The organism is Dyadobacter beijingensis DSM 21582, from assembly GCF_000382205.1.
GTDB classification, from domain to species: Bacteria; Bacteroidota; Bacteroidia; order Cytophagales; family Spirosomataceae; genus Dyadobacter; species Dyadobacter beijingensis.
The window spans coordinates 692059-807401 of the sequence record NZ_KB907789.1; the positions used below are offsets into that span (position 1 = coordinate 692059).

Consider the following 115343-nt stretch of genomic DNA (forward strand, 5'->3'; position numbering starts at 1 on the left):
TTTCGCCGCCAGCCCGTAAGCAGCCCGATACAGATCCCGGCGAGGTAGTCGAACAAGATAATCACCGCCAGCAGCAGCAGGTATGCCGGAATGAACGACGCATAGAAATACGCACTGGCAACCAGCAGCAGCACCCACCGCGAGCGCCACGGCACGGAGTAATACGCACTCGTGACAAACACGAAAAATACGATAAAGTGGAGGGAATTGAAGAGCATATGAAGGGCACAGTGTGTTGAAACTGTGCTCAATCAATCACCTAAGCTGCTCTTTGGCAAAGTTAGTTTTCGTAAGGGCGGGCAAACTGAGCGAAAGGGGAAATGGGGCCGTATCAGGATGTCAGAAATACCAGGTTGACATTCAACAGATCGTAGGCCGGCGCCAGCTTGATTTCACCATTGTCATGCACGACCGAGAAGTTTTTCAAATACATATCGTTGTTTCCGGTCAAAAACGAAAAAAGCACTAATTCAAAGAATGCCAGCGAATCCAACCCTTTATGCGTGCAATACTGGCGGATCAGCTTACCTACCTTTTCATACGAGCCCTTGTATTTCTGTTCCGTGAGCAATTCCGACCATTGGCAACCTACCCCGGCTTTCAGCGCCATTTGCTCCTGCGTAAGCCCTACCGACTTGCGTTTTTCCTTTACATATCTGGGAAGTTGAGTCATCTTTATACCTTTTAGGGTATAAAAAATCGGACGATCATAGCATTGACCGTCCGATTTGTAGTGATGAATATAGCTCAATACTGCGAATAGTGATCAATCCTGATCTTCTTCACCTTCCCGTTCTCGAAATGCACTTGTATCTGTTCGCTCGTTTCCGGGCCGGTGGCGTAGCCGAAGTACCACTGCGGCGACTGCGTCATGGCTGGGTCGTAGGCGGTGGCGAGGTTTTTCGTCATGAGGAAAATGCGCTCGAATTTGGATGAGTACGTTTTGTTCTTGCGTATGCTGGTGAATTTGCCGAAGAGCGCGTTCACATGTTCGCCGGTTTGTACCGACGCGGATGCTTTCTCCTTTTCAGGCCATTGATTGAGTTTTTTGCCGCTGTTGAGGTAAATGGCACTTACACTGGTGCCTTTGATCGTGATCTGAACGCCCGTGTCGGTGCCGCGGTTCTGGTCGAGCAGGATGTATTCGTAGAGGGGAATGCGGTCGCGGAGCTGGTCGAGGTCGGAGAAAATGTTGCCGACTACATTCATGGCAGTGACGCCCTTGCTGAGTTGAAGCGCCTGAATTTTGGGATAAACGGCTGCGGCTTCATCGCCAATGGCTATGCCGAGAAAGCTGCCGGTTTCGATGCTGTCCTTCTCGATGCGGTAAGGAACGGGTTCCGGGCCGGTCGTAAGCGGATCGGCGGCTTCCTTCTGGCAGGCGGTGAATGTGACGGTTGCTAAAAGCAGGATGGAGATAAGTCTGGCTTGCATAGGTTTAGTGGTTTATAGAAGCTGGACGCACCCGCACCCAATTCGGTTGTAACCGGTGTTAAAAAAGGGGAGGAAAGGGAGGAAGGAGGCTTGCGCCGAAAACAAAAAATTTCCCCCTCTTCCCCTCTTCCCTACTCCCTCTCACCTACCACCCCGGATTCTGGTCGAGATCGGGGTTGAGGGCGATTTCGTTGATCGGCAGCGGCCAGAGGTAATCTTTGGCCGGGTCGAATTTGCGGAAGCTGGCAGCCTGCACGAGGATAATATTATCCGGCGTGAGGTTCACGGTGGCGGCTGCGAATTCGGTTTTGAAATAAAAATTACCCAGTACCGGCTTCACAAGCTCCGTTTCAGCGATTTTCCAGCGGATAATGTCCCAGTAACGGAAACCTTCCTGCGCCAGCTCCACCCGGCGTTCGCGGCGGATTTCCTCCCGCATGTCCAGACCGTTCGTTTTCGCAAATGCATTGGTCAGTTTTGCGATCTGCCCACGTTCGCGGAGCAGGTTAATGGACATATCCAGTTCCGCGTCGGTAATGGCGCCGTTCAGCTCATAGTTGGCTTCCGCGAAAATCAAAAGCACCTCGGCGTAGCGCAGCAGCGGCCGGTCGATCGTCGAGTTTTGCGTGTTCCAGTCGTCCACATTGGCGAATTTGCGGAACATATAGCCTGTTTTGTTGAAAACAAGGTTAGCGATGTCGAAGATCGGCTTGGTGGTCATCATCGCGTCGCCGCGCTTCATGAAAGTCGCGCTCATGCGGGCGTCGCGGTTGCGGAACACCTTCTGCGACGAATCGGGCAGCACCCAAAGCGGCGACTTGCTGATCGGCAAGCCGTCTTTCATCAGGTACGAATCAGCCAGCGACTTCGTGGGGTTCACATTCCCGTTTTCCAGCGAACCGCGGTAGTAGGAATGCGTCGACACCCGCTCGGTGTTCGACACGCCGTATTGCCGTACGATGATATTCTCCTTGTTCTGGCGCCCCTCGCCCGCGAGCTGGAAGAGGTCAAAATAGTTGCCGAACAATGCATGTTCCTTGCTATCGATCACCGCTTTGCTGGCCGCCAATGCAATGGTCAAATGCTTCGCGGCGTCGCCTTTGGCGTGGTATTTCGCGAAAGTGCCTTCAAACAATGCCGCGCGCGCCTTGAATGCCTGCGCGGCCGTTTTTGAAATGCGTCCGAAATCGGCCGTACCCAATGCGGTAATGGTGGGTAAGTTGGCAATCGCGAAATCGAGGTCGGTGTAAATCTGCTCCACGATCGTTTCGCGCGGCGCACCGGGTTGGCGCAGTTCCGGGCTGTTTTCATCGAGCGTTTTCAGGATCAGCGGCACGCTGCCATATTTCTGCACTAAGCCGAAATATGCCCAGGCACGGAAAAAACGCGCCTCCGCCAGGTAGCGGTTCAGCACAGCAGGCGTCACCGCCGCGCGCGGCGCCTTTTCGATCACATTGTTCGCGGCCCGGATCAGCGAATAAGGGGTGTTGTAATCCCCGGAAGCAGTCGCCGGTGCTAGCCGCGATCCGTCACTGATCGTGTTCGCAGCAAGCCCGAATGCATCGTCCGACCAAACGTCGTCATTGTTGAAGCCCGGGAGAAACGTATACAGATAGTTGTTAGCAGTTTTAATGTCCGACTCGGACGTCCAGAAGCTGTCGTCGCTGATATTCGTTTCGGGCAGCCGGTTCACATCGCACGCACCGAGCCCGGCCAGTAACGAAAGGCCCAATACAGCTTTTTTAAGCGTTATTTTCATTGATATTTGTTGAAAAGCCATGATCTGTCAAAATTAGAACGACACATTGATACCCAGCGAAGCCGTTGCGAAGAACGGATAGTCGTTTTCTACGCCGTCGCGTGTTTCCGGGTCGAAATAGCCCTGGAATTTCCCCAACCCGGAGAACGTCAGGATATCCTGGCCGGAGAAAAACAGCCGCGCGCGCGACACCTTGATACGCTCCGTAATGCGCTCGGGAATGGTGTAACCCAGCTGGATGTTTTTCAGGCGCACATAGCTCGCGTCCAGCGTCCATTTGTCGGATGCGAGGTAGTTGTGCGTGCCGCCTGTGTAAGGTCTCGGGAAAAGCGCGTCGGTGTGCTCGGGCGTCCAGTAGTCGCTATGAATGCCCATTGCCTGTTTCCAGGTCACGAGCAGCGGGGCCACCGACTCGGCCGTCGAGCGGTAAGCGCGTTTGCCCACACCCTGGAAGAATGCCGAAAAGTCGAAACCCTTCCAGCTGGCACCGAGGTTCACACCAAACAGGTAACGCGGCGCGGTGGTGCCTAGCAGCACGAGGTCGCCGTGATCGGCCACGGTCCCTTTACCCACCGAAAGGCGCTTGTCGCCATTCAGATCCACATATTTCACATCGCCCGGACCGGTACGGTTATCCTGGAATGCCGCCGCTTTCACCTCGTCGGCATTGCTGAAATAGCCCGCCGTCTGGTAACCCCAAACCGTATTCAATGCGTATCCTTCGATCAGGCCATTGGTACCGGCGCCGACGACCGTCCTGCCCGAAAAGTTGATCAGCTTGTTGTTGTTATCCGAGAAATTGATAGCCACCGAATAGTTGAAATCCTTGCCGATCTTGTCGCGGAAGCGAAGCTCCGTTTCCCAGCCCCACGATTTCAGCTCGCCATTGTTCTTACGCGGCGTTCCCACCCCGATCACACCCGGCAGCTGCTGCGGCGTGAGCATGTTGCGGTTGAATTTCACATAATAATCCCCGCTGATTTGCAGGCGGTTTTGCAGCAACCCTATGTCGACACCCCCATTCGTCGTCTCGATCGTCTCCCACGACAATGCGGCCGATGGGATCGAGCCCTGGTAAATGTAGGAAGTCCGCGAGTCGCCGAGCACGAGGTTGTTGCCGCGGCTCAGCTGGCTGAGGTAGTCGTAATAACCGATATTCGTGCCCAATGCGCCCCCAAGTCGCCCCCAAGAACCGCGCAGCTTGAATTCCGAGAAGAACGGCAGCGGAGTCGCGAACCAGTTTTCCTGGTGCAGGTTCCAGCCGACGGATGCCGCCGGAAAAACTTTCTTTCTCAACCCCGGCGCCAGTTTCGAGCTTTCGTCGAGACGGATCGTCGCTTCGAGCAGGTAGCGGTTTTTATAATTGTAATTAAATCTTCCGAAAACCGACTGGAATGCATACGTCGCGATCACCTGGCGGTTGCTCTTGGTTTTGTCGTCACCGAGGTTCAGCGTCGGCAAGTCGTTGCTCACGAGGTTGGTAGCGCCCGTAAAGAGCGTATCGGTGCGGAAGTTCTCCCATTGATACCCTGCAAAAAGGCCGAAATTATGGTCCTTCCCCAATGTAAAATCATAGTTGACCAACGCCTGCAGGTTGGTGTTCTTGGTCACGTCGTCGGTAATGTTGAAGGAGTTGATCTGGTTGACATAACCCGCCACTTTCGATTTGCTCCAAAGCGGCACGGTGCGGTTGAATGCCTCGCGATCACCGCGGCGGTATTGGGTACCGGCAATGGCGCGGATCTGCAAGCCTTTGATAAAATTCGCGGCCGTCAATGTGAATACCCCATCGAAATAATTCCGGCGGTTCTCGTTATACCCGCCCGATTCGAGGATCGCGTACGTGTTGTTGGCCGAGTTGTAGCGGCCTTCTGGCGTGAAAAACGGGTTCCGCGTGCGGAAACGATATACCTGGTAAATCAAGCCGCTTCCGTTCACGTCCGTTGAAGCCGTCCGGGCCTTGTCGTTCGTGTAAGCAAGTCGGCTGTCGAGCGACAGGTGTTTGGTCAATTGCGAACCGAGGTTCATCCGGACATTATAGCGGGTGTAGCTGTCAGGCCCCACTTTGAAAACGCCCTGTTTGTTATAATAACCGCCCGAAATGAGGAAATTGAGCTTTTCGGTTCCCCCGCGCGCTGTAATGTTGTGCGTGCTCATGGACGTGTATTTGCGCAGGATCTGGTTCGCGATCGGGTCCTGGTTGTAGAACAGATAGGACGAAGTATCCGCCGGGTTGATCACGTACGGAACGCGGTCGCGGATGCGCTGGATTTCCTCGTCGGTGTATTCCGGCGAGCTGCCGGAGTTGGCGCGGGCAAGATTGGAAAACAATGCCTCATCGAGCAGCGACATGCGCTCCGGCACGTTCAGCGACCAGTCCACGCCCTGCTGCCCGAGGTAATCGAACGTAACCTTACCCGATTTACCTTTTTTGGTAGTAATCAAAATCACCCCTCCCGCAGCCTGTGCACCGTAAATGGCCGCTGCTGCCGCGTCTTTGAGCACGCTGATGCTCTCCACGTCGTTGGGGTTCATGGTTTGCATGGTACTGATGGGCACACTTACGCCGTCGAGCAGCACGAGCGGGTTCACGTTACCATTTGCCGAAGTGGCGCCGCGGATCTGGATATTAATGTTTTCCCGGCCCGGCTGTCCCGTCTGGCGCGTTACCACGAGGCCCGGCGTCACGCCTTGCATACCCGTCGCGAGGTTGCTGGACGGGCGGTTTTCAATGGCTTTCGAATCGATGGTCGATACGGCACCGGTGAGATTGGCCTTTTTTTGCGTACCGTAACCTACGACTACGATCTCTTCCAATGCGCGGTCGTCTGTGAGTAGCTGCACATCGATCGCCGTTTTGCTGCCTACCGCAATTTCCTGCGAAATGTAGCCTACGAAGCTGAATATCAATACCGAACTATTGCCGGCCACCGAAAGCTTGTATTTTCCGTCGGCATCCGTAGTGGTACCGCTTTGGGTGCCTTTCACGAGAATGCTCACGCCAGGCAGGCCCACGCCCGCATTGTCCGTTACCGTCCCCGACACATTGATGTCCGAATCCGCTTGTGCGACGGCGGGCGTTACGACCTCATTAACAGTTGCTTCGGACGTATTTTGCTGACGTTTGAGAATAATCTTGTCACCGGACACTTCATATTTCAAACCGAGCGGCTGGAGAATGCCTTCCAGAACGGCGGAAAGCGGTTTGTTTTCTGCTTCAAAACTGATCTTGCGGCGTGATTGGATTATTTCCCGGCTATACAGAAAACTCACATTAGCCGATTTTTCGAGTCGCGAGATCACCGATTCGATCCGTTCGTTTTCTACGGAGATCGAAATGCGCTGGTTGAGCATTTCCTGTGCGGAGCCGCTCCGGGCCCAGCTGAATTGCATGAACAGCAGCATGAGCATCGTTTGGATGCCCAGCAAACCGCGCAGGGATTGTTTGGAACCTGTCGAGTTCAATTTCATTGATGTAAAAATTTCATGATTGGTTAAAGTTTAGAAAGAGCATTTGCCGCCCGGCCGCATTGTGCCCGGCAGGCACCTCGAAAATCAGGGCATAAGTAATCTGGTGCAGTTGTGTTTTCGCATAAGTTGATAGTTAAGTGAGCATTTTGAGGGGCTAGGGGCGCCCGGCTAGGGGCGCCCGGCTAGGGGTGCCCGGCTAGGGGCGCCCGGCTAGGGGCAGCCGGCGCCTGAGATCGTGACCTCGTCGCCGTTCAGGACGAATGAGGTTTCGGTGGCGAGGCATATCAATCGTATTTTTTCGAGAAACGGTTCATCTTTCAATGCAGCGGTCACCGTGCAATGGCTCATTTTCTCCTCATCGAAACGGATTTTCACCGCATAATTCGTTTCGAGTATCTTAAATGCTTCGGAAACCGGGGTAAACTGAAAATCAAATGGTTCCGCATCGATTGCGGCCACTATGTCGGTGTTTGAAATATCTTTCACCGCGCGCAGGAGGCGGTCGTTCTTGCGGACGAGGCTCATCCGCTGATTGGGGTAAAGCATGAGGGGTTTGGCGGCCTCCCTATCGATTGTCGTAACGGCCACCCTGCCGGTTTTGACGGCCACTTCGGCCTCGTCGTGCCCGGGGAAGGATTTCACGCGAAAACTGGTGCCCAAAACACGGGTAGTAAGCTTATCGGTATGCACGAGAAAAGGCTTTGCAGGATTTTTAACTACTTCAAAAAAGCCCTCACCGTCCAGGTATACGTCCCGTTCGGCACCATTCATTTCCCTGCCGAACCGGATGCGGCTGCCGTTACTGAGCAACACAGAGGAACCGTCGGGCAGATTCACGAGCAGTACCGCCTGGGCGTCATTTTGACGGACTACCCATTCCGATTGCGTGGCAGCGGCCATTTGTGCAACTCCCCTGCCGACATCGCCGGCCTCCCGCCCTGCCCTGCTCCACCAGAAACCGAGCCCGATCGCAAGCATCGCCGCCGCCGACCATCGAAGCCACCGCCAGAGCGGTGTTGATTCCCGCGGTCGCGTTTCGGCATTCAGCAGGTCGCGCAGCCTCCCGGCGCCGTCGTCGGAGTCTGGCACATCATGTCCGTAGATCACGAGCAGCGTCGCAACGGCATTCTCGTAAGCGGGGCGCTTTTCGGGGTAACGGCTGAGAAAATCCTCCCAGTAAATGCGGTCGTCGTCGCGCCGGTACCTGACCCAGCGGCGGAAGTGTTCATTGTCCAGGAAGTCTTCCGGGGTATTCAAATCGTAGTCTGGCCTGTCCATTCTTCATTTTTCAAATGATTTCTATGATATTATGAATGACAGAAACCGATATACCCTCGGATGGAGAAAAAATTTAAAAAAAGAATAGGTTTAATACCATAGTCACAAACCACCTCGCGCGGATGCGGGTAAGGCCTTTTTGCAAAAAATTGGAAACCGACTGCCGGTTGACGCCCATCAGACCGGAAATATCCGCCACGCTCATATTCTCGTAGTAGCGCAGGTATAGCGCCTCGCGCTCACGCTTGGGCAACGCCTCCATGTGCGCGTGCATCTGCGCCACGAGGCCGTTCAGCGTCTCCTGCTCGATCAGCAGCGATTCCGCATTGAAATTTTCAGGTAAAGATGTGTCCCAATCCAGCGACTCCTCGTTCGCGAACCGCTGCTGGTAACGCATATGCCCGAGAATGCTGTGCCGGATGGCTTTGAAAAGGTAAAATTTGACCGAGGGTGTCTGACTGATCCGCTCACGGTTCTGCCAGAGGTCGAGAAACAGGTCCTGAATGCAGTCCTCGACAATACTTTCATCGACAAGGAACTTCATCCCGTACCGCCGCAAAGCGCCATAATACCGCTCGACGATCACGCCCAGCGCCTCGTTATCGCCATTTCGGTAAGCGAGCCAAAGCGCGCCGTCGTCGGTGGTCCAGTCCAAATCCCCAAAAGTTTAAATACGCAGTGTTTTATTAACTGGCATAGACGAGGAATCCTGTGGTTCACCTGACAACGTTCCCGGGAATTTGTCAAAATTTAGTCAGGAATGGTCAGAAGATGATCAGTTTGAAATAATCGAATGCTGATTATTAACCAGGTACAAGACATTATCGGTGCCGGGATGGTAAAATACAGGGACCTGACTTCCGGTATTGAGTGTGTTATACCAACCTTCGTGAATTTCCACCGGCACTATTTTCCCGCTTACCGGATGGCTTACATACACATAAAATGTTTTCGGGGTTTTAGTGGCGCCCCGGCTTCGCGGCAGCTTTATCTCCTTTTTGGATTGAACGGTGGCATACCCGCGCAAATTCATGGATGCCTTCGGAAAAATCCAGTTCTTCCGCACGAAAAACACGAGTACCGGAGCCACATTCGTCAGGAATACCAACCCGAAAATACCGATCATACGCTGCTGGGAATAGGGTTCTTCGAATATCCATTGGGTAAACAATCCGCCATATTGGTCCATCAATGCACCGGTTTGCTCTTTTCTGAAAAACAACCCGACCCAGGCGGCTATAAACACGGCGGCAAATGCGAAAAAGAGTATCCTGTCCCACCATTTTTTCGCCAGGGCAAGGCGGTGTGACAGGCGATCGGCGTAGAATTCGTTGAGGGTGTAGTGTTGGAGCATATGGATTTACACATTTAACCTTACGTATATCATGTACGGAATTACCCACTTGCCGATTGATCAATCTGACCGAATAGGTTACAATTAAGGAAATAAGCTAATCTGACCACCCGACGCATTCGGTCCCAGCAAAGGAATCGTGTCGATCACCTCATACTGCCGACGCTTCTCATTATACTTCCGGATCGCGAACGACTCGCACAGAAAACCAGCCTCATATTCCGTAAAAATAGAGTACGCCAATGCAATCCACTCGCGCGTGAGCCTGCGCCCGATGGACATGTGCGGGTTCTTCGACTCGTCGGCCCATTTCTGCATGTATTGCTTCTTGAACTTCTTGTCGAAACCCTTCATGATCGCCTGCGTGCGCTCCCGAATAGCGTCGCATGATGCTTCTGTGGGTTTAATGTAGAATGCGGAGAAATTGGCCCGGTCGAAATCGGCGAAGCCGGAGAAGTTTAGTTCAAACGGTGTTAATGGGGACACAAGGCGCGTGTATTCGGCGAGGATCAGTGGGTAATCCGCCTCTGCCGCATCGAAGCCGTCCAGCGAGATGTGGCCGTCGGCATTAGCGCTGCCGTAGGATTTGCTGATGGCGTTGCGGTAGTCTAGCTTGAAGCCGCGGACGTCTTCGGCGATGGATGGCGGGGGCATGATCGCCAGGGAGTATGAGCAAATGCCAGACATGACTTATTCTTTTAATTTTCTACGAATAAACACAGTTTTGTCCATTCGTTCGCCAGGTTTTAGCATTTGATTGACCAGAAAGGTAACTGCTGCCAATCTTTCCTGTGGCGTTTTACTAAGCCAATATTCCAGGTCGTCGCTTGGCTGGCAATGCGTTTTCATGTCAACGACGCGTTTAACCATGGCAATTCTTCTTGTCATAAGCTTATGTATCAAGATTGATCTACAAAATCAGATGATCAAACTTCTTAAACTTCTTCCATTTACCGTTCGGTTGCTTTGCGTATACGATCGTGACCGAGCCAAAGTCCCCGTACCACGCGCCGTCGATTTGGTAATGGCCACCAAAATAGATTGCGACATCAATAAACGCATAGCGTCCATCAGAAGTGAAAATAGGTTCGGTGGTGGACACACAAAAGCCCTCTACATGTTTGATTGAGGCTATCGTGCGGTAATTGGTCCCTTTTAAGGCTATTTTCTTGGCTGTCGTAGGCTTCAAAGTTCGTTTTCGAAGCGATTTGCGCTCGGTAGTACTAATGGCTTTCAACATTTGCGGATCACGAAAAAGGTATTCCGGATCATAGGATTCATGGCGACTTGTCTTCGTTTCTGTGTCGATCTGGTCCTGCGTTTCGCCACCTACAAACCCATTCCAGAAAACAGTGTAATCCCAGCTGTTCGTCGTGTTCGAAATGAGGATGGTCTTCGGCTGTTTGTGCGACAGACTATTCATAATGTCAAAGTTAGTGGGATCGCTGAATGTAAGCCGGTAAATTTCACCGCTCTGCGCTGGCGCAACTGTCACGGTCGCAAAGATAAACAGCCATGTCAATTTGAAGATTTTCATGCATGATGAAGTGTTTTCGAAAACCCTAATATAGCCAATGGGCCTGAAACTATTTTCAAAAACACGCCCAAAACAGAGTATCGCAAGCGCCAAATCCAGTCTTTCCAAAAAGACCTTTTCAAACAATGCGCACCAGACTCTTATCACTCCTACTACTCCTCGGTCTCGCCACCGCCACCCACGCCCAGCAAACCGCCAACAAACCCGAACGCGTCAAATGGTTCCAGGACCTGGGTTTCGGGATGTTCATTCACTGGAATGTGGATGTGTCGCTCGGGACCGTGATCAGCCATTCGCTGGCCGGTGCTTCGGACGATTATGTGAACCGGTATATGAAGGAGCTGCCGACGTTCTTCAACCCCAAAAAGTTCGATCCCGACGAATGGGCCACGATGGCGCGGCTTGCCGGGATGAAATATGTCGTTTTCACAACCAAGCACCACGCCGGTTTCTGCATGTTCGATACCAAAACGACGACTTTCAATGTGATGAATACACCTTTCAAACGGGACGTGACGAAGGAGATCATCGACGCATTCCGAAAGCAGGGCATTGCCATCGGGCTGTATTTTTCGCCGGAAGATTTCCTGTTTTTCCACCAGAACAACATCCCGCTCGGCCGGTTGCAGGATAAGCGCCAGTTCCCGGTGAACAACCCCAAACTGATGGAATACGACAAGGCGCAGATCAAGGAATTGCTCACCAATTACGGAAAGATCGACATTATGTTCTTCGATGGTCCCGGCGATGGCCTGCGCGAGTACGCGTGGAGCCTGCAACCCGAGCTCGTGATCACGCGCGACGCCATGAACACGCCCGAGCAAAACATCCCCGACAAAGCCTCGCCGCGCCCGTGGGAAGCCTGCTACACGATGGGCACCGACTGGCAATACAAACCGACCAACGACCCCCACAAATCGGGCACCGAGATCATCAACATGCTCATCGAGATCCGCGCCAAGGGAGGCAACTTCCTGCTGAACGTCGGCCCGAAACCGAACGGCGAAATCCAGATCGAACAGGAAGCGCTCCTCCGCGAAATCGCCCTCTGGAACTTCGCGAACGGAGAATCCATATACGCCGTCAAACCACTACCCATCATCCGCGACAAAGACATCTGGTTCACACAATCCAACGACGAAAAAGCCATTTACGCCTTTATCACCAAAAAGCGCGACGACGAATGGAAATACGGCCAACGCCGCGAATTCCTCTTCCCGATGATCGAAGGAACTGCTGCTACGAAGGTGGAAGTGCTGGGTTATGGGAGCGAGCTGGTGGAATATGTGAACAATTTTGATGCTTCGATCCGCTCTGCTCCCACCCCTTTGGGGCTCGCTGTGAGCGCGGTGAATGGGCAGCGGTTCTATACAAACCGGACGTGGCCTAATGCGGTGGTTTTGAAGATTTCGAATGCGAAGTTTAAAGCTGCCGAGGAGAAAAAGACTTCGAAATCGGGGATTGACGGGGCGCAATAGGGCTTTGCGCTGCTAATGCTTTGGAATGGGGACTGCTTAGGCGGTCTCCATTTTTTTGTTTGGACAAAAAGGAAAATAAAGGAACGTGAGTGAGTACAAATGTGCCGGGAGGCATTACTAGTTATTCGTTGGTTCTACGCCGCCTTCCGCTCTTCGAGCTTTTGGAAGAAAAAGACAAGCTCGCGGAAGGTACAGAAGAGGTCGCTGGCCCTTGGGTTATGGCCGAGTTCGCCTTGGGCGACCATAAAGCCGGTGTATATCGTCCAGAGGTCTTCGACCCATTCTGTTGGGGCGTTCATGGTTAGGAGGTCCTTCACGTGCTCTCCATAGGCGAGCGTGGTCGAATCCGGGGATTCGAGATGTGTTTGTTTGTTCATGAAACTTACGATTTAAGGGATTTAAAAAAGCCCTGTCTAAGGTGTCCTAACGCTCGTAAGGGCGTCCGGGGGACTTTCGCCACACCCACACCATAACAGGGCAACTCTTCTAAGATTTTTCATATGCTTACGATTTATAGGGAATGCGAATATTCGGAGTTTTATTGAAGAAAGCAAATTTGGGGTAAAACCTAAGATTCTTGTGGTTTTAGTTGTTAAGTTACATAAACTACTTCGTAATTTGCGACGTTGGTTGGTTAAGTCCGCAGTACAGTGTTTGAGTTACTTCACCTTAGGTTGAAGATACCCTATCTAATGTGATAGGTGGTACTTATATCATTCGGGTTCCACGTTGGAGCGCCCGTTAAGAAATAAAGTGAAACGGTTATCATGGTACTCAGGCTGATCTGGGTGTTCATATGTGTAACGAAGTTCATGTTCCAAAAGACGTGCCCGCAAGGGCGTTACGACACGAACTGGCTGCATTCAGATAATGAATAAAGGATAGCGTCGCTTTTAACCAACCAACACTTTTATTCTAGCAAATGAATTATGAAAGATTGGCTACGCTTAAGACCCTATATTCATATTTCACCAAGACTTGGTTGCAAATCAAAAAATAGGACCAAACACTATGTTACAACCTATGTCAATGACAGTAAAAATGTTGCAACTCATCGCTTTTCACCATTACTTCATTATAAAATAGTTAATCATCGTTACAAGCGTGATGGCTCTAAAAGACTAGAAAGTGGTAAAATTGGAAGGGCTTACAAAGTAAAAATTAGGCCGATTTACTACGCAAACCATTTGGATGCACAGATTTTCGCCTTTTACGCGGACAAAATAAATAAACAATTACAAGAAATTTATGAATCGGACATAAATCTCAGCAACTCAGTAATTGGCTATCGTGCAATTCAGTCCAACGCTCGTCGTAATAAATGCACAATCGACTTTGCAAGAGAGGTTTTTGAGTTTATTTCGAATCACAAGAAGCATAACGTTTCTGTGGTGTGTCTTGATATCGCGAGTTTCTTTGATAACCTTGATCACTCTGTCCTAAAATCAGCTTGGAGCCGGTTACTTAACCAGATTCTGCTTCCGAAAGAAGATTATCAGGTTTTTAAAGCGATTACTAGGCCATATTACATTGATTTAGAAGAGCTCATCCCGTTACTACCTAATTTTGATAAGCGAAGTTTAAATTTAGTCAGTAAATCAAAAAGGGCATCTCTATTTGACTCTTTTCAACAATTTAGGTCAATAGTATACTCGAACAAATTACTACGAAAATATGGATCAAAAGATAACAAGAAAGGAATTCCTCAGGGAACTCCAATAAGTGCAGTCCTATCCAATTTATATTTTCTACAATCGGATATCGAAATCCTTAAAATCCTCTCACCCTTTGAAGGCCTATATCGTCGCTATTCTGACGACATTTTACTTATTTGTCCAACAGATCAAGTTGAGAATGTCATAAAAACAGTTAAAGACATTATTGAAAGGCAGTTAAACTTAAAAATACAGGATAACAAGACTATCATAGCTAATCTTACCCGTAGCTCATCGACAGACAGTTGGACTATAAACGCTACCAATTCGCAAGGGCAAACTGTAAGCAAATCCATTGGCTATCTTGGTTTTGAGTTTGATAGAAATCGCATTAGAATTAGAAATAGCAGTATCTCGAAATATTACCGCGGTCTCAAACGAGCGATTCGTCGCAGAGCATTCTATGCAAAAGTGCAGCTAGAAAAAAATAAGCTTGCAAACATCAAAGAGGATGACTGGATATTTAGAGCAGGGATATTTAGAAGAAAGACTCATTTAGGTGCTAAAAGAAAGAAAATAGATGGAAGGGTATTTTGGGGAAATTATATATCATACGTAAAAAATGCTGGTCACATGATGGGAGATGCCCATACAAAATCCATTAATAGACAGGTACGAAATCACTGGAAAATAGTGGCAAATGAAATTGAAAGGCATGAAAAACGATACGGATTACCAAAAGCTCCGAAGTCAAAAGGCAACTAACAGGTTCGTGGAGTATCGTACTTCTAAGTTAGTGCATGACCAGAACAGATGACTATTTTTTACGTATGTGTTTGCAACCATTAGACTACCTTACTTGTATAAATTGAGTATATTTGACCTATGAAACTATTCGAAAAATACGCCAAACTACGCCATAAATCCTACGTCACGTCAATGGTCACGAATGCCGTAAGCGGGAGCATGGCATTGGAAAACCAGCACGTGCCCGAGCCTCAGGTACAAGCTATCGTTATCGCGCTGTTGCGAGAGGCCGAGTTAAAAGGGCGTGAGTTCGTGAAGAATTAGGGCAGTCAATGCGCTTGTATCGCCTTCATCGCCCTTGCGCAACGCTTCAATATATTTCGCTCGCGCCTCTCCTTCTCTGTGATATAATTGTATCGGCTCGAAGCCTTTGAGCATGGCAGCTGCGTTCAAAAGCAATCGCGCCGTACGACCATTGCCGTTGTTAAATGGATGAATCCAGACAAACCGGTGATGCAAAAAGGCCAATAGTTCAGCTACTTCGTCTTTCTTTTCTACCCTCTTTAACTTATAATTGACATCGTCGGCATACTGATACATCAGCGCCGGAACCTGTGAAGGATGAGGTGGAGAGAGCTTTCCAACCTGAACGTCAATAGTAGGCCATTTACCCGCCCAACTATACAACTCCCCAAAAGCCGTTCGATGGATTTCCAGGATGAGGCTGATATCAAGGTCCGCATTTTCATCCAATTCCTGAATCGTGATCTCACATTTGGCAACACCGCTTGCTTCGTATAGATTCAAAAGGTCCTTGTCTGTTAAATTCAGCAGGTTTTCGTCAATGGAGGGAGTATAGTCGGTTCCGTCACTCATTTATTAGCCGTTAAAATCATCCTCAATTTACCTAACAAAAGGATTTTTCAAACGTTTGTAAATTTGTTTCGCTTGTTGCTCGCCCTTGCGATGAAATACCTTCCCATTCGAACGCCCCTCGGGCTACTGGATAGATCAATACGGAAATGACAAAAGAAGCTATATTGCCAGTCCAAATACTCCTTTTTGAATCATGACCACCGAAATCCAGCAAGAACTCTCCCGACTCGAAACCCAGCACAACATCCAAATCCTCTACGCCGTCGAGAGCGGGAGCCGGGCTTGGGGGTTTGCTTCAGTGAATAGCGATTGGGATGTGCGGTATATTTACGTGCACCGGCCCGAGTGGTATTTGCAGATCGACGACAAGAAAGATAACCATGAAGAGATACTGCCCAACGACATCGACCTCGCTGGCTGGGAGCTGCGGAAAGCTTTGCGACTTTTCAGGAAGTCGAACCCATCCATGCTAGAATGGCTTGATAGCCCGATCGTTTACCAGGAAAATTTTACAGCTACGGAGAAGCTTCGGGAGCTAAAAAAACAATATTTTAGTCCGCGCTCCTGCTTACACCACTACCTCAGCATGGCTGTGCAGAACTACGAGAATTACCTCCTGAAGGATATGGTGCCGATGAAAAAGTATTTCTATGCGCTACGGCCGGTTCTGGCATGCGACTGGATACGCGTGACGGACACGATGGCGCCGACGGAATTTGTCAAGTTGCTCGACAGCCAGGTAACCGACGCCAGCCTGCGCAGCGAGATCGACAGTTTGCTCATCCGCAAATCTGCCGGCGAGGAATTGAGCGAAGAACCTCGCATTCCCCTCCTGCATGATTTCCTAACGGAAAGAATCGCCTTTTTAAAGGAGTATGCAAAAGGACTTCCGCCATTAGTGGCAGCGGATACCGCTCCATTGAACGCACTTTTCCGTGAAACACTGACGGAGGTGTGGGGCGTAAAAATCTGAACTACCCCAACCATTTCTTCCGTTTGATAATTCCCTAACCGTTTATTCATCCGGTTACAATTTTCTTGCTTTTAAAAATCAAATGCGCTTCTATTGCATCACGCTTGACGGTCATTAATTCTACCCGTCATAACTCAACTACTTCTTCCAGGACTTTTACCATTCAACTCTGGCTCGCTGGCCTTTGTCAGCAGCAGCCTGGCGTTGCTGTGCACTCTTCCGGGACCCTCGTTCAGTTTCATTTATAATGTTTTACCTAAAACAAACGAGCTATGAAAAAGATGTTGTTGCTTTTCGTTCTAACCGCATGCGATCAGCCAGGAAACAGTTGGCCTGATCCCGTTCCCGGCGGACCTTTTGTGGTCGCGACGGCCGAAGACTCCGCACGGACGAACGGCCCATTTATGTGCATCCACCCCATGGGGCAACACCCGGAAATGATCCATGACAATATTGACCGGCAGCCGACACTCAAAATAGAAGAATGGCTATCGGCACCGACTACACTGGCCGATTTCGGGCGCATCCTCAAACCTGGCCAAACGATGGAGATGGTTGCATTCGGAGGCGGCATGACCGCCGGCGTGATGAATGGCGGCATTACCCGGGAAAGTCAGCAAACGAACTATACCAATTTGCTGGCGCATCAAATGGGTATCAAAAATTTTGAAATGCCGCTTTTTGATAAGGAGCATTATAATGGCACCGGCTATTACGTATATCGTAATACGGAAACCGGGCACCCGCAGTGGGACCGGGTGGTGAATAATACGATTTCTGCCGTGCCGGGCGATCCGCCGACGATGCCGGAGTATATGGGGAAGATTTCTAATTATGCATTTCCAGGCGGCGCAGCGGACTGGCTCGATCGCGGTTATGCATGCGAAAATTGCGAATTAATTAAGCTCGGCCTCTCGCGTTTCAAACGGTACGTACCTCCTTACCCATCCGAGGCATTTATTAAAATCAAAGCAGACGTACCCTATAATTTCGCAATTATTGATGAATTTTTTGATCGGTGGATGAGTGGAATTCGCATGACGCCACAAATCGGGATTTTCAACCAGGCGTTCAACGGCTCAATTTTACTTACCGGCAGAATAACTGATCACGCGATAAATAAGGTTTTAAAAGAGGGCCAAAAGGGCATCATCTTCACAATTCCACATTATCAGGATCTGCCCTACATGAACTGGTACTCCCGCCACGAACTGGTCCAAAGGGGATGGGGACTTTACATCAGTTTCGATCGCAATGGAAAGGCTGATCAAATCGTCGATGCTTCACGTCCATTTTTCATGATCCCCTCAGCCAAAGTGCATCACCTTTTCGAGAATTTTAGCCGAGGCGGGGAATTTCGGGTCAACTTCCAGGATTTCGAGGTAATAGATGAAGACGAAGAGTTTATGTCTGACCCACAGAAGCATTACAATGGCAAAATAAGAGAATATGCCGCAGAAAAAGACCTTGCCGTCGTTGACCTCTTTGACCTCTATCAGCGCATTCACCAGGGAAGTTATAGGACAGACGACGGTATTTTGGTGGACGGCTCGGCCTATGGCAACTTCTTTTCGTCCGATGGGATCTACCCTACTCCGTTCGGACAGGCTATTATCGCCAACGAGGTAATCAAGGCTATTAATAAGCATTACGGTGCAAAGATTCCGTTAATCAACCTTGCCGAGTTCGTCAGGACCACAGGATTCGAAAAATAGCATTATCATCCAATATTAACTTCTCGCAAATGAAAGTATACATTGTGTGGGTACTCTTTTCCGCCTTCATTTCCTATGCCTGTAATGCACAGACAGTAATATTATCTTACCCTGTTAACAATAGCGTAATCCAACGCAACACGCTCAACACTGCTACTGTCACGGTCGCTGGACAACTGAATTACAGCAACCTTAATGGCGTCCTCAGCTACCGGTTTCGGCCGGTGGGCCCAACGGGCATTCCCGGAGCGCCTGGCCCGGCCACGAATCTGAGTCTGGCGCCTAACGGCATGTTTTATGTGCTGCCTGTGATAAACAAAGGCTGGTACTTATGTGAAATCCTTTTGAATGACGTTGTGTACACTTCCAATAAGTTTGGGGTTGGCGACGTGTTTATCATCGCAGGCCAGTCTAATGCCCAAGGAGTTGACAACCTATCTTATAAATTACCTCCCAGCACGGGTATACCAGAATGGGTTGTGGGAACCTCCGAAGACAAAACTTGCACTAAAAAACTACCTGAGTCATTCACCCATATGTTTCCGTTGAATACCTCGGATGATTTCAAACGGCACAGCAGGTTAGGGCCTACTGGAAATACAATATGGGCTTACGCTGTTCTCGGCAAGCTCATTTCCGACGCCAATGGAGGCATGCCGGTGGCATTCTTCAACGCGGCAACGGGTGGATCAACCATAACTGAATGGAAACAGGGTAGCGATGGTGTCGAAGCAAAGCATCCATCCACAGGCGCTCAAGTTTGCCTGGGCTATCAGGGAGGTTCTGTCGTTCCGAAGGACTACTACGGCCAGCCCTACACGGCACTAAAAACTGCATTGAATTACTATGGGGCGCTATATGGTGTACGGGCTGTGCTCTGGCATCAGGGGGAAACCGATGCAGATCTTAATGTTGATGCGATTTATAAAGCAAGTAGTGCAGCTGATTATCAGGCAAAATTGCAAGCGGTCATCGCCAAGTCCCGGTCCGATTTCGCGGCACCCAACCTAACCTGGTACATTTGTAAAGCGAGTATCAGCAAGTTCGGTCCAATCAATTCAACAATCAGGACGGGGCAGGGAAACACGCCTGCCGGTTCAACGATTCTTAGCGGCGCTGATACCGACTATGTAGTTGGAAGTGCGGGAACTACCACTGCCAACGACGGAGGCGACGACGACAGAACAAATGACGATACCCATTTCTTCGAAGGCCTTGGCGCGATAAAAGGTTTGACCTGGCTCGCTAACAAATGGGCCGCGACGATCGGCCCGCTTACCAATCCCGTCGCAGCCAGCTACGTTCCGCTCCTCACCTATTCGAAGAACAACGACTGGCGAACGCTCACCGCTCCTTCCGGTGGCGTTCAGTACCACTGGAATTCAACCCACATCAACAACCAGGGCGTCGCAGGCGGCACGTCGAGCGTGTACACCACCGATCAAAGTTGGTTCGGCATGAGATGCTACATGAAAGATGCGATCGGCAACTGGCATGTGTCGCCGTCGATCAGTATCGGCCAATTCAGTAGCCAACGGGAAGGTGCTCCTATCGAAGAAAGTCAAACCGAACTACCCGGCTTTGAGCTCAATGCCTACCCTAACCCCTACGCGACAAGTTTTACGATCGCATTTGATGTTCCCGAGGAAAACAGCCACGTACGATTGGATATTGTTAACAGCCAAGGCACCGTACTGAAAACAGTTGTCGAAAACCCTCATGCAAAAGGAAAATGGCGATACGAAGTCAAAGAGCTGCCCGACAATGTAACCGAGGTTTTGTATTGCAGATTGAAGGTCAACGAGAGCTACACGATCAGGAAATTGGTGCATATCAGCAAGTAACATCCCCAATCAGCGCGCCGGCTGCGCCTCCGGCGCATTTCGAAACCGCTTTCCTTTTCCCTGTATTTTTCCCAAAAGCAAAATCACCGGAAAAATCACCTTCTTCACAAAAGCCGGAATACCCAGCATATCGAACTCGGTACGGTATTTGCGCAACAGGTACGCGGCGTCGAATGTGCCCGGGCGCCCGTCCCCGTGCTCTCGCGAGGAGCGGTAAATTTCCTCGAGGAAGTATTCGATGTTATGCGGCGGCCAGATTTCGCCTTTGCAATGCAGCGTCGAGTCGCCCGCGTTCCAGAAACGGTGCGCAATGCCCGGCTCGAAGGTAGCAGATTCGCCTTTGTGGACGAAGTAAGGCTGCTCGCCATGGACTTCGATGCCCATTTTGCCTTCAAGGATATGCAGGCTTTCGTACTGCTGGTGATGCACGTGCATGGGCGGGCCTGCGCCCGGGCTCACCTCGTTTTCAACTTGAATGTACTCGATACCATCGCGCAGCTCGCGACCGAGGAACGTCAGGCGCTCGCCGTGGCCATTGTCGATCGTGACGGGATATACGTTTTTGTTGGTTGTCGTTTCCATTATTTCTGTTCCGTTTTTACGCTCAAACCATATAAAAGTACAATTGCCAGTATCAACAAGCTGCCTAGACGTACAAGGCTTAGCGTTTCCCAGGTTTTGGCACGGCTCGTCAGGTCGTCGCTCACGGCAGGCGAATACGCCGAGGTCGTGATCGCGATGAGCTCGGGCACGAAATAGGCGGCGGTGATGACCAGTATCAGCACATATCCGCCAGAAGCGATCAGGAGCTGCTTGCGACCCGGCTGCCGCCAGTTGGCGATCAATGCGGCTGCGAGCAGCAGAACGGCCACGGGATGTACCGGTTTCCAAAAGTTGGCGGCTTGGAGACCATACTCGCCCTGAAACATGGAAAGCGAACGAGGGGGCGCAGCGCTCCACGCGGGTACCACGGCAGCATGTTCGTAAAATGCGGCACCGATGATCGTAATGAACGCGATCGACGCGAGAATGTGCAAGATGTTTGGAATTGATTTCGTCATAAGATCATAATGTTATATTTTTGGACAACGACCTAAAATTACAACCGTTTAGGACATTGACCAAATTATCGTGAACGCAACACAAGAGAAAATTAGTAAACGGGCGTTGGAGCTCTTCAACCTCAAAGGTATCGAGTACGTAGGCATGCGCGAACTCGCCGCCGACCTCGGCATGCGCATCGGTAACCTTACCTATTATTTCCCCACGAAAGACGACCTCGTTTTCAGCATCAGTCAAGCCTACACGGAGTCGAATTCCAAGATCCACAACGACTTACCGGTAAAAAGTCTCTACGATTTTCTTCACAAAAACAAACTACTCTTTGAAAACGGTCTGAAATACCAGTGCCTGTTGCTGAGCATGGTACACTTAATGGAGCAGAACACCCGCATCGCCGCGAACTACCAGGGCAATGTGATGCAGAACCGCATGTCCGGACTGACACACGACATAGCGCTTTTGGAAGAGAACAAATACCTGAAATTCAACTGTGAAGATGATAAGCTTCTGATCATTTCCAGCAACAGCCTGCAAAGCCGCTTCTGGCTTTCCGAGGCCGTTCTCACCGAGTCAAGGCAAAATCTAGCGCGACAGTTGACGCATTATCTGCGGATGAAGGCGCATTTGTTCAGGCCTTATGCTACGAAGAAGGGAGTGGAGGATATTGATCGGTTTGTCGGGGAGTTGAATCAATGATTATTACCTCCGGGATCATCTGATTCGAGCATTTTGATGGGCCTATCATCCAGCATTGCTTTGGCATTTCGAGCAGTAACTACCTTTTTACCGGTTTGTGCCTCTAATTCATCCAGCGCGACCTTCGCCACATTGCCGCCTTGCCGGGCAACTTTCTTGCTTTGTTCAAAACCTTCGGGATTTACAGCTTGTGAAATGTCTTTGGTAGATGCCTCTGCGAGCATATTTAGAATAAGCTCCGTGTTAGACATGTTATCGCGCAGATTTTCCTTTCTGAGACCTTTGAATGTTTTATACTCTTTGGTTGTCTTACCCGCCCAGGTTTTTGTGACAATATCGGTAAGGACGGCAAACTGCATTCCTTCCTGGACGATGCATTTTCAACTGTCCGATAAAATCGGACAGTTGACTGCCTTCTTTTTTTAGCTTAGCTTTTAGATCATTCCAATACTTTCTGGGCCTATCCGTATTGGTCAGTACTTCAATAACGTCAATGACAGAGAAAAACCATTTTTCCTGTTCATTATCCCAAACCGTTCTCACTTTCCTGTCTTCGAAAATCTGAATTGCGTCCTGCTTTGTCATAGTATGTGTTGATTAAAAGTTGAATTTCAATATGGGTAAAATATTTGTTTTTAAGAAGCCTAAAAACCTGTAAACAAACAAAAAGCCCGTCATGATTACCATCGCGACGGGCCCAATTATCAGAAGGCACATCCTCCATCCTCCCCTTCTTCCCTTTCCTCCCTAAATATTACTTATTCCGCTCCTCAATCCATTTTCGCGCATTCACAAACGCTTCCATCCACGGCGAAACTTCATCCTTGCGGCCCTCAGGGTAATTAGCCCAATGCCATTGGAAAAGTGATCGCTCGATGTGCGGCATGGTTACCAAATGGCGGCCGGTGTTGTCGCAGAGAATGGCGGTGTTGTAATCCGAACCGTTAGGGTTGGCAGGATATGTTTCGTAGCCATATTTGGAAACGATATTATACTTGTTCTCAGCCAACGGCAATTGAAAACGGCCTTCCCCGTGCGATACCCATACGCCCAGCGTGCTACCCGCGAGCGAGGACAGCATTACTGAATTGTTAGACTGAACAGTCATCGAAGTAAAAATGCTTTCATGCTTATGGCTAGCATTGTGCAGCATTTTCGGTTTCTCTTCGTGATCCGGGTTGATAAGGCCTAGCTCGACGAAAAGCTGGCAACCGTTACAGATCCCGACGGAAAGCGTATCCTCGCGTTTGAAGAAATTTTCGAGCGCGATTTTGGCCTTTTCGTTGTACAGGAATGCACCTGCCCAGCCTTTGGCGGAGCCCAAAACGTCGGAGTTAGAGAAACCACCTACGGCTCCTATGAACTGGATATCTTCCAGCGTTTCGCGACCTGAAATGAGATCGGTCATGTGAACGTCCTTCACGTCGAAACCTGCGAGGTACATGGCATTGGCAAGCTCGCGTTCGGAGTTACTGCCTTTTTCACGAAGTACTGCCGCTTTCGGACGTGGTTTCGAGGCGTCGATGACCGGCTTTTTGCCGTCGAACTGCGCCGGGAATTTGTAGCGCAGCACGTGGTGTTTATAGTTATCGAAACGCTCTTTCGCGAGGCCGTTGCCGGTTTGTTTTTGGTCTAACAAATAAGAAGTCTTGAACCAAACATCGCGCAAGTGATCGATATCGAAGTCCCACTTGCCTGTTGCGTCTTTCACGGTCAGTGTAGAAGCCAGGTTTACAGTCCCGATTTTATGGAATGCGACACCATTTTCGGCCAATACCGCTTCGGCCGATTCGTCTGCCTGGAATACCAAACCAATGTTTTCAGCAAAAAGCTTCTCGATAATATCCTGATCGCCCAGTACTGAAAGGTCGATAGAAGCACCGAGATCGCGATCTGCGAAACACATTTCGAGCAATGTCGTGATCAAACCGCCGCTGCCAATGTCATGGCCTGCCTGTATTTTACCCGCTTTGATCAGTTGCTGAATTGCATTGAACGTCGCTTTGAACTGCGACGCATCCTGAATATCGGGCGTTGCATCGCCGATTTTGTTCAGAATTTGGGCAAATGACGAGCCTCCCAGCTTGAAACGGTCGCCCGAGAGATTGATATAATAAATAGAACCGCCCGATTTACGCAGCACAGGCTCTACCACGGCTGTAATATCGTCGCAATGCGCACCGGCTGAAATGATAACGGTGCCAGGCGCGATCACGTCGCCGTCCTTATATTTCTGCTTCATCGACAGGGAGTCTTTTCCTGTCGGGATGTTAATGCCAAGACTGATCGCGAAATCGGAGCAGGCTTGTACTGCTTTGTACAAACGCGCGTCCTCGCCTTCGTTTTTACAAGCCCACATCCAGTTGGCCGAAAGCGAAACGGTTGCAAGACCGTCTTTCAACGGCGCCCAAACAATGTTGGAAAGTGCTTCTGCAACTGCATTACGGCTACCTGCCGCAGGATCGATCAATGCCGAAAGCGGTGCGTGACCGATGGAAGTCGCGATACCGTCCTTGCCCTGGAAATCGAGGGCCATGACGCCGACATTGTTCAATGGTAATTGCAACGGACCGGCGGTTTGCTGCTTCGCCACGTGGCCACCTACGCAACGGTCGACTTTATTGGTTAACCAGTCTTTGGAAGCAACGGCTTCGAGTTGCAGCATTTGTTCCAAATACTCGTGCAGTTTCTCCATATCATATTGGACCGGCTCGTAGGTGCGCTCCACGGTTTTATCGCGCATGTAAGTTTTAGGCGAGCTGCCGAACATTTCGTCCATCGCGAGATCCATCGGCCTTGCACCGGTGGTCGATGATTCGAACGTAAACCGGTGGTCGCCGGTGACCTCTCCTACCGTGTACATCGGCGCGCGTTCGCGGTCGGCGATGCGTTGGAGGAAGTCGATATCGTTCTGGCTGATTACGAGGCCCATTCTTTCCTGAGACTCATTGCCGATGATTTCCTTCGCAGACAGGGTCGGGTCGCCTACGGGCAACTTGTCGAGGTCGATCTTACCCCCTGTTTCTTCTACCAGTTCGGAAAGGCAGTTCAAATGCCCGCCTGCGCCGTGGTCGTGGATGGAAACGATCGTATTGTTGCCGCTTTCTACCATCCCGCGCACCGCGTTGGCTACGCGTTTCTGCATTTCGGGGTTCGAGCGCTGGATCGCATTCAATTCAATACCTGAACCAAATGCACCCGTATCGGCAGAAGAAACGGCCGCGCCGCCCATGCCGATCCGGTAGTTTTCTCCACCCATCACCACCACTTTGTCGCCGGTAGCTGGTGTATGCTTTTTGGCTTGCTCGGCTTTACCATAACCGATACCGCCGGCCTGCATGATCACTTTGTCGTAACCCAGCTTGCGACCCTCTTCCTCATGCTCGAACGTCAGCACGGAACCGACGATCAGCGGCTGGCCGAATTTGTTACCAAAATCGGTAGCGCCATTGGAAGCCTTGATGAGAATGTCCATTGGCGTCTGGTACAGCCATTGACGCTCTTCAACACCTTTTTCCCACGGGCGATTGTCTTCGAGCCGTGAGAGCGCGGTCATATAAACGGCCGTACCCGCGAGCGGGATCGCGCCTTGTCCGCCTGCGAGACGGTCGCGGATTTCCCCGCCCGAGCCCGTAGCGGCACCATTGAATGGTTCTACGGTAGTCGGGAAGTTATGCGTTTCCGCTTTTAATGAAAGTACGGATTCAAAATCCTTGATTTCGTAATACTCCGGCACATCCGGGCGCTTCGGTGCAAATTGCTGTACGACAGGCCCTTTCAGAAATGCAACGTTGTCTTTATATGCCGAAACAATCGAGTTCGGATTTGCTTCGGAAGTTTTACGGATCAGTTTGAATAGGGAAACAGGTTGCTCCTGCCCGTCGATCACGAACACGCCATTGAAAATTTTGTGGCGGCAATGCTCGGAGTTGACCTGTGAGAAACCGAATACTTCGGAGTCGGTCAGCTTGCGACCGAGCGTCTCGGCGAGGCCGTTGAGGTAGTCCACCTCTTCGTCGCTCAATGCAAGTCCTTCCTGTTTGTTATAAGCGGCAATATCGGCAATTTCCTGAATGGGTTCAGGTTTGATATTGATGGTGTAAATGTCCTGGTTGAGCTCGCCGTATTTCTGCGAAAGCATCGGATCGAAATCCGTAAAATCGGCACCTACCTTCTTGAATTCCTCAATGCGTACAATACCTTCGAGCCCCATATTCTGGGTAATTTCGACGGCATTGGTGCTCCACGGCGTGATCATCGCTGCACGTGGCCCTACGAAATAATCTGTGAGAACGGTCTCCGTCCGGAGTTCTGCGCCGCCGAAAAGCCAGCTTAATTTAGAGGAATCGGAGGCAGTGAGCGTTCGCTCGGTTTGTAGTGCAAAGACGGTTTCGTCTCCGCCTGTGAAGAAGTAAATCATGATATCCAATTAAGGCGCAAAGGTACGCTTTTTTTAGTTTTTACACCAGGCAATGAATTGCCTGGGTAAAAAATCGTTCGTGCCTCCGGCACTTGTGCGCAGCAAGTGCCGGAGGCACGAACGATACTCCAGCCAGGGATTTCAATCCCTGAAAAAGGAATCAGACGGGCGCATGGAAAAGATATTGTTCTTGAAATTCAACGCCGTTTTTAACAAGCATATCCAGGTATTCTTTCGGAAACGAGATTCCGTAATGATGTTCCTCCTGATTTTCAATGTATCTGTAAACCCGTTTGATTTCAGATTTATTATAGGAGAAGGCACCATAGCCTACCTGCCATTCAAACCTGTTTCTTAGAAACCCGGATTCATTAATCCATTTCGAAGACTTCGCCTTTGCTACCTTCATAATTTCGGAGACAGGAAGCGATGGCTTCAATCTAAACAAGCAATGCACATGGTCTTCAACACCATTCACGATGAGCGTCTGCGCGCCCGTTTCATTAATAAGGTTGCCAATTACCCCAAACAGCTCGTACCGCCACGGCTTGTGCAGCAATGCTGCCCGATACTTTACCGCGAAAACACATTGAATGAAAATTTGAGAATAGCTATTGCCCATCGGTGTCGATTTACGTTCAGCAAAAAGCTAATACCGTAAATCATAACATTAAAATACAATGAACAAACGGCCTCCGATCAATAAGCCAGCAACCGCCCGCAAGCCACCACCGCCACCCAAACCACAATCGAAATACCTGCGCAGAGCCGTGCCATCCCCGGCATGTCACCCGAAGCGCCGCGGAATTTGAACGGCTCGTAAACGAACCGGTGAAATACGAATACATTCAACCCGGCAAACAATATCAGTCCCACCTTCGTCCAGAAAACAGGATCTGTACCGAGGGCACGGGCGTTGGTAATGAAAAGCAGCAGGCCCGAAGGAATAATAAGGATCAGCCCGCGCTGCGACCACGGCAGCAGGTAGCGTGAGAGCGCAGTCACGGGCAAATGTCCCGCGGAGCCCAGCAGGCGCAGGTCGAACAATAACGCCGCGCCTACCAGGACCACAATACCTATTATATGTACAATCTCCAAAGTGGGGTACAGCCACAGCGATTGCCTGATACCGACCGCCCAGGACGATTTTTCCAGCGCTTCAAGCCATTGGTGATAATTTTGCACGCCTAACGCAGTTCATATTTCTCACTACCCACAAAAATGCGCTCGGCACGCATTTCATTTTTCTCGGTTTTGTGCGGGTAGGCCACCAAACGGACCATAGTCCCTTTCTTGATCATGTCGGCATTCAGCCCGCGCGATTCCATGCGGGTAACGGGCGCGAGGTACACGGTGGTGAGCTCCTTATTGTACTTCACTTTGGCCAGTACATGCGGGTTTTCATAGGTAAGGTCCTCGATTTTGGCTTTAAAATCGGTCGGCTTGGTCTGGTCGTAATCGGCCCAACCGTGGTGCAGGATCGTGAACGAGGCGCAGGCGAGCAGCGCCAATGCAAGCGAGATGTTTTTGAGCTTAGCCATAACCTATTGATTTTAGTGTAGTTAAATGTAACCAATTCATTCCTCTTAAAAAACCAAACCATTTACAAAGAGCATGCCCGCCCATCCCAAATGTTTTCCGCTATATTTGTCCGCTCACCATTTTCATCTACGTTTTGAAAAAATTCCTCCTTTTCGCGCTGCTTACCGCCGCGACCCATAGCTTCGCCCAGGACGGCAAATTGCCGCTGGACAACAAAAACAATATCAGCTATACGGATTCAGGCCAGCCGCAACTAAGCAAAACCGACCTGCACAAAAAGATCCGGGCATGGGTGGAAAAGAAATTCGGAAATGCAGAGAATGCGATCACCAGCGACGATACACAGGCCGGAATTATGCTCATTACCAGCTACATACCAGTTATTCACTCGAATTACCAATACATTCGCTTCGACCTCGGCGTGCAGTACAAGGACAACCGGTACGACGCCCGCATCACTACCCTCGACGGTGTTTCGGCCGAGCACAGCCCCATTCGCCTGAATTCGAAGGAGAATGACAACATTACCGCCAAAGAGCAGGTCATCAAAACCGAAAGCAACCGCAAAAAGCGCAAGGACGCCGAACTGGAATTGCAGGTCGCGAAGGCCGATAACGACGGGATCAACACATCGCTGTATAACCTGCTGGGCGACCTCAAAAACTACATGACCAAACCTTCGGCGGAATAAGTCCGGGGCAGATCATTTCAGCCCTTTCCACTTTTTCAGGATCATTTCGGCAATCACCTCGTAGCCTTTGTCCGAAGGGTGCAGGCCGTCGTAGGTCATGGCAATGGACGCTTCCGGGTAGGGATATTCGTCTGCTTCGGGATTGAACGGCACATCGATATAGTCGGGATATTTGTACTCGCGATAGTTGCCGGTCTGCGGGTCTTTTAGCCGCTTGAAAACCACCATATTATCCAGGTTAATGCCACTGTCGTGGTACAGGTCCACCACGGGGAGTTTTTCTTTCCTGCCAATCTCGACCACTGCATTCGCAAATTGCTCCAAGGTTTGGTCCTTTTTAGGCTTGTACGAGCCAAATGCGTTGTTTTTGTGGCTATTGATATATACGAAATCACCCCGCTGCATGGGCGTAATGAGGATAATCTTTGCCTTTTTATTGAGCTGCTTCAACTTATCGGTAATGACGCGAAATGCGCCGTAAACCGTCCCGGTACCCTTCGATTGCTCATAATCCTGCATATTGCCCAGCGTTTTCCCCTGCCACCAGTCATTTGTACCTAGAAAAACAGTGTACACATCCGCTTCCACGAGTCCCAGCGACTCGATTTTGTTGGCGATATTGACCGCCGTCCAGCCATTATGCCCCTGATTGATATAGTTAACCTGCGGAAATTTCTCGGAGATCAACGTCAGATAGCCCTTGGTGACGCGATGGCCGGTTTCGTTTTGGTGATCGTTGAGGTAGGTAATGGAGTCGCCGATGGCTACCCAGGTGATTTTCCTCGGGCCCGAGGCATTGATAAACAGGAATAATGCGCAAAAAAAGAGCAGTTTTTTCATCGGGATCAGGAATTTGAAATTTCCTGAAAGTTAGTCCAACATCGCTGACACTGCAAATCCGGAGAAATTCCCGCAAACTAACGTCCGGCATTCGGCGTCAAACCTGTGGCTCCATCCCCAAAGGGCGGTCGAATTGCGTTCAGCAGTACTTAATTTTGTCTACACAAATACTACACTATTTCAATATTATGTAGTACAAATACGCAATTTCAGTTTTGTAGAAGTAAATTTTCAATTAATTGATAATCAATTAATTGAAAATTTATAGCCACGTAGAACTTCATTTACCCTCCTCTTTATCGAATTTAAATGCGCCCATTCGGTCACCAGCCCGACGAGTTCACCTGTGCGATGTATCGAATTTGCTTTTAACTATACGTAGCACTAATATTACATCACCTTGCAAGTGTGGGCATGCCGAAAACCACTTAACCGAGTAGGCAACAAAAACTAACCTCATCAATCTCATGGTAGGAATTGGACTTTCTCTTACTCAGCTTCTTTTGTGGCTCGACTCTATTCTTCCTGATGTATCTGTTATCCTTTCCTGGTAACAGACCCTTGAAGCATTAATAAATGAGGCCGTACTCTCGCGAGACGGCCTCATTGGCATTATCGGCATTTCCTTTCTGCTTATGCGAAGAAGCTCGGGCGCTGGAGATATTCCGGGTGCCAGCTTGCATCGCGGCGGCGCAATGCGCGTGCGATGGTCACAATCGCTTCCTGGCGGTTCCGTTGGTGCTCTTCCTGTCCCCGGGCTGTCAAATACTCGCCTACAATCTCCCATTCGAAAGAATCGGTACGCGAATCGTAGATCCCTACCGGCACGCGGTTCTCATCTGTAAGCATCAATCCCTGAATAAGTTGCGCTTCCTCCTGTGTAGGACAGCCGATGTGCTGATACTGATCGTTCAGCGTGTATAGTACCGAATAGCGGTTTTCTGAATATTCTTCTTTGTGAGTGCGGTCAGTGAAAATCTGATCCAGAAATGCGCGGAATCCCGCAGGCTTGTTTTTACTTTTTTGTACTTGTTTCATGGTAAAGAATTTTTGAGGGATTTGACGGCAAAATACCAAAATGTATTTCTAAGTCACAATACCGTACCGTTTGATATAAACGCTACTAAAAACTAAAACTATTATTGTTTATCAATAGTTTACAAATTTACGATTTCTTTCCACGCCCAGGCTAAAATCTTCCGATCACCCTTTTAACATATTAGAATAATACTATTTAATGCGAGATTTCACCGCTTGCACCGGTTGCTTGTAAGTAAAAAATCGCCACCGGGAGGTGCGTTAATGTCCCCCGGCAGCGATCCGTAACCAATCCGTTGGCGTGATGCCCGCCCAACGGCCTAGGCCGTCTGCATATATGCTTCTTCGATCAGTCTTTTCAGGTCCTCCTCACATTCTTTCACCCGCAGGGAAACGCTTGTGGCAAGCCATATTGTACAACCGTGGCTGTATCCCATATAGTACAGGATTTTCTCCACACTTACGACCAGAGTTTCGTCGAATTCGCCGGTAAGTTTGATAAATGGCATCATGGTAAGAGTATTTTAGTGGTACTGAAAATTTAATGAAAACACTTTAATTATCCATGTTTTTTATCAAATTATTCCAATAACCCGTCTTAATTTGGCCATATTTACTGACTTTCGAGCATCTCTTTCAATACGAGGGCCTGATTGCGGTCTTCCGTTTTGGCCGAAAAAAGCAATGTAACCACTTCATTTTCCAGAGCGAGCCGCTTCAATTCCTGCAATGGGTCCGAACCAGTCAATTCGGCATGGTAGCGTTCCGAGAATTCCTCCCAGGCGTCCATATGCGCGTGGAACCAGGTACGTAGCTCATTCGAGGGTGCTACTTCCTTCATCCAGCGGTCGATCGCCGCCGCTTCTTTCGTAATGCCGCGCGGCCAGAGGCGATCTACCAATATCCGGTAGCCGTCCGTCGCAGCCACGGGCTCGTAAATCCGTTTCGTTTTAATGTTCATAGTGTGAAAATTTGATTGTCAATTAAAGTTAGCGAACCCGCTGACTTTACCGCTCATTGCTTACCGCATTTTTAATTCTGAACTCGCCTGTAATGGACTTGCAAGGTAGCCGGGCATGGCCCTGTGAGTCATGTTGCATTTCACGCCATCCGCGCCGGCTACGAACTCGGCGCGGGTGACATGGAATAGGCATTTCAGTTAAGGTTTCTGAATGCGCTCGGCGATTTGCCGGTTTTAGTCTTGAATATTTTGGTAAAATGCGACGGATGCTCAAAACCCAGCTCGTAAGCGATCTCGCTGATCGAATGCCCGGTTCCCCAGAGCAGCGACTTGGCCTTATCGATCGTCCGCAAATGAATGTGCTCCTGGGTGGTTTTGCCGGTGAAGCGGTTCAGAAGGTCGGACAGGTAGTTGGGCGAGAGGTTCAGTTCCGAGGCGAAGTATCTGACGTTGGGCAAACCCTTGTCAATCAACGTATCTTCTGCGAAATAGTCGTTCAGTAACCGCTCGAAATGCTGCACGAGGTCGTTGCTGACTTTGGCGCGGGTGTAAAACTGCCGGTCGTAAAAGCGGTCGCAGTAATTGAGCAGCAGTTCGATATTACCGGTGATGAGGCGGAGCGTGTGCTTGTCGATGTTTTGGGAATACTCGCGTTCGATTTTCGCGACGCAATCGCGGATCAGCAACTTTTCGTCCTCGGAAATATGCAAGGCTTCATTGACGTCATAGGCGAAAAACGAATATTGGTGCATTTTTTGTCCCAATTCGGTCGCATTCAGCAAATCGGGATGGATGAACAATGCCCAGCCCTCTTCCACGCCGCCTTCGTCGATGCTCCCCGTTATGACCTGCCAGGGTGCGGTGAACATGAGCGACCCTTCGCTGAAATCGTAATGGCCTTTTCCGTATTTCAAAACCCCATGGATGCGCTTGCACGAGATGGTGTAGAAGCCGAAGCGGAACGCGGTGAGCTCGCGCGGGCATTGCGCGTAGAACTGGGTGTTATCGATGAGGCTGATCAGCGGGTGCTTCGGCTTGGAAGCGCCCACGTAGTCGTGCAGGCCGCTGATGGACTCGATGTCGTGATACTGGCTGGTCATAATGAGAAGCAATATAGTGGTAAGCGGCCTGCTACAAGAATCCTGCGATCATATTCCGGATCGCCAGGTCGTCCATTTGCTTTGTCGCTTCCAAAAGCTGGATGGCGTCGGCACCGACCGGGTACCGCAACTGTTCCGAACCGTCGGTAGCGGCCTCGAAAATGGCCTCCGCCACTTCCCACACATTTTCCGACATCGGCCAGTCGTCCACTTTCCCTGCGAATGCATCGTAAGCCGGATGGTAATCCAACAAATCGCCCGCGCCATAAGTTGCCAGCGAACGGCCCGCGAAATCGGTTTTATAACCACCGGGCTCCACCACTTTCACTTGAATGCCCAGTGGCCCGAGCTCGAATTGCAGCGATTCCGAAAGACCTTCCACCGCATATTTGGTAGCATGGTACAGCGTGGAGAACGGAAATGCAACCCGGCCGCCCATGGACGCCACATTGATGATCACCCCGCTTTTCCGGCTACGCATCTGCGGCAGCACGGCCCTGATCGTCTCGATCACCCCGAAAACATTCACATCGAACTGCTGCCGTACCACTTCCGCAGGCGCCGCTTCCAGCACGCCCAGCGAGCCAAAACCGGCATTGTTCACCAGCACGTCGATGCCACCGAATCGCGCAATACCCTGTTCCACCGCAGACGCGATACTCGCGCTATCGGTCACGTCCAAACGGACGAGCAGCACATTATCCAGCCCCCCAAGTTCCGTCTCCTTTTCCGGCGACCGCATAGAAGCAATCACATTCCATCCATTTTTCTGAAACAACCGGGCGGCGTCCTTCCCAAATCCCGAAGAAGCGCCTGTAATCAATACTGTCTTTGTCATCATTTTGTTTGTTTGATTGAATGATGCAAAGTTGGGGTATGGCGAAGCGGCGGGCTTATATGAATCTACTGGTGGCTTATACTTTTCAATGGTAAGCAACGGGTGCAGGGAAGATCAAAAGAACGGTCAAATTTATATCGAAAAGATTTGTCAGGTAATAAATATCGCCATTTAGTTGATTCTGACGCGGACCGGCCCCTTGATATTCTGAACATCTACAGGCGTACCCTTTTGCGTTATTACCACGCTGCCTTTTTTATGCAAATCAATTGCTACCGCAAGTACATCTTTCATATGCCTACGCCAATCGTCAGGAAAGAGCATGCGCGCGATTTCAGACGGGCAAGTACTTTTCTCCGCACCACGATGAATGGCGGTAGACAGAATGGTTGCCGCTATTTTGTCATAATACTGCATGCGTTGGCCGCTTAATTTCCTGGTCAGACATGCGTTTGCCACAAGTGATTGAAACGCAATAACAAAAATAGCGCACAATAGCCAGAGAAAGCTGTCATAGGCAACTTATCCGAAATGACCGTCCGGTCACTTTGCGCCGATTTTGACGATTACTTTCCGATACAAAACTTCGAAAAAATATTATCCAGCAAATCATCCGTAACAATAGTCCCCGTAATCTCCCCCAAATGATGCAGCGCCAACCGGATATCCTGCGCCAGAAAATCTCCCGTAACACCCAGCGATAGCCCGTTCAAAACATCGGTAAGTGAATCCGAAGTCTTAATCAAATGCTCGTAATGCCGCAGATTGGTCACCACAGTATCCCCGGCAGCTTGCCCGTGCACGAGTGAAACGAGTTTCGAAGTCAAAGCAGCCAAATTCTGCTGCGTGTGCGCTGATATAGGGAGAATGTCCGAGGTATTCGAGGACAATTCATCAAAAAGCGAAGGATTAATATCCATTTTATTCAACACAAAAAGCACTTCCTTCCCGGCAGGCAGCAATGCGGCCAACGCACGGTTCTCTGCCAGCGTTTCTACGCTATCAAAAAGGAAAATCACAATATCCGCTTTGTCCATGGCTGCTTTCGAGCGCTCGATTCCGATCGATTCGACGACGTCGGTCGTTTCACGGATACCGGCGGTGTCGATGAAACGGAATTTCAAGCCATCGAGCACGATGGTATCTTCAATCACATCGCGCGTCGTTCCTGCGATGGCGGTGACGATGGCTTTTTCTTCATTTAATAGTGCATTGAGCAATGTCGATTTGCCCACATTCGGCGAGCCGATAATGGCTACCGGAACGCCTTCCTTAATCGCATTACCAAAATCGAACGAGCTGATCAGCGGCTCGATGGTCGCCAGCAGGGCGTCGATGAGCCTGCGGAGGTCGTCTCGCTCGGCGAATTCTACGTCTTCTTCGCCGAAATCCAGTTCCAGCTCGATCATCGAGGCGAAATGGATCAGTTCGGCACGCAGCGAGGCTAGTTTTTTGGAAAATCCACCACGCAATTGGTTCAATGCGGTTTTATGGCTGGCCTGGGAGTCGGCGGCGATCAGGTCGGCGACAGCTTCGGCTTGCACTAGGTCAAACTGGCCGTTCAGGAAGGCGCGCTGGGTGAATTCGCCGGGCTTGGCCATGCGGGCACCTTTGACGATGAGCGCCTTCAATATCTGGCGGATAATGTAGTCGGAACCGTGGCAGGAAATTTCGACGGAATCTTCTTTGGTAAAAGAGCGCGGCGTTTTGAAAACCGAAACGAGCACTTCGTCGATGATCTCGTCGCCGGCATTGATCGTGCCGAAATGCACAGTGTGGGTTTCGACATTTTCGAGGTTTTTGCCTTTAAATATGTTGTTCACCATGGCGATCGAACCCAGGCCCGACACGCGTATAACGCCTATCGCGCCCACGCCTGAGGGCGTCGCGAGCGCGCAAATCACTTCCTGCTGTTGTATTACTGCTAAATTCATAACTGCAAATATGCTATAATTTGAGAGAACCAATATCTCGGGCAGGAAGTTTGAATTTTGTACCTTTACGGGATTTTTCCGGCGCCGAGCCGTGTTACACTTTTTTCAACATTAAGATTTTCAAGACATTGCTTACCGAAACTTTACCCATCGTTACTTCTCAACTTCCGGTGATGGAAGCCTTCTACACTTTGCAGGGTGAGGGCCAGCACAGCGGTCGTGCCGCGTATTTCATCCGCCTCGGCGGCTGCGATGTGGGCTGTCACTGGTGCGACGTGAAGGAGTCGTGGGATGCCAGCATTCATCCTAAATTCGACATCGATGCGATTGTGGATGGCGCATTGCAATATCCCGGTCGATTGGCGGTCATTACCGGTGGGGAGCCATTAATGTACAATCTCGACGAGCTCACGGGCGCATTGCAGGCCGCAGGCTTTAAAACCAATATCGAAACCTCGGGCGTGTACCCGTTCACGGGGCATTGGGACTGGGTGTGTTTCTCTCCCAAAAAATTCAAAACCCCGCACCCCGACATTTATACGAATGCCCACGAGCTGAAAGCAATCATTTATAACAAAAGCGATTTCGAGTTTGCGGAAGAACATGCCGCAAAAGTTTCGCCTGATTGCACGCTGCTTCTCCAACCCGAATGGAGTAAGCAGGACGTCATGCTGCCTTTGATAATTGACTATATCAAAGACAATCCCAAATGGAAAATGTCGTTACAAACTCACAAGTTTATGAACATTCCATAATGCACCGGGTTATTTTTCTCTGCCTTTTCATTGGTTTAATTACCACAAAATCCGTTTCAGCTCAGGAAGTTACATTATCCAGAAAAGCACGGGAAGTATACGATAAGGCACAAAAAGCCTGGCAGGAAAGGAAGCTCCCCGAAGCCACCGAGCTCTTTACCAAAGTCCTCGAAATGGAGCCCAACAGCTACGATACACACCTCCGCCTGGCGCAGGTTTACGAGCTCCAGCGTAACGCCGATCTCACCCGCAAACATTACAAAAAAGCTGTTCAGCTGCGGCCCGATGCACCGCAATCGGCACCGGCGCTGCAATGGATCGGCCGCGACCATTTCAATGCACAACGCTACGACTCGGCGCAATTTTACTTCGAAAAAGCACAAGCACTGTTCCCGCCAAAATCCAGTTTGGGCAGGCTGGCGGAAAAATCCGTAGCATCTTCGAAGTTTGCCCGGCAAGCCGCTAAAAATCCGCTGCCGATCGAGAAAAAATCATTGGGCGACACCGTCAATTTCCTGGAAACGCAGTATTTCCCTGTCCTGACGGCCGACGACGAGACATTGATATTCACCGGATTAACCGCCAACCGCGACGAGAACATCTATTTCACCCGCCGCATCAAAGGCAGCCGGGCTGACCGTTGGGACGTTCCCGAAGAGATCTCGAAAACCATTAATACCGCCAACAACGAAGGCACCTGCACCGTTTCCGCCGACGGCCGTACCCTCGTTTTCACCGCCTGCAACCGCGCCGATGGGTACGGCAGCTGCGATTTGTACATTTCCCACAAGGAAGGCAAGGAATGGAGCCAGCCGGTGAATCTCGGGCAGGAGGTCAATTCGCGGGAATGGGAGTCGCAGCCCTCGCTCTCAGCCGACGGGCATACGCTCTATTTCGCGTCCGACCGGAAAGGAGGCATCGGCAAGCGCGATATCTGGGTCACGCATTTGAACGACAAAAAACAATGGTCTGTCCCCAAAAACCTCGGCCCGACCATTAATACCTCCGACGAAGAGAATGCGCCGTTCATTCACGCCAACGGCCGCACGCTGTTTTACTCGTCCAACGGCCTGCCGGGAATGGGCGGTTTCGACATTTTTATTGCCCAAAAAATAGACACCACCTGGGCCGCGCCGACCAACCTTGGCTACCCTATCAACACCGTTTCGGACCAGGTAGGGCTTTTTATCGCTTCCAACGGCGAAAACGCCTATTATACCGATGACAACACCGACAAAGGCAATGGCCGCTCGCTCATTTATACCTTCCGCGTGCCCGAGTCGCTGCAAAAGATCATCACGCCAACCCGCTATGCGAAGGGTAAAGTTTTTGATAAAAAAACAGGCACCGTACTAGCGTCGGAAATCGATTTATATGACTTGAAAAGCCAGTCGAAAGTAGGTTCGTTTACCTCCGATAGCCAGAACGGCTCGTTCCTGGCAGTCCTGAACAGCGGCGGCGAATATGCATTCTATGTATCAAAACCGGGGTATCTGTTTAAAAGCCTGTCGTTTTCGGTCAATAACGATCAGTCGTTTGTAGACCTTGAAATTCCATTGGAAGCCATTGAAAAAGACCGCGCGGAGGTTTTGAACAACATTTTTTTCAAAACCGGCGAATACATTCTCGACGACAAGTCAAAAGTCGAGCTCGACAAGCTGAGCGACTTTTTGAACAAAAACAAAACCATTAAAATAGAAATCTCCGGCCACACGGACGATGTGGGTTCGGACACCGAAAATATGGCGCTTTCCCAACGCCGGGCGCAGTCGGTGCAATATTACCTGCAACAGTCGGGAATTGCGGCCGATCGGATTCTGGCAAAAGGTTATGGGGAGACAAAGCCGATGGCACCGAACGATTCGGATGAAAACCGTCAGAAAAACCGAAGAATCGAATGGCGCGTCCTTTAAAGGCATTTGCATAACGGGCTGAAATTTTGCACTTTTGTCAGTCCGCCGATGTTGTACTAACAGGTACACAAAGGCAAAATCCCTATCCACACGCGAAGATCTGGCCTTTGAGGCACCGCCGGTTTTTCCGGTAAAACTGAGAACATTCGTCATTAACAGTAGTTTTTATAATAACATGTCATCCGAGAAAGTATCCTGCCTGATTATCGGCTCCGGCCCTGCCGGTTACACTGCCGCCATATATGCATCCCGCGCGGGATTGAATCCTGTACTTTACCAAGGCGCCCAGCCGGGCGGCCAGCTGACCATCACTACCGAGGTCGACAATTATCCTGGCTATCCCGACGGCATTACCGGCCCTGAAATGATGATCAACTTCGAAAAACAGGCCAAACGCTTCGGTACCGATGTCCGGTACGGCCTTGCCACGTCGGTTGATTTTACCGGTTACCCACACAAAGTGATCATCGACAACAAGCACGAGATCACCGCCGATGCAGTCATTATTTCCACAGGTGCTTCCGCCAAATGGTTGGGGCTGGAAGGTGAAGAGCGTTTGAATGGCCGCGGCGTATCTGCCTGCGCGGTTTGCGACGGTTTCTTCTTCCGTAACCAGGACGTGGTTGTCGTAGGTGCGGGCGACACCGCTGCCGAAGAAGCCAGCTACCTGGCGAAATTGTGCCGTAAAGTATACCTGCTCGTTCGCCGCGACGAAATGCGCGCGTCGAAGATCATGCAGAAGCGCTTGGAAACGTTGCCGAACATCGAAATCCTCTGGAACACTGAAACCGTCAAACTGAACGGCGAAGAAGGTTTGGAATCGGTATTGGTGAAAAATAATAAAACCGGCGAGGAGCAACTTTTGGAAGCAACCGGTTTCTTTGTTGCGATTGGCCACAAACCGAATACGGATATTTTCAAAGGTTATCTCAATATGGACGAAACCGGATATATCCAGACCATCAAAGGAAGCTCCTGCACCAACATCAAAGGCGTATTTGCCTGCGGTGATGCCCAGGACAATGTTTACCGCCAGGCGATTACCGCTGCGGGAACAGGTTGTATGGCGGCTTTGGATGCTGAGCGGTTCCTGGTGGAACGGGAAGTGGACGTTATAATCGAAGAAGAAACAGCTTAAAATCAATCGCGCAACCCTAATAAGGATCAGGCTACGCTGAATGATAAGCACCAGCGTAGTCTGATTTGGTATTATACTTATGAAAGTAAAGCTTATTGTTTGTTTGCTAATGGCCGTGTGTTTAATCTCCTGGAACACGCAAGCGCAAGAGCGAGGAAAATTCCGAAAAAATCCGAAGATCAACCAGTCGGGCAACAATGCCAACGAAGGCCCGACCACCAAAGCCACGCCTCAGCCCGAGGACGAATACGAGGTAGAAACCTCTAACCTGAAATTCCAGAGCCAGTTCGAGCCGGTCAAGCCGCTGAACCCCGTCGTGAATGAAGATACCACCACCATTGACGAAGGGGAAACCGAAGTAGTGATCGCCGAAGATTCAGTGCTCGTAGCCGACGAATGGGTGAAGGCTGCCGAATATTATGTGATCTGGGACGCCCGAACAATTAACCCCTACGGCCTCAAAGCAGAGGATTTTGACGAGCCGGTAGACCTCAAACTGTACGATCAGGCCGCCAATCGCATGTGGTCCGCGCCGATGGACAAGACACCGGTAACCTCGCACTTCGCTTACCGCTGGGGCCGCTGGCACAACGGTACCGACCTCGACCTGGAAACGGGCGATTCGGTACGCAGCACTTACGACGGCATGGTCCGCATTGTGGCCTGGGACGGCAGCGGATACGGACGGTTTGTGGTAGTGAGGCATTATAACGGCCTGGAAACACTGTATGGTCACCTTTCCAAACAAATGGTGGAGTCAGGTCAGCTGGTGAAAGCAGGGGAAGTTATCGGTTTGGGAGGAAATACGGGCCGCAGCTCCGGCTCCCATTTGCATTACGAAAACCGCTACGAAGGTAACCCGTTCGATCCCGAGCATATATTCGACTGGCCCGGTACAACCATCAAGTCCGACCATTTCCTGCTGACCAGCGCGGCATGGAGCCACATCCGGGGCAAATCTTCTAAAAGCGAATTCGAGGCCGGCGACGCGCCAAAGGCCTATTCCCGTTCCATTTTGCACAAAGTACGCTCGGGTGACACCCTGGGCTCCATCGCATCGCGCTATGGTGTGAGCATCTCATCCATTGCCCGCAAAAACCGCATGTCCACCCGCACCACGCTGCGGATCGGACAGAAATTGCGCATCAAATAATCCCGAAACAACCATGAAATTAGATATCCTTGCCATCACAGCCCACCCCGACGACGTGGAGCTGTGTTGCGCCGGAACGCTGCTAGCGCAAATGGCGCTGGGCAAAAAAGTAGGTATTGTGGATCTTACCCGCGGCGAGCTGGGTACCCGAGGAACACCCGAAGGCCGCATTCAGGAAGGGCTCGACGCCGCACGCATTTTGGGCGTGGAAGTACGCGAGAATGTAGGCCTGGCCGACGGTTTCTTCAAAAACGACGAGGCGCACCAGAAAGCCATTATCCCTTTTATCCGCAAATACCGTCCCGAAATCGTCATTACCAACGCCATCAACGACCGCCATCCCGACCATGGGCGTGGTGCAGAACTGGTGGCCGAAGCCAGCTTCTATTCCGGCCTGCGTATGGTGAAAACTTTCGACGAGCAAGGCAACGAACAGGAAGCGTGGCGGCCGAAACAGGTATTCCACTCCATTCAGGACCGGTACATCACGCCCGACTTCATCGTCGACATTACCGAGTTCCACGACAAGAAGATCGAGGCCGTCAAAGCATTCAAAAGCCAGTTCCACGTACCCGACTACAAGGGTGAAGGCGAGCCGCAGAGCTACATTTCTTCTCCCGAATTCCTGGAATTCATCATCGCGCGGGCGCAGGAAATGGGCCACGCGATAGGTGTGAAATACGGCGAAGGCTTCACAACCGCGCGTAAGCTGGGCGTACGCGACCTGTCGGTATTCATCTGACCAGCGTTGTGATACTTTTGTTATAAAATTCAGGGAATTTGTTTGACCTGTGCGAGCGTTTTAATCGTATATCCTGATAAACCAGATCATAAACGCATGAAAAACCTCATAATGGCCGCAATGGTCGGAATTTGTGCCCTGACATTGCAAAACTGCTACGGGCAATCCTCCGCCGACCAGGGCAAACCGGCTGCGAAAGCACCCGAATATTCCCATACAGAAACGGCGCCCGTCAAAAAAAGCAACGACGACTGGCGGAAAATCCTTTCACCCGAAGTGTACAACGTAGCGCGCCTCAAAGGCACCGAGCGCCCGTTCACAAGCGAGTACGAGCATTCCAAAGAAATAGGCACGTTCTACTGCGCCGTGTGCGGCAACCCGCTGTTCAAAAGCGACGCCAAGTATGAAAGCGGCTGCGGGTGGCCCAGTTTCTTCGAGCCCATCAACAAAAAATCAATTATCGAAGCGACAGACAACAGCCTGGGCATGCACCGCATCGAGGTCATGTGCGGCCGGTGCAAATCACACTTAGGCCACGTTTTCGACGACGGCCCGCCTCCTACCGGCTTGCGTTACTGCATTAATGGCGTCGTGCTCGATTTCGAAAAAGCGAAAACCGCCGAGAAGAAATTCAATAGCAAAAAGAAACCGGAGTCGGGCAGCTAGTACCATACTTCGAATTTGGTGAGTCAAAAAAGGCATTCCCCCTGCCGCAGGCTAAGCAGCTTGTGTTCAGGGGGAATGCCTTTCTGTTTGTTACTAGATGAAATTTTTTCTCTAACCTCGTTTTAATAATTTGTTCCAATTCTAAATAATACATATGTTTGCCACGATTTATATTTATTCTAAATAAATCGATCAGTTACATCCCTAACAAAACGCTTACTGGATCAAATGCTACACTACAATTTCAAATTGCGGGCGATGCTGTTCGCCTCAATCGTTGCATTCGGACTCGTTTCATGCTCGGACGACGACGAACCTACCCCTCCTGCTCAGCAAGACCTTCGCACGAAGATCGACTACGCGAAAGTAACACCGACAACACCTTACAAAGCCCTCTTCATCGATACGAAAGGTGATACTACCGCCGATACCAAGTCGGGTGTAGACCGTTATAGAATGTTCCAGGCGATCAACTATTATCTCGGAAGCGCAGTAAGGGATTCTGCTACACTGGATGCGGCCGTGTTGAAAAACATGTACGCCAATACCGGTAACCCGTTTAAAGATGTTAAATCGGGTGCCGTTCAGGTGGTTGGTGCCGATCTGAATGCATCCGGCGTTCAGCTTCGCAACGTGACAGCTTCTTCAAAAGCAGCTGCGGAAGCTGAAACCAACCGCGCTGCATTGGAAACCTATTTCGCACAAATCGCGGAGGCCAGCAAATCCGTGAAAGGGAAAGCCGAGAAAGGAAAAGCCGGCAAGCTGGGCAACTACCTCGTGGATGCGAAAGGAATCGAGATCGCGCAGATCATCCAGAAAGGCCTCATCGGTGCATTGCAGCTGGACTACATCGGCAACATCCAGCTCGATAAGGGCCTGGAAGCCGACAACAAGACATTGGTTTCCGGCAAAAAATACACCGCTTTGGAACACAACTGGGACGAAGCATTCGGCTTGCTAACGCCTAACCCGATCTTCCTCGAAGGTGCTACGGACGCCGCCAAAGGTGCCAAGGCAACCGAGTCGTTCCTGGGTTCTTACCTTTGGGAATACAACAAGGCCGCATATGCCAAAATCCACTCCGCATTCCTGAAAGGCCGCGTGGCGATCGTGAACAACGACAAAACCGAGCTGAAAACACAGGCTACCTTCATCCGCACGGAAATGGAGAAAGCCATTGCTTCGGCTGCATTGGGCTACCTCGGCAAATGGAAAAGCGGTACCGACGACGCTACCCGTGCGCACGCCATGGGCGAAGGACTGGGCTTCATTTACTCCCTCCGCTTCGCGACCATCAACGGTGCCGACGCGGGATTCTCCGACGCGATCCTGCTTGGCCTCATCGGCTCGCCAAATGGCTTCTGGGACTTGACCAACGACAAGATCAACGCGGCTTCCGACGCGATTACCAAGAAATTCAAGCTGTAAGGCTTCCCATAACCTGCAATCAGGACGGTGGATCGGCAATTTTGCCGGTCCACCATTTCTCGTTTTAATCTAACCTTTGATACAATGAAAAAGTACTTCGCGCTCCTGCTGACCGTCTTCTTTCTCGGCTGTTCAAGCGGAAGCGAAAAGCCCGGTCCGCAGCCGGTGGATGAAGGCCAGGACCGCTCGGTCATGCTCAAAAGTCTGGCAGAGCGGATCATCGTCCCCTCCTACGATCAGTTTAAAACGAAATTCGACGATATGAATGCCAAATCGAAGGCATTCACGGCCAAACCCGACGCACAAACGCTCGCCGCATTCCGCGCCGCCTGGGCAGATGCCTACATAGCATGGCAGCATGTCGAGCTGTTCGATTTCGGGCCGGGCGAAAAGCACACCATCCGCAATTTCTTCAACATTTACCCCACCAATGTAGCAGGCATTACCGCCAACTACTCCGACCCGGCGTCGAACCTGGAAGTACCGGCCTCCTACGCCACACAAGGTTTTCCCGCATTGGATTACCTCATCAACGGCCTCGGTGCCGACGATACGGCCATTCTCGCCCAATACACCTCCGACCGGGACGCGGCCAGGAGGCTTGCGTACGTGACGCGCATCATCACACGAATGGAGTCGCTGCTCGGCAAGGTCACGGGGGAATGGAAGGGTGACTACATGAATACCTTCACCACGAAAACCGGCCTCGACATCGGCTCGTCCACCTCGCTGATGGTGAACGGCCTCGTACTGCATTACGAACGCTACATCCGTTCCGGCAAATTCGGCATACCGTCCGGCGCAATGGCCAACGGCATTCCGTCACCCGACAAAGTGGAGGCATTCTACGCGAAAAACATTTCGAAAAACCTCGCACAATCCGCGCATAAGGCCTATGTCGATTTTTTCAATGGCAAACACGCGGTCACCGGCGAAGCGGGCACAGGCCTGAAAACCTACCTCGACGCCCTGGGTGCGAAAGATAGCAGCAACGGCAAATTGCTCAGCGAGAGCATCAATGCACAATTCACCGTCGCAACGGGCAAGCTCGACGCATTGAAATCCAACCTGTACGACGAGGTCAAAACCAACAACCAGGCGATGAAAGACACTTACAATGAAATGCAGAAGGCCGTGCGGATGCTGAAAGTGGATATGACCTCCGCCATGAGCATTACCATTACCTACACCGACAACGACGGCGATTAGTACCCAACCATGCGGGCATATTTGCAAAAATACACCTCCGCGGCCCCTCTGGCCGTTTTCAGAGCCCTCTTCGGACTGATGCTGGCGATCAGCACGGTACGTTTTGTGGCTTTGGGGTGGGTGCAGGAGCTGTACATCAGCCCGCGGTTTTTTTTCCCTTTCTATGGTTTCGAATTTGTAAAACCGCTCGGCGAATGGACTTACCTCCTGTTCGCCATTTGCGGCATTTCGGCCCTCCTGGTGGCGATTGGCTGGCATTACCGGGTGGCGGCGGTGGTGCTTTTCATGAGTTTTACCTACATCGAACTCATGGACAAAACCACTTATCTCAACCACTACTATTTCGTAAGCCTGCTCTGCTTCCTGCTTATGTTCCTGCCCGCGCACGCCGCATTTTCCGTGGACGCCCGCCGGAATGCCAGGCTTCGGGCCGGGCAAATCCCCGCCTGGTGCATTGATGCCCTGCGCGTGCTCGTTTGCATGCTGTACGCCTATGCGGGCATCGCGAAGCTTAATAGCGACTGGCTGCTGGAAGCATTACCGCTCCGGATATGGCTGCCCGCCAAAAACGACGTGCCCATTTTGGGACCGCTGTTCAACCACGTCGAAACCGCCTACGCATTCAGCTGGATCGGCTGCATATACGATCTCAGTGTAGGATTTCTGCTCTGGAACCGCCGCACGCGACCATTTGCCTATGCTTCGGTAGTGGTGTTCCACTTGCTCACGTCGCTGCTCTTCCCTATCGGCATGTTTCCGTACGTAATGATCGTCACGGCGCTGATATTCTTTCCCGCTGCATTTCACCAGAAAATCATCGATCGCGTAAGTTCGGCACTGAAACTGCGCCGGGAGCACATTAGTCCGGGTGGCCGGTACTATTTTCCGGGGCTGGCATTACCAATGGTCCAGGGCATTTTTGTCTTGTTTTTTGTATTCCAAATCATCTTTCCGTTCCGGTACCTGCTCTATTCCGACGAGCTTTTCTGGACCGAAGAAGGTTACCGGTTCTCATGGCGGGTGATGCTGATGGAAAAAGCGGGTTACACGCAATTTACCGTTACGGACGCCACCGGAAAGCGACAGGTCGTCAATAACAACGACTTCCTGACGCGCTTGCAGGAGAAAATGATGTCCACCCAGCCCGATATGATCCTGCAATATGCGCACATCCTGCGCGACCATTACGCCGCGCACGGCTTCACGGCCCCGCAAGTTTACGTGGACTCCTATGTGGCCCTCAACGGCCGCACGGGCAAGCCGCTCGTCGCCCCAGACCTGGACCTCGCGAAAGAAAGCGAGTCGTTCCGGCACAAATCCTGGATTACCCCATTTAAAGATGAAATTAAAGGTTTATAAATATTTGCCCCTCCTGCTGCTCGTCAGCACCATTTCACTCGCTCAAACGCGACTGACGGGCCGTATTCTGTCTAAAACGGACAGCACGGCGATCGCGGCCTGCACGATATTCCTGAGCGAAAACCTGACGACCGTCACCGACGAGGAAGGCCGTTTCACATTCGTCTCTATTCCCGATGGCGCTTATACGCTGCAAACGACCGTTTCGGATTACCATATCCAGAAAAAGCATTTCAATGCCAAAGGCAAAGCCCTGCATTTTGAATTCTACCTGTCTTCCTCCGACCAGAACCTGAACGAATTGACAGTCAAGGAGAAAGCGGCCGATTTCGGGTTCTCGCGGCTGCGCGGCGTGGAGAGTATGGGTATTTATGAGGGTAAAAAATCGGAAGTGATCACGCCCGACCAGCTGGTTGCGAACCTCTCGACGAACAATGCGCGGCAGGTGTATTCGCGCGTGGCGGGACTGAATATCTGGGAAAATGAAGGCGGCGGCTTGCAGCTTAACATCGGCGGCCGCGGCCTCGACCCGAACCGGAGCGCCAACTTCAACGTCCGTCAGAACGGCCACGACATCAGCGCCGATGCACTGGGCTACCCCGAAAGCTACTATACCCCTCCAATCGAAGCCGTTGGCAAGATCCAGATTGTGCGTGGTGCAGCTTCGCTGCAATATGGCACGCAGTTTGGCGGATTGATCAATTTTGTCATGAAAAAACCGGTGCAGGACCGCAAAATCGAAGTGGTAGCGCGGCAAAGCGTGGGTTCGTTCGGGTTTTATAATGCGTTCACGAGCGCAAGCGGCACGGTGGGGAAATTGAGCTATTACACTTTTTTCCAATACAAACGGGCTGACGGCTGGCGCGCGAACTCGCTTTTCAACAATTACACCTTCTACACCGACCTCGACTACAAAATATCCGAAAAAACGACGATCGGCCTCGACGTAACGCACATGCATTACCTGGCCAAGCAGCCGGGCGGTCTTTCAGACGCCATGTTCGCCGACAATCCCCGCCAGACCAACCGCGAACGCAACTGGTTCCAGGTCAACTGGAATATGGCAGCATTGCATTTCGACCACCGTTTCAATGCCGGCAACGAGTTTAACCTGCGCATTTTCGGACTGGCGGCGAACCGCTATTCGCTCGGTTTCCGTCCCAACCGCGTGGCGACGATCGACGACAACAGCGAGCGCGACCTCATTAAGGGCGATTTTACGAATTGGGGCGCAGAAGCGCGCTACCTGAAACGGTATAGCGTTGCCAAGAAAATGTCGGTACTGCTCCTGGGCGGCCGGTATTATTATGGGTATAACCACAATCTGCAGGGCCTCGGCTCGAAGGGCAAGGACGCCGATTTCAATTTCGTCGAGCCCGACCGCTTTATTACCTACGATTACCGCTTCCCGAACCGCAACATTTCACTTTTTGCCGAAAACATCTTTTACCTGAACGAGAAACTGTCGGTCACGCCAGGCCTCCGTTTTGAGTACATTAAAACGACTGCCGACGGCTATTACGGCAACATCGCGCGCGACCTGGCCGGCAATGTGATCAACATTTCGCGAACGGACGAGTACCGCACCAATGGCCGCCACTTCCTGCTGGCGGGCATCGGCATCGGCTACAAGCCGGTTGACAAGATGGAATTGTATGGAAATATCTCGCAAAACTACCGCTCGATCACGTTCAGCGACATGCGGATCGCTAACCCGTCGTCGGTCATCGACCCGAACCTGAAAGACGAGAAAGGCTATTCGATCGATCTCGGTGTCCGCAGCCACCAGACGACGCTGTACAATTACGATGTCAGTTTGTTTTACCTCAATTACGACAACCGCATCGGCGAGGTGCAGTTCTATGACGAAAGCAACCGCGTGCTCCGCCTCCGCAGCAATGTCGGCCAGGCGATCATCATGGGCATTGAATCCTACGCCGAGGCCGATTTCCTCCGCCTGGCGCGCCCGGACAATGCGGATTGGAGCGGCGTTTTGTTCGCGAATGTCGCATTCATCAAATCGGAATACAGGCGGAGCGAAATACCCGGTGTACAGGGCAACCAGGTGGAGTTTGTACCGAAGGTGAACCTTAAAACCGGCTTACGGCTCGGCTATAAGAAATTGAAAGGCTCATTCCAGTTCACCCATTTGACGGACCAGTACTCCGAGGCAACCAATGCGGTGGACGGCGGCGTGTCGTCGGTTGTAGGACTTATCCCGGCCTACAAAATCATGGATGCAAGTCTTTCCTACGAATGGAAGAGGTTTCGCGTCGAGAGCAGTGTCAACAACCTGACCAACGAGATGTATTTCACACGCCGCGCCACAGGCTACCCAGGCCCTGGCATATTGCCGTCCGACGGGCGGGGCTTTTACCTGACATTACAATTCAAAATATAGGGCTAATAGCATGACCCGACGGCTTGCCTACCGCCGGTATTTTCCCAAAATAACCCCGAAATGAACGCCCAGGACAATGCTGGGCATTATATCGCTCTTACCGGGCCTGGCATTCTCCCATAAGTCGTCGATGCCGCGGATCTCCGAATCGGGCACGCCGGGGGTGTGCGAGGTGGTGAATACGTACCGGAAGCCCAGGCCGGTGAAGAGGTCGATCGTGATCCGGCTTGGCGTAACGAACTGCCAGCCAAAACGGGCATGCAGCGCGCCGACGTTCCTGTCCACCCGTACATCCTGGTTCTGGAAAAAACTGCACGGGCCAAACCCGCCGGTGCAATCCCGCCCTATCCACTGGTTTTCGCGGTATACGACTTTTTTAAACAAAAACTCCGGCCCGATGTAAGCGCGCATCCGCCGTTTTTCCACGAAATAGAATTGCAGATGCGTGCGGCTTTTGAAAGTTTGTTTGTCAGGCATCCAGTCGCGGTCCTGGTAGCCGAAATTGAACGACGAATGCCCGAAACCGAGGTCCTGCTGGATGGACACATCGCCCTTCCCCAACGGCACTTCCACACCGAATTGAACGGTATTGTCATAGTCGAACATCGCCATTGGCGAAAATTTGACAATCACATGCCGTTTGGCCGATTCCACATCGAACTGCGCGAAAACCTTCGGAAATGGGCATAACAATATCAAAAGCGTAATGCATGTCCGCCTCATAGCACGGGGATCTGGCTTAGATACCGAATGCTGTCCGAATCGTCGAAGCTGTATTGGAACAGTCCTTTTTTTCCGGTGATGATCAGGTGTTTGCCGCGCACGATGACGTCGTATGAAGGCAGATCCTGGTAGTACCGCTGGTGCACAGGTTTCGCGGGGTCGGTAATGTCCATCACGCGGAACCCCTTATCGCCTTCGCATACGAACAGCTTTTTACCCGAAACACCGAGCCCGAACGGCGAATCGACCGTCTGGCTGTTCACGAGCGCGGGGCGTGTGGGATCGCTGATATCGACCACGTCCAGCGAGCTGAACGAGCCGCCCGGCCGGCAATTAACTCCTGCACGGAGCGTCACATACGCATATTTGTCCTGCACCACCACCGGGTCGCACGACATCACGTGGGTGAATTTGCTCATCAAAATCGGGTTCGCAGGCGTGGCATTGTTATAAATGTACATGCCGTCCATGGCGCCGATAAACAGGTTTTGTTTGTAGGGGAAAATCGTTTCGATCCCCACACCCATATTCCGGCTGATGGTTTTGGCCGGGTTACCGCCGTCCTTGATATCGTATACTTCCAGCGATTGTTTCGAAACAATGTAAAGTGTGTTGCCCGTAATGGCGAAGCGTGCCATAGAGCCACCGGTGCCGGTTTGCGGGTTTACGCCGGAGTCGCCCATGTTATCGCTGCAGGCATTCAGGATGAGCATCAGGCCGGCGGCGGCCAGCACGAGGAACAGCAGAGGTATTATTTTTTTCATAGCCGGTATTTTTTCAAATCATGTGTATTTCAAAATCCGTCAGCGGTAGCATTTGGGCTGCTTGTCCATCGAAACCTTCTCCCAATCCACTACGACGCCTTTTTTGGGATCTGCGCACTCGAAATAAATGCCCGTCATCGGCGGGTAGTTCTGCACTGGCAGCGCATTGGCGATCGTCTTGGTAAGCCTGGGCGCTTTGGGATCGGATATGTCGATCACGAGCAGGTTGGAGAGGTTGTCGGCGTACAGCCAGTTGTCTTTCACGGCGATATCGTAATTCCCCGTAATCGAGATAAATGAAAGGTTTTCCGGTTTTGTCGAATCGGCATTGTCGATTACGTGGATGCCCTTTCCCAGCTCATTGATAAACAGATAGCGCCCGAATGTGTAGATCTTGCCCGGTTCTTTGAGCGCCTGGGCGGCGGAAACTTCCACTTTGGCAACGTCTTCGGCATTTTTGTACACCGGCCGGTACCCCGTTCCGTCGAATTTCACGTTACCGACAAACGGCTCGGATTCCCGGTTGTAGCACGACGACATCAGCAGCGCGATGCCCGCGGCAAGTAAAGTACTTCTCATGGCTTGAAGGTTGAAGTTTCACTTTCAGACACATTGTTGCATTTAAACGTTGCAGTATGTATCCGCTTTTCGCTAAATAATTAAGCGATTGAGAATCGCCTGATTTATTGTACATTACCACCATCCTATTCACCATTTACTGTCCTTCTCTTGATGAAAAAGTTACTCAGAATCGCGGGTATCCTGCTATTGGTACTCGTGCTGGCCGTCGCTGCGGCGGCCACCTATGTCAAAACCGCCTTGCCCGACACGGGCGATGCGCCGGTGATCACGGTCGAAAGGACGCCCGAGCGCGTCGCCCGTGGTGAATACCTCGCCAACCACGTAACCGTCTGTATGGATTGCCACAGCACGCGCGACTGGTCGCTGTTCTCGGCACCGCTCGTTTCGGGCAACTTCGGGGGCGGCGGCGAGCTGTTTAGCCGCGATATGGGCTTCCCCGGCGTATTCTATGCAAGAAATATTACCCCGTACGGCATCGGCAGCTGGACCGACGGCGAGGTGTTCAGGGCCATCACCACGGGCCAGAGCCGCGACGGCCACGCATTGTTCCCTATTATGCCGTACCTGAATTACGGCCAGCTGGATGAGGAAGATATTTACAGCGTCATCGCCTACATTCGCACGCTTGCACCTGTGAAGCACGATATTCAGCCCGCCGAAGCCGATTTCCCCGTCAACTTCATCATCAACACGATGCCGACGAAAGCCAACCTTACCAAACGCCCGGCCGAAACCGACCAGGTGGCGTACGGTCGGTATATGGCCAACGCCTCTGGCTGCGTGGAATGCCATAGCAAGCGCGACAAAGGCCAGCGGGTGCCCGGCACGGATTATGGCGGCGGGATGGAGTTTCAGATGCCGAACGGCATTACTACCTCGGCCAACATTACACCGCATAAAACCAACGGGATCGGCAGCTGGACGGCCGACGCGTTCGTGAAGCGGTTCAAGGCCTATGCGGATTCTACTTACAAACCAGCCAAAGTCGGACCGAAAGATATGAACACGGCCATGCCGTGGATGATGTATGCCGGTATGAAGGAAACCGATTTGCGCGCCATTTACGCATACCTGCAAACCGTGAACCCGCTGGATAACAAGGTCGTGAAGTTCCGGCCTAACTAATATCGAGCGTCAATACATCGAGCATTCGCCGGAACTCCGGCTGGTAGGGAGCCTGTATTTGTACAGGCTCTTTTTTGATGGGATGGATAAATTCCAGCGACAATGCGTGGAGCATCATCTGCATCATATTCAAATGCTCCTTGAAATAGCGGTTCTGCTTGTTGCAGCCGTGTGGCCGATCGCCGATAATGGGGTGGAGAATGTGCGCCATATGCTTGCGCAGCTGGTGCATCCGGCCGGTTTCGGGATTGAGCTGCACGAGCGAATAGCGGGAAGTTGGATGCTTGCCGACCTGGAAAGGCACTTCCGTGCGGAGTAATGTTTCAAAAAAAGTCACGGCATCCTGCGTCACGCCATCGTCGCGCTTCAAAGGGTAGTCGATTTTGCCGCTATCGGGTGCGTAGCCTCTCACAATGGCCTGATAAGTCTTAGTGACCTGTCCTTCCATGAACTGCTGCTGCATTGCGCTGTTGGTATTTTCGTCCAGTGCAAACAGCAGCACGCCGGAAGTTTTGCGGTCGAGACGGTGGACCGGGTATACGCGCTGCCCGAGCTGATCGCGCAGGAGCTGTACGGCAAATACATCGGCGTCGCTCGCAATGGGCGACCGGTGGACGAGCAGGCCATTAGGCTTGTTAATGGCCACGAGCCATTCGTCCTGGTAAAGGATTTCCAGCAATAAAGGATCGTCGTTCACTCAAAAAATGGACAGTTCTTTCCCGGTTTTCGAAGTCAGCACGGCGTATGAGTTAGGTTTAATACCCAGGAAATAGGGAAAAAGCCGCAGCAATGCGTGCTTGAACTTCGTGACGTAATAGCCCTTCGCATTGTTCCTGAACTGCATTTTCAGCACCGCATCGTCGTAGAGGTGACAAATGTCTTTTTCGACCTCGAAATTCTCCGATTTTAACAAAAACCTGAACAGCGAGGGCGTGTAAATGTTAATGTGCCCGTAGGACAGGAAATGCTTCAACTTGCGGTCGACATAGAACGAAAAGTCGATCGGCACCTCGAAAATCTGGTATTTGGAAACGCGTTTGATCTCGCGCAGGAGCATGCGTTCGTGCTCCACGTGTTCGAGTACGTGCGAGCAGATCACAAGATCGAAATGGTTGTCGGGATACGGTATTTTGTAGCCGTCAAACAGCAGGATATCGTGCAGGTTGGGGATATTTTTGGACTTGATGCGCTCAATACCGCTTTCGGAAATTTCCACACAGTTGAGGTCGTTGCAGAAATCCCATTGGGCCAGCCAGTTCAGAATGCTTCCTTCGCCTGCCCCTACTTCGAGCACGTTTTTGAAACTGATATGCTTTGAAAGCGCGACGATATTCTTCGCCTTGAACTTCGCGCCCGTATTGCGCCATTCCACCATATTCTCGTCATACTGGGCGGAATACGACTCTTTTACATTATCCGAGATCTGCATGTTGTGATAGTATGAATCGATCGTGAAGGCAAAAGAAGCTATTTTTTGACCATTCTCCTATTGGCTCTTCCTCGAATGGCGGATCCTGAAACGGATCACCCCCCACAATACCAGATATAATATACCGAGCAACATCCCGATTTCCATCGCGAAAACCCAGGCCGTCCGGTCTAGCAGACTCTCGATCAGGTTGTTGATGATCAGGCCCGGCTCGTGGATAATGTCCCAGCTGTTCATCCGCCGTACCCGCCCGAGGTACACCCCGAAGCCCGCCATCGGCAGGCTCACCAGCAACAGCAGGTTGGCCGGCTTGCGCTCGAATACCCGGCGCCACGAGCGGTGGATCCAGTAAAGCGACACCAGCCCGTTGAAGAGGCTTACTTCCGCATACGAGAAGAGCATGATGGTGTCGTGCCAGGTCAGGTCGCGCTGGTAATCCACGGTCAGGTGCGCGAGGTCGGTGATCATGTACGGCGCATTCGGGAAGAATGCCAGCCAGGCAATGCTAAGCATGCCCAGAACCACCGGAATATGCCCGAAACGCTTGGTAAGGTTATCCGCGAGGAAAGCGATAATGAGCGGTATCCAGCTCAGGAAGAGGTTCCAGTCGAGAGAAAAGTCGACCGGCGAGTTGAAGAGGATGCGGACAAGGTGGAAAAATACTGCGAGTAGGCTCAGAAGCAGAAGCAGCAACAGCGAAAACAAGCCTTCCATCGTGATAATGGGAGGATCGGATACGCTGAATTTATAATTCCTTATCCAATCTATCAAACGGTCCAAGTGTACGTAATTTAAGTTCTTTCATGACGATAAAGCAAGACAAATGAATGCTCACGTCTGACCAACACTGATCAAGAGGCTTGTACCTCAGTAGGGTTTGTCGGGGCTGCCGGGTTTTTCTTCGGCCTCCTCCGTTTGTTTCTTCGCTTCGCCTTGGCAGCTCCGTTGGCCGCTGCATCGGCAGTGGCAACAGCTGCGCCGGCAGCTTCCACGGGCGCCGGTCCGGCGCTGTTAGTATCCCGGGGTTTTGCTTCGCGGTGCGGTTTTCTCGAAGATCCTCCATGACCTCCGCCGGCACCATCTTTTTTCTTCTTATTCCTGCTGCTACTACCAGTACGTCCTCCCGAACGAAACCGTTGCGGCTCGAATGCCGGAGCATCGCCCAATCCCAGGTCTGCGGTAATGGATTTCTTTTCCAATTCCTTCTCAAAAAGACGTTCGATCTTCAATACATATTTCTGATCGTGCTCATTGATAAAGGTCATGGCCGTTCCCTTGGATTCGGCCCGTGCCGTACGGCCTATACGGTGTACGTAATCTTCGGGATCGCGGGGGACGTCGTAGTTCACCACATGGCTGAGATTATCAATATCTATGCCGCGGGATAGTACGTCAGTCGCAACGAGGATGGGGAATTGCCTGTTTTTGAAATCGCGCAGTACAATTTCGCGCTCACCCTGCTCTGAATCAGACGAAATGCCGTGTGCGCCCAGGCCCAGCTTCCGCAATGCCCGCACGATCGGCTCCACATTCGATTTACGGGATGTGAACAACACCATGCTGATATTTTCGACGCCTTTGAGTAAATGCATCAGCAGGGGCAATTTCTGCTCGTCTTTGGCTAAATAAAACTGCTGATCGATCCGGTCGGCCGGTCGCGATACCGCGAGCCTGATTTCTTCGGGATTTTGCAGGATGCGTTTCGCCAGGTCGCCGATTTTGGGCGGCATGGTGGCCGAAAACATCAGCGTCTGACGCACGGAGGGCAGGAAGCTCATGATTTTGAGAATGTCGCCCAGGAAGCCCATGTCGAGCATCCGGTCGGCCTCGTCGAGCACCAGGTGGCGTAACGTACTGAAATTCACATACCCCAACTGCAAATGGGCAATAAGCCGGCCGGGTGTGGCGATGATAATGTCCGCTCCCTGGGTCAATGCCTTTTTCTGCTGGTCCCATTCCGGCCCCTTGTTACCACCGTACACGGCAATGCTGGTCGCACCGACGAAATAGCCGAGGCCCTGGATCTGCTGGTCGATCTGCACCGCCAGCTCGCGGGTAGGCACCAGGATCAGCGCGCCGGTATGTTCGTTGGCTTCGTGGGCAACTTTGTCGAGAATGGGAATGAGGTAGGCGGCGGTTTTGCCGGTACCCGTCTGAGCGCATGCAAGAAGGTCCTTACCGCTGAGAATGTGTGGAATAGCTTGTTCCTGGATAGGCGTCGCCTGCTGGTAGTTCATGGAATCCACGGCGCTTAGCACGTCTTCGTGGAGTTCAAATTCGTTGAAATTCAAAATTCAGCTTTTAAAATCCGCAAATCCGTTGATTTACAGATGTGTTATAGATATAGCTGACCTTGATTTTCCCAGTCAGCAAACCGCTCGATTTGAACAAATATAACCAAGAAGTGCCATAATGACAAGAAAGGTGTGAAACCATCGTGTAAAAGATTCACTACACGAGGGCTCCACACCTGCACAAATTAATACGGTTTTCAGACGTTGATGGCCGTCAGATCGCTTGCTTCCTCATGCGTGTAAAGTCTTGAACGGGTAATAAAACGCACGCCCAGCGGGATTTCAAGGGAAAAACTCGCCCCACGGCCCGGCACGACGTCGATCGTCAGCTGGGTATGCTGCCAGTACTCGAACTGGTCGCGGCTCATAAAAAACGCACAGCCCCCTATTTCCCCCAGCAACACATCGCTTTCCGACACCCGGAATTCTCCTTTCGGGAAACACATGGGCTGTGAGCCGTCGCAGCATCCGCCGCTCTGGTGAAACATCAACTCTCCATACTCCTCCCGAAGCCGGTCCAGGACCTTTTCAGCTTCGGGAGTGATCAATACGCGCTCGGTCATAACATCCTCAGAAAAATCCCAGCTTGTTCTTATCGTACGAGATCAGCATATTTTTGGTCTGACGGTAGTGACCCAGCATCATTTTGTGGTTTTCCCTACCAAAACCCGACTTTTTATACCCGCCGAACGGAGCGTGGGCGGGATAGGCGTGGTAGTTATTCACCCACACCCTACCCGCCTGGATCGCCCGTGGTACCTGGTATATCTCGTGCGCGTCGCGCGTCCATACGCCCGCGCCCAATCCGTAAAGCGTATCGTTGGCAATGGCAATGGCTTCCTCCGTGGTTTTAAATGTCGTCACGCATACGACCGGCCCGAATATCTCTTCCTGGAAGATCCGCATTTTGTTGTGGCCTTTGAAAATCGTCGGCTGAATGTAGTACCCGCCCGAAATGCCGTTCTCGAATGTCTGCGCCGCGCCGCCGGTGAGCACTTCCGCTCCTTCCTCCTTGCCTATTTGGAGGTACGACAGGATCTTTTCGTACTGGTCGTTCGAAGCCTGCGCGCCCATCATCGTGGTACCGTCGAGCGGGTGGCCCATTTTAATGGCTTTCGTGCGCTGGATCACCCTTTCGATGAATTTATCGTAAATACTTTCATGCACGAGCATACGCGACGGGCACGTACAAACCTCGCCCTGGTTCAATGCGAACAATACGGCACCTTCGATGGCCTTATCGAGGAACTCGTCGTCCGCGTCCATGACCGACGGGAAGAAAATGTTCGGTGACTTGCCGCCCAGCTCCATCGTCACCGGCACGAGGTTGTCCGAAGCATATTGCATAATGAGCCGGCCGGTGGTGGTTTCACCCGTAAATGCGACTTTGGCTACGCGCGGCGAGGATGCCAGCGGCTTGCCCGCTTCCACCCCAAAGCCCGTTACGATATTGAGCACCCCCGGAGGCAGGATGTCGCCGATCAGCTCCATGAGTACCATAATGGAGGTCGGTGTCTGCTCGGCGGGCTTCACCACCACGCAGTTACCTGCCGCCAACGCAGGCGCGATTTTCCAGGTCGCCATCAGGAGCGGGAAGTTCCAGGGTATAATCTGTGCCACCACGCCCAGCGGTTCGTGCAGGTTAATGCAAACGGTGTTCTCGTCGTGTTCGGAAACGCTGCCTTCCTCGGCACGGATCACCCCGGCGAAATAGCGAAAATGGTCGACACAAAGCGGCAAATCGGCGGCACGGGTTTCGCGGATCGCCTTGCCGTTATCGATCGCTTCGACGGTCGCGAGGTATTCGAGATTGTCTTCGATCACCTGTGCGATTTTCAGCAGCAGGTTACTGCGGTTGGCGGCCGAAGTTTTGCTCCAAGCCGGGAAAGCCGCGTGCGCCGCATCCAGGGCCGCTTCCACATCTTCTTTCGTCGAGCGGGCAGCTTGGGTGAACACCTGGCCGTCGATCGGTGAAATATTTTCGAAATACTCGCCTTTGGCAGGCGCTACGAATTTTCCGTTGATATAATTCTCATATTTTTCCTTGAAATCAGGCCGCTTAGCCAGATTTTCACTGCTGTACGTCTTACTTTCCACTGCTGGGCTTTCGGTGATCGTCTCCATGATGAAAGGTTATTTTTAGAAATGATTGATAATACAAACCTAGCCCCGCAAGCCGTTAATCATTGGTACGATCGTGTCAAGTGTTAGGATAATTATCTCATTTTTTCGAAAAACAATTATATTTATTGGATGGAGGAAAGGGAGGAGAGGCCATTTGTGGTCAGTGATAGTCAGGAGTGGTCAGTGATAGTCGTATGTGGTATGGTGTGGCAGGAGCTCGGGGATTATGACAGGTTTTTCGGTTTAAAATAAAGAAACAATGGCGGGAGGTTTCAGATTGGATCAGGTGGCGGTTTCGGGAGAGAAATCGTTGAAGACATTGGTGGAGAACCGGAGGGCATTCACGCTGGAAAACTGTGAGCTGAACCTGTTCGAAACCTTGCAGCCCTCGGCATTGGTGCCGCTCACCTTCCCCGATTTTGTCGTGACGAGCATGCTGCGGGGCAAAAAAGTCATGCATTTGTTCGATCAGCCGGGTTTTGACTACCTGCCCGGCGAAACGGTGCTCGTACCGGCCAATGTGACGATGAAAATCGATTTTCCCGAAGCCGCGAAAGAAAACCCGACCCAATGCATCGCCCTTGCCATCGACCAGATGAAAATCCAGCAAATCGTCGACAGGCTCAGCGAGATGTACCCGCGCGAAGGCAGGCAGCAGTTCTGGTCGTTGCAGCATAGCCAGTACCATTTCCTCAACAATATCGAACTCGCGCAAACGCTCAATAAGCTCATCAAAATCTGCTCGGGTACCGCGTTGGGCAAGGACATCCTCGCCGACCTTACCTTGCAGGAACTGATCGTGCACATCATCCAAACCCAGCACCTCGCCGCCACCGACGACGCTTCCTACATTCACGAAGACAGCCCGCTGGCATTCGTCGTGAATTATATCAAAGCCAATATCAATGAAAAGATCCAGGTGGAAGACCTGAGCGAGAAGGCTTGCATGAGCCGGGCGTCGTTCTACCGCGCATTCAAGCGCGAGTTCAGTATCAGCCCGCTGGATTTTATATTAAGGGAGAAAATCAAAAAGGCCAAGCAGCTGCTGTCCAATACCAAAGACAGCATTTCCGACATTTGCTACCAGCTCGGCTTCTCCGATCTGAACTACTTCGGCCGGCAATTCCGCAAATCCGAAGGCATCTCGCCGAGCCAGTACCGGAACGTCACGAATCGCGACGAGTGACGTTTTTTCGTCATTTGTTGTCAGGTATTGACAGGAATAGCCCAGTATTGTTCTTCTCTTATTACGCGACTATATATGACTACAAATGACAACACTTGACCATTCCTGACAGGTCGTTACGTAATTCGTCCAGCTTTAAGACGATCAGTCATCATAATGGACCGGTCGATCCTTACCTGCACCGATTTGGCGCTGGCGATGTAATGGATGATCGCCCGTTGGTTCACGGGTTTGGCATTTTCGAAAAGCCGCTTCGCCTCCTCGTCCTGTGCGAGCAGTTCCTGCAATTCTTCCGGCATATCGCGGCCGTATTCGCTGTCGTCCTTGCGAACGGCCGCTTGTAGTTTTTGGCCCAATACCAGCTTGCCCTGCTGACGCAGCTGGGTAGCCACATTCATGTAAAACCCTCCCCCGCCCCTGGGCCGGATGGCGCATTGGAAATGCACGGTACCGTTGATCACGCAACGCACACGGGCAGGCTTGCGCCCCTCGGTGAACTGCGCGGCCACGTCGTCGGGTACCATCATATAAAATTCGCCTCCCTTTTTGGGGAGGCGTTCCAGTATCGATTCGAAATGAACTTCTTCTTCCATCGGAAGCAATGCGGTTTAATCAGTCGGCCGTCACTCGGTCAACGGGCGTACCTGAATGTCTTTATAATACACCACGCTCTTCGGATCGTGGGCCTGCAATGCAAATGTACCCTGTTTCAGGAATTTATTCTTCATATCGCCCTGGCGCTTGTCCACGTCCGTTTCTTCGTAATCCACCACCACTTTGTCGTTGATTTTGATGGTAATGTGCTTGCCTTCTACCTTCACGTACTCGGTGTACCATTCGCCGTCCTTCACGTAGGTTTCCTTCACGTCCACCACATTATAGAGACTGCCGGTGCGCTTGTAGTCCGTGTGCGACTGGTTCACCTGCACTTCGTAACCTTGTGCGGGCCAGCCATCTTCCTGGTAAGCGGTGTGAATGAAAATACCGGAGTTCGAGCCTTGCGTCGTTTTCACCTGGGCCTTGAACTCGAAGTTTTTAAACATATGGTTTTTAATGGGACCTTCGTAGAAAAGATGCGCCCGCGGCCCGGCCACTTTAATGGTGCCGTCCTCAATGGTGAAGGAACCCGCATTCGCACCGACTTTCCAACCGGTAAAATCTTTTCCATTGAACAGGCTGATCCAGCCGTCCTGTGCGTGTGCAGAAATTCCAAGGGCAATGCTCAGCAAAACGGCGCTGCAAAAAACATGCATTAGTCTTTTCATAAAAATTCCGGTTTGGTAGTTCAGAAAGGTTGGTTTGTAAAAATCGGTTAACGTGTAATTAAACCGCAAACTCCTAAAAACTACTGATTCTTCACACAAAGTTTACCCACCGGCCGGCAACCTTCGGCGGCATTTTGGGGTTGTATGTGCCGGGGCGCGGAATGCCGCGCTCCCAACCACCGATTTTTGCAATGAAGAACCCCTATTTGTCTTTGCTGGCCACCGCCTGGCGCTATGCCCGGCAGCAGCGCGGCCGGTACCTGCTCGTGTACGGTATGTTTGTCATGGCCAACCTCGTGCTGGCGGCGCATCCGCTGCTGTACGGATGGTTTATCCAGTCGATCCAGCAGGACGCGGAAGGTACGCTGCGCAATGTGTGGCTCTACGCGGGCGCTTACCTGGGCCTGACCCTGCTCGAATGGGCGTTTCACGGGCCCGCCCGCGTGATGGAGCGGAAGCTGGCATTCGACCTCAGCCGTAATTTCCTCGACGAACTGTACCATCAGTCGCTGCATTTGCCCATTCGCTGGCACCAGGACCACCACAGCGGCGCGACGATCAACCGCATCCGTAAAGCCTATGAAGCATTGAAAGACTTCTTCCAGAACGGCTTCATGTTCCTCCATGCATTTGCCAAATTCGTGTTTTCGTTCGTGGCGATCATCTGGTTCTCGCCGCTGTTCGGCGCCATCGGCGTGCTGATCGGCGTCATCAATGTGTATGTGATATTCAAATTCGATAAGCCGTTCATCAAGGCCCTCGACGAGTCGAACGAAAAGGAGCACATCGTATCGTCGACGCTGTTCGATAGCCTATCCAATATCATTACTGTGATCACCCTAAGGCTCGAAAAGCGCATGAAAGTGAGCCTGATGGGCAAGGTTGCAGACGTTTTCCCGCCTTTCCGCCGGTCGGTAGTGATTAATGAATGGAAGTGGTTCGTGGCGAGTATTTTCATCGGGATCATTTACGTGGTGGTGACGCTCGGGTATGTGTACCAGCATTATATACCCGGCGAGGTGTTTCTCGTGGGCGGGCTTGTGACGCTGCTGAGCTATGTCAACCAGTTTACCAGCGTATTCCAGGACATTGCCTGGCAATACACGGAAATCATCCGCTACAATACCGAAGTGCAAACCGCCCGCGCCATCGGCGAAGCTTATCGCGAACACCACCGCGTAGACGAGGCCGGCGAGCTCCCCGAAAACTGGCAGGAAATCCGCATCAGTAACCTCAACTTTTCCCACGGCGAAGTGTACGACGCCGGAAAACAGGCCCACAGCCTCCACAGCCTCGATATCCGCATCCGCCGCGGCCAGCGCATTGCGTTCATCGGCGAAAGCGGCAGCGGAAAAAGCACGCTGCTGGCATTGTTAAGGGGATTATATCAACCGGAAAAGGACGTAAAGGTGACGATCGACGGCCGGACAGACGCCGCCATTGAAATGCTCTCCGACCAGGTGACGCTCTTCCCGCAGGACCCCGAAATTTTTGAAAATACCATCGCTTACAACATTACCCTCGGCCTGCCATTCGAAGAGAGCGACATCATGCAGGTTTGCGAAACGGCGCATTTCGCCGATGTGGTCGACAAACTGCCGAACGGCCTCGAATCGAACATCCAGGAAAAGGGCGTAAACCTCTCGGGCGGCCAGAAACAGCGTCTGGCCCTCGCACGCGGCATCCTCGCGGCCCGCGCAAGCGACATCGTGCTCCTCGACGAGCCTACCAGCAGCATCGACCCGAAAACGGAATCCATGATTTACGACAAAATGTTCGCCGAGTTTCGGGGAAAGGCGGTCGTATCCACCCTGCACCGACTGCATTTGCTGGCCAAATTCGACTACGTCTACATTCTCCGCGATGGCCACCTGATCGACGAGGGGACTTTCGACGACCTCTACCGGAACAGCCCGGTGTTCCAGGACCTCTGGCGACACCAGGAAGCACTCGCCGGCAGGTAGTTACCCCTTTTTTTCCGGTGAAATACAACAGATTCCCGTCGTCGTACAATATCTCACGCTGTACAAAATTTGTGTATTATTTTTGTAGAAATACTTTGATATTCTACAAGCTGTATATTAATTTTGTATTACAAAGAACAGTACAGTGAAAAGACGGGGATGGTTTGTGATGAGGTTTCTGCCTGTTCCATTCAATATCCTCTGCACTCGGTCAAATCCTAAACCAGGCTATCGTGACAACGAACCCCGCGGACCATCCGGGCGGGCGTGGAATGTCATGTCTTCTTCCCTGCCTGTTCTGAACGAAAACAATTCAACCAGTCAGTAACCCCGCCATATGGCATACCTTGACACTTACACAACACCTTTGACAGCTTCCACGGCCGCGCATTTACTCCGGCGGGCCACCTTCGGCCCTACCCAGCAGGAAATAGCCGATTTTACGGGCAAAACCGCCTCCCAGGCCGTCGACATCCTCATTGCCAATGCATCTTACCGCGCAACGCCGCCCCCACCGGTCGAGCTGGATGGCACACGCAGCGACGTCGGCCAGCCATTTATCGAAAAGCCCTTTGTGAATGCATTGAGCTACACCTATTTCAGTTATGTCAAAAACTGGTGGGTGGGGTTAATGGCCGAGCAGAACGGCTATCCTTCCGTCCTCGAAAAGCTGGCCGCATTCTGGCAGAACCATTTCGTGGTGATCCATTCGGCGGTGGAAGACTACCGCTTCATGTACCGCTACCTGCGCCTGCTGCGCACGCACGCGCTGGGGAACTTCCGGGATATGGCCATTGCCATTACCAAAGACCCCGCTATGCTCACATTCCAGAATGGTAACGAAAACGCCAAGGAACACCCCAATGAAAACTACGCCCGTGAGTTGCAGGAGATTTTTGTCGTAGGGCAAAAGGATTTCAACGGCAACTACAACTACACCGAGCAGGACGTCAAAACCGCCGCGCAGGTATTGACGGGCTGGCAAACGAAAAATCGCCGCCTCGAAGGCAGCACCACCATAGACGCCGTCTTCAATCCCGACCGCCACGACACTTCCGACAAGACATTCTCCGCCAAATACAGCAATACCGTCATTACCGGCCGCTCCGGCTCCACGGCGGGCGACGCCGAGGTGGCCGACCTTATTAATATGCTCGTGCGGCACCCGGAGTCGCCGAAATACATCTGCCGCAGGCTTTACCGGTATTACGTGAACCCCAATGTGACGCAGGAGATCGAGGACAATGTGATCGTCCCACTGGCGACTTTCTTTTCCAGCGCTTCCAACAACTTCTCGATTGCGCCGGTGATCAAAAAGCTGCTCACGAGCCAGATATTTTTCGACAGCCGCAATGCAGCGGCCATTATCAAGTCGCCTGCCGAATTCCTCATCGGTACGGTGCGGCTCTTTGACATGCCCATTCCCAACATGACCGCCGAACCGGCCGCGTTCGGGCGTATGGCGAGCCATCTGGCCGATAATATGAAGCTTTTGCAGCTCAACCTGCTCGATCAGCCCACGGTTTTCGGCTCTCCGGCTTATTATCAGACGGGTTTTTCCAAAAACTGGATCAACGAAACGCTCATCGGCATTCGCGGGCGCCGCACCGACACCCTGGTATCGTCGGTAATCGAAATCAAGCCGGGGCAATACATTGCCATCGACATCCTGGGCCGCCTGCGGGCCATCCAGCCCGATTTCGCGAACCCGGCCACGACGCCGGCGATCACGACCGAGCAGGTGCTGGCCGAGTTCACGAAAAACCTTTTTCCGTTGGAGCTCTCACAGGAGCAGAAGGACTTCCTGATTGATAAGATCCTCATGATGAACAGCGCCGCCCGGACCACCTGGCTCCGCGAATGGGACGCCTACCGCGCCGCGCCCAATGATACCACCAAGCAGAGCACCATCCTGTGGCGTTGCCGCGCATTGCTCCGGTACCTGATGAGAATGGCCGAATATCAACTGTTTTAATTCCCGCTGTCAATGAAAAGAAGAGATTTTATGTCGGCGGCTTCCTCGCTGATGATCCCGGTGGTGCTGAATGGATTCGGGGTCAAGACATTTGCCAAAAATTCGGCGCTTGTACAAGCGCTCAAACATACCGCAGCCGCCAACAGCGACCGCGTACTGGTGATCATCTATCTCGCGGGCGGCAACGACGGCCTCAATACGGTGATCCCGCTCGAATATTACTCGCAGTACTACGGCCTGCGGAGCAACATCGCCATTCCCGAAGCAAACGTGCTGAAACTCGCCGGCGCACCCGAAACCGGTTTTCATCCCGTAATGACCGGCATGCGCGATTTGTACAATGAAGGAAAACTGGCGATCGTGAACTCGGTGTCATACCCGAACCCCGACCAGTCGCATTACCGCTCGACGGACATCTGGATGACCGGCGTGGATGCCAACCAGTACGCCACCTCCGGCTGGGCGGGCCGCTACCTGAACGACCGCTTTGCCGGCTATCCGGAAGGTTACCCCAATGCGGACATGGAAGACCCGCTGGCGGTACAGATCGGGCAGATCGCGACAACGACGCTGTTCGGCCAGAGCGGCGTGTCCACGGGCGTCAATATCCAGGACCCGAATGCATTTTACCAGCTTATCGGTGAAAATAACCAGTCGGTCAATGCGCCGTTACCCTGCTGCGACGCGGGCGATCTGCTTTCCTATGTAAGACAAAAACAGGTGCTGGCCGTCGGTTACGCCTCGGAAATCAAGGCGGCGGCGGATGCGGGCCGGAATATGGGTACTTATCCCGACGCTTCGCTGAAAAACGAATTGGCCGAACAGCTGAAAATCGTAGCGCGGCTGATCCACGGCGGCTTGAAATCCAAGATCTATTATGTAGAACTCGGCGGTTTCGATACGCATTCGGGCCAGGTAGGCACGAGCACAACCGAGGGCGTGCATGCGCAATTGCTCAAAAAGCTGTCAGACGCCATTTATGCATTTCAGAATGACTTGAAACTGCAAGGCATCGAGGATAAAGTACTGGGAATGACCTTCTCCGATTTCGGTCGGCGGGCATCGTCCAATGCCTCCAAAGGTACCGACCACGGCATTGGCGCGCCGATGTTCGTCTTCGGAACGGGCATCAAGCGCCAGGTGATCGGTACCAATCCCGATCTCGTGAATGGCCTGCTGCCCCCTACCCCCGGCCCGGGCGTGAGCAACCGCGACATTAAAATGCAGATCGACTTCCGCCGTGTGTACGCCGACGTGCTCAACGACTGGTTTGGAGCGGCCGATGCCAAAACCGACCAGATCCTCTACCGCGACTTCAAGACCACTTCCCTCTTCTCGGACATGGTGCAAACGATCGCTTCCGGCTCCTGGCCGAACCCGGAAATCTGGTCGAACGGCCGTGTACCCGATTCCAAAGCCATCGTGCGCATCAATTCGGGACACACCGTGGATGTGGCCCAGAATATCACGGCCAAGGACGTGAAAGTCGAGTCGGGCGGGAAGCTCAAATTCCTCGGCGATTACAGTGTCAACATCACCGGATAATGTATAAATGGTTTATTTACAGCGATTTGGATTGATATGAAAACTTTATACAAAGGCTGGGTTACGGCCTGGGTAGTGCTGATCACGACCGCAGCGGCATTCGCGCAGGGCATCGTCAAAACCGACCGCTCGGCGGCACGCGGGCTCGTCAGCTTCCCGGCGACGGCGAAACTGACGGGTATCGGCAATGCAAAACACGTAGACGGCTACGTCGAGAAGACCGGTACCGGCTCGTTCCTGTTCCCGGTGGGCCAGAAAAACTTGTACCGCCCTTTCGGCGCCGATGGCGACGGCGTTACCGGTGCCTATTACCAGGAAAACCCGGGCACGGCATCGCTTCCCGCAGGCGGGCCATTTTCCACGGCCAACAAGGATAGCGCCGTCAAAACCGTAAGCACCACCGAGTTCTGGGACATCGACGGGTCCAATGCATCCCGCATTACACTCACCTGGAATGCTGCGAGCAATGCGGCCGCGCTTACCGGAAACAATCTCGGTTTGCTTGGTATCGCAGGCTGGAATGCGTCCACATCACGCTGGGAGGCGATCAAGGCCGTGGTGGACGAGGTAGCCCACCAGGGCGGCACCAGCACACTCACCGCCGGATCGATCACGACCGTCCAGACGGTTGTCCCGAACAATTACCGCATTTATACCCTCGCCGCATTAAATGCCTCGACCTTGCCGACCAACTACATCGGTAGCCTCGAAAACGTAGCATGTACGACCATCAGCGGCTGGGTTTGGGACCAAAATTACCCCGACGTGGCCCTGACCGTGGAGCTCGTGGAGGGCAGCACGGTACTCGCCACCGCCCGCGCCGACCAGTACCGCGCCGACCTGAAAGCCAATGGTACCGGAACGGGCCACTACGGTTTCACGATACCGACGCCCGGCGCATTGCTGGATGGTGCCAACCATCAGCTGAGCATCCGGGTAAAAGGCAGCTCAACGCTCATTTCCGGCTCTCCAAAAGCATTGAACTGCACACTGGGCGGCAGCTTCGAAGGCACTGACTGTTATACGCTCAACGGCTGGGTTTGGGACAAGAACAATCCCGGCGACGCATTGACAGTGGTGGTGAAGGAAGGCAGTACTACGCTCACGACCGCCGTAGCGAACGTTTACCGGGCCGATTTGAAGGCCAACGGCACAGGAACGGGCAACTATGGTTTCAATATTCCGCTACCGGCCGCCCTGCGTGATGGCAACACACACCAGGTCAGCGTGAGCTTACAGAACTTCAATTATACCTTACCCAATTCGCCGAAGCCGGTCAATTGTCCGGTGAACCAGTATGTAGGCCGCTTCGAGAACGTGGATTGCAACTTTATCCAGGGCTGGGTTTGGGATAAAAATTACGCCAACTCGGCATTGACCGTGGAAGTGTACGAAGGCAATACCGTGTATGCGACGGGCGTGGCCAACATTTACCGGGAGGCATTGAAAACCGGCGGCTACGGCACGGGCAATTATGTGTTCAAAATCCCAACCCCCGCGGCGCTCTGGGACGGTAAAAGCCACCAGCTGAGCGTGCGGGTGAAGGGTACCGCCATGGCATTGCCCGACTCCCCGCGGACGCTGAGCTGCTCGGTGAACCAGTATGCGGGTAGCTTCGAGTGGTTCGACTGTGAATCTATTAAAGGCTGGGCCTGGGACAAAAACGCGCAGAATAGCGCTGTGGAAGTGGAACTGTACGAGGGCACGACCGTGTATGTATCCGCCGTCGCGAACATTTACCGCGACGATCTGAAAGCGGCCGGTACCGGAACGGGTAACTACGGTTTCAGGATACCGATGCCGGCGGCGCTCAAAGACGGGCAGAACCACAACGTCAGCATTCGCGTGAAAGGCTCAGCTACGGTGCTGACCAGCTCGCCCAGGGTAGTGAACTGCGCCGTCAACAACTATGAAGGACGCCTGGAAACGCCGGACTGCGCTTTCATACAGGGCTGGGTTTGGGATAAAAACTTCCCTGCCAATGCATTGACCGTAGAGATTTTCGAAGGAACGACTGTGTATGCCACCGGTACGGCTAACATTTACCGCGACGCATTGAAAACGGCCGGCAAAGGCACGGGCAACTACGGTTTCAAGATACCGGTACCCGCTGCGCTCATGGACGGCAAGGCGCACCAGGTGGGCGTCCGCGTGAAGACCACCGCATTTGCGCTCACCGACTCCCCGCGCCCATTGACCTGCGCCGTGAACCAGTATGCCGGCAGTTTCGAATGGTTCGACTGCGACGCGATCAAAGGCTGGGCCTGGGACAAAAACTTTCCGAACAATGCCGTCACCGTGGAGGTGTACGAAGGCACGGTCGTGTACGCAACGGCCACGGCCGGCGATTACCGCGAAGATTTGAAAAACAACGGCACCGGAACCGGTAATTACGGTTTCAGGATACCGATGCCGGCGGCGTTAAAAGACGGTAAAAACCATAACATCAGCATTCGCGTGAAAGGCTCTGCGACGGTGCTCAATAACTCGCCCCGCGCCATGAACTGCCCCGTCAATGCCTGGGAAGGCCGTTTCGAGACAGCCGACTGCGCGTTCGTGGCGGGATGGGTTTGGGACAAGAATTTCCCTGCCAATGCGATGACCGTGGAAATAGTGGAAGGAACAACGGTACATGCTACCGGCACAGCCAACATTTACCGCGAAAGCCTGAAAACAGGCGGTATCGGCACGGGCAATTATGCATTCAAAATAGCGACCCCGGCCAGCCTCATGGATGGAAAGGCGCACCAGCTGAGCGTCCGTGTGAAAGGTACTTCCTACACGTTGACCGACTCGCCGCGTGCATTGACCTGCGCCGTGAACCAATATGCGGGCAGCTTCGAGTGGTTCGACTGCGAATCGCTGAAAGGCTGGGCCTGGGACAAAAACTTCCCGAACACCGCCGTGACCGTGGAGCTGTACGAGGGCACAACCGTGTACGCCACAGCCATAGCCGACCAGTACCGCGAAGATCTGAAAAACAATGGCACGGGCACGGGTTATTACGGTTTCAGGATCACGATGCCGGCGGCTTTGAAGGATGGCAAGAGCCACGCGCTCAGCATTCGGGTGAAAGGCTCGACCACCGTGCTGAACAACTCGCCGCGCACCTCGAACTGCCCCGTGAATGCCTATGCGGGCCGCATGGAAACGCCGAGTTGCAGCTTCATCAACGGATGGGTTTGGGATAAGAATTTCCCTGCCAATGCATTGGAAGTGGAGGTATTCGAAGGGACGACGGTGCTTGCGACGGGCATTGCCAACATTTACCGTGAAGCCCTGAAAACCGGCGGCATCGGTACAGGCAATTATGTATTCAAAATAGCGACCCCGGCGGTGCTGAAAGACGGGAAAGCGCATTCGGTAGGCGTCCGCGTAAAGGGTACCACTTTTGCCCTGACGGACTCGCCGCGGAGCATGACGTGCGCTGCGGGAAGCCGGATAGCGGCACCGGAAGAAATGGAAATGGTGCAGAACCCGGAAGAAGCCGATCCTACCGGCCCGGCATCGCTGATTATGGCACCTAACCCGACGCGCGGGCACCTCACGGCCATTTTCAGGTTGAACAGTCAGCAGGCTGCCCGGATGACGGTGTTCAACCTTGCCGGACAACGGATCTGGGAAGGAGAAGCCATCGGTACCGGCGCGGTAGTCCGCCAGGCGATCGATCTGAGCGGCCAACCGGACGGAACGTACCTGTTCCAGCTCCGAAACGGCGCAATGATACGCACCAGACGCATTATTCTGGTAAAATAGGTGAAATAGGGATTGTTGAAGGTTAGTTTGGAAAGGTCGCCACAGCTTGGGGCGGCTTTTTTATTTTTGGGAAGAAATCACATAACCGATGTGCAGATCGACCTGCTTCCCTCCGAAAACGGCTGAAAGAATGCTGTTGCTGCCGATTGCAAAACCTTTGTAGCGCACGCTCGCACCGGCGGTTAGGCCCGCATATTCCTGATAAGCCAGCGGCACGGAAAGCACTACATTATTCCGAACCCAGCTGGGTGCCAATGCGATGTACGGCACTTCATACAATTTGTACAAATCATGCTGTCCCTGCAAGCTCATCCCTGCCGCAGCATTCACGATCCATTGCGGCGAAAAGCGGTAGTCGGCCTGGACGTGCAGCATCGCAGGCAATGCCACCGTGTAAATGTCGTTGCGCCGGCCCGTGCGTTTGAAATACTGCGGATAGCTGTCGAAAACGCGCGAGGCGCGGCTGAACAGTGAGTTATTGAAACTGCCGTTGAAATACAGCCGCTTGTCGGAAGCGATATCGATGTCGTAGGATTTGCTGTAAGCACTGTCTGCCCGGTAGCGGATATTTCCGATATCGGTGACGGACGCGCTGAGGCGGAATTTCCAGGGTTCTCCGGCCGACGTGTGGAATGCATAGCTCACCCCTATATCGGCGCCGAGGCTCCCTTTGCGCGGTTTGAGCAGGTTACCTAATGAAAAGTTGTTGAACAATTTCCCTGCCGTGAGCGCCGAAACTGTGCCCGTGGCGGCGGTAATGTAACTTACCCGGTCGGAATTGAGGCGGATGGTGCCGGTGAGTTCGGACACGTCGATGGACGTGTGCGCGGCGCCATTGACATATTTCAAAGTCCCGCCCACACGCACACGGTGGTGGTCCGTGCGTGCGAGCTCGTACGAGAACGTGGCGCCGATGTCTGTGAATGCGGCAATGCTCGTTTGCATATTCGCGATCTGCGGCAGGCGGTACGGGTACGATTGTTCCACTTTCGTGATCTCACCGATTTCCGACAGCAGCCGGCCGTCCACATCGCCATAATTGGCATGAATGCGGGCTCGGGTGGTAATGCCGACCGTGAGGCGGTCGGAAGCGCGGAATGCAAACGACGGGCCTTTGATGTCCAGTCCGCCCACGCCGGTGGAAACCGACGAGGTCCCGAGAATATCCGAACGCAGGAAATCCGCGCCCTTTTTACCCAGGTCGCCGATGTGGATGGAGGCGGTATTGGAAGTGGCGCGGCCGCCGAACTGAACGATGTTCAGCGCCCAGGGCTTGCCTTCCGTATCGAGCAGGGCGGGGTTACGGAAACCATTGACAATGCCGGGCACGCCGGGACCGGCCGCGGGCGTTTGAGCCCGTGCGGGAAGCGATAATATGCCCGCCAAAACGGCGATCCCTGTTAACCTCATTTTGACGGATTAGAATTGAAATGATTTCCGCACATTCAGCATCAGGCCGAATGAATCGTACAATAGCTTACCGGAGTCGAATGCCGTAGCGACGCCTACTTCCCAATTGTTTTTCAGCATCTTGCTGCCTTCCACATAACCCGAAAACTGGTTCACTTCCTGGAAATACGGCGGTGCGAGCACTTCCCGTCTCCGGCCCAGCGAGGTGCCGATCGGGCTTGTCCCGTAGGTTCCGTAGTTTTTCGAAAACGACAGCTTTGTGGTAATGTTCACGTCGCTGATACGGCCGATGAACCCGCCGTGGAATGCGATCACCCGGTTGTTGACGAAATATTCGGTTTCCTTATACCGCAGGTCCGCCCGGGCTTCGTGGCGTGGGGTGAGGAACGGGTTGCCGATAGCCCGGTCGCGGTACGACCAGCCGCTGCCGTACATATAATTGTTATAATAGTTTTCGTCGCCCGATTTCGTGATTTTCGACCACAGTTCGCCCGCCTGGTTTTTGGTATACAAAAATTCGAGCAGGATTTTGCTCCAACCGGTTTTGCCCGTCTGTTTGTTCTTAAACGAGATACCCGTCAGCCCGTCGCGCACATTGGCCAGTTTCGACAACGCGCCCACATCGTAAATCTGCTGACGGTACACGAATAGCTGGGTGGTGCGGAAATCGTAGGTAGCGCCGAAATCGATGGAACCGAGCTGGTTACCGAGCTTGGTAGCGAAGCCGCTGTTGGCACGCCAGGTTTTGCCCGTCACGACGTGGAAAAACGATTCCAGTTTCGTCAGGTTGAAGCCTTCGTAAATATCGTCTTCGTTGCCGTACATCGTCTGATGGTTGAAACCGGCGAGGATATTCAGCCGCCAGTTAGGCTTTCCGAAGCGGCCGTAGAGTGATTTCTGATGGTAAAATGAGGTAACCGGCGGAATGTTGTCCTTCTTTGCTCCGCCCCCGCTCACGGGGTTGATAGGTGTGGTACCGAACCAGCCGTAAGAGAAATTACCCTTGAACGAGAACAGCCCGCCCAGGATGGGCACGCGCCAGTATTCGGGCACGGACAGCTCTATTTTGGGAATGCCCAGTGCATTGCCCGACACGGCCATCGCGCCCATCGACAACGTGCTGTCCACCAGCCCGGTAATGTCGCGCGACCGGCCTCCCTTCAATTCGAATATCCCCGCACGAACGGCAGCGAACCCTTCGATGAGCGTTCCCTCGGCTTTGCTGCCTGCATTTATCCGGTATATTACGCCCGCACGCCAGTCGAACAGGCTCCTGCGGCTTCCATAGCGTTTGGAAATGCTGCCGATCAGGCCGCCGGAAGTGCCGGACAGGGGTGTGTTGCCGAAGCGGTTGGCGCGCATCCAGAAGGGGACGACGTCATTCGTGGTGGTTACTACCGGAATTTCCAGGCTTGCATTAAAAAGGCCCGGTGCGGGCTCCTGAAAAAATGTGCTGTCGGGTGATGTATGGGTGGAATTGGCCGGCGCCGGGGCGCTCTGAGCCATGCTATATGCGGGGGCCAGCAGGCCCATACCCAGCATGAGCAGGTAAGGTTTGGTGCTTTTGTTCATTCACGTTGAGTTAGTTCTTCGAGAGGGGCGTTACGGTGCCTTACGGCCGGGTGCTTGCGCGCAATCAAGCCATTACCTAGAAGTTCACGATCCGGTAATAGCAGGCTTTCGGTGTCAGATTTTCATTGAATAAATAGGCATAGTTCTTTTTATTGAGCATTTCGGTCAGGTAATTGTCCTTGTCGTAAGGGCTCCACATCGTGACGCCCGTCACGTTGCCCCGCATTTTGCGGCAGGTACGGAACACGATGTCGAACACATCGCCCTGGTCTTGCTGGATCTCCTTGGTGTACTGGTCGCTCAGGCCCGCTATTTCAGTTGCTTCCAGCACGCGGCCATTACCCACCTTGTTTTCTCTTTTAGGATAAATAGACACGTCGAGCTCGGTCACCTGCACGTCCAGGCCTATCGACGCGAACATGTCGATCGTTTCCTGCAAATAACCTTCATTGATGCCTTCCACGCCGTAGTGGCTCTGCATCCCGATGCCGTCGATGGGAATACCCATTTCCTTTTTCGCTTTCAGGTATTTGAAAATGCGGTTGCGGCGGTCAGGCTCCTCGAAGCCGTTATCGTTATAAAACAATTTCGCGCTCGGGTCGGCCTTGCGGGCGGCGATGAATGCCCGCTCGATGTACTCGCTGCCGATCATATCGTAAATCTTCGCACGCTTGGGCGTCACGGGCGCACTACCGAAAAACTGGTAGGCTTCGTTCACGACGTCCCAGCAATATACTTTGCCTTTGTAGCGGTTGATCACCGTCGCCACGTGCTCGTCGATGCGCTGCATGATCTTTTCCTTGGAAGCATAGTCGTTGCCGTCCATGAAAAACCAGTCGGGCATTTTCTGGAACCAGATAAGCGTGTGCCCGCGGACCTTCATATTATTTTTCTGGGCAAAATCGACCGCCTGGTCGGCTTCGGCCCACGAATAGGTCTTTTCCTCCGGGTGAATGTACTTGGCTTTCATCCCGTTCATCGGTGTGATGCTCGAATACTGCGTCGCGATGAATTTCGCACGTTTCGCATCGGCGATCATGCTTGGGGAAACGGCGGTACCGATCGGGAAATAATCCCTGTAAGCCTCGCGCAGGGGCTTGTCGTCCGCATTGGCACGGGCAGCCGCGTTGTCGGCCACCGGCGTTTTGGAATATTCGTGCGCCACCGAAGCCTGGTTCGGCACGTCGGTCCAGGTATTGAGGCTGATCACACCACAGAACACGGTCATCACCAGGCACAAAACGATTAGTTTCATATCAGTGTATCGGTTATTTTATGGATCATAATAAAAATTTCAGTCTCCGGTTGAGCGTGTAGACGACGTACGAAACGACGATCGACAGGAACACGGCCATGGGAAAAATATAAATGTTAGGCATTCCCGCGAAGTAATCCTGCAGGAAAAGAATCACGCCAGTGTGTGTGAAGAATACCGCATTGGCGATATCCGCAACGAGGCTACCCGATTTGCGCCACTTCGACCTGAACAGCAAAATCATGATCGGCGGGCAAAGGAACAGCAGCGAAATGTACAAATTCACCCCGAGTTTATATTTCAGGCTGAGGTACGACTCGATGAGCAATGTAACCGTGCCGATCAATATTGCAATATAACAATTCCTGCGCGCCCGGTCATCGAGTTCGAACGAAGAAGTGCGGATAATGTGCCCAATGGTGAAAAACGGGAGGCCAAAGAAGAGAAAATTGCGGTATGCCACCACATAATGCTGCGGCTGCCGGAACTGCGGCGCCACCACATCCTGGATCACATACCCGATCAGGAACAGGACTACGACCAATGCGATGAGCACTTTGTTCGATACGGGCAGGTAGCGTTTGATGAGGTACAGGAAAATCGTCGCGAAAATGAGGCTGATCACATACCATAAATGGTGAAACCCGAACACGATCAGTTTCACGAGGTATTTGGGATTCCCGACCACCGAATGGTAATAGGCCGGCAGATAGAGCAGCATCCACACGGCATAGAGCACGAGCAGGTGTGTCATGTATTTCCTGACCTTGGTTTTATCCGTGATATTCACGAAATACCCGTTGATCATGAAAAAGCAGGGCACGGCAATGCGCGAAATGCCGTTGGAAAACAGCCAGCCCATCAGGTACGCCGAATCCTCGCCTACCCCGTTGTACAGCGGCAAATGCACGGCAATGACGAGGAAGCTGAGCGACAGTTTCGCGATGTCCAGATTGGCGTTTCTTTCCAAACCGATTTTATTTATTTGAAAAAATATAGCCGCGTACCGAGCTGATAAGCGTATCGGACGCTACCTTACGGATTTGCGGCGATGCGGCGGAGCCATTGGCCCCGGCACTCATTTTCAATAATTTACTAACCAGCTCCTGCTCGTCGAATGCGACCTGTACGTAGCCCAGGTCCTGCATTTTCTTTGCCGTCGCGATCTGGTGGTCGTTGCGGTGCTCGCCCATGCTGGCCAGGCGCGGCAATATGAGCAGCGGCTTCGCCTGTGTGAGCGCAGAGATGATCGTGCCCATCCCGGCATGCGCAACCACGAGGCGCGCCTCATCGAAATAGGTATTGAACTCGTCGGGCGACAGAAAGCCGACGGTTTCGAGATTTTTGACCTGGTAAGAGGATTCGAATACCTGCGCGACCACCCGCTCGCCGTTCAGTTGCGGCGCGATTTCGTCGATGGCCTTGATGAGGCGGTCGAACGGTGCCTGGGTACCTATGGTGACAAATATCATGAGAGTATGTTTCCGGCGAATAAAATCTTGTCTGTGGCGAGCTGGGGCCATTGCGTGTACACCCGGCTGGCAAATTTGGAAGCGATTTTCCCGCTCATCGAAAGCTCTTCCACATTGGCGATGCTGTCCACCCAAATGGTGCGTTTGCCCAGTATTTTGGCGGAAATGAGGCCCATGAGTCCTGGTGCCGCGCCGGTGGTGATCACCACGTCGGGTTTTTCCCTGCGGATAATGCCGAACACGTCGAAAAACGACTTGATCAGCTTCATTTTGTCCCAGCGGCTGGCGTCGGCTACGGCGTAGAACTTGCTGCCTTCCACCATTTTGGCGAAATCCGGCTTCGTCGAAACGAATATCAGCTCCGACCCTTCGAATGCGGGCCGCAGGCGTAGCAGCTGGACCCAGTGGCCCCCTACCGATGCGATGGCTATTACTTTCATGTTAATGCTGTTATAAATCAATGCGTTGATTAACCTACATATTCCTTTTCCTGCACGCCGAGCAGTTTCAGAAAGCGAAATGCCATTTTCTGCGGACTCAGGTCGGCCACCTTGTCGAGCGAGCGGCGGCTGTAATCTTCCAGCAGTTCGTCGCTGTGGGTCATGCGCTGAATGCCTTTCGCCCATTCGCGGTCGTCGTTGTTTTCGATCACCATACCGGCATGTCCCTGACGATCATCGAGTTTCAGAAAATCGGTGAATGAAGGGATATTGCTGCAAATGACAGGCAGGCCGTAAGACATCGCTTCGAGGAGCGAGTTGCTCAACCCTTCGTATTTCGATGGGATCAGAAACACGTCGGACGCGCGCAGCAGCAGCCGTACCTGGTCGCGGTCGAGGTCGCCGAGCATGACCACCTTTCTCTCCACCCCTTCCGATTCGATGAGCTTCGTGATCTCGTCCCGCAGCGGGCCGTCGCCGCCGAGATAGAGCACGGCGTCGTTCAGATGCTTCATCGCTTTCACGATTACCTCGTGGTTTTTCTGGTCGTGCAGGCGGCCTACACAGGTGAGGATCGTTTTGTCGAGCGGCATACCGATGCGGCTTTTCGCATCGATTTTCGAAATCGAGAAATCCGGTTCTTCCACGCAGTTGTTGATCACCGACAAATGCTTTTTGTAAGCTTCGGGATATTCGCTGAATGCATCCATACCGGCTTTGGAATTACATACATTGGCCGTGTAGTAGTCACGCGCACCCAGGTAGCGGTCGAGCGTGCGCACCACGAACCCGTAAATCTGCGGCGGGTTGCGCTGTGAAGCCACGCGGTACGGAATACCCAGCGAGCGGCCGATGACGGAGGTAAATATGTTGGCCAGCGGCAGGAAGCTGATCAGCGCATCCGGCTTTTCATCGATCATCACCGCTTTGAGGCGTTGGTAAACTTTATAGTAATCGGGCAACGAACTGAGGCGGTCGCTGAGGTAATACGCCCCTTCAATGTTCGAATACTGCGATTCGATCTTTTTCAGGAAAACGATCTTGCTCTGCGGAAAATGACGCTTCACTTCCTTGTACAGCGCGACGATCATCTTGATGGCGCCGCCGTTATTGGAGGAGTTGATAACAAATAATATCTTCATCGTGTCGGTTTTGATCAGGTTTTCAGACTTCCACGGCGCTTTTCTGCGCCAGTATCACATTATTGGAAACTACCACTGCCCCTGCCGGCACATCCTTGGTGACCACGGCATTGGCACCTACACTGCTGCCATTTTCCAAAATCACCGGCCCCAGCACAGCCGCATTGATTCCGATCGTTACATTGTTCTGAAGATAAGGCTGGCTGAACGTTTGCCCGTTGACGGTGCGCTTCTTGCCATTGTTGCCGCCCAGGGTAGCGCCCTGGTAAATCTTGAAATTACCTTCGGCGGTGACGAAACGGCCGATCACGACACCCGCGCCATGCAGGATCACCATGCCGCCGCGCAGCCTGGCCCGCGGATCGATGTCGATGGAGAAGAGAATGCGGTTCAGCAGCCAGAAGATCCTCGCAACGGGCACGAGCCTCACCTTGTACAGCACACTGCTGAGGCGGAAGAAGACGTTGCAGTAGAACATCGTCTTCGTTAACGGCTTCAACTTACTGCCGGAATGCTCGGCATAAGCGGCATAATCCTTCAAAATTGACATAATAACGTTGAGTTTAATCTATTCGGCAACCGGCAGGCAGGCCATGCAGGCCGGTTATTTCGTGAACAACTTCTGAAAATCTTCCTTCGTCGCCGACTTGTACGCCGACTCCACGCGCCCCAGCTTCGATGCCGATTTCATGGCTTCGGCCAGCCCATCCACGTCGTCAACCTCCGTCACGAAGCCGTCCACCCCATGCCGTACGATGCGGCGGATCACCGGGATGGAGGCCGTCACCGCCACCGGCGTATGCAGGTACAATGCTTCGATCACGACATTCGGCAGTCCCTCGTTCCGCGACGGCAGCACGAGGCAGTCCGCGAACTTCATATACTGGTATGGATTTTCCTTGAAACCCGTAAAAACGATCTTGTCCGCGATATTCAGCTCCTTCTGAATGGCCAGGAGTTCTTCGTAGTAGGCCGCGAAACCGCCTTCCACTTTTCCGACAATATACAGTTTCGAGTCCGGCTCGTCGGTCAGGAGTTTCCCGAAGGATTTAATCAATACATCCAGCCCCTTGATGCGGTCCACGCGGCCTACGTACACGTAATTGGTAGCCGTGCCTTCAAAAGGCGACGTCGCGCCGACGAGCTTTTTGTCGATCTGCTCCACGTTGATCGGGTTGGCGAGGGTGCTTACCTTGCTTTTCGGGAGGCGCAGGACTTTCACTGCCTCGTCGCGCATTTCGTCGGTCTGCGCGATCAGGTGGTCCATAAAGCGGTAGGCCATAAAAAGCCGCGCCTTCTGAATGATGGATTGTGTGTATAAGTAATTGTTGCTGCGCAAGATCACCTTCACGTTCGGGAACATGATGGACGCAAGTGCAAGCCGGATATTGATCGGCATCAGCGACGAAAACACGTAATCGGGCTTTTCCTCGCGCATCACCTTCGCGAGCTTGCCCATGAGGCCGTCCTTGTAGTTCCTGACGTGAATGTAATGGCACGTCCGGTCTTCGGGGATGAAGTTGCGGATGAGCCCTATTTCCTTCCCGACAATGTAAAAAATCACCTCGTACCGGCTGGCATCCAGGCAGCTGGCTATAAAAAGCGTCATTTTCTCCGCACCGCCGGCATAGCAGTTCACGAAGAAAACGGCCTTTTGTCTGGTTGTATCAGAGGTTGCTAATCCGCTCATTATATTTCAGATAACCCTTTTGGATCAGGCGATCGTCGGGAAGCGAAAGCAGCAATGCCTTTTTCTCTTCGCGGTTCATGCCCTTGGAGTGCACATTGTATTGAATGTTGTTCTTTTTGTAGTCTTCCACCGAGCAGATGATTTTCGCCGGGTTGCCGCCGATGCACACATTGTCCGGCACCGATTTCGTCACCACCGACCCGGCCGCCACGAGCACATTGTTGCCGATCGTCACGCCGGGCAGGATGAGGCTGTTGTTGCCGATATACACGCCATCGCCGATTGTCACCCGGCCGAAGCAATCGAAATCGGGGATTTCGCGCCGGAACATGAATGCGCCGCCGTGCGTGAAAATCTTCACGCCATTCGTAATCTGGCAGTTATTTCCGATGGTAATCAGGTAAGGTTCCGACGACCACGTGACGCTGATCAGCTGGCAGCCGCTGCCGACCTTCACGCCTATCGAGCGCGCATAGTCGACCGGTGAAAGCCACCATCTTTTCAGCATATTTTTTACAATTCCTAATCTTCCCATTCTGATAAAGGGCCAGCGGGTGGCGGGTTATGCGTTAACGGACTGGTTGACGTGCGAGAGAATGTACTGTGTCAGCTTTTCCAGGTCGTTGTCCTGCCGCTCGCGTACTTCCTGCACCCGCTTTTCCTGCTTGCGGATAAATTCCGCCCGGAGCTGCTTGTTCTCCATTTGCAGGATCCGCATTTTGATCTCGCTCACCATCAAGGGGTTGAAATACAACGCGCTGTCTCCGCAGATTTCGGTAATCGACGAAATCGCCGAAGCGATGATCGGCGTGCCGAGGGTCATCGCCTCTACCGGCGGATAGCCGAAGCCCTCGTTCAGGGACGGGTACACAAACAAGTACGCGCCCTTGTACATCGACAGCAGCGTTTTCCCATCCACATAATCCACGAACACGAAGCGCGACGTGTTTTTGATGTATTTATCAAAAATATGCTTGTTCTTCGAGCCTGTGAGGATCACTTTCCCCTTGAAATCGGGACGTTCCGTGAAAATCTCGTCGAACGCCATCGCCGCACGAAGGGCATTTTTCACCCAGCGGTCGGCGCTCACCATCATATAGTACTTCTCGCCGGCCTCGTACGGTTCTATTTTCTTCATTTCTCCCACGGTGGAAGGAGAATAGAACACTTCAATATCCTCCTGTTTCAGGTAAGGTACGAACGACAGGATAGATGCTTTGGAATGCTCCGAAACGGTGACGACATGGATGTTCTTTTTCTGGAACACCTCCCGGTATTTCTTGAGGGTAAGGTCGAAGGTCTTTTTCGATTTGTACTTGTAATACAAATCGTAACCCATCTTGAAGCTCTTGCTTCGGTAATGGCCGATGTACTTATCGTAAGGCAGTTCGAGCACGCGCAGGCCGTGCACCGTGGTAATGTAGGTGATGTTGTCGCCGATGCTGTTCAGGTCCGTTTCGATAATCGGGCTATAAACCACCCCGGGATGCTCGGCTACGGTCTCCTGCAAGGAACGCTGGTTCGAATCGACCATCGTTAAATGGTTGTCCTTGCAAATCTGCGCGATTTCAGGGTTCAGCCACTTCTCGGAATTGTAGTAGGCGACAATGTTTTTTGAACTACCGGCGAGGGATTTAAACACGATTTCACCATACTTCCCCCCTCCGTGGAATTTCGTATTCCCGATCGGTTGTGTTTTGGTTAAATCAAATATCAGTTTCATCGTCTTGGTCTGGTTAATGCGTATCTGTCAATATACTTAGGCGGAAGTATCATTTTGAAAGTATCCGGCCGGAACAAATTCAGACAAATCACAAAGAGCAACAGCGGCAGGTATTGCGTAAAAAGTGAGTTGTTTGTCGAGGCCAGCAAAATAAACGAGAGGCAAATTACCATTCTGTTATAAAAAGAATACTCGCGCACATACGGCGCCAGCAGCTTGATATACAGCACCACCATGCCTGCCACAAACAGGCCTCCAAACAATATAATCTCACAAACCCAGAAATTCTCGATGATCAAAAGCCCGGCGAGCTCCTTCATCAGGTCGAAGTCGCGCATCGACCGCCCGAACAGGAAGTCGTAGACCGTATGGCCGTCGAAAATCGTAAACAGGTCGAAACGTTTCTGCGCGCTCGCTTCATCCAGCAATTCTTTCTTGAAAAGGCGGTCGCCCAGGCCCTGGTAAAACACCAGGTAAGCGGCCACGGCAAAGAATGCGATGGAGGCGGCATACACAAACAGCTTGGTCGTGAACTGCGCCCGGCGGTTACCGAGCAGTTTGAGGATATAGAAACCGAAAAAACCGAGGTTCACGATGATCGCCATCCGCGCATTGAATGCCAGCACGGCCACGAAACCCAGCCCCCATAGTGCAAACTTGTATTTGTCTTTAAGGGAAGAAGTAATGAAAAATGCGCTCAACACAGTCACCATCAACGCGTTACTCAATGGTGCCCCGTGCAATGCCACACTCCGGAACGACTCGCGCAGGCGAAGGCTCATTAAGTGCGACTGGAACGTCGTATCGATCCAGAGGAAGAAATGCGTCCGCAATGCATATTCCAATACGGCCAGCAGGCATTCGAACACGTAGAACGCGATGATGATCTTGACGATCTTCCTTTTCACTAGGTAATCGTCCTTCGTCCGGATTTCCCTCGGTACCAGCAGATAAAGCAACGGCGTCGCAAACAGGATAGCCGCACTCCGCAGCGAGTCGGTAAGGATGCCGGCATACATGCGGTAAATGATCACGAAGGCGATCAGCGCCAGCACGGCGAGCTCATACTTCCGGTCTTTCCACGACCGGTTGCCGAAGCCCATCACCAGCACGCCCAGTGCCATGGCCACGATCAGATAGAAAAAGGTAAAATTGTCTATCTTCAACGTATTCAGCACGTTGCTTCCGATAAAGAATATCAGAAAGAAAACGATTGCTATTATCTTAGTCATCTCTTTATTTTCTTGATTACCACGCCTTTCAGGTATGCCATCTCATCACGCGGCATACCAAACAAATAAGCAAACAGGAAGCCGAGCGAAAGGCTCGTCGCGACTTCCAGGATAAACCGGAACATCGGTTCCATCCGCTGGATCATGTAGTGAACCAGCGTAAGCGAGATCACCATCGCAGCGGCCATGTACAGCACCGGCAGGATCACATTCTTCACATACCGGTCAAACTTGATGCCCAGCTGCTTGTCCACATCGTACACCGTGTACAGCCAGAAAAATGCGTCCATCGTAATGATCACGAAAATCGGGTAGTACGGGTTTTTGACGACCAGCAGGATCAGGTACGAAATAGGCAATGCGAGCAAGGTAAAGATCCGGCCATACAGCTGGATGTTCTTGATCCGGCCCGTCGCGGTGGCGATCTGGCTGTATGGGATCGGGAGCATCCAGAAATAGGATTGGATCAATGTCAGCTCGGTGTACAGTTTCGTGTATTCCGGCACTTCTTTGAGCCAGAACTTCAGAATAAAATTGGTTTCAAACAAAATAGGCAGCGACACGAACAGTACCATGTAAAAAACATAGACCGTCGATTTCTCCGCCAGCATCACCATGCTGTCGGTTTCACCCTTGGCATACGATTGGATAATCTGCGGTTTGATGGCCAGGTAAATGTTATTGACAAACTGGTTGATAAACCGCCCCGCCGTGGACGCCAGTCCGCGCGCCGCATTCACCGTCGGGCCGAAGAACAGGTTCAGCACGACATTGATACCCTGCACACCGATGGCCCAGGAAATGTAGCCGAATGCGTTCACACTCACGAAACCCGCCATTTCTTTGAAAAGCGTATTGTCCCAGTAAAACCTGTAATGCGACTCGGGATATTTGCGGTAGCAGTACACCATATGCACCAGAAACACCACACCCTGAATGGCGAGCACGAGGAACCCGTAATAAGCCAGCTTGTCGACCGGCGTATTTTCACCGATCAGGTACACGACGCCGAGCTTGGCCACCCCTTCGAAAATACTCAGGTATGCGTACACAGACATGCTTTCGCGCGCGACGATCACGCTTTGGAAACAGATCTGGTTTATTTTAATAAATGCTGCGAGTGTGGATAGCTGATAAACCCAGAAAGCCGCTTCTCTGCGGTCGGCCGGGATGACTAGTTTATTATTGAACATCCATAAACCTACCGTTTCCAGCAGGAGTACGATGAAAATGGAAAGCAGGAAATGCAGGCCGACGCTCTGGGAAAAATAGCGGTTGGTGAGCCCCATATCCTTTTTGCCGAGGCCGATATTGAGATAGCGCTGCGAGGAGTTGGTAAGGCTCGACGATACGAATTCGAGCATCATGACCACCGAGCCTACCACATTGTAAATCCCCAGGTCTTCGACGCCGAGTACCTCCAATACCACGCGGGACGTGTAGAGCCCGATGAACATCAGGAGAAACATCCTGACGTACAGGAACAAGGTATTTTTAGCGATCTTGTTTACTTGCGAAGACATTCAATGGTATTGCAATATCGTTGAGAATTTCCGGATGGTGTCGTTTCCTGTGTTGTGTGTCACTTGACTGCGTTGGTCACATAGCCGTCCGTCGCGTTTTCGCGGGCAATGACCCTGGCCGGGTTTCCCACCACGACGCTGTTCGAAGGTACGTCGAGATTCACATAGGAATTGGGAGCGATCAGCACGTTGTCGCCGACTACGATGCCGCCGACGATGACCGCTCCCGGTCCGATATAAACCCTGTTGCCAATACTCGGCGCACCTTTCTTTTCGCCCCGTTTGGTATTGCCGATCGTGACATTGTGCAGCAAAGTGCAGTTATCGCCGATCCGGCTTTGCGAATTCACCACGATTCCCCCGAAATGCGGCAGCAGGAGCCCCTTTCCTATTTTCACCGAAAGCGGGATCTGGATGCCGTATTTCACGCCGTAACGCCGGTAGAGCAGCCTGTAAAACAAACCCAGGAGACTTTTCTTCGAATGTTCCTGCGAAAGGCGGTAAAAAGCAATGAACCTGAACGGATAATTAAACAGCAGCCGCGAGAAAAAGGCTTTGGAACCGGTTTTTCCCGCGCTGCGGAAAAGATCATACTTTAATAGACTTTTCATAGGTGTGTCTTACAATTCATTCCGCAATGTGTGTGCCTGCCTGGCCTTACACGTAATGTGCCGCCAGCTGGCCGCTGTATTCGAGGTACCAGTCGGCAAACTCCTTGATACCGGAGCTGAGCGCCACCTGTGGTTTGTAGTTGGTAATGCGTTCGAGATTTTCCTGGCTGGCCCACGTTCTTGGCACGTCGCCGGCCTGCATCGGCATGAAATTCTTGATGGCTTTCGTGCCGATACCCACTTCGAGTTCTTCGATGAACGCCATCAGGTTTACAGGCGAGCCGTTCCCGATGTTGAGTACGCGGTATTGTGGTTTCTCTTCAAAACCGGCAACCATTGTTTTGGTAACACCGTCCACGATGTCTCCCACGAAGGTAAAGTCGCGTTCCATATCGCCATTGTTGAACACCTGAATAGGCTTGCCTTCCGAGATCGCACGGGCGAAGAGCATCGGCGCCATATCGGGGCGGCCCCACGGACCGTACACGGTAAAGAAGCGGAGGCAGGTAATGGGAATATTGTACAAATGGCTGTATGAATGCGCCATCAGTTCATTGCTTTTCTTGGTAGCCGCGTAAAGGCTCACCGGCGAGTCCACCTTATCTTCTTCCGAGAAAGGGATTTTCGCATTGGCGCCGTACACCGACGACGACGATGCATGCACCAGGTGCTTGGGCGGGAAGTAACGGCATGCTTCGAGGATGTAGTGAAACCCGATGATATTGGATTGCACGTACACATCCGGGTTTTCGATCGAGTAGCGGACACCGGCCTGCGCCGCCAGGTTGATCACGTAATCGAACTGCTCGGACTGGAACAGGCTGAACAGCTGCTGTTTGTCTTCGAGGTTCATGCGCACGAAACGGTAGTTGCTGTTCACCGTGCTTTGCAGCGGCTGGAACCATTTGATTTTTTCCTGCTGGATACCGGCCTCTTTCAGCCGCGCATATTTGAGCTGGGGTGAGTAGTAATCGTTGATATTATCGAGACCGACTACTTCGAAACCTTCTTGCAGTAGCTGCTTTACCGTGTGGAACCCGATAAATCCCGCGCTGCCTGTTACTAATACTTTCATATCTGTTGAGTAATCCGTTAAATGTCTTCACTGAGTGGACCGGGGGGAGGGAATGAAGCCTGCGCAGGCGCAGCTTGTGCTACGCCTGCGCGGCCGTGCGGATAGCTTAGGCTACCGGCTCTTCTACCGGGTTTACCGCCTCGCGTCCGATGCTGTAATAGGTGAAGCCGTGCTCCTTCATGGTGTTGAGCTCATAAAGGTTTCTTCCGTCGAATACCACCTTCTCTTTCAGGAGCTTGCCCATTTTAGCGAAGTCAGGCGTACGGAATTGCGGCCATTCGGTGAAAATCATCAGCGCGTCGGCGTCGTCGAGCGCTGCGTAAGCCGTGTGGCAGTATGTAATATCAGGGATTTGTTTCTTCACGTTTTCCATCGCCTCAGGGTCGTAGGCAGTCACTTTCGCGCCTGCTGCGAGCAATGCTTCGATGTTTTCCAAAGCCGGCGCTTCACGGATATCGTCTGTATAAGGTTTGAATGCAAGGCCCCATACGGCGATCGTTTTGCCTGCCAGGCTGCCCTGGAAATAATCTTCCACGATAGGCAACAGTTTCTTCTTCTGATCCGCATTCACGGCCATTACCGATTTCAGGGTACGGAAGTCATAACCGTAGTCGATAGAGGTTTTGGCCAATGCCTGCACGTCTTTCGGGAAGCAGCTTCCGCCGTAGCCGATACCGGCAAACAGGAAGCGTTTTCCGATGCGGCTGTCGGTACCGATACCGCGACGGATGTCGTCCACGTTGGCACCTACCCTTTCGCAAAGGTTGGCGATCTCGTTCATGAAAGTGATTTTCAATGCAAGGAACGAGTTGGCTGCGTACTTGGTCATTTCAGCCGAACGCTCATCCATGAAAATCACGGGGTTACCCTGGCGAACCAACGGTGCGTACAGTCTTTCCATCACCTTTTTTGCACGGTCGGACGTAGTCCCTACCACTACGCGGTCAGGCTTCATGAAGTCTTCCACAGCTACCCCTTCGCGAAGGAATTCCGGGTTCGATACGACGTCGAAGTCAACGGTCGCGTTTTTGGCGATGGCCGCGCGTACTTTCTCGGCGGTACCTACCGGCACGGTGCTCTTGTCGACGATCACCGCATAGTCTTTCAAAATCGGGCCCAGGTCGTTGGCCACGCCGAGGATATATTTCAGGTCGGCAGAACCATCCTCGTCCGGAGGTGTAGGCAACGCGAGGAAAATCACCTCGGCGCCTTCGATACCTTCCACAATGTTGGTCGTGAATTTCAAACGGTCTTCGGCAATGTTCCTGTCGAACAGCACATCCAGGCCCGGTTCGTAAATGGGGATCTCCCCTTTTTGCATTCTTGCTACTTTGTTGACGTCGATGTCAACACATGTCACCTGGTTTCCTGTTTCAGCAAAGCAAGTTCCGGTAACTAATCCAACATAGCCGGTTCCGATTACAGCGATTTTCATAACGCAGAAAAATAACGTTGAGTAAATTGATTAATTTATAAATATTCTTAGAAGTTCTTGATCAGATCATTCTGACTATCTGCCAATAACACTCTACTAAAATAATACTTTTTGAAGAATTTCCAAACTAGTACTACGAAAGAGTATGAAATATCTAATACATTCCCCGAGAATCAATATTACGGGTCAATTCCCGGGGATTTGCATGGTTTAATTCATACCGACAAGCTTCTTCAACTTGCTGCCGACCGCCTTGTCGGATTTTTCTTCCTTGTAGTAGCCGTAGCCGTAACCGCCGTAGCCGTAGCCATATCCATAACCGATGCCGTAGTTCACTCCATTGAAGATGATAGACAGGTTCTGGAAGCGGCGCGCCTTGTGGAGCTCACCGATGCGTTTCAGGTGGTCCATGAGCGTGTAATTGAAGCGAACGATGTACAATGTAGCGTCCACATGCTCGGCGATCAGGGCCGAGTCGGTCACGAGACCGAACGGCGGTGAGTCGATCAGGATGTAGTCGTATTCCTTGCGGAGCTCGGCCAGCATGACCGGCAAGCGACCATTGCTAAGCAACTCCGATGGGTTCGGCGGGATCGGGCCGCTCGTCAGCACGTGGAATTTCGGGTGAACATCCGTTTGCTGGATGTAATCTTCGTAGTTACCCTGGCCGATCAGACAGTTCGAAGCACCGGTTTTGTTGGGCAGCGAAAGGCGTTCGTGCAAGGTAGGCTTGCGTAAATCGAGACCGATCAGCAATACTTTCTTATCCGAATAGGCCAAACTTGCCGCCAGGTTCACACTCACAAAACTCTTTCCTTCCCCACCGATCGACGACGTGAACATCAGGATGCGGCAGGTACCGTCGCCCAGGTACTGCAGGTTCGTCCGCAATGCGCGGAACTGCTCCGCCACCGCGGTACGGCTTGTCATTTTGATAATATTATCGTCAGCAGGCGCTCCCGCAGGTGTATTCATGAGGCCCACCTCGCCGAGGATCGACGAATGCGTTACCTTTTCAATTTCCTCGCGGCGCTGTACCGTGTTGTTCAGCATGAACAGCAGGTTGATCAGCAACACCGGAATAGCGATACCGCCTGCCAATGCGCCGAGCCAGATGAATGCGCGCTTCGGCTTGATCGGCTGGAATGTCGTCACCGGCGCGTCGATCAGGCGGCTATCCGAAACAGTAGCAGCATACCCCAGCGCCGTTTCTTCTCTTTTTTGGAGCAAATACAGGTAAAGCTCTTCCTTGATCGACTGCTGACGCTTGATCCCTACGAACTCGCGTTCCTTCTTAGGAATGGCACGCAACCCTGCCGAGAAGCGGTTATTGATGTTTTCGAGGTTGCGTTTAGACACGGCCATCCCGCGTTTCAGGTTTTGCACGTTCTCGCGGATCGATTGGCGCGTACCTTCCAGCTGGGTATTAATCGTTTCCAGCAACGGGTTTTTCGACGTCGTGGTGCGGGCGTAGCGCTCTCTTTGCAGTTCCAATTCATTGAAACGCGTCAGCAACGATACCAACACGGGGTCGTCGATCATGTAAGTAGCAGGCGCAACGGCACCTTCGCCCGCATTCTGAATGTAGTTGTCTACGCTTTCAAGAATGCTGAGTTTGGTATTCACCTCGTTCAGCTGCGCGTCGTTTTCCTTGATATTTTCCAGGAACAGCTTCGACTCCGAGCTGATGTCGGTGATACCCGCATTGGTTTTATACGATTCTACATTCTTCTCTACGTCACCCAGCTCCTCGGTAATGAGTCCGAGACGGTTTTCGATGAATTTCAGGGTATTGCTCGCTTCGGTGTTCTTGTCGTTCAATGAAGCTTGTACGTACACGTCGAGAAGTTTGTTCAGCACGTCTTTCGACCGCTGCACGTCGGTATCCTCGTAAGTCAGTTCGAGAACGGTACTTTTGATGTTCGGCTGCGTGATCGACAACCGGCCCAGAATGGCTTCGGCCAATGCTTTCACATCGCTGAAATGCACTTCGACATCGGTATATTCGGATGCCTTGCCGCGGTTGATCACGAATGCGCCCCAGGCGTTGTTGAAACGCTGGCCTACCTGGAATACCTTGTCTTCGTTGTTGAAACGGAAATGCGTGCTGTCCACCATGTGGATCTTCAAAGGCTCTTCCAGCCCCAGCGGGGTGATTACCTCGGCGGTGAGTGTAATCGGGCTTCTCTTGTAGAGGTTCACAGTACGCAAACCGTCTTTCGAGGTGTAGGAAACGTCCAGGTCCAGCTCCTTGATCACCTGCTCCATGAGCGTTTGTGATTTCAGGATTTCCAATTCGTTCTCCACCACCTTGTTGCCGCCGAACTCGGAGCTCATTTCAGTGAGAATGTCCCCCTGCGAACCGCCGATGCTCTTCTCCTCCTTGATGAGGATACTGGACTTGGTGCTGTATACCGGCTGGGTAATCTGAAGGTAGAAGAACGCCCCCGTCAGCGCCAGCACCACGAACACCGGAAAGAGGTACCAGTACCTGAAATACCGGCTGATGTACTCCCTCAGGTTAAATTCTTGCTCCTCTTCCTCCAAAAAGGACGGCACTCCATTGATTTTATTATCGATCATAACAGTTGAGTATAATAAGTGTTACTGAAACTAATCAGGCACTGAAATCCTATTTGGTGATATTGATGATCAGGATACCCAGCGTACCGATGGCGGCTACGATAGAGGTAATGATCGGCACGAGCTGTACATTTCTGTCCGTCGCATTGATCTTCGTTTTGATCGGCTCGACGTAAATGATGTCGTTCTTGTGGAGATAATAGTAGGGGGAGTTCAGCACTTCCCGGGTAGTAAGGTCAATTCTCGCGTATTCGCGTTTGCCGTTTTCCTCGCGGATCAGCATTACGTTTTCACGCTTTCCGTAGATCGTCAGGTCACCGGCAAGACTGAGCACTTCCGGCAATGTAATTTTCTCGTCCGGGATCACGTATACGGATGGACGCGCCACCTCGCCGAGCACCGACACCTTGAAGTTCAGGTTACGCACGATCACGCTCGGCTCTTTCAGGAAGCTCAGCAACCGGGTACGGATCGTATCGGCGGCGTCGATCGTCCGGAGACCACCGATTTTCACCCGGCCTACCATCGGCATTTCAATGCTGCCGTCGGAATCGACCAGGTAACCAAGGGGCTGCACACGCGCACCGCCACCCGTTGTAGAGTAGTTGGTGGTGGCTGTCGTAAATGTGTTGGGGGTGTTGAAAATCTCGTTGGCCTCGGCATTCAAGCTACCGACAACGATGGACAAAATGTCGTTCGGCTGGATCACCGGCGTGTATTTCTGCGTGACGTCCTGCGCGATGTAGCGGAGCGAGTCACCTTGAAAATATACAATTGACTTGTTTGAAATACAGGAAGAAAAACCGCTGATAAAAAGGAAGCCCAGCACCAGAGAGTGCAAAAAATAACGAACGGGTGATTTTTGTAGTGTATTCATGTATTAACGTTGAGTAAGTAAGATTCTGCAAATCCGAGCACGAATATAATTCATAGTTTTGTTATAAAAAACACCTATTACGGGTGTTTATTTAAACTTAACGCTGGAAACCTTCGTGTGAACGGTTTAAAAATACGACTAAACGCATTAAAAAGACTTTTTATTTACGTTTATAAGCTATTTGACGGTCTTGTAGAATTTTATTCAAGGTATAATCCTACTCTTCCATCAGTTTCATATTTTGGAACTTATATTTTTTCAGCCAGCCCTTTTTATCGGTTCTATTAATTAAATCCAAATGCGCCGGCTTGTGAGCGTCGGTGCCGACGTAGGTGATCAGGCCATTGCTGAGCAGGTAGTCTGCCATTTTGTGCACATTCTCTCCGTAATAGTTCCCGAGCGAAAGTACGTTGACCTGCAATTCACATCCCTGGTCGCACAGCTTCTTGAAAATCGACGGGTCCTGGTAAAAGTAGGTGTAACGTTCGGGGTGTGCGAGTACCGGCCGGTAGCCTTTCGCCACGATCTGGAACAACGTTTCCGAAGTGTTCATCAGCTTGGTCGAGTAAGGAAGCTCCACCAGCAGCCTGTTTCCAGGCAATGTGAGCAGCTCGCCGCCCGTGTTCAGTAATTCTACAAAATGTTCGTCGATAAAATATTCGGCGGCCGCATTGATATCCATATCGATTCCCGCATTCACCGCCGCGACACGCACGTCGTTGATCCCCTCGCGGATGACCTGCGGTGTGTTCCGGTAACAATCCCACATCACATGGGGCGTTGTAAAGATGCGCCGGTAACCGAGGTCGTACATTTTTCGGAGCATTATCAGCGAGTCTTCGATGGTTTCCACGCCGTCGTCGATCCCTGGAATCAAATGGGAATGCAAATCCATCCCCAGTTCGGAAAGGTCTGCCTGTTCCTTCTTTTTCTTATCAAATAACCAGTTGAGCATATGTGGGTACGGTGCGCAATTTGACGTGTCCGGAGGGTTAAAAACAGCCAATTTCGCAAGCCGGAATTTGTGACCGAATACAAAGTTGGATAAAATTAAGACAAAACAATCGAAAGTTGTACATTTCTGAGCCCAAAAACATTAAATAATTTTTCAAAGTTCAAAATTGGATTATTTCATTAGTTGTCTATCGTCTTCAATTATTGAATTAGTCATAAATACCCTTTCAAAAATTGTAGAAGTCCCCGCCGTTATTCCCCATACGAATCTCCGCCGAGAAACTTCCGGCACGAAGCCAAACAAGGATGAATCCTATTTAGCCGTACCATCGCAATTACCGGCAAAAGTCAGACCAGCATTTACGAATCCTTGTCCAGATTGGAAAAAGGGCACTTCCAGAGGAGAAAGCGATGCCAAATAATGCCTCCATTTCATTGCTAATTACCACGCTGGCCTATCTTTAATACAGAAAACCACCTTGTCGCAAATTGTGGTACCACTGGTGAAAATCTGCTACAAAGTGTGATCTGGTGTGTAGTTGCAATTCACCGCAGGTTGTGGTATTAAACCGCAACAATCGGCCCGCCGGCAGCTCCTCCCCGCTGGTACAATTTTTGGACAAAAGTGTTTCTCAAATCAAACGGCGGGGCCAGAATTCACGACCGGAAAACCACCCGGAAATGCCCTGAATCAAATAGAACAAAAAAAAGTAGAAATAGTTATATCGAACAATTTTTATAGTTCAATCGCGTCTATTTGGACATTTTTAAAATTAATGCGCATTACTTATTGAAATATTTGAAGAATAGTCGTAGACTTGTGGAACGGGACAATGAAAGTTGTTGCCAAGCCGTATCCGACACGTCGAAGCCTGTTTCACCCCGTACAACATACTCAACGTTACATACTCATGAAAAATCACTATCCTGGGCTACTGCCTAAGGCTCACCTGTGGACGGACGTCGTCTTACTGAACCTCTCGTTCTTTTTCGCCTACGTCTTCCGTTTCGATAACGGTGTCACGACGGTTTTTGAAAATCAGTATGTCAATCTGCTGCTGATGGCGAACCTCGTCTGGATCTTCACCATCTATCTGTTTAAAACCTACCGCTTCACACGGCTTTCCTACCACTTTAATACACAGATCACGAATGTGTTCAAGGCGGTGACGGTGCACGGAGCGATCATGATGGCATTCCTTTATCTGAGCAAGCAGGGTGAGGATTATTCACGGACCCAGTTCCTGCTCACCTACGGGCTTTTCGTAGTGCTGGCGGTAACGGCCCGTGCCGCCGCGGTACTGTTCCTGAAACTCTACCGCCAGGCCGGCTACAACTACAACCGCTATGGCATCGTCGGAAAAGGTGACCTGGCGGCATTGATCCGCGACTTTTATAACGATCGCAAAGAACTGGGCTACCGTTTTTCGGGCTCCATCGATTTGTCGGCACACAATAACTCCATTGCCCGTCTGGAAGCGATGGTGAAGGAAAAGCAGCTCGATTACCTTTATTGCTGCCTTTCCGAAATGAACGACGACCAGGTGCGCGAGATCATCCGCATCGGCGAACGCCAGCGCACACAGATACGCCTCGTACCCGACTTCCGCGGCTTCATGACCAACATGGCGACGATCGAGTACCATGATATGTACCCGATTATCCAGATCAATACCAAACCGTTTTCAAGCCTGAACGAACAGACCGTCAAACGTGCATTCGACCTGATCTTCTCGGTGATCGTGATGATCCTCGGTGCACCGGTATTCTTTCTTGTGTGGGCGGCGATCAAGATCACCTCGCCGGGACCTGTGTTCTTTAAGCAGCAACGTTCGGGCCGGTGGGGCGAGTTGTTCTACATTTACAAGTTCCGCAGCATGCGCGTCGATGCCGACAAAATGGGCTTGCAGCATTCTAAAGGTGACGACGATCCCCGCATTACGCCGATCGGCCGTATCCTGCGTAAATCGCGTCTGGACGAGCTTCCGCAGTTCATTAACGTACTGAAAGGCGAAATGTCCGTCGTAGGCCCCCGCCCGTTGTACAAATACGATGTGGACATGCTCATGGAAGCTGCGCCGCACGATTTCCAGCGCCTGCTGACCGTAAAACCAGGCATCACGTCGATCGGACAGATCAACGTAGGCTATGCGGACACGGTGGCGAAAAACGTGGAGCGCTTGAAATACGACCTGCAATATTTGAAATCATATAGTGTATTTGACGATGTCCAGCTAATTTTCAGAACCGTACAAGTAATGGTTCTTGGACGAGGCCAATAAAATTTCTTTGACAGTATCCACAACCTGAATGCAGACAAAAGGCGCCAAATGGCGCCTTTTGTCTTTTACACCCAGCAATCATTCTGACAGGACGCTACGGCATGCTTTTTTATTTATAGTAGAAATTCTAATTTTGTGTAACAAAACGTGTTATTAGAGTATAGAATTCCTAAGGAGATGATTAAGAGGGGTTTACAATTTTTTGGAACAGTGTGCCTGGTGTTGATCGGAATGACGGGCCTGCATGCACAACGGCGTACGCTGCTGACCGACCGCCAGACTTTCGGGCGGGTGAGTTATCCGAGTACGGCCACGATTACCGGCAACCAGGTGGATGGATACGTGAGCGTGAAGGGGAGCAACCGTTTTATATTTCCGGTCAGCGATAATTCCGTGTACCGCCCGTTTGCCGCAGCGGCCGACGGCACGCACGGGGCCTATTTTTCCGCGAACCCGGCCATTGCTACTACGACAAGCCATAAAGGCGGCAGCTATCCGCCGCTGCCGGCGGGCGCGCCATTCTCGCCCACGAGTAAGGATGCCAACATTGGCAAGGTTTCCAACCGCGAATACTGGGACATTAACGGCACGGTGGCGACAAAAATCACGCTCTCGTGGCACCTCGAAAGCGCCATGTCGTCTTTTGCGCCGGGCGGCAACCTGAACAAGGTGTACATTATCGGCTGGAACGGCTCGCGGTGGGTGAAGATTGCCTCGACCGTAGACGCGGTATCCTTGTTCGGCGGAGCGAGCAATCTCAGCGCCGGTTCAATGACCACCACGGCAGCCATTATCCCGAACACCTATATTGCCTATACGTTCGGGGCAGACTTGTCAGCAACACGCGAAATGGCGGCAGGAGCCGACAGCACCATTGCATTGAACGACGGTAGCGAACTGCTGAAACCCGAAAACAGTTCCCTGGACGAAACCGGTGTGACGGTGTTCCCAAACCCCGCCCGCGACCGCATATTCGTGCGCGGCAGCAGGCCGGTAAGCGAGGTATCGATCTTCGACCTGAATGGCCGGCGGATCATGTCGGCGAGCGGGGCCGGCGGCCGCGGGATTGATGTGAATGCCATTCCGGCCGGGATTTATATGGTGAATATCAAAGACGATAAAGGAAAAACTACTTCACGGAAAATAATAATCAACAAATAATACGCCCGTCCCTGAGGCATTCTTTAACTTTGCAACCAACGCATTACAAAAAATACTCAATGAAAATAGTTGTATTAGGTGCCTCAGGGCAGCTGGGAAGCTGTCTAAAAAAAGTCTCAACGGAACGTAACATTACCGATATCTCCTTCCCTTCCGAAGAACACGCCAATATCCTCGACAAGGATCTGCTCGACCAATTGCTGACAGCCGAAAAGCCCCGGTACGTGATCAACTGTGCTGCCTATACGGCCGTCGACAAAGCCGAGGACGATGTAGACACATGCCGGAAAGTGAACCGCGACGGCGCTGCGTATATTGCCGAGGTTTGCAAAAAACACGAGGCCGTGCTAGTCCATATTTCTACCGACTTCGTGTTCAAGGGAAATGTTCCCAAACTGCTCACTGAAACCGATCCGGCCGAACCGGAAAATATCTACGGCCTCACCAAAGTGGAAGGTGAAGCTGCGATCAGCGAAATCCTGCCGGAGCATTATACTATTCGTACGAGCTGGCTGTATTCGGAGTTTGGCAATAATTTCGTCAAAACCATGCTGCGCCTGGGCCGTGAGCGCGAGCAGCTGGGCGTGATCGTCGACCAGGTGGGCTCCCCTACCTACGCGATCGACCTGGCGAACACGATCCTGGACATCATCGGATCCGAAAATGCAGCCTACGGCATCTATCATTACAGCAACGAAGGCGTTACTTCCTGGTTTGATTTTGCGAAGGCCGTTTTCGACCTGAGTGAAACAACGGTGAAACTGAATCCCGTAAAAACATCGGAATACGTGACCCGCGCCGTGCGGCCCGCCTATTCGGTCATGGACAAGTCGAAAATCAAAACGACGTTCGACCTGGCCATTCCCTACTGGCGCGACAGCCTCGGCGTTTGCATCGACCGGCTGATCAACGAAACCGTCAGCTAGGCCTTTGATCAACGCAAAACTTTCACACCTTTGGGCGCATCGACGGATGATTTAATGGTGCCGTTCGCTTGTTTTTCATGGCGGATTTTCACCACGCCCATCGGGGTTGGATAAGTGCCTTCTACCCATTGCAGATCGCCGAGGTTGGGCTGAATGCGGATCGCCTTGCAGCCCGGCTCCACGATACTCACCCCCAGCACATGCTCCGAAAGCCATGAGGTAGGCCCCGACGCCCATCCGTGGCAAAGGCTGTGGCGCAGCTTTTTGTAACAATATGCCCCGAAATCACCGTGAATGTCGTCTTTGCCGTCGGGTACCAGCTCGTCGATCGGCGCGGCGTTCTTCGTCCACGCCAGGTCGAAATCTTCCCAGAAAGTGGTAGCACCCATATCGAGCATGCCGCCCCAATAGTTACGTATGCAGTTCAATGCGCCTTCGTAATCCCTCGCCTTCGCTTTGGCCTGCAGCATATAATATCCGTAGAATGTCGAGAACCGCTCGCAGTCGCCCACGGCGATCACCTCCGAATTGGCTTTTTCCGCGGGCATCAACCCGGCCAGGGCCATTAATGCGGCCGCTTGTTTGGAGCCATTGGCATCGGGCACGTACATTTTCATTTGCGTCGCCATCGTTTTGCAGCGCGTGGCCTGCGCAGGTTCGTCCAGGATCTGGCAAAGCTCCGCCCCGGCTTCGAGCGTCATGATCATCATCGCCTGCAGGCCCGCGTGAATGCCCTGCGGGTTTTCGCTCGAAGGCCAGTCGAGGAAGCGCGTGCCGTCGAGGGCTTCCTTATTATCCTTCGTTTTCTCCATCAGCTGGTCGAGCAATGCCACCAGGTAGCGCTGCTGTTTGCGCAAATAATCAAGATCCCCCTGATTTTTATACAAATCCCTGTGAATCAATATCCACCACATCGAATAGGCGCTGATGCCGTTCATCCAGCCCGGTAGCGGGGTAATGTCGCGGGCGTGGTCGAGACTTTTGGCTACTACTTCATTTTTCCCGAAAACGGTGTTGATCGTCATCACCTCCGGGTGCATGTCGCCTACCCACACGAGGCGGTCGCGCTTGATGCCATCCCAGAGGTATTCCTGCATATTCAAATGCACGGTGTAAGCGCCGGTGTTCCAGATCTGGTTCAGCCGGTCGTCGCTGCTTTTAAATGAGCCGAGATAGGGAATGTCGCGGTACTCGAAAATGGCGCGCACTTCTTTCAATTGCAGTTCATGTTCTGGGTCCACGAGGTCGATGCGGGCAAAGCGGAAGCCGGAGTTACCGACCTGCATTACCCCGAGCCAGGGCACCTGGACGGTAAAATCGCGCATAGCGTGGTCGTTGGTAGCGCCCCGGATGGTGTCGATCTCCGACATGGCCTCACTTACCGACTCGCCCAGCCGGATGCGGATGCGGATCGGCCGCTGGTCCGAGGGCTGGTCGGTAACAATTTGAATGCCGCCCTGTATTTCTTTTCCAAAATCGAATAGAATACCGGGCGTTTCGCCTTCCATGCTGATAAGCTTCGCAAAATTTTTGTGAACGAGGTCCGCCTGCCCGACGCCGGGTTTGAGCAAACTGGAAGCATCCACCACGCTGGTACCGCTGCGGTCGGACATCCACACGATCCGCTTCGGCGACAGGTACTGCCTGATCCGCGAATCCGGCTGAGCCTCGTAAGTGTTATCGAATATGGGCGGGAGCCGGGGGCCGGAAACCTCCTGGGCGAACACGCCGGCGGCAAGCATACAAAAGAGCGGTGAAAGGAAGGATTGGAAATTTTTCAGCATAGATAGTTTTGGTCGGGGATTGCAGTATTCCTGGAAAATAAATAATTATAAATTAGCGAACCAGCCTGTTCTGTCCTGTTTCCGCTCGCTGCCCATATGGCTACCGTTAACGCTTCGTTAACATTTTTACATGCTAAAAGTATGTCAAAACCGTTCTACTTTTGCTTGTGGTACAATACCCGGCCCATTTTTTAATACTAAACCGCTCAACCCGACCCATGATCATAAAAGAAAATAGCTCGCAGGACCGCGACGGGCTGCCCCCGTTTGTCAATAGCTGGAAACAGCTTTACATTCTTCTTATCGGCATGCTCGCATTGCAAATTGTCCTCTTCTATTTATTTATGACCCGTTTTCAATGAGCACACTCGACTGGATCGTTCTTTCGCTTACCCTTCTGTTTGTCGTTATCTATGGTATTTATCGCAGCCGCGAGAAGCATACCATGGACTCGTTCCTGCTCGCGGGGCAATCCATGCCCTGGTACCATGTAACACTCTCGCTCATGGCCACGCAGGCGAGCGCGATCACCTTTCTTTCGGCGCCGGGACAGGCTTATACCGATGGAATGCGTTTCGTACAGTTCTATTTCGGGCTGCCGCTGGCGATGGTGGTATTGTGCGTGACATTTGTTCCCAAATTCGGGAAACTTAAAATATTCACCGCCTACGAATTCCTCGAAGGCCGCTTCGACCTGCGCACACGGGCGCTCACGGCTTTTCTGTTCCTGTTGCAGCGCGGCTTGTCCACGGGATTGTCCATCTATGCGCCGTCGCTCATCCTTTCTGCCATTCTGGGCTGGGATATCACCTGGACAAACATCATTTCCGGCGGCATTGTGATCCTTTATACGACGCTCGGCGGTTCGCGGGCCGTTTCCCACACGCATTTGCAGCAGATGGCGATCATTACCGTGGGCATGGTCGTCGCGGGGATCATGGTGGTAAAGTTTCTGCCCGAACAGGTGTCGTTCAGCGACGCTTTGCACGTAGCCGGAAAGATGGGCAAAGTGAACCTGATCGACTTCACATTCGATTTGAATAACCGATATAATGTATGGTCGGGGCTTATCGGCGGTTTTTTTCTGCAGCTGTCCTATTTCGGCACGGACCAGTCGCAGGTGGGCCGATTCCTGACCGGGAGTTCGCAGGGACAAAGCAAGCTGGGCCTTGCCATGAACGGCTTGCTGAAAATACCGATGCAGTTCCTCATCCTGCTCGTGGGCGTGCTGGTATTCGCATTTTACCAGTTCACGACGCCGCCGCTGTTTTTCAACCAGACGGCCGTAGACAATGTCAAAACCACGCAGTATGCGGCCGAATACCGGGCATTGGAACAGAAACACGAGGAAATCCAGGCCGTGAAACGTCCGCAGGTGATGGCGCTCACGGAGGCCATCCGCCAGGACGACCAGCAAGCGATTGCCGCTTCGCGCAATATTCTCGCCGACCTGGAAAATAAGGTGAAGGAAGTGCGCAAAGAAGCCGCGGCGGTGCTGTCGAAAGCCAATGGCGGCGACACGAACGACGTGAACTACATTTTCCTGCGATTTGTGATCGATTACCTGCCGGTGGGCATGGTGGGATTGCTCATTGCGGTGATCCTGCTCGCATCGATGGGCTCGGTAGCTTCGGCGTATAACTCGCTGGCCTCTTGCACGATCATCGATATTTACAAGAGAATGATCCGCAAGGACGAGGATGGCCGGAACTACCTGGCGGCCTCACGCTGGGCCACGGTTTTCTGGGGCATATTCTGCATTGCCGTGGCGCAATATGCCTCGCGGCTGGGCAGCATGATTGAGGCGGTCAACATCCTCGGCTCGCTGTTTTACGGGACGATCCTCGGGATTTTCCTCGTCGCGTTCTATTTCAAAAAAATCGGGAGCCGCGCCGTGTTCTGGGGGAGCATCATCGGGGAAATTTTCGTGATCATCAGCTACATCATCGATCTGACGGCCTTTTTGTGGCTGAACCTGATCGGATGCGCGCTCGTGATCCTCTTTGCCTGGCTGATCGAGCAAGTATGGCCGCAGCGTGACCATGTAACCTCCTGATACCTTATGCGTAATTTTTACGCATTGGGAGCAGCATGGAATTGTACAGGAAAGCACAATTCTCTTTAAAAATGAAACATTTTAAAGAAAGTATAGTCCCCTACCCATTTTTTTCAAATATATAGGAAACTATTCCCGCATTTAAATCCTTAACAAGTACAATCGGACAACCGGATAGCTTATACGCAGACGGGTCATGTCACCGATTGTTTACAAAATATCTTAAACCTATTGGCCATGCTCACGCCGCTTGATCTTTTCCTTTCCGGCGTCACATCCCCGTTTTTTTCGACGGATAGTTGACGCCTCATCTTTCTTTTTTCCAATTGGTCACCTGTTTTCATCATCAGGCTGAAACACATTTCTCTCTATCCAAATCTAATTGTCACCTACATGAAGTATTGGTCTAAGCCACAAAAAACAACGCGTTTGGCGCTTAGCTCGGCATTCCTTTTATTGAACTTGCTCAGTACCGCCCTCGCACAGGGCATTCAGGACAGTAACCGGGAAGCGCCGGTCTTGGAGCAGGCAACGTTACAGGACGTGGTTGCCTACGCCATTAAAAACCAGCCAGTGATCCAGCAATCACTGATCGACGAGCAGATTACCGCTAACCAGGTCCGCGCCAAACTAGCCGACTGGTACCCGCAGATCGGCTTCAACTACAATTTGCAGCATAACTTTATTGTTCAGACGAGCATTATCGCCGGTAACCCCGTGAAGCTGGGCGTGAGCAACGTTTCTGCCGCGCAGTTCACATTGTCGCAGCAAATCTTTAACCGCGATGTGCTGCTCGCCAGACGTACCCGCGCCGACGTGCTGTTCGCAGCCGGCCAGAACACGGTAAACAACAAAACGGACCTGGCGGTGAATGTTTCCAAAGCATTCTACGACGTACTGGCCACGACGCAGCAGATCAAAGTCGCCGACGAGGACATTATCCGCCTCGAACGCAGCCTCAAAGACGCCCAAAATCAGTACAAATCGGGCATTACCGACAAGATCGACTACAAACGGGCGACGATTTCGCTGAACAACACCCGCGCCAACCGGAAGAGCAACGAGGAGGTGTTGAAGGCGAAGCTCGAATACCTGAAAACGCTCATGGGCTATCCGCTTACCAAGGCATTGCAGATCAGCTACGATACCCTGCAAATGGAACGGGAAATCAGCCTGGACACTTTGCAGAACGTAGACCTGAACGCGCGCATCGAATACCAGATCCTTGCAACGCAGAAAAAGTTGGCAGAGGCCAACGTGACCTACAACAAATGGAGCTACCTGCCCAACCTGTCGCTGAACGGTGCCTATAACCTCAACTTTCAGAACAACCAGTTTACAGACCTTTACAACAAGAATTATCCCAACTCATTCGGCCTGCTGACATTGTCGCTGCCTATCTACCAGGGAGGAAAACGCAAAGCCAACACCCGCCAGGCGGAATGGCAGCTCAAACGCCTCGACTGGGACCTGAAAGGCCTGCAAAACAATGTGAACTCGGAATATGCGGCCGCGTTGGCGAACTACAAAGGAAACCTTACGAACCTGCTTGCTCAAAAAGAGAATGTCGAACTGGCGCGTGAGGTGTACGATGTATTGCAGCTGCAATACAAATCGGGGATCAAAACCTACCTCGAAGTGGTGACTTCCGAAACCGACCTGCGACTGGCGCGTATCAACTATTATAATGCATTGTACCTGGTGCTGGCGAGCAAAATCGATGTTCAGAAAGCTCTCGGACAGATCAATGTCCAATAAGGTTTAGCCGACACGCGTCTGCGACCACACTTAACTCCTGCTTCCATTAGAAAATATTTTAATGATATGTTTTTAAATACAACCAAATATTATCCCGCTGCCCTGCTCGCACTGACGATCTTCTCCTGCGGTAAAAAAGATCAGCAACAGGCTCCCACCGCTCCGCCGGCCGTGAATGTGACTTTGACGGAAGTAAAATCCGCGGAAGCATCCTATTATGACGAATATCCGGGTACCGTGGTGCCCCTGAACGAAATCGAACTGCGCCCGCAGGTAACAGGCTTTGTGACGGGCATTCATTTCACGGACGGCGCACGCGTGCGTAAAGGCCAGCTGCTTTACACGATCGACGCGCAGCTTTACGACGCCAATTACGACCAGGCCGTGGCCAACCTGAATGTACAGGAAGCCAACATGGCCCGTGCCCAGAAAGACGCCGACCGCTACCACGAGCTCGAAAAGAACGATGCCGTAGCGAAACAACTCGTCGACAATGCAGACGCGGCATTGGAAGTCGCTAAAAGGCAGGTCGACGCTGCCAAGGCGAGCATTAAAGCCAGCCAGACGAGCGTGCGTTATACGAAGGTCACCGCGCCGTTCGACGGGGTGATCGGTATTTCTCAGGTGAAGGTAGGCGCGCCGGTTTCCGCCGGGCAGACGATCCTGAACACGGTGTCGACCGATAGCCAGCTGGCTGTCGATTTCAATGTGGACCAGAAGGAAATTTATCGTTTCACTTCATTGATGAAATCGCAAAAAGCCAGCGACTCGACCTTTTCGATCAGATTCGGAACGGAAGTTTATCCCGTCCATGGAAAGATCGCATTGCTCGACCGCGCCGTCGACCCGCAGACCGGTAGCATCAAAACCCGCCTCGTGTTCCCCAATAAGGACAATCAGCTCCGCGCCGGTATGAGCGGTACCGTGATGGTACTCAACAATGCCAGCGCGAAATCGCTGCTAATCCCTTACAAAGCCGTTACCGAGCAGCTGGGCGAGTTCTTTGTGTATGTGGCCGGCGACAGCAGCAAGGTTACGCAGCGCAAAGTGCAGCTGGGTACGGCCATCGGTCCGAATATCATTATCAAAGAGGGACTTAAAGAAGGTGAGAAAATTGCCGTGGAAGGCGTCCAGAACCTTCGTGAAGGGGCTGTGATCCAGGAAGCCGCGCCTGCACAGGCCGGTGCACCGACCCAGGGCGCCGCACCTCAGAAAAAATAAGCAGCCGGTTCCTTTTACTATTTCATAAACCAGTACGAAATGATTGCAGATGTTTTTATAAAAAGGCCGGTCACCGCGATAGTATCCTCGGTGGTGCTGGTCCTGGTAGGGTTGATAGCCCTTACCACCCTGCCAATTGCCCAATATCCCGACGTAACCCCTCCTACCGTGACGGTGAGCGGTACATTCACGGGCGCCGATGCGCAGACGGTCGAGCAGACGACCACTACCCCTATTGAAACGCAGATTAATGGTACGCCGGGCATGACCTACATGTCCAGCAACAGTACCAGCAGCGGGCAAAGCAGTATCAACGTCACATTCGACGTGGGTACGGACGTGAACATCGCGGCCCTGGACGTGCAGAACCGTGTGAGCGTGGCCGAGCCGACGCTTCCCGATGCGGTAAAACGCCTCGGTCTGACGGTACGGAAACGCCAGCCGAGCATTATGATCGCTTTGGCGCTCTACTCGCCCAACGGCACGCACGATGCGCAGTTTATCGGTAACTATGCCAACATTTACCTTAAAGACGCCCTTCAACGCGTGAAAGGGGTCGGTGATATCGTATCCCGTGCCGACGATTTCGGGATGCGTATCTGGCTGAACCCGGAGAAGCTGGCGACGCTGAAAATGACCCCGTCGGATATTTCGGCGGCATTGGCCGAGCAAAACTTACAGATCGCGGCCGGTACCGTGGGTGGTAACCCTCAGCCGAATGCACAGGCATTTGAATACAGCGTGCTCACCAACAGCCGGTTGAACACCAAAGAGCAGTTTGAAGACATTATCGTACGCTCCGACCCCGCACAGGGGAGCGTCGTATACCTGCGCGATGTGGCGCGTGTGGAGCTGGGTAAATTCGATTATGGTGTGAACGCATTCGTAAGCGGTAAGCCTGCGGCGTTCGTGCTGATTTACCAGGCTCCGGGCGCGAATGCGCTGGAAACCTATGAAGGCGTGATGAAAGCGCTGACGGAAATGAAAAAAACATTCCCGAAAGACATCGATTACGTCATCCCGACGGAAACCGCCACCGTGGTAAAAGTATCGATCGAAGAAGTATTGCACACATTCGCGGAGGCGATGATCCTCGTGGTGATCGTGGTGTTCCTCTTCCTCCAGAACTGGCGCGCGACGCTGATCCCCATCCTGGCGATCCCCGTTTCGCTGATCGGTACATTTATATTCTTCATACCGTTCGGCTTTACGATCAATACCCTGACGCTCTTCGCTTTCGTACTCGCGATCGGTATTGTGGTGGATGATGCCATTGTGGTGGTGGAAGCGGTGCAGCATTATATCGATGACAAGAAAATGTCGCCGAAAGCCGCTACCGTACAGGCGATGAAGGACATTTCCGGCCCGGTAATCGCGATCGCGCTCATCCTGGCGGCCGTATTCGTGCCGGTGAGTTTTGTACCGGGTATCGTGGGACGCCTTTACCAGCAATTCGCGATCACTATTGCCGTATCGGTATTGCTGTCGGCATTCGTGGCGCTTTCGCTTACACCTGCATTGTGCTCGATCATGCTCCGTCCTTCCAAAGGCGAGAATGATAAAAAGAATATGCTCGAAAAATTCTTCGACCGTTTCAACAAATGGTTCGATGGCCTTTCGCGCTCTTACACCCGTGGTGTTTCGAAATGGATCAAAGCGACGCCGCTGGTGCTGGTCATGATGGTCTGCCTTTTTGTGGGGTTATTCTTCCTGTTCAAAAACAAACCGTCGGGCTTTATTCCCGTGGAAGACGAAGGTCGTCTTTTCGTAACCTACGAAATGCCGGAAGCAACTTCTACCTCGCGTAACATCGCAATGATCAAGGACATTATGGAGCGCGTTTCTTCGATTCCCGAAGTACGCGTGGTGGGTGGTCTGGCCGGTTTGAACATCATTTCATTCTCTAACAAATCCAACACCGGTACCATGTTCGTGAACCTGCACCCGTGGGCCGACCGGAAAGGCGCCGAGCACCACGTACAGGCCGTGATCAAGGAAATCCAGAAACGCACGGGCGACATCAAGGAAGCACGCGTACTGGCCATTGCGCCGCCGGCGATCCCCGGCCTGGGTGCGACGTCCGGTTTTACCTTCCAGTTGCAGCAATCGACCAGTACGGACAATATCCAGCAGTTCGAAGGCGTGGTGCGCGAGTTTTTGGGCAGGGTCAACAAGCGCCCCGAAATCGCGATGGCCTATACCTTCTTTAATGCAAGGACGCCAAGTTACCAGATCGATGTGGACCGCGACAAAACGAAAAAACTGGGCGTTCAGGTTAATGATGTGTTCAACTCGCTCTCGACATTGCTCGGTAGCTCCTATGTGAACGACTTCAACCTCTACGGACGTAACTTCCGCGTGATGGTGCAGGCCGACAGCAGTTTCCGCGCCTCGCTCGACAATATCCAGAAGTTTTACGTCCGCAACCGTTCGGGCAATATGGTGCCGCTGAGTGCATTGGTGTCCACGAGAGTCGTTGAAAACCCTGCATTGATTTCGCACTATAACATTTATCGTTCGGTGGAGATCAACGGAACGCCGAAGCCCGGTTTCAGTAGCGGGCAGGCCATTACCGCATTGCGTGAGGAAGCGGCCAAACTTCCGGCCGGTTACAGCTACGAATTTTCAGGTATGAGTAGTGAGGAAATCAAGGCAGGTGACAGTACCACGACCATTTTCGCGATTTCCATCGTATTCGTATTCCTGTTCCTGGCAGCGCTCTACGAGAGCTGGTCGATCCCGTTCTCGGTACTATTTGCCGTGCCTATCGGCGCATTCGGCTCCATCCTGACGCTGACATTCCTGCCGAACTTGTCCAACAACATTTACGCTCAAATCGGTTTGATCACGCTGATCGGTCTCGCCGCGAAGAATGCGATCCTGATTGTGGAATTCGCCAAAGAACGGGTAGATAACGGAATGGAACTCGTAAAAGCGACCCTCGAAGCAGTACAGTTGCGTCTCCGGCCGATCATCATGACATCCCTCGCATTCATCCTCGGGGTATTGCCGCTTGCATTCGCCAGCGGCGCCGCAGCCGAATCCCGCAAAACGATCGGTTGGACGGTGTTTGGCGGTATGCTAGCGGCTACGTCCCTGGCGATCTTCGTCGTGCCGGTACTCTTCGTCGCGATCGAGAAAATTGCCACAGGCAAGAAAGGCCACCAGCCTACCCGGCCCGACAATCCTGCAAGCGCTCCGGCGCATTGATAGACATTGATAGCTATCGATATCCAATTGAAACGGCCCGGGGCATATGCTCCGGGCCGTTTTATGTGAATGGGTAACGTACCATTTTGTTTCCTATACGCTGACTGGGCTCACCTCTGTGTGCAGGTAATTTCAAATACACTGGTCAGCTTCAGGCAAGTGCCGGGTGAAAACAAAAAAGGGGTAAGCAACAATGCCTACCCCTTCCTGGTGTATTTTAAATGCTTACTTAGGCTTTACACGCGTGTAGTACAAAGAAAGCTCTACGCCTTTATTAGCGTTCTGCTGATCTCCCACCACGAGGCGATCGACACTCTGGGCATATTCCGTACCGGCATCCTTAAACGATCCGCTGGAACTGAATGTGCTGCTTCTGATAATCAAACCGCCCACGTCGCCGGTTTCGGAAGTCATGATTTCCGTCGCGTAGGAGCTGATGTCGAATTCGTAATATTCATCGTTGTTGATCAAATCTTTCACGTATCGGCTACGTACCGGTGTGGTACCGCCAAACATATACACCGGCAGCGGCGCACCGTTTCCGTCGGTGTAGAACTGGTTGTTCTGATCGACGCGGTATATGTAGAGGATCGGCGGAACGCGGAATATATTCGATACCGAAGCGCGAAGCGGCCTGATTCTCAGAATGGCCTTGTTAATAGCCGTGTACTGCGTGTATTTAAAATGGCGCAGGTAAGGCAGGTCCACGCGCATCATAATACCCGTGCCCGCCTGCATGTAAGCCGCGTTGGCCGACTGCGCAGAAGGCAATGAGGTCCGTTTGTTTGCAGGAATTTTCGCCAGCTGCGTACCCGTCGGATCGGCCACAATATGGTTGTAAGAGGCCGAAATCTGGAAGATCGTCGAATCCTTTTTGTACTCGCTCACCGAAGGCGTGTGGTAATGCAGCTGAACCGACGAGCTGTCCGCGTAAGTGCTTGCCCAGTGGAAACCGATTACCGGGCCATTGTCCGTCGCCGCCGGCATCATTACCATCCCTTTTACAAGGTTGATCCAGTCGGTATTGGACGTGAGCTGGTTGTTTTTAGCCAATGCAAAAATCTGCTTTCCCAACGTATCCGAAAGCCTGATTTTCAACAGGTTCGTAGTGGTCGGTCTGGGAACGATGGTCACCTTTCCGATGGGTGTCGGGTCATAGGCGGTGGTGTTGTGGTTCCAGTACGACGATTTTTCGAGAATGTCGGTAAGGAGGCGGTACACCGTCAGGTTCATCGGCTTGGTGGTGTCGCCGTAGCTGTACGTGTTATCGTAGCGGAGCGAGAGAATGAGCGAGTCGTATTCGGCTTCCTGCGCCACGCTGACGCCGCTTTCGCGGGTGGCCTGGAAGAAGTTCATGGTCCGGACCTTGCCGAAATATGGGTCTTTGAAAGTCCCGAAAAGCATCCGCGGGGAGCCGCCGGTCATGATGGAGTCGCTCCCGATGGTCGAAAGCCTGATCGTAACGGTATCGGAAGTAAGTACGGCGAAATCGTCCGGATCAGGTTGGGACAGGGATTTGATTTCATCCCCCCATTCACAAGCTGTGAGCGAAAAAGCAAACCCAATAATGATCAGAAGCTTATTGACTGTCGACGACCTCCCGAAGGAATATGACTTAAATTTCATTTAGAGCAAGAACAGTAAAAAGTGCAAAAATATCAGTTGCATTCTTAATTACAACATGATTGAACGATTTCGGACAAATAAGAAAGTAAAATCCGGTTTGCAACAAAAAACGGAATGGGCACGTAAGAGTTAACAAAGGCTTTTCAACACTTACGCCACCGGCACCCGATTAGTGGCAAACATGAAAAGAAACGTAAAAGTGGGGTGACTATTTTAAACCATTCGGGGTTGGAATGCATCCTGTGATGGATACGCGGCGGTTGCAGCGCAACAATGTAACCCGATACGCGTTGAAAGTAACTGACCGATTAAAGTTTTGGACAAAAAATTTCTGATTATTTTACTTAGCAGTATCAAGATGTTATGTTTGCAAAAAATTTAGCTTCCGGGTAAACCGGGCCCTATTATTACCCAATACTCATTTGTAACAATTCGTCAAACTATAATTTCATGTTTAATACCTTAAAAAAGACTTCGTTAGCCCTTCTTGTCGCTTCCAGCGCGTTGGTTCAGATGAGCTGCAGCAAAGACGATGATGCCGAAAAGCTCGGAAACTGGTTCAGAAAGGATTTGCCAAGCTTCGGAGGATCGATTCGTACCAATGCCGTGAGTTTTGTGATTGGCAGCGTAGGATACATTGGTACAGGTTACACAAACGAAACAGTTGCCAGGGTGAAAGATTTTTGGGCTTACAATGCCGAAAGACAAACCTGGTCTCAAATAACTCCATTCCCCGGAACCGGCCGGAACAACGCCACGGCATTCGTGCTGAAAGGCAAAGCATACGTAGGCGGTGGTTATGACGGCGTATTGACCGTCGATAACGGCTACAAAAAAGATTATTTCGAATACGATCCTGCTACCAACAAATGGAAAGCGATCGCCGACTTCGGTGGCGGTACCCGTCAGTTCGCTACATCATTCGTCGTGAACGACAGAGCGTATGTAGGTCTCGGTTTCAACGCCAGCAACTTCTACCAGGATTTCTACGAGTATAACCCTACCACCGACAAATGGACCGAAATGGCCACTTTCAAAGGTGGTAAGAGAACCGGCGCCATTTCCTTCACGATCGGCAGCACGGCTTATGTAGGTTTCGGTAAAAGCAACTCCGGAACTTCATTTAAAGACATGTACAGCTTCGACCCTGCCGGCAACGGCGGCGCCGGAAACTGGACCCGCGTAGATTTCGCGACCGGATTTGACCAGGATGCATTCCCGGCACGTGCTTATGGGTTGGCATTCGTAATCGATGGCAAATCGTACGTAGTAGGCGGCGAAGGCAGATCCGACGTTTGGGAATACGATCCGGGATCAAACGGCTGGACGGAAAGAGCATCATTCCCGAGCCAGAGAGGTTTCGCAGGTGGTTTTGTAGTAGGCAAAATCGGTTACCTCGGAACCGGTAGCTCACTTGGCAGCGGCGGTGGTACCGACGACTTCTGGGGCTTCGATCCGACACAAGCAATTAACGACGACGACGATCTGTGATCCGCAGGAAAAGCAGCATCATAATCATCTGTATACTGGCGACGGCCTTCGCAGCAGCGGTTTACCTTTTGTTCTTCAAAGGACAAAAGGTAAGCCAGAGCAGCGAAGGCCTTTCCCGTTTTAAGGTCGAAACGATCCGCCTGGAGCATGGCTGGGGTTATGTGGTCCGCCAGGACATGACGCCGGTGATCGAGCAGAAGGTCATTCCCGGCGTGCCGGGCGTAGACGGGTTCGCTACCGAGCTGGATGCGCGGAAAACCGGCGAGCTCGTCAGGCAGAAACTGGGCCGGGGGATATTCCCGCCGACGATCTCCACGCGCGAGCTCGACAGTTTGGGTGTGAAATACAATTGATGATCAAGGCTCTCCGGAGCCTTTTTTTATTTGACAATGTAAGTACCCATGATCGGGTAATGGTCCGAGTACTTCACCTGGGAAAATGTGGTAAAATCCAGCAGCGCCAGTTTTTCCTTTTGATAAAACTGGTTATCGATCCGGATGAAATATGGCAGGTGATTGTAGGTAAAGCCAAAGCCGTTACCCTTCTCTTCGAAACCGTTCCGCAGCGACTTCCGCAGCTTTCCGTAAATGTAGCTGTACGGCACCTCGTTGAAATCCCCGCAAACTACCACCGGGTACGGCGATTCGTCCACCCATTGCTGCAAAACCTTGTACTCCTCCGAGCGCATTTTAAATCCGTGTTTCATACGCCTGTACGTATCGCGCCCCTCGCGCTTGAAGCCGTCCATCTCTTTTTGGTGTACGAGTTTGCTCAGGCTCAAAGTCATCGAGTACAGATGCAGCGCTATGACACGCACGGTATCTCTCCCTACTTTCAGATCGGCCTGGATCATCCCGTTTTGCGCCAGGAACACAGTATCCTTCGCCGCCACAATGGGCAATTTCGAGAGGATCGCCAGGCCCCAGTAACTTTTGCCGTATTTGCGTTTGTAGAAATAGGCGGCGTTTTTATAACCCTTCTTTTTGAAATAAGTCCCGGTATCGAAGATCGTTTCGTCCTCGTCGTAATACTCAGGCATGCAAAGCACATCGGCACCGCTGTCGCCGATCCAGGTTTTCATTTCCTGAATATCCTTGCGTACCCGCTCCGTCCGCCAGTCGTCGTTTTTCTGGAAAACATGGACATTATAGCTCATGACGGACAGCTTCTTCTGCCCTTCGGTATCGATGTCCGTTTTTTCCTTGTTAAAACCGAATGTACGGGAATAGAACAGCCCGCCTCCGAGGACCAACAGCAGCGGCAGCACGGCCTTCTTTCTGTCGGCCACAAACCACACCGGGATGGATATGAGGTGCACGAGTACGACCGCCGGAAAGGACATCATCATAAAGCCTGCGAGCCAGCCGTCGGACGGCACCAGCAGTATGAGCGTGTAAATCAGCAGGGTATAAAGAGCAAAGCATTGATACAAAAACCACAGAAACTTCTTGATCCCCTTCATTGATTCAGAATAGCATTTTTTGGCAAAAATAGGGGATCGGTATGGATTTGGAAGACATCCGTTTATGTTTGTAGAAATGATAAAATAGTTTTATATTTGCATCCAATTCTATTTTGATCGATTGATTGAGGGGGTCTAAATCCCCTTTTTTATTTGTATAGCTTATACATGACCGTAAAGGAACATTTAGAAGTTTTACTGGCCCCGCTCCTGGAAGATGGAGATTGCTTTCTCGTTGACATTGTCATTAAACCGTCCAAGCTGAGCCAGAAAGTTACCATCCTGGTGGACAGCGATGAAGGGATCACGATCCAGCAATGCACGTCCATCAGCCGCAGGCTCGCGAAACAGCTCGAAGAACTGGACGTATTCGCAGAGGCATATACACTGGAAGTTTCTTCTCCCGGGCTGGACCAGCCGCTGCTGCTGCCACGCCAATATAGGAAGAACGTGGGCAGGAACCTTAAGATATCGTTGAAAAGCGGGGATGTAGTGCAGGGAACGCTGACAGAAGCCGGCGACGACAGCATTACGATCCAGCTGCCGGCTCCGAAGAAAAAGCCCAAAACACCGGTGGACGAAGCGTCGCTGGTGCGGCAGATCAGCCTGGCCGATATTTCCAAAGCACTGATCGAAATCTCGTTTAAATAGCTTCACAATGCCGGATTCGCGTTTCCGGGTTGGGATCAATTATATAATATGTATAACTTAGTATCAGCAAATATTCTTTAACATAGCAATGGATAGCGGAATATTAATTGAGTCATTCGCGGAGTTCGCAAGCTCTAAGAACATCGATCGTCCCACGATGATCAGTGTTTTGGAAGAGGTATTTCGTACTATGATTCGCAAGAAATATGGCACCGATGACAATTTTGATGTGATCATCAACCCTGAAAGCGGTGACCTTGAAATGTGGCGTACCCGTGAGATCGTGGACGATAATTCCGAGGATATCTGGGAATACAACAAAATACCGTTGAACGAAGCCCGCAAAATACAGAGTGACTTTGAGGTAGGTGAAGAAGTGGCAGAGGAAGTGAAGCTCGTGGAATTCGGTCGCCGCCTTGTACAAACCGCCCGCCAGACCCTGATCCAGAAGATCAAGGACATGGAAAAAGAGATCATGTATGAAAAATACAAGGATCAGGTAGGTGAAATGATCACCGGCGAAGTGTACCAGACATTGCGCCACGAAGTGATTATCGTGGATTCGGAAGGCAACGAACTTTCGCTTCCGCGTACGGAACAGATTTCGAAAGACCGTTTCCGCAAAGGGGAATCCGTGAAATCGGTGATCCATAAAGTGGAAATGAACAACGGCTCACCGAAGATCACCCTGTCGAGAACGTCGCCGGTATTCCTGGAAAGATTGTTCGAAGTAGAGATCCCGGAGATTTACGATGGAATCATTTCGGTGCGTAAAGTTGTTCGTGAACCAGGGGAACGTGCCAAAGTAGCCGTAGAATCCTACGACGACAGAATTGACCCGGTGGGTGCCTGCGTCGGGATGAAAGGCTCACGTATCCATTCCATTGTCCGTGAATTGGGTAACGAGAACATCGACGTTATCAACTACACCGACAACCTCGAACTACTCATCAGCCGCGCACTGAGCCCTGCGAAAGTAAGCTCCATGCAGATCGACCGCGACGCCAAGCGCGTATCGGTATTCCTTAAACCAGACCAGGTATCACTGGCAATCGGTAAAGGCGGCCAGAATATCAAACTCGCCGGTAAGCTGGTAGGCATGGAAATCGACGTGTTCCGCGATATCGAGGAACAAAACGATGAGGATGTCGATCTGACCGAATTCTCGGACGAGATCGACGAATGGATCATCGACGAGCTGCATAAGATCGGTCTGGATACCGCGAAAAGCGTTCTCGCTCTGAGCAAGGAAGAGCTGGTAAGACGGACCGACCTCGAAGAAGCGACCGTCGAGGAAGTTCTGGACATCCTTCGAAAAGAATTTGAATAATTAAAAACCGTGGACCTGTCCAAAGCAGCTCCGCAATCAATGCAAAACCTTATTCTACTAAATTGCTAATATGGCAGAAGATAAAATGATGCGCCTTAGCCAAGTGGCACGGATCCTCAACGTGGGTATTACTACGATCGTGGATCATCTGTCTGCCAAGGGGTATAAGGTGGAAAGTAACCCGAATACCAAAATTAATGCCGATCAAATCGAGTTTCTTGCCAAGGACTTCAAATCAAATGACCTGAGGTCTTCCCTGACGCATAAACCAACCCCTCCCCCTGTGGAAGCACCGATTGAAGTGAAGGAGGATAAGGTTAAAAGCGATGTGGAAGGAATTCTCTATTTCCGTAATGCACCGAAGGCGGAAGAAAAGCCGGCAGTGGAAGAAACTCCTTCCGCTTCCGAGCCGCAACCTGCTTTTGAAAATAAACTGCCGGGTATCAAGGTAGTAGGCAAAATCGATCTGGATGCGAAAAAGCCGGTTGTACAACAGCCTGCCGAACCGGAGGAACAACCTAAACCGGAAGCTCCGAAGGAACCTGTTGCCGAAGCACCAGCACCAGCGCCCGTACAGAAGGAAGAAGTGAAACCGGCGCCCGTACAGCCCGAACCCGTGAAAGAGGCTCCGGTGGAAGCTCCTGCTCCTGCCAAAGAGGCAACCCCTGTGGCGGCGACCCCTGTGGCGGAAGCACCGGCGAAAGAAGAGCCGCGTCCCGCAGAACACGCAGCAAGCAAACCGGCTGCACCTGCTGAACCGAAAGAGACAGCACCGGTAGCCGAAAAACCTGTGGCAGCAGCACCCGCTGCACCGGAAACGACCAACACCAGCGAAGAACAGCCAGCCGGCAGTTCGGAACTGATCGAGGCACGCGGTGAGCAACTCAGAGGATTGAGGGTAGTTGGAAAAATCGAACTGCCTACGAATAAAAAGAAAGATCCGGTAGCTTCCAGCGATAACGCCGCCGACAAAAAACGCCGCAGAAAAAGAAAAAGAATCCGCGACGGCGCAGCAGGCCCCGGCGAAAACCGCCCTGCCGATGCCAATGCAACACCAGGCGCAACCAATACCACCACTACCAACACCAGCGGTACGGATGCAAACCGCAGCCGTCCGAATACCCCAGGCAGCAACACGCAGGGCGGCAACCAGCAAGGTGGCGGTCAGCGGCCAGCACAAGGCGCGGGCAACCGTGGTGGTAACAACAGCAACAATAACCGCAGAGGCGGACGGCGCGAGGAGGTTTCCGACAAGGAAGTGGCGGACAATATCAAAGCCACAATGGCACGTATGGGCGGTGGTAACACCAAAGGTATGGCCAGAGGCAAAGGACGTCGCCGCGACCGCGGAGATCAGAACGATCCGAACGGCTTCGGGGATGAAGAAACAAAAGTATTGCGCGTAACCGAGTTCGTGTCTGCCAACGACCTTGCGTCGTTGATGGACGTGACGGTGCAGGAAGTCATTTCCGTGTGTATGTCAATGGGTATGTTCGTATCCATTAACCAGCGCCTCGATGCGGAAGCGATTACATTCATCGCCGACGAGTTCGGTTTTGAAGTAGCCTTCATCTCAGCGGAAGAAGAAGTACAAAACGACGTTACCGAGGAAGTGGACGACGAGGCGAGCCTTATAGAAAGAGCGCCGATCGTTACCATCATGGGTCACGTCGACCACGGTAAAACATCGCTTTTGGACTACATCCGCCAGGAAAACGTGGCGAGCGGCGAGGCCGGCGGTATCACGCAGCACATTGGTGCATACAGCGTGAAAACGAAAACAGGCAAGCCGGTAACATTCCTCGATACACCAGGTCACGAGGCATTTACGGCGATGCGTGCCCGCGGTGCGAAAATTACCGACGTCGTTATCATCGTGATCGCGGCCGACGACAGCGTCATGCCGCAAACCCGCGAGGCGATCAACCACGCCCAGGTAGCCGGTGTACCGATTGTATTTGCATTCAGTAAAGTAGACAAGCCAGGCGCGAACACGGAGAAAATCCGCGAAGAGCTGGCGAATATGAACCTCCTGGTAGAAGAATGGGGCGGTAAATACCAAACCCAGGAAATCTCTTCCAAATCAGGTCTCGGTATCGACGAGCTGCTTGAAAAAGTACTCCTCGAAGCAGAATTGCTTGAATTGAAAGCCAATCCGAACCGTCGTGCGGTAGGAACGGTCGTAGAAGCATCGCTCGACAAGGGCCGCGGCTACGTGACGACCATCCTCGTTCAGACTGGTACATTGAAAGTGGGTGACGTAGTATTGGCAGGCGCACACTTCGGTAAAGTGAAAGCGATGACCGATTACCTCGGTAAACGCCTCAAAACGGCAGGGCCATCCACACCGGTGCAGCTGCTCGGTTTGAATGGTGCGCCGCAGGCAGGTGACCGCTTCAATGTATTCGAAAACGAGCGCGACGCCCGTGACATCGCTACAAAACGCGAGCAGATCCAGCGCGAGCAGTCAATCCGTACCCGCAAGCACATTACGCTCGAAGAGATCGGCCGTCGTAAGGCGATCGGTACCTTCCGCGAATTGAACCTCATCGTAAAAGGTGACGTGGATGGTTCGGTAGAAGCACTTTCGGATTCATTGCTGCAACTTTCCACCTCCGAAGTTCAGGTTAATATCATCCACAAAGCGGTGGGTCAGATTTCCGAATCGGATGTGAACCTTGCGATTGCTTCCGATGCGATTATCGTCGGATTCCAGGTTCGCCCTTCTTCGAATGCGAAGAAAATGGCCGAGCAGGATCAGATCGAGATCCGCCACTACTCGGTGATCTACCAGGCGATCGAAGAGATCAAAGATGCGATGACCGGTATGTTGGCTCCGACGATCGAAGAGATCATCACCGGAAACATCGAAATCCGCGAGGTATTCAAAATCAGCCGCATCGGTACCATTGCCGGTTGCTACGTAACGGATGGTTATGTGAAACGTAATAATAAAATCCGCGTGGTACGCGACGGTATCGTACTCTATACCGGTGAAATCGACTCGCTGAAACGTTATAAAGATGATGTTCAGGAAGTGAGAAACGGTTACGAATGTGGTTTGAGCATCAAAAATTACAACGACATCGAAATCGGCGATATCATCGAAAGCTTCGAATTGCGTGAAGTAAAGCGGACACTTTAATCCGTTCCCCAATACAGCAAAAGCCTGCCCCAGCAATGAGGCAGGCTTTTTTAATGCCTTAAAAACTACTCCGCCGCTACGCCCAGCCTTTCCTTTACGTCGGTCAGAAGTTCGCAGCAGGCCGCGTACAATTCCCGGTTTCCCAGATTGATCTTCCAGAGATAAGCATCCACCTCGCGCGCATACACCCGTGCGAATCCCGGATCATGTTCGGCGAGAGAAAGCATATTATCGATGATGTCGGCATACTTCACAGTCTGCGCAATGGGTCGCGACGCGATAATGCGCACGCCTTCCAGCTCCTTGCGCTGCGCCCGGTTGAGGGACGGGTACTTCTCGCAGGTATATTTATCCGTCAGATCGTCCACACCGGCCAGGATCACCTCGTCTTCGTCGATATTATAGCCGAGGCTCATCAGTTTATGAGAGAGGTCGGCGAGCGAGCATTCCGTATCCTCGATGAGATCATGGCAAAGGGCGATTTCCGTTTCATAGCCACTTCCACGGTATGGGTCCACGCGATCGGCAACGCTGAGCAGATGCGTGTAATAGGGCGCGCCGGTATACTTCCGTTTCTGCTCGCCGTGCATTTCTTTCACAAAATCAAATAGCGCCCACTGACGCTCCGTCAATTCCAGCATATAAAAACAATCCAGAAATTCAAAATAGCATAACGCTTGGTCTTTTTAAAATAACAATAAAACTTCAGTTATTAAAATTATTGGCTGGAAACAAGCGAAATATCGCATTCGTTTTTCACAACAATTGAGGATTGAATTAGATATTGCGGCGAGGGTATAAAAGAAAAAGGCTTGCATATCCGTGATATACAAGCCTTCTGGTAAGTGGTAGGACGTAGCGGGTTCGAACCGCTGACCTCCGCCCTGTCAAGGCGGCGCTCTGAACCAGCTGAGCTAACATCCTGCATCTTGGCCGTGTCCGGTTGAGGATGCGATATTATATCAATTTTCGTTACGATCCAATTCGAAATGATAAACTTTCCGGGACGGGATGCGGTACAAAAGCACCAGCCCTATGACGAATATGATCAGCAATGCAAGAATGCTATTGCGCATGCTGCCCGTCACCTGCTCGACCGTGCCATATATAAAAGTACCGATCACGATCGCCAGCTTTTCGGTCACGTCGTAAAAACTGAAATAGGAAGCGGTGTCAGCAATGTTCTCAGGGATCAGTTTGGAATAGGTGGATCGCGAAAGCGACTGAATGCCGCCCATGACCATCCCTACCGTGCAGGCAATCATGTAAAATTCCATGGCTTCCGTCGTGTAATAAGCCCCCGTGCAAATGCCGATCCAGATCGCGACGCCGATCATCAATGCATAAATATTCCCGATCTTGCCCGACAGCCATGCGAATGTGTAAGATCCCGCAATACCTACCAGCTGAATGAGCAGCACCGTAATAATGAGGCTTTGCGAAGGCAATTTCAGCTCGGTAGCCCCAAAAATAGTCGCTACGTACATGACCGTGCGCAGGCCCATCG

100 protein-coding genes and 1 tRNA gene (2 of these 101 only partly in view) are annotated in these 115343 nt (G+C 52.0%); 36 read left to right on the plus strand and 65 right to left on the minus strand.

Going from position 1 to position 115343, the window contains the following annotated elements:
- The 11 genes from H144_RS0121445 to H144_RS0121495 form a co-directional block, all read right to left on the minus strand.
- Nucleotides 1-218, minus strand: the beginning of a protein-coding gene (locus tag H144_RS0121445) for an MBOAT family O-acyltransferase (RefSeq protein ID WP_019944166.1). It extends 1186 nt beyond the left edge of the window; the window shows 218 of its 1404 coding nt (coding positions 1-218); its start codon is at nucleotides 216-218; the stop codon falls past the left edge of the window.
- Between the two features lie 113 nt (nucleotides 219-331).
- A complete protein-coding gene (locus H144_RS0121450) occupies nucleotides 332-673 on the minus strand; it encodes a HipA domain-containing protein (protein WP_019944167.1) in 342 nt (113 codons plus the stop codon).
- A 74-nt stretch (nucleotides 674-747) separates the two neighbouring features.
- The gene (locus H144_RS0121455) at nucleotides 748-1434 is read right to left on the minus strand and encodes a hypothetical protein (RefSeq protein ID WP_019944168.1); all 687 of its coding nucleotides are present in this window, start codon (nucleotides 1432-1434) and stop codon (nucleotides 748-750) included.
- A 145-nt stretch (nucleotides 1435-1579) separates the two neighbouring features.
- Nucleotides 1580-3193, minus strand: a complete 1614-nt coding sequence (locus tag H144_RS0121460) for a RagB/SusD family nutrient uptake outer membrane protein (RefSeq protein WP_019944169.1) — start codon at nucleotides 3191-3193, stop codon at nucleotides 1580-1582.
- 33 nt (nucleotides 3194-3226) lie between these two features.
- A complete protein-coding gene (locus tag H144_RS0121465; protein WP_019944170.1) occupies nucleotides 3227-6664 on the minus strand; it encodes a TonB-dependent receptor in 3438 nt (1145 codons plus the stop codon).
- 210 nt (nucleotides 6665-6874) lie between these two features.
- The gene (locus H144_RS0121470) at nucleotides 6875-7942 is read right to left on the minus strand and encodes a FecR family protein (RefSeq protein WP_019944171.1); all 1068 of its coding nucleotides are present in this window, start codon (nucleotides 7940-7942) and stop codon (nucleotides 6875-6877) included.
- Between the two features lie 73 nt (nucleotides 7943-8015).
- A complete protein-coding gene (locus tag H144_RS0121475; RefSeq protein ID WP_019944172.1) occupies nucleotides 8016-8597 on the minus strand; it encodes an RNA polymerase sigma factor in 582 nt (193 codons plus the stop codon).
- Nucleotides 8598-8717: 120 nt separating this feature from the next.
- Nucleotides 8718-9296, minus strand: coding sequence for a hypothetical protein (locus tag H144_RS0121480; protein WP_019944173.1), 579 nt, complete (start codon nucleotides 9294-9296; stop codon nucleotides 8718-8720).
- 84 nt (nucleotides 9297-9380) lie between these two features.
- A complete protein-coding gene (locus H144_RS0121485) occupies nucleotides 9381-9983 on the minus strand; it encodes a 2'-5' RNA ligase family protein (RefSeq protein ID WP_157505015.1) in 603 nt (200 codons plus the stop codon).
- A 3-nt stretch (nucleotides 9984-9986) separates the two neighbouring features.
- A complete protein-coding gene (locus H144_RS0121490; RefSeq protein ID WP_019944175.1) occupies nucleotides 9987-10184 on the minus strand; it encodes a hypothetical protein in 198 nt (65 codons plus the stop codon).
- A 22-nt stretch (nucleotides 10185-10206) separates the two neighbouring features.
- Complete coding sequence (locus tag H144_RS0121495) at nucleotides 10207-10833, minus strand: hypothetical protein (RefSeq protein ID WP_019944176.1); 627 nt, start codon at nucleotides 10831-10833, stop codon at nucleotides 10207-10209.
- A 125-nt stretch (nucleotides 10834-10958) separates the two neighbouring features.
- Between H144_RS0121495 and H144_RS0121500 the strand changes: the two genes are divergently transcribed.
- A complete protein-coding gene (locus tag H144_RS0121500) occupies nucleotides 10959-12311 on the plus strand; it encodes an alpha-L-fucosidase (RefSeq protein WP_019944177.1) in 1353 nt (450 codons plus the stop codon).
- A gap of 134 nt (nucleotides 12312-12445) precedes the next feature.
- Here the strand turns inward: H144_RS0121500 and H144_RS0121505 are convergent, their stop codons facing one another.
- Entirely contained in the window at nucleotides 12446-12610 is a 165-nt protein-coding gene (locus tag H144_RS0121505) for a hypothetical protein (protein ID WP_229207960.1), read from the minus strand.
- Between the two features lie 630 nt (nucleotides 12611-13240).
- Here H144_RS0121505 and H144_RS0121510 point away from each other — a divergent pair.
- A complete protein-coding gene (locus H144_RS0121510) occupies nucleotides 13241-14731 on the plus strand; it encodes a reverse transcriptase domain-containing protein (RefSeq protein ID WP_084599994.1) in 1491 nt (496 codons plus the stop codon).
- Between the two features lie 276 nt (nucleotides 14732-15007).
- Here H144_RS0121510 and H144_RS33430 read toward each other — a convergent pair whose 3' ends face one another.
- On the minus strand, nucleotides 15008-15589 hold the full coding sequence (locus H144_RS33430) for a Fic/DOC family protein (RefSeq protein ID WP_019944181.1): 582 nt from the start codon (nucleotides 15587-15589) through the stop codon (nucleotides 15008-15010).
- Nucleotides 15590-15782: 193 nt separating this feature from the next.
- On the opposite strand from H144_RS33430, the gene H144_RS0121525 reads away from it, so the two are divergent.
- The 3 genes from H144_RS0121525 (at nucleotide 15783) to H144_RS0121535 (ending at nucleotide 20121) form a co-directional block, all read left to right on the plus strand.
- Entirely contained in the window at nucleotides 15783-16562 is a 780-nt protein-coding gene (locus tag H144_RS0121525; RefSeq protein WP_019944182.1) for a nucleotidyltransferase domain-containing protein, read from the plus strand.
- A 272-nt stretch (nucleotides 16563-16834) separates the two neighbouring features.
- Entirely contained in the window at nucleotides 16835-18277 is a 1443-nt protein-coding gene (locus H144_RS0121530) for an SGNH/GDSL hydrolase family protein (RefSeq protein WP_019944183.1), read from the plus strand.
- 29 nt (nucleotides 18278-18306) lie between these two features.
- Nucleotides 18307-20121 carry a sialate O-acetylesterase gene (locus H144_RS0121535; RefSeq protein ID WP_019944184.1) on the plus strand — a complete coding sequence of 605 codons (1815 nt, stop codon included), beginning with the start codon at nucleotides 18307-18309 and terminating at the stop codon, nucleotides 20119-20121.
- A gap of 9 nt (nucleotides 20122-20130) precedes the next feature.
- On the opposite strand, the gene H144_RS0121540 is transcribed toward H144_RS0121535, so the two are convergent.
- On the minus strand, nucleotides 20131-20703 hold the full coding sequence (locus tag H144_RS0121540; protein WP_019944185.1) for a cupin domain-containing protein: 573 nt from the start codon (nucleotides 20701-20703) through the stop codon (nucleotides 20131-20133).
- On the minus strand, nucleotides 20703-21182 hold the full coding sequence (locus H144_RS0121545) for a DUF1772 domain-containing protein (RefSeq protein ID WP_019944186.1): 480 nt from the start codon (nucleotides 21180-21182) through the stop codon (nucleotides 20703-20705). Before H144_RS0121545 ends, H144_RS0121540 begins: the two co-directional genes overlap by 1 nt.
- Before the next feature lie 70 nt (nucleotides 21183-21252).
- On the opposite strand from H144_RS0121545, the gene H144_RS0121550 reads away from it, so the two are divergent.
- Entirely contained in the window at nucleotides 21253-21879 is a 627-nt protein-coding gene (locus H144_RS0121550) for a TetR/AcrR family transcriptional regulator (protein WP_157505017.1), read from the plus strand.
- Here the strand turns inward: H144_RS0121550 and H144_RS34745 are convergent.
- From H144_RS34745 to H144_RS0121580, 6 genes are all read right to left on the minus strand, one after another.
- Nucleotides 21873-22238, minus strand: coding sequence for a hypothetical protein (locus H144_RS34745; protein WP_019944188.1), 366 nt, complete (start codon nucleotides 22236-22238; stop codon nucleotides 21873-21875). The two genes, H144_RS0121550 and H144_RS34745, sit on opposite strands and share 7 nt — an antisense overlap.
- A complete protein-coding gene (locus H144_RS34750; protein ID WP_211220703.1) occupies nucleotides 22189-22464 on the minus strand; it encodes a BRO-N domain-containing protein in 276 nt (91 codons plus the stop codon). The genes H144_RS34745 and H144_RS34750 overlap by 50 nt, the downstream gene beginning before the upstream one ends.
- 169 nt (nucleotides 22465-22633) lie before the next feature.
- Nucleotides 22634-26299 (minus strand): phosphoribosylformylglycinamidine synthase, encoded by a 3666-nt coding sequence (gene purL / locus H144_RS0121565; RefSeq protein ID WP_019944190.1) that lies wholly within the window; start codon nucleotides 26297-26299, stop codon nucleotides 22634-22636.
- Between the two features lie 160 nt (nucleotides 26300-26459).
- Nucleotides 26460-26921, minus strand: a complete 462-nt coding sequence (gene tnpA / locus H144_RS0121570) for an IS200/IS605 family transposase (protein WP_019944191.1) — start codon at nucleotides 26919-26921, stop codon at nucleotides 26460-26462.
- Between the two features lie 77 nt (nucleotides 26922-26998).
- Nucleotides 26999-27484 carry a DUF6644 family protein gene (locus H144_RS0121575; RefSeq protein ID WP_019944192.1) on the minus strand — a complete coding sequence of 162 codons (486 nt, stop codon included), beginning with the start codon at nucleotides 27482-27484 and terminating at the stop codon, nucleotides 26999-27001.
- 2 nt (nucleotides 27485-27486) lie between these two features.
- Nucleotides 27487-27840 (minus strand): DUF6152 family protein, encoded by a 354-nt coding sequence (locus H144_RS0121580; RefSeq protein WP_019944193.1) that lies wholly within the window; start codon nucleotides 27838-27840, stop codon nucleotides 27487-27489.
- Nucleotides 27841-27974: 134 nt separating this feature from the next.
- On the opposite strand from H144_RS0121580, the gene H144_RS0121585 reads away from it, so the two are divergent.
- A complete protein-coding gene (locus H144_RS0121585) occupies nucleotides 27975-28532 on the plus strand; it encodes a DUF4468 domain-containing protein (RefSeq protein ID WP_019944194.1) in 558 nt (185 codons plus the stop codon).
- A gap of 12 nt (nucleotides 28533-28544) precedes the next feature.
- Here H144_RS0121585 and H144_RS0121590 read toward each other — a convergent pair whose 3' ends face one another.
- The 8 genes from H144_RS0121590 to mnmE all read right to left on the minus strand — a co-directional run bounded on the left by H144_RS0121590 (nucleotide 28545) and on the right by mnmE (nucleotide 35243).
- Entirely contained in the window at nucleotides 28545-29372 is an 828-nt protein-coding gene (locus H144_RS0121590; RefSeq protein ID WP_019944195.1) for an SGNH/GDSL hydrolase family protein, read from the minus strand.
- 633 nt (nucleotides 29373-30005) lie between these two features.
- Nucleotides 30006-30410, minus strand: a complete 405-nt coding sequence (locus H144_RS0121595; RefSeq protein ID WP_019944196.1) for a hypothetical protein — start codon at nucleotides 30408-30410, stop codon at nucleotides 30006-30008.
- Between the two features lie 320 nt (nucleotides 30411-30730).
- Nucleotides 30731-30922 (minus strand): hypothetical protein, encoded by a 192-nt coding sequence (locus tag H144_RS0121600; protein WP_019944197.1) that lies wholly within the window; start codon nucleotides 30920-30922, stop codon nucleotides 30731-30733.
- Nucleotides 30923-31023: 101 nt separating this feature from the next.
- Nucleotides 31024-31371, minus strand: a complete 348-nt coding sequence (locus H144_RS0121605; RefSeq protein WP_019944198.1) for a DUF488 domain-containing protein — start codon at nucleotides 31369-31371, stop codon at nucleotides 31024-31026.
- A 194-nt stretch (nucleotides 31372-31565) separates the two neighbouring features.
- A complete protein-coding gene (locus tag H144_RS0121610) occupies nucleotides 31566-32471 on the minus strand; it encodes a helix-turn-helix domain-containing protein (protein ID WP_019944199.1) in 906 nt (301 codons plus the stop codon).
- 31 nt (nucleotides 32472-32502) lie between these two features.
- Nucleotides 32503-33312, minus strand: coding sequence for an SDR family oxidoreductase (locus H144_RS0121615; protein WP_019944200.1), 810 nt, complete (start codon nucleotides 33310-33312; stop codon nucleotides 32503-32505).
- A gap of 168 nt (nucleotides 33313-33480) precedes the next feature.
- Nucleotides 33481-33726 (minus strand): DUF3253 domain-containing protein, encoded by a 246-nt coding sequence (locus tag H144_RS0121625; RefSeq protein WP_026350891.1) that lies wholly within the window; start codon nucleotides 33724-33726, stop codon nucleotides 33481-33483.
- A gap of 149 nt (nucleotides 33727-33875) precedes the next feature.
- Nucleotides 33876-35243, minus strand: a complete 1368-nt coding sequence (mnmE, locus tag H144_RS0121630; RefSeq protein WP_019944203.1) for a tRNA uridine-5-carboxymethylaminomethyl(34) synthesis GTPase MnmE — start codon at nucleotides 35241-35243, stop codon at nucleotides 33876-33878.
- Between the two features lie 173 nt (nucleotides 35244-35416).
- Here mnmE and H144_RS0121635 point away from each other — a divergent pair, with 173 nt between their 5' ends.
- From H144_RS0121635 to H144_RS0121680, 10 genes are all read left to right on the plus strand, one after another.
- Nucleotides 35417-35998, plus strand: a complete 582-nt coding sequence (locus tag H144_RS0121635; RefSeq protein ID WP_026350892.1) for a 7-carboxy-7-deazaguanine synthase QueE — start codon at nucleotides 35417-35419, stop codon at nucleotides 35996-35998.
- Nucleotides 35998-37911 (plus strand): OmpA family protein, encoded by a 1914-nt coding sequence (locus H144_RS0121640; protein WP_019944205.1) that lies wholly within the window; start codon nucleotides 35998-36000, stop codon nucleotides 37909-37911. Before H144_RS0121635 ends, H144_RS0121640 begins: the two co-directional genes overlap by 1 nt.
- A 175-nt stretch (nucleotides 37912-38086) precedes the next feature.
- Nucleotides 38087-39049, plus strand: coding sequence for a thioredoxin-disulfide reductase (gene trxB / locus H144_RS0121645; protein WP_019944206.1), 963 nt, complete (start codon nucleotides 38087-38089; stop codon nucleotides 39047-39049).
- A 79-nt stretch (nucleotides 39050-39128) separates the two neighbouring features.
- Nucleotides 39129-40202, plus strand: coding sequence for a M23 family metallopeptidase (locus H144_RS0121650; protein ID WP_026350893.1), 1074 nt, complete (start codon nucleotides 39129-39131; stop codon nucleotides 40200-40202).
- Between the two features lie 13 nt (nucleotides 40203-40215).
- Nucleotides 40216-40944: a bacillithiol biosynthesis deacetylase BshB1 gene (bshB1, locus tag H144_RS0121655; RefSeq protein ID WP_019944208.1), complete on the plus strand. Its 729-nt coding sequence runs from the start codon at nucleotides 40216-40218 to the stop codon at nucleotides 40942-40944.
- Nucleotides 40945-41040: 96 nt separating this feature from the next.
- Entirely contained in the window at nucleotides 41041-41610 is a 570-nt protein-coding gene (gene msrB / locus H144_RS0121660) for a peptide-methionine (R)-S-oxide reductase MsrB (RefSeq protein WP_019944209.1), read from the plus strand.
- Between the two features lie 228 nt (nucleotides 41611-41838).
- Entirely contained in the window at nucleotides 41839-43038 is a 1200-nt protein-coding gene (locus tag H144_RS0121665; RefSeq protein ID WP_026350894.1) for a DUF4856 domain-containing protein, read from the plus strand.
- 84 nt (nucleotides 43039-43122) lie between these two features.
- Nucleotides 43123-44247 carry an imelysin family protein gene (locus tag H144_RS0121670; protein ID WP_019944211.1) on the plus strand — a complete coding sequence of 375 codons (1125 nt, stop codon included), beginning with the start codon at nucleotides 43123-43125 and terminating at the stop codon, nucleotides 44245-44247.
- Nucleotides 44248-44256: 9 nt separating this feature from the next.
- Nucleotides 44257-45606 carry an HTTM domain-containing protein gene (locus H144_RS0121675; protein ID WP_019944212.1) on the plus strand — a complete coding sequence of 450 codons (1350 nt, stop codon included), beginning with the start codon at nucleotides 44257-44259 and terminating at the stop codon, nucleotides 45604-45606.
- Entirely contained in the window at nucleotides 45587-48007 is a 2421-nt protein-coding gene (locus tag H144_RS0121680) for a TonB-dependent receptor domain-containing protein (protein WP_019944213.1), read from the plus strand. Before H144_RS0121675 ends, H144_RS0121680 begins: the two co-directional genes overlap by 20 nt.
- 27 nt (nucleotides 48008-48034) lie before the next feature.
- Here the strand turns inward: H144_RS0121680 and H144_RS0121685 are convergent, their stop codons facing one another.
- The 3 genes from H144_RS0121685 to H144_RS0121695 are packed head-to-tail and all read right to left on the minus strand — an operon-like array spanning nucleotide 48035 to nucleotide 50073.
- A complete protein-coding gene (locus tag H144_RS0121685; protein ID WP_019944214.1) occupies nucleotides 48035-48730 on the minus strand; it encodes a hypothetical protein in 696 nt (231 codons plus the stop codon).
- Complete coding sequence (locus H144_RS0121690) at nucleotides 48727-49494, minus strand: LVIVD repeat-containing protein (RefSeq protein WP_019944215.1); 768 nt, start codon at nucleotides 49492-49494, stop codon at nucleotides 48727-48729. The genes H144_RS0121685 and H144_RS0121690 overlap by 4 nt, the downstream gene beginning before the upstream one ends.
- Nucleotides 49495-49533: 39 nt before the next feature.
- On the minus strand, nucleotides 49534-50073 hold the full coding sequence (locus H144_RS0121695; protein ID WP_033403022.1) for an LVIVD repeat-containing protein: 540 nt from the start codon (nucleotides 50071-50073) through the stop codon (nucleotides 49534-49536).
- Between the two features lie 153 nt (nucleotides 50074-50226).
- Between H144_RS0121695 and H144_RS0121700 the strand changes: the two genes are divergently transcribed.
- Nucleotides 50227-51201 (plus strand): c-type cytochrome, encoded by a 975-nt coding sequence (locus H144_RS0121700; RefSeq protein WP_019944217.1) that lies wholly within the window; start codon nucleotides 50227-50229, stop codon nucleotides 51199-51201.
- Here H144_RS0121700 and H144_RS0121705 read toward each other — a convergent pair.
- The 6 genes from H144_RS0121705 to H144_RS0121730 form a co-directional block, all read right to left on the minus strand.
- Nucleotides 51194-51898: a pseudouridine synthase gene (locus tag H144_RS0121705; protein WP_019944218.1), complete on the minus strand. Its 705-nt coding sequence runs from the start codon at nucleotides 51896-51898 to the stop codon at nucleotides 51194-51196. The two genes, H144_RS0121700 and H144_RS0121705, sit on opposite strands and share 8 nt — an antisense overlap.
- A complete protein-coding gene (locus H144_RS0121710) occupies nucleotides 51899-52630 on the minus strand; it encodes a class I SAM-dependent methyltransferase (RefSeq protein ID WP_019944219.1) in 732 nt (243 codons plus the stop codon).
- 57 nt (nucleotides 52631-52687) lie between these two features.
- On the minus strand, nucleotides 52688-53410 hold the full coding sequence (locus H144_RS0121715; RefSeq protein WP_229207961.1) for a DUF1361 domain-containing protein: 723 nt from the start codon (nucleotides 53408-53410) through the stop codon (nucleotides 52688-52690).
- Nucleotides 53411-53481: 71 nt separating this feature from the next.
- Nucleotides 53482-54921 carry a DEAD/DEAH box helicase gene (locus H144_RS0121720; protein WP_019944221.1) on the minus strand — a complete coding sequence of 480 codons (1440 nt, stop codon included), beginning with the start codon at nucleotides 54919-54921 and terminating at the stop codon, nucleotides 53482-53484.
- A gap of 200 nt (nucleotides 54922-55121) precedes the next feature.
- The gene (locus tag H144_RS0121725) at nucleotides 55122-55487 is read right to left on the minus strand and encodes a DUF779 domain-containing protein (protein ID WP_019944222.1); all 366 of its coding nucleotides are present in this window, start codon (nucleotides 55485-55487) and stop codon (nucleotides 55122-55124) included.
- 7 nt (nucleotides 55488-55494) lie between these two features.
- Nucleotides 55495-57048, minus strand: coding sequence for an aldehyde dehydrogenase family protein (locus H144_RS0121730; RefSeq protein WP_019944223.1), 1554 nt, complete (start codon nucleotides 57046-57048; stop codon nucleotides 55495-55497).
- A gap of 259 nt (nucleotides 57049-57307) precedes the next feature.
- Here H144_RS0121730 and H144_RS0121740 point away from each other — a divergent pair, with 259 nt between their 5' ends.
- On the plus strand, nucleotides 57308-58234 hold the full coding sequence (locus H144_RS0121740) for an AraC family transcriptional regulator (RefSeq protein WP_019944225.1): 927 nt from the start codon (nucleotides 57308-57310) through the stop codon (nucleotides 58232-58234).
- Nucleotides 58235-58350: 116 nt separating this feature from the next.
- On the opposite strand, the gene H144_RS0121745 is transcribed toward H144_RS0121740, so the two are convergent.
- Both H144_RS0121745 and H144_RS0121750 read right to left on the minus strand, forming a co-directional pair.
- The gene (locus H144_RS0121745; protein ID WP_019944226.1) at nucleotides 58351-58827 is read right to left on the minus strand and encodes a DUF1905 domain-containing protein; all 477 of its coding nucleotides are present in this window, start codon (nucleotides 58825-58827) and stop codon (nucleotides 58351-58353) included.
- Between the two features lie 30 nt (nucleotides 58828-58857).
- Nucleotides 58858-59499, minus strand: coding sequence for a 3-keto-disaccharide hydrolase (locus H144_RS0121750; protein ID WP_026350897.1), 642 nt, complete (start codon nucleotides 59497-59499; stop codon nucleotides 58858-58860).
- Nucleotides 59500-59690: 191 nt separating this feature from the next.
- On the opposite strand from H144_RS0121750, the gene H144_RS0121755 reads away from it, so the two are divergent.
- The 4 genes from H144_RS0121755 (at nucleotide 59691) to H144_RS0121770 (ending at nucleotide 68739) form a co-directional block, all read left to right on the plus strand.
- Nucleotides 59691-61463 (plus strand): ABC transporter ATP-binding protein, encoded by a 1773-nt coding sequence (locus H144_RS0121755; protein WP_019944228.1) that lies wholly within the window; start codon nucleotides 59691-59693, stop codon nucleotides 61461-61463.
- A gap of 337 nt (nucleotides 61464-61800) precedes the next feature.
- Nucleotides 61801-63438, plus strand: coding sequence for a DUF1800 domain-containing protein (locus H144_RS0121760; protein WP_019944229.1), 1638 nt, complete (start codon nucleotides 61801-61803; stop codon nucleotides 63436-63438).
- Between the two features lie 12 nt (nucleotides 63439-63450).
- Nucleotides 63451-64983 carry a DUF1501 domain-containing protein gene (locus H144_RS0121765; protein WP_026350898.1) on the plus strand — a complete coding sequence of 511 codons (1533 nt, stop codon included), beginning with the start codon at nucleotides 63451-63453 and terminating at the stop codon, nucleotides 64981-64983.
- Between the two features lie 36 nt (nucleotides 64984-65019).
- Nucleotides 65020-68739 carry a T9SS type A sorting domain-containing protein gene (locus H144_RS0121770; RefSeq protein ID WP_019944231.1) on the plus strand — a complete coding sequence of 1240 codons (3720 nt, stop codon included), beginning with the start codon at nucleotides 65020-65022 and terminating at the stop codon, nucleotides 68737-68739.
- Between the two features lie 60 nt (nucleotides 68740-68799).
- Here H144_RS0121770 and H144_RS0121775 read toward each other — a convergent pair whose 3' ends face one another.
- The 19 genes from H144_RS0121775 to H144_RS0121865 form a co-directional block, all read right to left on the minus strand.
- Nucleotides 68800-70149, minus strand: a complete 1350-nt coding sequence (locus H144_RS0121775; protein WP_019944232.1) for a DUF5723 family protein — start codon at nucleotides 70147-70149, stop codon at nucleotides 68800-68802.
- Between the two features lie 9 nt (nucleotides 70150-70158).
- A complete protein-coding gene (locus tag H144_RS0121780; RefSeq protein ID WP_019944233.1) occupies nucleotides 70159-71721 on the minus strand; it encodes a capsule assembly Wzi family protein in 1563 nt (520 codons plus the stop codon).
- A gap of 76 nt (nucleotides 71722-71797) precedes the next feature.
- Complete coding sequence (locus H144_RS0121785) at nucleotides 71798-72976, minus strand: endo-1,4-beta-xylanase (protein WP_019944234.1); 1179 nt, start codon at nucleotides 72974-72976, stop codon at nucleotides 71798-71800.
- Nucleotides 72977-73001: 25 nt separating this feature from the next.
- Nucleotides 73002-73946, minus strand: a complete 945-nt coding sequence (locus H144_RS0121790; protein ID WP_019944235.1) for an acyltransferase family protein — start codon at nucleotides 73944-73946, stop codon at nucleotides 73002-73004.
- 7 nt (nucleotides 73947-73953) lie between these two features.
- Nucleotides 73954-74448 carry a glycosyltransferase gene (locus tag H144_RS0121795; RefSeq protein WP_019944236.1) on the minus strand — a complete coding sequence of 165 codons (495 nt, stop codon included), beginning with the start codon at nucleotides 74446-74448 and terminating at the stop codon, nucleotides 73954-73956.
- Nucleotides 74445-74888 (minus strand): glycosyltransferase family 28 protein, encoded by a 444-nt coding sequence (locus tag H144_RS0121800; RefSeq protein WP_019944237.1) that lies wholly within the window; start codon nucleotides 74886-74888, stop codon nucleotides 74445-74447. Before H144_RS0121800 ends, H144_RS0121795 begins: the two co-directional genes overlap by 4 nt.
- Nucleotides 74889-74917: 29 nt before the next feature.
- A complete protein-coding gene (locus H144_RS0121805) occupies nucleotides 74918-76030 on the minus strand; it encodes a glycosyltransferase family 4 protein (protein ID WP_019944238.1) in 1113 nt (370 codons plus the stop codon).
- 22 nt (nucleotides 76031-76052) lie between these two features.
- Nucleotides 76053-76580 carry a serine O-acetyltransferase gene (locus tag H144_RS32340; RefSeq protein ID WP_019944239.1) on the minus strand — a complete coding sequence of 176 codons (528 nt, stop codon included), beginning with the start codon at nucleotides 76578-76580 and terminating at the stop codon, nucleotides 76053-76055.
- Nucleotides 76581-76634: 54 nt separating this feature from the next.
- Nucleotides 76635-77720, minus strand: coding sequence for a glycosyltransferase (locus H144_RS0121815; protein WP_084599996.1), 1086 nt, complete (start codon nucleotides 77718-77720; stop codon nucleotides 76635-76637).
- Nucleotides 77698-78228 carry an acyltransferase gene (locus H144_RS35025; protein ID WP_019944241.1) on the minus strand — a complete coding sequence of 177 codons (531 nt, stop codon included), beginning with the start codon at nucleotides 78226-78228 and terminating at the stop codon, nucleotides 77698-77700. Before H144_RS35025 ends, H144_RS0121815 begins: the two co-directional genes overlap by 23 nt.
- Before the next feature lie 54 nt (nucleotides 78229-78282).
- On the minus strand, nucleotides 78283-79443 hold the full coding sequence (locus tag H144_RS0121825) for a glycosyltransferase (protein WP_019944242.1): 1161 nt from the start codon (nucleotides 79441-79443) through the stop codon (nucleotides 78283-78285).
- Nucleotides 79440-80675 (minus strand): hypothetical protein, encoded by a 1236-nt coding sequence (locus H144_RS0121830; protein WP_019944243.1) that lies wholly within the window; start codon nucleotides 80673-80675, stop codon nucleotides 79440-79442. Before H144_RS0121830 ends, H144_RS0121825 begins: the two co-directional genes overlap by 4 nt.
- Nucleotides 80672-82198, minus strand: a complete 1527-nt coding sequence (locus H144_RS32345; protein ID WP_019944244.1) for an MATE family efflux transporter — start codon at nucleotides 82196-82198, stop codon at nucleotides 80672-80674. The genes H144_RS0121830 and H144_RS32345 overlap by 4 nt, the downstream gene beginning before the upstream one ends.
- A gap of 59 nt (nucleotides 82199-82257) precedes the next feature.
- Nucleotides 82258-82809 carry a serine O-acetyltransferase gene (locus H144_RS0121840; RefSeq protein WP_019944245.1) on the minus strand — a complete coding sequence of 184 codons (552 nt, stop codon included), beginning with the start codon at nucleotides 82807-82809 and terminating at the stop codon, nucleotides 82258-82260.
- 46 nt (nucleotides 82810-82855) lie between these two features.
- Nucleotides 82856-83884, minus strand: a complete 1029-nt coding sequence (locus tag H144_RS0121845) for an NAD-dependent epimerase/dehydratase family protein (protein WP_019944246.1) — start codon at nucleotides 83882-83884, stop codon at nucleotides 82856-82858.
- A gap of 106 nt (nucleotides 83885-83990) precedes the next feature.
- Nucleotides 83991-85319, minus strand: coding sequence for a UDP-glucose dehydrogenase family protein (locus H144_RS0121850; protein ID WP_019944247.1), 1329 nt, complete (start codon nucleotides 85317-85319; stop codon nucleotides 83991-83993).
- Between the two features lie 210 nt (nucleotides 85320-85529).
- Complete coding sequence (locus tag H144_RS0121855) at nucleotides 85530-87902, minus strand: GumC family protein (RefSeq protein WP_019944248.1); 2373 nt, start codon at nucleotides 87900-87902, stop codon at nucleotides 85530-85532.
- 49 nt (nucleotides 87903-87951) lie between these two features.
- Nucleotides 87952-88779 (minus strand): polysaccharide biosynthesis/export family protein, encoded by an 828-nt coding sequence (locus tag H144_RS0121860; RefSeq protein WP_063826411.1) that lies wholly within the window; start codon nucleotides 88777-88779, stop codon nucleotides 87952-87954.
- Nucleotides 88780-88996: 217 nt separating this feature from the next.
- Complete coding sequence (locus tag H144_RS0121865; protein WP_019944250.1) at nucleotides 88997-89734, minus strand: tyrosine-protein phosphatase; 738 nt, start codon at nucleotides 89732-89734, stop codon at nucleotides 88997-88999.
- A 910-nt stretch (nucleotides 89735-90644) separates the two neighbouring features.
- On the opposite strand from H144_RS0121865, the gene H144_RS0121870 reads away from it, so the two are divergent.
- From H144_RS0121870 to rfbD, 3 genes are all read left to right on the plus strand, one after another.
- Nucleotides 90645-92015 (plus strand): sugar transferase, encoded by a 1371-nt coding sequence (locus H144_RS0121870; RefSeq protein WP_019944251.1) that lies wholly within the window; start codon nucleotides 90645-90647, stop codon nucleotides 92013-92015.
- A gap of 177 nt (nucleotides 92016-92192) precedes the next feature.
- Complete coding sequence (locus tag H144_RS0121875) at nucleotides 92193-93176, plus strand: T9SS type A sorting domain-containing protein (protein ID WP_084599997.1); 984 nt, start codon at nucleotides 92193-92195, stop codon at nucleotides 93174-93176.
- 59 nt (nucleotides 93177-93235) lie between these two features.
- Nucleotides 93236-94102, plus strand: coding sequence for a dTDP-4-dehydrorhamnose reductase (gene rfbD / locus H144_RS0121880; protein ID WP_019944253.1), 867 nt, complete (start codon nucleotides 93236-93238; stop codon nucleotides 94100-94102).
- Between the two features lie 8 nt (nucleotides 94103-94110).
- Here the strand turns inward: rfbD and H144_RS0121885 are convergent, their stop codons facing one another.
- Nucleotides 94111-95886, minus strand: coding sequence for an alpha-L-rhamnosidase-related protein (locus tag H144_RS0121885; protein ID WP_019944254.1), 1776 nt, complete (start codon nucleotides 95884-95886; stop codon nucleotides 94111-94113).
- Between the two features lie 218 nt (nucleotides 95887-96104).
- On the opposite strand from H144_RS0121885, the gene H144_RS34625 reads away from it, so the two are divergent.
- From H144_RS34625 to H144_RS0121910, 5 genes are all read left to right on the plus strand, one after another.
- A complete protein-coding gene (locus tag H144_RS34625; RefSeq protein ID WP_012779664.1) occupies nucleotides 96105-96248 on the plus strand; it encodes a hypothetical protein in 144 nt (47 codons plus the stop codon).
- Nucleotides 96245-97942 (plus strand): sodium:solute symporter family protein, encoded by a 1698-nt coding sequence (locus tag H144_RS0121895; RefSeq protein WP_019944255.1) that lies wholly within the window; start codon nucleotides 96245-96247, stop codon nucleotides 97940-97942. Before H144_RS34625 ends, H144_RS0121895 begins: the two co-directional genes overlap by 4 nt.
- A gap of 393 nt (nucleotides 97943-98335) precedes the next feature.
- Nucleotides 98336-99700 carry a TolC family protein gene (locus H144_RS0121900; protein WP_019944256.1) on the plus strand — a complete coding sequence of 455 codons (1365 nt, stop codon included), beginning with the start codon at nucleotides 98336-98338 and terminating at the stop codon, nucleotides 99698-99700.
- 66 nt (nucleotides 99701-99766) lie between these two features.
- A complete protein-coding gene (locus H144_RS0121905) occupies nucleotides 99767-100921 on the plus strand; it encodes an efflux RND transporter periplasmic adaptor subunit (protein ID WP_019944257.1) in 1155 nt (384 codons plus the stop codon).
- Nucleotides 100922-100960: 39 nt separating this feature from the next.
- Nucleotides 100961-104131, plus strand: coding sequence for an efflux RND transporter permease subunit (locus H144_RS0121910; protein WP_019944258.1), 3171 nt, complete (start codon nucleotides 100961-100963; stop codon nucleotides 104129-104131).
- 225 nt (nucleotides 104132-104356) lie between these two features.
- On the opposite strand, the gene H144_RS0121915 is transcribed toward H144_RS0121910, so the two are convergent.
- Nucleotides 104357-105757, minus strand: coding sequence for a DUF4270 family protein (locus tag H144_RS0121915; protein WP_019944259.1), 1401 nt, complete (start codon nucleotides 105755-105757; stop codon nucleotides 104357-104359).
- Nucleotides 105758-106207: 450 nt separating this feature from the next.
- Between H144_RS0121915 and H144_RS0121920 the strand changes: the two genes are divergently transcribed.
- Together H144_RS0121920 and H144_RS0121925 are read left to right on the plus strand one after the other, a co-directional pair.
- Nucleotides 106208-107248 carry a Kelch repeat-containing protein gene (locus tag H144_RS0121920; RefSeq protein ID WP_026350903.1) on the plus strand — a complete coding sequence of 347 codons (1041 nt, stop codon included), beginning with the start codon at nucleotides 106208-106210 and terminating at the stop codon, nucleotides 107246-107248.
- Entirely contained in the window at nucleotides 107245-107601 is a 357-nt protein-coding gene (locus H144_RS0121925; RefSeq protein ID WP_019944261.1) for a DUF4907 domain-containing protein, read from the plus strand. The genes H144_RS0121920 and H144_RS0121925 overlap by 4 nt, the downstream gene beginning before the upstream one ends.
- Before the next feature lie 26 nt (nucleotides 107602-107627).
- Here the strand turns inward: H144_RS0121925 and H144_RS0121930 are convergent, their stop codons facing one another.
- A complete protein-coding gene (locus H144_RS0121930; protein ID WP_019944262.1) occupies nucleotides 107628-108710 on the minus strand; it encodes an endonuclease/exonuclease/phosphatase family protein in 1083 nt (360 codons plus the stop codon).
- Nucleotides 108711-108878: 168 nt separating this feature from the next.
- Between H144_RS0121930 and rimP the strand changes: the two genes are divergently transcribed.
- From rimP to infB, 3 genes are all read left to right on the plus strand, one after another.
- Nucleotides 108879-109361, plus strand: coding sequence for a ribosome maturation factor RimP (gene rimP, locus H144_RS0121935; RefSeq protein WP_019944263.1), 483 nt, complete (start codon nucleotides 108879-108881; stop codon nucleotides 109359-109361).
- An 88-nt stretch (nucleotides 109362-109449) separates the two neighbouring features.
- Complete coding sequence (gene nusA, locus H144_RS0121940; RefSeq protein WP_026350904.1) at nucleotides 109450-110691, plus strand: transcription termination factor NusA; 1242 nt, start codon at nucleotides 109450-109452, stop codon at nucleotides 110689-110691.
- Nucleotides 110692-110761: 70 nt separating this feature from the next.
- A complete protein-coding gene (infB, locus tag H144_RS0121945) occupies nucleotides 110762-113836 on the plus strand; it encodes a translation initiation factor IF-2 (protein ID WP_019944265.1) in 3075 nt (1024 codons plus the stop codon).
- Nucleotides 113837-113901: 65 nt separating this feature from the next.
- On the opposite strand, the gene H144_RS0121950 is transcribed toward infB, so the two are convergent.
- The 3 genes from H144_RS0121950 to H144_RS0121960 form a co-directional block, all read right to left on the minus strand.
- On the minus strand, nucleotides 113902-114477 hold the full coding sequence (locus H144_RS0121950) for a hypothetical protein (protein ID WP_019944266.1): 576 nt from the start codon (nucleotides 114475-114477) through the stop codon (nucleotides 113902-113904).
- 205 nt (nucleotides 114478-114682) lie between these two features.
- Nucleotides 114683-114760, minus strand: a tRNA-Val gene (locus H144_RS0121955).
- Between the two features lie 38 nt (nucleotides 114761-114798).
- A protein-coding gene (locus tag H144_RS0121960) for an MFS transporter (protein ID WP_019944267.1) crosses the window boundary here: on the minus strand, nucleotides 114799-115343 show its final stretch. Its footprint extends 769 nt past the window's final position; only the last 545 of its 1314 coding nucleotides appear in the window; the start codon falls outside the window, past its right edge — the gene reads right to left on this strand; it ends in the stop codon at nucleotides 114799-114801.

Excerpts from the sequence above, each read along its gene's own strand:
- H144_RS0121670 (WP_019944211.1), top strand. The coding sequence starts at position 43,123 with ATGAAAAAGTACTTCGCGCTCCTGCTGACCGTCTTCTTTCTCGGCTGT.
- H144_RS0121805 (WP_019944238.1), bottom strand. The coding sequence starts at position 76,030 with ATGAAGATATTATTTGTTATCAACTCCTCCAATAACGGCGGCGCCATC.
- H144_RS0121865 (WP_019944250.1), bottom strand. The coding sequence starts at position 89,734 with ATGCTCAACTGGTTATTTGATAAGAAAAAGAAGGAACAGGCAGACCTT.
- H144_RS0121905 (WP_019944257.1), top strand. The coding sequence starts at position 99,767 with ATGTTTTTAAATACAACCAAATATTATCCCGCTGCCCTGCTCGCACTG.
- H144_RS0121455 (WP_019944168.1), bottom strand. The coding sequence starts at position 1,434 with ATGCAAGCCAGACTTATCTCCATCCTGCTTTTAGCAACCGTCACATTC.
- trxB (WP_019944206.1), top strand. The coding sequence starts at position 38,087 with ATGTCATCCGAGAAAGTATCCTGCCTGATTATCGGCTCCGGCCCTGCC.
- H144_RS0121600 (WP_019944197.1), bottom strand. The coding sequence starts at position 30,922 with ATGATGCCATTTATCAAACTTACCGGCGAATTCGACGAAACTCTGGTC.
- H144_RS34750 (WP_211220703.1), bottom strand. The coding sequence starts at position 22,464 with ATGACAAAGCAGGACGCAATTCAGATTTTCGAAGACAGGAAAGTGAGA.
- H144_RS0121490 (WP_019944175.1), bottom strand. The coding sequence starts at position 10,184 with ATGACAAGAAGAATTGCCATGGTTAAACGCGTCGTTGACATGAAAACG.
- nusA (WP_026350904.1), top strand. The coding sequence starts at position 109,450 with ATGGATAGCGGAATATTAATTGAGTCATTCGCGGAGTTCGCAAGCTCT.
- H144_RS0121465 (WP_019944170.1), bottom strand. The coding sequence starts at position 6,664 with ATGAAATTGAACTCGACAGGTTCCAAACAATCCCTGCGCGGTTTGCTG.
- H144_RS0121780 (WP_019944233.1), bottom strand. The coding sequence starts at position 71,721 with ATGAACAAAAGCACCAAACCTTACCTGCTCATGCTGGGTATGGGCCTG.
- H144_RS0121760 (WP_019944229.1), top strand. The coding sequence starts at position 61,801 with ATGGCATACCTTGACACTTACACAACACCTTTGACAGCTTCCACGGCC.
- H144_RS0121700 (WP_019944217.1), top strand. The coding sequence starts at position 50,227 with ATGAAAAAGTTACTCAGAATCGCGGGTATCCTGCTATTGGTACTCGTG.
- H144_RS0121685 (WP_019944214.1), bottom strand. The coding sequence starts at position 48,730 with ATGAGGCGGACATGCATTACGCTTTTGATATTGTTATGCCCATTTCCG.
- H144_RS0121885 (WP_019944254.1), bottom strand. The coding sequence starts at position 95,886 with ATGCTGAAAAATTTCCAATCCTTCCTTTCACCGCTCTTTTGTATGCTT.
- H144_RS0121730 (WP_019944223.1), bottom strand. The coding sequence starts at position 57,048 with ATGGAGACGATCACCGAAAGCCCAGCAGTGGAAAGTAAGACGTACAGC.
- H144_RS0121640 (WP_019944205.1), top strand. The coding sequence starts at position 35,998 with ATGCACCGGGTTATTTTTCTCTGCCTTTTCATTGGTTTAATTACCACA.
- H144_RS0121755 (WP_019944228.1), top strand. The coding sequence starts at position 59,691 with ATGAAGAACCCCTATTTGTCTTTGCTGGCCACCGCCTGGCGCTATGCC.
- H144_RS0121770 (WP_019944231.1), top strand. The coding sequence starts at position 65,020 with ATGAAAACTTTATACAAAGGCTGGGTTACGGCCTGGGTAGTGCTGATC.
- tnpA (WP_019944191.1), bottom strand. The coding sequence starts at position 26,921 with ATGGGCAATAGCTATTCTCAAATTTTCATTCAATGTGTTTTCGCGGTA.
- H144_RS0121845 (WP_019944246.1), bottom strand. The coding sequence starts at position 83,884 with ATGAAAGTATTAGTAACAGGCAGCGCGGGATTTATCGGGTTCCACACG.
- H144_RS0121850 (WP_019944247.1), bottom strand. The coding sequence starts at position 85,319 with ATGAAAATCGCTGTAATCGGAACCGGCTATGTTGGATTAGTTACCGGA.
- H144_RS0121460 (WP_019944169.1), bottom strand. The coding sequence starts at position 3,193 with ATGAAAATAACGCTTAAAAAAGCTGTATTGGGCCTTTCGTTACTGGCC.
- H144_RS0121595 (WP_019944196.1), bottom strand. The coding sequence starts at position 30,410 with ATGAAACAAGTACAAAAAAGTAAAAACAAGCCTGCGGGATTCCGCGCA.
- H144_RS0121615 (WP_019944200.1), bottom strand. The coding sequence starts at position 33,312 with ATGATGACAAAGACAGTATTGATTACAGGCGCTTCTTCGGGATTTGGG.
- H144_RS0121540 (WP_019944185.1), bottom strand. The coding sequence starts at position 20,703 with ATGGAAACGACAACCAACAAAAACGTATATCCCGTCACGATCGACAAT.
- H144_RS0121725 (WP_019944222.1), bottom strand. The coding sequence starts at position 55,487 with ATGACCGAGCGCGTATTGATCACTCCCGAAGCTGAAAAGGTCCTGGAC.
- H144_RS0121775 (WP_019944232.1), bottom strand. The coding sequence starts at position 70,149 with ATGAGGTTAACAGGGATCGCCGTTTTGGCGGGCATATTATCGCTTCCC.
- infB (WP_019944265.1), top strand. The coding sequence starts at position 110,762 with ATGGCAGAAGATAAAATGATGCGCCTTAGCCAAGTGGCACGGATCCTC.
- H144_RS0121495 (WP_019944176.1), bottom strand. The coding sequence starts at position 10,833 with ATGAAAATCTTCAAATTGACATGGCTGTTTATCTTTGCGACCGTGACA.
- H144_RS0121470 (WP_019944171.1), bottom strand. The coding sequence starts at position 7,942 with ATGGACAGGCCAGACTACGATTTGAATACCCCGGAAGACTTCCTGGAC.
- H144_RS0121480 (WP_019944173.1), bottom strand. The coding sequence starts at position 9,296 with ATGCTCCAACACTACACCCTCAACGAATTCTACGCCGATCGCCTGTCA.
- H144_RS0121875 (WP_084599997.1), top strand. The coding sequence starts at position 92,193 with ATGATTAAGAGGGGTTTACAATTTTTTGGAACAGTGTGCCTGGTGTTG.
- H144_RS0121695 (WP_033403022.1), bottom strand. The coding sequence starts at position 50,073 with ATGAGAAGTACTTTACTTGCCGCGGGCATCGCGCTGCTGATGTCGTCG.
- H144_RS0121830 (WP_019944243.1), bottom strand. The coding sequence starts at position 80,675 with ATGACTAAGATAATAGCAATCGTTTTCTTTCTGATATTCTTTATCGGA.
- H144_RS0121500 (WP_019944177.1), top strand. The coding sequence starts at position 10,959 with ATGCGCACCAGACTCTTATCACTCCTACTACTCCTCGGTCTCGCCACC.
- H144_RS0121765 (WP_026350898.1), top strand. The coding sequence starts at position 63,451 with ATGAAAAGAAGAGATTTTATGTCGGCGGCTTCCTCGCTGATGATCCCG.
- H144_RS0121690 (WP_019944215.1), bottom strand. The coding sequence starts at position 49,494 with ATGAAAAAAATAATACCTCTGCTGTTCCTCGTGCTGGCCGCCGCCGGC.
- H144_RS0121710 (WP_019944219.1), bottom strand. The coding sequence starts at position 52,630 with ATGCAGATCTCGGATAATGTAAAAGAGTCGTATTCCGCCCAGTATGAC.
- H144_RS35025 (WP_019944241.1), bottom strand. The coding sequence starts at position 78,228 with ATGCTGAAAAGATGGTGGCTTTCACCGGTCGACTATGCGCGCTCGATA.
- H144_RS0121800 (WP_019944237.1), bottom strand. The coding sequence starts at position 74,888 with ATGAAAGTAATAGCCATCGCATCGGTAGGGGGCCACTGGGTCCAGCTG.
- H144_RS0121530 (WP_019944183.1), top strand. The coding sequence starts at position 16,835 with ATGAAAAAGATGTTGTTGCTTTTCGTTCTAACCGCATGCGATCAGCCA.
- H144_RS0121840 (WP_019944245.1), bottom strand. The coding sequence starts at position 82,809 with ATGAAAAGTCTATTAAAGTATGATCTTTTCCGCAGCGCGGGAAAAACC.
- H144_RS0121815 (WP_084599996.1), bottom strand. The coding sequence starts at position 77,720 with ATGAGCGGATTAGCAACCTCTGATACAACCAGACAAAAGGCCGTTTTC.
- H144_RS32345 (WP_019944244.1), bottom strand. The coding sequence starts at position 82,198 with ATGTCTTCGCAAGTAAACAAGATCGCTAAAAATACCTTGTTCCTGTAC.
- H144_RS0121665 (WP_026350894.1), top strand. The coding sequence starts at position 41,839 with ATGCTACACTACAATTTCAAATTGCGGGCGATGCTGTTCGCCTCAATC.
- H144_RS33430 (WP_019944181.1), bottom strand. The coding sequence starts at position 15,589 with ATGAGTGACGGAACCGACTATACTCCCTCCATTGACGAAAACCTGCTG.
- H144_RS0121910 (WP_019944258.1), top strand. The coding sequence starts at position 100,961 with ATGATTGCAGATGTTTTTATAAAAAGGCCGGTCACCGCGATAGTATCC.
- H144_RS0121750 (WP_026350897.1), bottom strand. The coding sequence starts at position 59,499 with ATGAAAAGACTAATGCATGTTTTTTGCAGCGCCGTTTTGCTGAGCATT.
- H144_RS0121635 (WP_026350892.1), top strand. The coding sequence starts at position 35,417 with ATGGAAGCCTTCTACACTTTGCAGGGTGAGGGCCAGCACAGCGGTCGT.
- H144_RS0121855 (WP_019944248.1), bottom strand. The coding sequence starts at position 87,902 with ATGATCGATAATAAAATCAATGGAGTGCCGTCCTTTTTGGAGGAAGAG.
- rimP (WP_019944263.1), top strand. The coding sequence starts at position 108,879 with ATGACCGTAAAGGAACATTTAGAAGTTTTACTGGCCCCGCTCCTGGAA.
- H144_RS0121650 (WP_026350893.1), top strand. The coding sequence starts at position 39,129 with ATGAAAGTAAAGCTTATTGTTTGTTTGCTAATGGCCGTGTGTTTAATC.
- H144_RS0121915 (WP_019944259.1), bottom strand. The coding sequence starts at position 105,757 with ATGAAATTTAAGTCATATTCCTTCGGGAGGTCGTCGACAGTCAATAAG.
- bshB1 (WP_019944208.1), top strand. The coding sequence starts at position 40,216 with ATGAAATTAGATATCCTTGCCATCACAGCCCACCCCGACGACGTGGAG.
- H144_RS0121795 (WP_019944236.1), bottom strand. The coding sequence starts at position 74,448 with ATGATATTTGTCACCATAGGTACCCAGGCACCGTTCGACCGCCTCATC.
- H144_RS0121745 (WP_019944226.1), bottom strand. The coding sequence starts at position 58,827 with ATGGAAGAAGAAGTTCATTTCGAATCGATACTGGAACGCCTCCCCAAA.
- H144_RS0121895 (WP_019944255.1), top strand. The coding sequence starts at position 96,245 with ATGAGCACACTCGACTGGATCGTTCTTTCGCTTACCCTTCTGTTTGTC.
- rfbD (WP_019944253.1), top strand. The coding sequence starts at position 93,236 with ATGAAAATAGTTGTATTAGGTGCCTCAGGGCAGCTGGGAAGCTGTCTA.
- H144_RS0121825 (WP_019944242.1), bottom strand. The coding sequence starts at position 79,443 with ATGAAACTGATATTTGATTTAACCAAAACACAACCGATCGGGAATACG.
- H144_RS0121485 (WP_157505015.1), bottom strand. The coding sequence starts at position 9,983 with ATGTCTGGCATTTGCTCATACTCCCTGGCGATCATGCCCCCGCCATCC.
- H144_RS0121675 (WP_019944212.1), top strand. The coding sequence starts at position 44,257 with ATGCGGGCATATTTGCAAAAATACACCTCCGCGGCCCCTCTGGCCGTT.
- purL (WP_019944190.1), bottom strand. The coding sequence starts at position 26,299 with ATGATTTACTTCTTCACAGGCGGAGACGAAACCGTCTTTGCACTACAA.
- H144_RS0121860 (WP_063826411.1), bottom strand. The coding sequence starts at position 88,779 with ATGAATACACTACAAAAATCACCCGTTCGTTATTTTTTGCACTCTCTG.
- H144_RS34745 (WP_019944188.1), bottom strand. The coding sequence starts at position 22,238 with ATGCAGTTTGCCGTCCTTACCGATATTGTCACAAAAACCTGGGCGGGT.
- H144_RS0121950 (WP_019944266.1), bottom strand. The coding sequence starts at position 114,477 with ATGCTGGAATTGACGGAGCGTCAGTGGGCGCTATTTGATTTTGTGAAA.
- H144_RS0121450 (WP_019944167.1), bottom strand. The coding sequence starts at position 673 with ATGACTCAACTTCCCAGATATGTAAAGGAAAAACGCAAGTCGGTAGGG.
- H144_RS0121680 (WP_019944213.1), top strand. The coding sequence starts at position 45,587 with ATGAAATTAAAGGTTTATAAATATTTGCCCCTCCTGCTGCTCGTCAGC.
- H144_RS0121545 (WP_019944186.1), bottom strand. The coding sequence starts at position 21,182 with ATGACGAAATCAATTCCAAACATCTTGCACATTCTCGCGTCGATCGCG.
- H144_RS0121605 (WP_019944198.1), bottom strand. The coding sequence starts at position 31,371 with ATGAACATTAAAACGAAACGGATTTACGAGCCCGTGGCTGCGACGGAC.
- H144_RS0121610 (WP_019944199.1), bottom strand. The coding sequence starts at position 32,471 with ATGACCAGCCAGTATCACGACATCGAGTCCATCAGCGGCCTGCACGAC.
- H144_RS0121930 (WP_019944262.1), bottom strand. The coding sequence starts at position 108,710 with ATGAAGGGGATCAAGAAGTTTCTGTGGTTTTTGTATCAATGCTTTGCT.
- H144_RS0121740 (WP_019944225.1), top strand. The coding sequence starts at position 57,308 with ATGGCGGGAGGTTTCAGATTGGATCAGGTGGCGGTTTCGGGAGAGAAA.
- H144_RS0121920 (WP_026350903.1), top strand. The coding sequence starts at position 106,208 with ATGTTTAATACCTTAAAAAAGACTTCGTTAGCCCTTCTTGTCGCTTCC.
- H144_RS32340 (WP_019944239.1), bottom strand. The coding sequence starts at position 76,580 with ATGTCAATTTTGAAGGATTATGCCGCTTATGCCGAGCATTCCGGCAGT.
- H144_RS0121900 (WP_019944256.1), top strand. The coding sequence starts at position 98,336 with ATGAAGTATTGGTCTAAGCCACAAAAAACAACGCGTTTGGCGCTTAGC.
- H144_RS0121870 (WP_019944251.1), top strand. The coding sequence starts at position 90,645 with ATGAAAAATCACTATCCTGGGCTACTGCCTAAGGCTCACCTGTGGACG.
- H144_RS0121785 (WP_019944234.1), bottom strand. The coding sequence starts at position 72,976 with ATGAAACTAATCGTTTTGTGCCTGGTGATGACCGTGTTCTGTGGTGTG.
- H144_RS0121535 (WP_019944184.1), top strand. The coding sequence starts at position 18,307 with ATGAAAGTATACATTGTGTGGGTACTCTTTTCCGCCTTCATTTCCTAT.
- H144_RS0121625 (WP_026350891.1), bottom strand. The coding sequence starts at position 33,726 with ATGCAGTATTATGACAAAATAGCGGCAACCATTCTGTCTACCGCCATT.
- msrB (WP_019944209.1), top strand. The coding sequence starts at position 41,041 with ATGAAAAACCTCATAATGGCCGCAATGGTCGGAATTTGTGCCCTGACA.
- H144_RS0121505 (WP_229207960.1), bottom strand. The coding sequence starts at position 12,610 with ATGAACGCCCCAACAGAATGGGTCGAAGACCTCTGGACGATATACACC.
- H144_RS0121590 (WP_019944195.1), bottom strand. The coding sequence starts at position 29,372 with ATGAAAAAACTGCTCTTTTTTTGCGCATTATTCCTGTTTATCAATGCC.
- H144_RS34625 (WP_012779664.1), top strand. The coding sequence starts at position 96,105 with ATGATCATAAAAGAAAATAGCTCGCAGGACCGCGACGGGCTGCCCCCG.
- H144_RS0121580 (WP_019944193.1), bottom strand. The coding sequence starts at position 27,840 with ATGGCTAAGCTCAAAAACATCTCGCTTGCATTGGCGCTGCTCGCCTGC.
- mnmE (WP_019944203.1), bottom strand. The coding sequence starts at position 35,243 with ATGAATTTAGCAGTAATACAACAGCAGGAAGTGATTTGCGCGCTCGCG.
- H144_RS0121525 (WP_019944182.1), top strand. The coding sequence starts at position 15,783 with ATGACCACCGAAATCCAGCAAGAACTCTCCCGACTCGAAACCCAGCAC.
- H144_RS0121510 (WP_084599994.1), top strand. The coding sequence starts at position 13,241 with ATGAAAGATTGGCTACGCTTAAGACCCTATATTCATATTTCACCAAGA.